The organism is Methylomicrobium agile, from assembly GCF_000733855.1.
GTDB lineage: Bacteria > Pseudomonadota > Gammaproteobacteria > Methylococcales > Methylomonadaceae > Methylomicrobium > Methylomicrobium agile.
This window is the reverse complement of the sequence record NZ_JPOJ01000001.1, coordinates 1,257,644-1,372,986: the sequence shown is the minus strand read 5'-3', so window position 1 is coordinate 1,372,986 and position 115,343 is coordinate 1,257,644. Positions and strand designations below refer to the sequence as shown.

Annotated in this window: 101 protein-coding genes and 1 other annotated feature (2 of these 102 running past the window's edge); of the genes, 60 read left to right on the top strand and 41 right to left on the bottom strand. The window is 58.6% G+C overall.

Annotated features, from left to right (window positions below; all coding sequences use genetic code 11):
• On the top strand, positions 1-255 hold the 3' portion of the coding sequence (gene pyrE, locus CC94_RS0106570) for an orotate phosphoribosyltransferase (protein ID WP_031430280.1). Its footprint begins 390 nt before the window's first position; the window shows 255 of its 645 coding nt (coding positions 391-645); the start codon falls outside the window, past its left edge; it ends in the stop codon at positions 253-255.
• A 203-nt stretch (positions 256-458) separates the two neighbouring features.
• The gene (locus tag CC94_RS0106565; protein ID WP_031430279.1) at positions 459-2,399 is read left to right on the top strand and encodes a dynamin family protein; all 1,941 of its coding nucleotides are present in this window, start codon (positions 459-461) and stop codon (positions 2,397-2,399) included.
• A gap of 90 nt (positions 2,400-2,489) precedes the next feature.
• On the opposite strand, the gene trmB is transcribed toward CC94_RS0106565, so the two are convergent.
• From trmB to aroG, 3 genes are all read right to left on the bottom strand, one after another.
• Entirely contained in the window at positions 2,490-3,179 is a 690-nt protein-coding gene (gene trmB, locus CC94_RS0106560; protein WP_031430278.1) for a tRNA (guanosine(46)-N7)-methyltransferase TrmB, read from the bottom strand.
• A 251-nt stretch (positions 3,180-3,430) separates the two neighbouring features.
• On the bottom strand, positions 3,431-4,408 hold the full coding sequence (thiS, locus tag CC94_RS0106555) for a sulfur carrier protein ThiS (protein WP_031430276.1): 978 nt from the start codon (positions 4,406-4,408) through the stop codon (positions 3,431-3,433).
• A gap of 3 nt (positions 4,409-4,411) precedes the next feature.
• On the bottom strand, positions 4,412-5,491 hold the full coding sequence (gene aroG, locus CC94_RS0106550) for a 3-deoxy-7-phosphoheptulonate synthase AroG (protein ID WP_005374973.1): 1,080 nt from the start codon (positions 5,489-5,491) through the stop codon (positions 4,412-4,414).
• Positions 5,492-5,515: 24 nt separating this feature from the next.
• On the opposite strand from aroG, the gene CC94_RS23645 reads away from it, so the two are divergent.
• Together CC94_RS23645 and CC94_RS0106545 are read left to right on the top strand one after the other, a co-directional pair.
• The gene (locus CC94_RS23645) at positions 5,516-5,803 is read left to right on the top strand and encodes a hypothetical protein (protein ID WP_157203393.1); all 288 of its coding nucleotides are present in this window, start codon (positions 5,516-5,518) and stop codon (positions 5,801-5,803) included.
• 216 nt (positions 5,804-6,019) lie between these two features.
• Complete coding sequence (locus CC94_RS0106545; RefSeq protein ID WP_245619710.1) at positions 6,020-7,315, top strand: OmpP1/FadL family transporter; 1,296 nt, start codon at positions 6,020-6,022, stop codon at positions 7,313-7,315.
• 54 nt (positions 7,316-7,369) lie between these two features.
• On the opposite strand, the gene CC94_RS0106540 is transcribed toward CC94_RS0106545, so the two are convergent.
• Positions 7,370-8,218 (bottom strand): amidohydrolase family protein, encoded by an 849-nt coding sequence (locus tag CC94_RS0106540; protein ID WP_005374971.1) that lies wholly within the window; start codon positions 8,216-8,218, stop codon positions 7,370-7,372.
• A gap of 329 nt (positions 8,219-8,547) precedes the next feature.
• Here CC94_RS0106540 and msuE point away from each other — a divergent pair, with 329 nt between their 5' ends.
• The 6 genes from msuE (at position 8,548) to CC94_RS0106510 (ending at position 15,454) form a co-directional block, all read left to right on the top strand.
• A complete protein-coding gene (msuE, locus tag CC94_RS0106535) occupies positions 8,548-9,114 on the top strand; it encodes an FMN reductase (protein WP_005374969.1) in 567 nt (188 codons plus the stop codon).
• Between the two features lie 10 nt (positions 9,115-9,124).
• Positions 9,125-10,306: an acyl-CoA dehydrogenase family protein gene (locus CC94_RS0106530; RefSeq protein WP_005374967.1), complete on the top strand. Its 1,182-nt coding sequence runs from the start codon at positions 9,125-9,127 to the stop codon at positions 10,304-10,306.
• Positions 10,307-10,357: 51 nt separating this feature from the next.
• The gene (gene sfnG, locus CC94_RS0106525; protein ID WP_005374966.1) at positions 10,358-11,449 is read left to right on the top strand and encodes a dimethylsulfone monooxygenase SfnG; all 1,092 of its coding nucleotides are present in this window, start codon (positions 10,358-10,360) and stop codon (positions 11,447-11,449) included.
• A gap of 47 nt (positions 11,450-11,496) precedes the next feature.
• The gene (locus tag CC94_RS0106520; protein WP_245549422.1) at positions 11,497-12,642 is read left to right on the top strand and encodes an acyl-CoA dehydrogenase family protein; all 1,146 of its coding nucleotides are present in this window, start codon (positions 11,497-11,499) and stop codon (positions 12,640-12,642) included.
• An 11-nt stretch (positions 12,643-12,653) separates the two neighbouring features.
• Positions 12,654-13,889, top strand: coding sequence for a bifunctional 3,4-dihydroxy-2-butanone-4-phosphate synthase/GTP cyclohydrolase II (locus CC94_RS0106515; RefSeq protein ID WP_005374964.1), 1,236 nt, complete (start codon positions 12,654-12,656; stop codon positions 13,887-13,889).
• A gap of 377 nt (positions 13,890-14,266) precedes the next feature.
• Positions 14,267-15,454, top strand: a complete 1,188-nt coding sequence (locus CC94_RS0106510) for a sigma-54 interaction domain-containing protein (RefSeq protein ID WP_084675309.1) — start codon at positions 14,267-14,269, stop codon at positions 15,452-15,454.
• Between the two features lie 67 nt (positions 15,455-15,521).
• On the opposite strand, the gene zapE is transcribed toward CC94_RS0106510, so the two are convergent.
• The 12 genes from zapE to CC94_RS0106445 all read right to left on the bottom strand — a co-directional run bounded on the left by zapE (position 15,522) and on the right by CC94_RS0106445 (position 32,661).
• Positions 15,522-16,694, bottom strand: coding sequence for a cell division protein ZapE (gene zapE / locus CC94_RS0106505; RefSeq protein ID WP_005374962.1), 1,173 nt, complete (start codon positions 16,692-16,694; stop codon positions 15,522-15,524).
• A gap of 99 nt (positions 16,695-16,793) precedes the next feature.
• A complete protein-coding gene (gene acnB, locus CC94_RS0106500) occupies positions 16,794-19,364 on the bottom strand; it encodes a bifunctional aconitate hydratase 2/2-methylisocitrate dehydratase (protein WP_005374961.1) in 2,571 nt (856 codons plus the stop codon).
• A 102-nt stretch (positions 19,365-19,466) separates the two neighbouring features.
• Positions 19,467-20,477, bottom strand: coding sequence for an isocitrate/isopropylmalate dehydrogenase family protein (locus tag CC94_RS0106495; RefSeq protein ID WP_005374958.1), 1,011 nt, complete (start codon positions 20,475-20,477; stop codon positions 19,467-19,469).
• Positions 20,478-20,528: 51 nt separating this feature from the next.
• Positions 20,529-20,816 carry a hypothetical protein gene (locus tag CC94_RS0106490; RefSeq protein WP_005374956.1) on the bottom strand — a complete coding sequence of 96 codons (288 nt, stop codon included), beginning with the start codon at positions 20,814-20,816 and terminating at the stop codon, positions 20,529-20,531.
• A gap of 713 nt (positions 20,817-21,529) precedes the next feature.
• The gene (locus tag CC94_RS0106480; RefSeq protein WP_213069420.1) at positions 21,530-22,450 is read right to left on the bottom strand and encodes a heme ABC transporter ATP-binding protein; all 921 of its coding nucleotides are present in this window, start codon (positions 22,448-22,450) and stop codon (positions 21,530-21,532) included.
• A 194-nt stretch (positions 22,451-22,644) separates the two neighbouring features.
• A complete protein-coding gene (locus CC94_RS0106475) occupies positions 22,645-23,715 on the bottom strand; it encodes a FecCD family ABC transporter permease (protein WP_005374953.1) in 1,071 nt (356 codons plus the stop codon).
• Positions 23,712-24,575, bottom strand: a complete 864-nt coding sequence (locus CC94_RS0106470; protein ID WP_005374951.1) for a heme/hemin ABC transporter substrate-binding protein — start codon at positions 24,573-24,575, stop codon at positions 23,712-23,714. Before CC94_RS0106470 ends, CC94_RS0106475 begins: the two co-directional genes overlap by 4 nt.
• Positions 24,572-25,540 carry a hemin-degrading factor gene (locus tag CC94_RS0106465; RefSeq protein ID WP_005374949.1) on the bottom strand — a complete coding sequence of 323 codons (969 nt, stop codon included), beginning with the start codon at positions 25,538-25,540 and terminating at the stop codon, positions 24,572-24,574. The genes CC94_RS0106470 and CC94_RS0106465 overlap by 4 nt, the downstream gene beginning before the upstream one ends.
• A gap of 431 nt (positions 25,541-25,971) precedes the next feature.
• Positions 25,972-26,529, bottom strand: a complete 558-nt coding sequence (locus CC94_RS0106460) for a HugZ family pyridoxamine 5'-phosphate oxidase (protein ID WP_005374948.1) — start codon at positions 26,527-26,529, stop codon at positions 25,972-25,974.
• Positions 26,530-26,845: 316 nt separating this feature from the next.
• Positions 26,846-28,000 carry a hypothetical protein gene (locus tag CC94_RS22175; RefSeq protein ID WP_051040429.1) on the bottom strand — a complete coding sequence of 385 codons (1,155 nt, stop codon included), beginning with the start codon at positions 27,998-28,000 and terminating at the stop codon, positions 26,846-26,848.
• A gap of 68 nt (positions 28,001-28,068) precedes the next feature.
• Positions 28,069-30,309 (bottom strand): PKD domain-containing protein, encoded by a 2,241-nt coding sequence (locus tag CC94_RS21265; protein ID WP_005374943.1) that lies wholly within the window; start codon positions 30,307-30,309, stop codon positions 28,069-28,071.
• Between the two features lie 54 nt (positions 30,310-30,363).
• Positions 30,364-32,661: a TonB-dependent hemoglobin/transferrin/lactoferrin family receptor gene (locus tag CC94_RS0106445; RefSeq protein WP_005374941.1), complete on the bottom strand. Its 2,298-nt coding sequence runs from the start codon at positions 32,659-32,661 to the stop codon at positions 30,364-30,366.
• Between the two features lie 47 nt (positions 32,662-32,708).
• On the opposite strand from CC94_RS0106445, the gene hemP reads away from it, so the two are divergent.
• The 6 genes from hemP to CC94_RS0106410 all read left to right on the top strand — a co-directional run bounded on the left by hemP (position 32,709) and on the right by CC94_RS0106410 (position 41,573).
• Positions 32,709-32,861: a hemin uptake protein HemP gene (gene hemP / locus CC94_RS22890; RefSeq protein WP_169740945.1), complete on the top strand. Its 153-nt coding sequence runs from the start codon at positions 32,709-32,711 to the stop codon at positions 32,859-32,861.
• A gap of 138 nt (positions 32,862-32,999) precedes the next feature.
• Positions 33,000-33,131, bottom strand: a sequence feature (AL1L pseudoknot).
• A 326-nt stretch (positions 33,132-33,457) separates the two neighbouring features.
• Complete coding sequence (locus CC94_RS0106430) at positions 33,458-34,126, top strand: CerR family C-terminal domain-containing protein (RefSeq protein ID WP_005374939.1); 669 nt, start codon at positions 33,458-33,460, stop codon at positions 34,124-34,126.
• Positions 34,116-35,657 (top strand): efflux transporter outer membrane subunit, encoded by a 1,542-nt coding sequence (locus CC94_RS0106425; RefSeq protein ID WP_005374937.1) that lies wholly within the window; start codon positions 34,116-34,118, stop codon positions 35,655-35,657. Before CC94_RS0106430 ends, CC94_RS0106425 begins: the two co-directional genes overlap by 11 nt.
• A complete protein-coding gene (locus tag CC94_RS0106420; RefSeq protein ID WP_005374934.1) occupies positions 35,654-36,766 on the top strand; it encodes an efflux RND transporter periplasmic adaptor subunit in 1,113 nt (370 codons plus the stop codon). The genes CC94_RS0106425 and CC94_RS0106420 overlap by 4 nt, the downstream gene beginning before the upstream one ends.
• A complete protein-coding gene (locus CC94_RS0106415) occupies positions 36,763-39,876 on the top strand; it encodes an efflux RND transporter permease subunit (RefSeq protein ID WP_031430261.1) in 3,114 nt (1,037 codons plus the stop codon). Before CC94_RS0106420 ends, CC94_RS0106415 begins: the two co-directional genes overlap by 4 nt.
• 464 nt (positions 39,877-40,340) lie before the next feature.
• A complete protein-coding gene (locus CC94_RS0106410; RefSeq protein WP_031430260.1) occupies positions 40,341-41,573 on the top strand; it encodes a TIGR03862 family flavoprotein in 1,233 nt (410 codons plus the stop codon).
• A 133-nt stretch (positions 41,574-41,706) separates the two neighbouring features.
• Here CC94_RS0106410 and CC94_RS0106405 read toward each other — a convergent pair whose 3' ends face one another.
• The 5 genes from CC94_RS0106405 to CC94_RS0106385 all read right to left on the bottom strand — a co-directional run bounded on the left by CC94_RS0106405 (position 41,707) and on the right by CC94_RS0106385 (position 45,252).
• Positions 41,707-42,054, bottom strand: a complete 348-nt coding sequence (locus CC94_RS0106405; RefSeq protein WP_005374930.1) for a hypothetical protein — start codon at positions 42,052-42,054, stop codon at positions 41,707-41,709.
• 362 nt (positions 42,055-42,416) lie between these two features.
• Positions 42,417-42,806 (bottom strand): type II toxin-antitoxin system VapC family toxin, encoded by a 390-nt coding sequence (locus tag CC94_RS0106400; RefSeq protein ID WP_031430258.1) that lies wholly within the window; start codon positions 42,804-42,806, stop codon positions 42,417-42,419.
• Complete coding sequence (locus CC94_RS0106395) at positions 42,803-43,048, bottom strand: type II toxin-antitoxin system Phd/YefM family antitoxin (RefSeq protein WP_031430256.1); 246 nt, start codon at positions 43,046-43,048, stop codon at positions 42,803-42,805. The genes CC94_RS0106400 and CC94_RS0106395 overlap by 4 nt, the downstream gene beginning before the upstream one ends.
• 244 nt (positions 43,049-43,292) lie before the next feature.
• A complete protein-coding gene (locus CC94_RS0106390; protein ID WP_031430254.1) occupies positions 43,293-43,574 on the bottom strand; it encodes a hypothetical protein in 282 nt (93 codons plus the stop codon).
• 424 nt (positions 43,575-43,998) lie between these two features.
• Positions 43,999-45,252 (bottom strand): IS256 family transposase, encoded by a 1,254-nt coding sequence (locus CC94_RS0106385; RefSeq protein ID WP_005372517.1) that lies wholly within the window; start codon positions 45,250-45,252, stop codon positions 43,999-44,001.
• Positions 45,253-45,409: 157 nt separating this feature from the next.
• Between CC94_RS0106385 and CC94_RS25020 the strand changes: the two genes are divergently transcribed.
• Positions 45,410-46,300: a calcium-binding protein gene (locus tag CC94_RS25020; RefSeq protein WP_031430253.1), complete on the top strand. Its 891-nt coding sequence runs from the start codon at positions 45,410-45,412 to the stop codon at positions 46,298-46,300.
• 370 nt (positions 46,301-46,670) lie between these two features.
• On the opposite strand, the gene CC94_RS0106375 is transcribed toward CC94_RS25020, so the two are convergent.
• From CC94_RS0106375 to CC94_RS22880, 6 genes are all read right to left on the bottom strand, one after another.
• Positions 46,671-46,940, bottom strand: coding sequence for a hypothetical protein (locus tag CC94_RS0106375; protein ID WP_005374922.1), 270 nt, complete (start codon positions 46,938-46,940; stop codon positions 46,671-46,673).
• A gap of 18 nt (positions 46,941-46,958) precedes the next feature.
• Entirely contained in the window at positions 46,959-47,429 is a 471-nt protein-coding gene (locus tag CC94_RS0106370) for a Tse2 family ADP-ribosyltransferase toxin (RefSeq protein ID WP_031430249.1), read from the bottom strand.
• Positions 47,430-47,797: 368 nt separating this feature from the next.
• Complete coding sequence (locus CC94_RS0106365) at positions 47,798-48,265, bottom strand: papain-like cysteine protease family protein (RefSeq protein WP_005374921.1); 468 nt, start codon at positions 48,263-48,265, stop codon at positions 47,798-47,800.
• Positions 48,266-48,524: 259 nt separating this feature from the next.
• Positions 48,525-48,980, bottom strand: a complete 456-nt coding sequence (locus CC94_RS24235) for a PIN domain-containing protein (protein ID WP_213069418.1) — start codon at positions 48,978-48,980, stop codon at positions 48,525-48,527.
• A 196-nt stretch (positions 48,981-49,176) separates the two neighbouring features.
• Positions 49,177-49,620: a DUF4952 domain-containing protein gene (locus CC94_RS21260; protein ID WP_051040426.1), complete on the bottom strand. Its 444-nt coding sequence runs from the start codon at positions 49,618-49,620 to the stop codon at positions 49,177-49,179.
• Entirely contained in the window at positions 49,617-50,498 is an 882-nt protein-coding gene (locus CC94_RS22880; protein WP_157203391.1) for a hypothetical protein, read from the bottom strand. The genes CC94_RS21260 and CC94_RS22880 overlap by 4 nt, the downstream gene beginning before the upstream one ends.
• Positions 50,499-50,757: 259 nt before the next feature.
• Between CC94_RS22880 and CC94_RS22170 the strand changes: the two genes are divergently transcribed.
• Positions 50,758-51,138, top strand: a complete 381-nt coding sequence (locus CC94_RS22170; RefSeq protein ID WP_051911386.1) for a hypothetical protein — start codon at positions 50,758-50,760, stop codon at positions 51,136-51,138.
• Positions 51,139-51,181: 43 nt separating this feature from the next.
• Positions 51,182-51,514 carry a hypothetical protein gene (locus tag CC94_RS0106350; RefSeq protein ID WP_157203390.1) on the top strand — a complete coding sequence of 111 codons (333 nt, stop codon included), beginning with the start codon at positions 51,182-51,184 and terminating at the stop codon, positions 51,512-51,514.
• A gap of 163 nt (positions 51,515-51,677) precedes the next feature.
• On the opposite strand, the gene CC94_RS0106345 is transcribed toward CC94_RS0106350, so the two are convergent.
• Both CC94_RS0106345 and CC94_RS0106340 read right to left on the bottom strand, forming a co-directional pair.
• Entirely contained in the window at positions 51,678-52,043 is a 366-nt protein-coding gene (locus tag CC94_RS0106345) for a hypothetical protein (RefSeq protein WP_031430242.1), read from the bottom strand.
• Positions 52,040-52,444 carry a DUF2829 domain-containing protein gene (locus CC94_RS0106340; RefSeq protein WP_245619709.1) on the bottom strand — a complete coding sequence of 135 codons (405 nt, stop codon included), beginning with the start codon at positions 52,442-52,444 and terminating at the stop codon, positions 52,040-52,042. Before CC94_RS0106340 ends, CC94_RS0106345 begins: the two co-directional genes overlap by 4 nt.
• A gap of 48 nt (positions 52,445-52,492) precedes the next feature.
• Here CC94_RS0106340 and CC94_RS0106330 point away from each other — a divergent pair, with 48 nt between their 5' ends.
• On the top strand, positions 52,493-53,464 hold the full coding sequence (locus CC94_RS0106330; RefSeq protein ID WP_245619708.1) for a glycoside hydrolase family 5 protein: 972 nt from the start codon (positions 52,493-52,495) through the stop codon (positions 53,462-53,464).
• A 364-nt stretch (positions 53,465-53,828) separates the two neighbouring features.
• Here CC94_RS0106330 and CC94_RS0106325 read toward each other — a convergent pair whose 3' ends face one another.
• Together CC94_RS0106325 and cyoE are read right to left on the bottom strand one after the other, a co-directional pair.
• Positions 53,829-54,845: a glycosyl transferase family protein gene (locus tag CC94_RS0106325; protein ID WP_005374913.1), complete on the bottom strand. Its 1,017-nt coding sequence runs from the start codon at positions 54,843-54,845 to the stop codon at positions 53,829-53,831.
• Positions 54,842-55,729, bottom strand: a complete 888-nt coding sequence (cyoE, locus tag CC94_RS0106320; protein ID WP_005374912.1) for a heme o synthase — start codon at positions 55,727-55,729, stop codon at positions 54,842-54,844. The genes CC94_RS0106325 and cyoE overlap by 4 nt, the downstream gene beginning before the upstream one ends.
• A gap of 99 nt (positions 55,730-55,828) precedes the next feature.
• Between cyoE and CC94_RS0106315 the strand changes: the two genes are divergently transcribed.
• The 5 genes from CC94_RS0106315 to CC94_RS0106295 all read left to right on the top strand — a co-directional run bounded on the left by CC94_RS0106315 (position 55,829) and on the right by CC94_RS0106295 (position 60,047).
• A complete protein-coding gene (locus CC94_RS0106315; protein WP_005374911.1) occupies positions 55,829-57,181 on the top strand; it encodes a M16 family metallopeptidase in 1,353 nt (450 codons plus the stop codon).
• Entirely contained in the window at positions 57,181-58,497 is a 1,317-nt protein-coding gene (locus CC94_RS0106310) for a M16 family metallopeptidase (RefSeq protein WP_005374910.1), read from the top strand. Before CC94_RS0106315 ends, CC94_RS0106310 begins: the two co-directional genes overlap by 1 nt.
• Positions 58,487-59,050, top strand: coding sequence for a 16S rRNA (guanine(966)-N(2))-methyltransferase RsmD (rsmD, locus tag CC94_RS0106305; protein ID WP_031430238.1), 564 nt, complete (start codon positions 58,487-58,489; stop codon positions 59,048-59,050). Before CC94_RS0106310 ends, rsmD begins: the two co-directional genes overlap by 11 nt.
• Positions 59,051-59,303: 253 nt before the next feature.
• Positions 59,304-59,783, top strand: a complete 480-nt coding sequence (gene coaD / locus CC94_RS0106300; protein ID WP_031430236.1) for a pantetheine-phosphate adenylyltransferase — start codon at positions 59,304-59,306, stop codon at positions 59,781-59,783.
• Between the two features lie 15 nt (positions 59,784-59,798).
• Complete coding sequence (locus tag CC94_RS0106295) at positions 59,799-60,047, top strand: YfhL family 4Fe-4S dicluster ferredoxin (RefSeq protein WP_031430235.1); 249 nt, start codon at positions 59,799-59,801, stop codon at positions 60,045-60,047.
• Between the two features lie 66 nt (positions 60,048-60,113).
• Here the strand turns inward: CC94_RS0106295 and CC94_RS0106290 are convergent, their stop codons facing one another.
• The 4 genes from CC94_RS0106290 to CC94_RS0106275 all read right to left on the bottom strand — a co-directional run bounded on the left by CC94_RS0106290 (position 60,114) and on the right by CC94_RS0106275 (position 63,077).
• Positions 60,114-60,695, bottom strand: a complete 582-nt coding sequence (locus CC94_RS0106290) for a Uma2 family endonuclease (RefSeq protein ID WP_005374906.1) — start codon at positions 60,693-60,695, stop codon at positions 60,114-60,116.
• Positions 60,696-60,934: 239 nt separating this feature from the next.
• On the bottom strand, positions 60,935-61,708 hold the full coding sequence (locus tag CC94_RS0106285; protein ID WP_005374905.1) for a hydroxypyruvate isomerase family protein: 774 nt from the start codon (positions 61,706-61,708) through the stop codon (positions 60,935-60,937).
• Positions 61,708-62,586, bottom strand: coding sequence for an NAD(P)-dependent oxidoreductase (locus tag CC94_RS0106280; protein ID WP_005374904.1), 879 nt, complete (start codon positions 62,584-62,586; stop codon positions 61,708-61,710). Before CC94_RS0106280 ends, CC94_RS0106285 begins: the two co-directional genes overlap by 1 nt.
• Before the next feature lie 89 nt (positions 62,587-62,675).
• Positions 62,676-63,077, bottom strand: coding sequence for an Hpt domain-containing protein (locus tag CC94_RS0106275; protein ID WP_245549421.1), 402 nt, complete (start codon positions 63,075-63,077; stop codon positions 62,676-62,678).
• A gap of 140 nt (positions 63,078-63,217) precedes the next feature.
• Here CC94_RS0106275 and glnE point away from each other — a divergent pair, with 140 nt between their 5' ends.
• The 6 genes from glnE (at position 63,218) to CC94_RS0106245 (ending at position 73,805) form a co-directional block, all read left to right on the top strand.
• Positions 63,218-66,070: a bifunctional [glutamate--ammonia ligase]-adenylyl-L-tyrosine phosphorylase/[glutamate--ammonia-ligase] adenylyltransferase gene (gene glnE / locus CC94_RS0106270; RefSeq protein ID WP_031430232.1), complete on the top strand. Its 2,853-nt coding sequence runs from the start codon at positions 63,218-63,220 to the stop codon at positions 66,068-66,070.
• 82 nt (positions 66,071-66,152) lie between these two features.
• A complete protein-coding gene (locus CC94_RS0106265; protein ID WP_031430230.1) occupies positions 66,153-66,365 on the top strand; it encodes a hypothetical protein in 213 nt (70 codons plus the stop codon).
• Positions 66,366-66,974: 609 nt separating this feature from the next.
• Positions 66,975-67,445, top strand: a complete 471-nt coding sequence (locus tag CC94_RS0106260) for a hypothetical protein (RefSeq protein WP_157203388.1) — start codon at positions 66,975-66,977, stop codon at positions 67,443-67,445.
• Between the two features lie 94 nt (positions 67,446-67,539).
• The gene (locus tag CC94_RS0106255; RefSeq protein WP_036303779.1) at positions 67,540-68,883 is read left to right on the top strand and encodes a TolC family protein; all 1,344 of its coding nucleotides are present in this window, start codon (positions 67,540-67,542) and stop codon (positions 68,881-68,883) included.
• Entirely contained in the window at positions 68,880-70,370 is a 1,491-nt protein-coding gene (locus tag CC94_RS0106250) for an efflux RND transporter periplasmic adaptor subunit (RefSeq protein WP_031430226.1), read from the top strand. Before CC94_RS0106255 ends, CC94_RS0106250 begins: the two co-directional genes overlap by 4 nt.
• 12 nt (positions 70,371-70,382) lie before the next feature.
• Positions 70,383-73,805 carry an efflux RND transporter permease subunit gene (locus CC94_RS0106245; RefSeq protein WP_036303776.1) on the top strand — a complete coding sequence of 1,141 codons (3,423 nt, stop codon included), beginning with the start codon at positions 70,383-70,385 and terminating at the stop codon, positions 73,803-73,805.
• A gap of 105 nt (positions 73,806-73,910) precedes the next feature.
• Here CC94_RS0106245 and CC94_RS0106240 read toward each other — a convergent pair whose 3' ends face one another.
• From CC94_RS0106240 to CC94_RS0106230, 3 genes are read right to left on the bottom strand one after another with little or no spacing between them, the layout of a single operon-like run.
• Positions 73,911-74,123: a GDCCVxC domain-containing (seleno)protein gene (locus CC94_RS0106240; RefSeq protein ID WP_005374890.1), complete on the bottom strand. Its 213-nt coding sequence runs from the start codon at positions 74,121-74,123 to the stop codon at positions 73,911-73,913.
• Complete coding sequence (merP, locus tag CC94_RS0106235) at positions 74,120-74,410, bottom strand: mercury resistance system periplasmic binding protein MerP (RefSeq protein WP_005374888.1); 291 nt, start codon at positions 74,408-74,410, stop codon at positions 74,120-74,122. Before merP ends, CC94_RS0106240 begins: the two co-directional genes overlap by 4 nt.
• Before the next feature lie 11 nt (positions 74,411-74,421).
• Positions 74,422-74,760: a mercuric transporter MerT family protein gene (locus CC94_RS0106230; protein WP_031430223.1), complete on the bottom strand. Its 339-nt coding sequence runs from the start codon at positions 74,758-74,760 to the stop codon at positions 74,422-74,424.
• 67 nt (positions 74,761-74,827) lie between these two features.
• On the opposite strand from CC94_RS0106230, the gene merR reads away from it, so the two are divergent.
• Positions 74,828-75,238 (top strand): mercury resistance transcriptional regulator MerR, encoded by a 411-nt coding sequence (merR, locus tag CC94_RS0106225; RefSeq protein ID WP_031430222.1) that lies wholly within the window; start codon positions 74,828-74,830, stop codon positions 75,236-75,238.
• A 118-nt stretch (positions 75,239-75,356) separates the two neighbouring features.
• On the opposite strand, the gene CC94_RS0106220 is transcribed toward merR, so the two are convergent.
• Complete coding sequence (locus CC94_RS0106220) at positions 75,357-77,585, bottom strand: copper-transporting P-type ATPase (protein WP_031430220.1); 2,229 nt, start codon at positions 77,583-77,585, stop codon at positions 75,357-75,359.
• A 332-nt stretch (positions 77,586-77,917) separates the two neighbouring features.
• On the opposite strand from CC94_RS0106220, the gene CC94_RS23635 reads away from it, so the two are divergent.
• The 24 genes from CC94_RS23635 (at position 77,918) to gspD (ending at position 102,054) form a co-directional block, all read left to right on the top strand.
• Entirely contained in the window at positions 77,918-78,220 is a 303-nt protein-coding gene (locus tag CC94_RS23635; RefSeq protein ID WP_169740944.1) for a hypothetical protein, read from the top strand.
• A 46-nt stretch (positions 78,221-78,266) separates the two neighbouring features.
• On the top strand, positions 78,267-79,166 hold the full coding sequence (locus CC94_RS0106215) for a hypothetical protein (protein ID WP_005374880.1): 900 nt from the start codon (positions 78,267-78,269) through the stop codon (positions 79,164-79,166).
• A 386-nt stretch (positions 79,167-79,552) separates the two neighbouring features.
• A complete protein-coding gene (locus tag CC94_RS0106205) occupies positions 79,553-80,407 on the top strand; it encodes an HU family DNA-binding protein (protein WP_157203386.1) in 855 nt (284 codons plus the stop codon).
• A 60-nt stretch (positions 80,408-80,467) separates the two neighbouring features.
• On the top strand, positions 80,468-80,890 hold the full coding sequence (locus tag CC94_RS0106200) for a hypothetical protein (RefSeq protein ID WP_005374878.1): 423 nt from the start codon (positions 80,468-80,470) through the stop codon (positions 80,888-80,890).
• Between the two features lie 154 nt (positions 80,891-81,044).
• Positions 81,045-81,575: a TlpA family protein disulfide reductase gene (locus CC94_RS0106190; protein ID WP_005374877.1), complete on the top strand. Its 531-nt coding sequence runs from the start codon at positions 81,045-81,047 to the stop codon at positions 81,573-81,575.
• Complete coding sequence (locus CC94_RS0106185; protein ID WP_031430217.1) at positions 81,575-81,799, top strand: DUF4266 domain-containing protein; 225 nt, start codon at positions 81,575-81,577, stop codon at positions 81,797-81,799. Before CC94_RS0106190 ends, CC94_RS0106185 begins: the two co-directional genes overlap by 1 nt.
• Positions 81,786-84,320 (top strand): DUF3570 domain-containing protein, encoded by a 2,535-nt coding sequence (locus CC94_RS0106180; RefSeq protein ID WP_005374874.1) that lies wholly within the window; start codon positions 81,786-81,788, stop codon positions 84,318-84,320. Before CC94_RS0106185 ends, CC94_RS0106180 begins: the two co-directional genes overlap by 14 nt.
• A gap of 243 nt (positions 84,321-84,563) precedes the next feature.
• Positions 84,564-85,487: an FAD:protein FMN transferase gene (locus tag CC94_RS0106175; RefSeq protein WP_005374872.1), complete on the top strand. Its 924-nt coding sequence runs from the start codon at positions 84,564-84,566 to the stop codon at positions 85,485-85,487.
• 18 nt (positions 85,488-85,505) lie between these two features.
• Positions 85,506-87,059, top strand: coding sequence for a fused MFS/spermidine synthase (locus CC94_RS0106170; protein ID WP_005374870.1), 1,554 nt, complete (start codon positions 85,506-85,508; stop codon positions 87,057-87,059).
• 438 nt (positions 87,060-87,497) lie between these two features.
• A complete protein-coding gene (locus CC94_RS0106165) occupies positions 87,498-88,424 on the top strand; it encodes a branched-chain amino acid transaminase (protein ID WP_005374867.1) in 927 nt (308 codons plus the stop codon).
• A gap of 2 nt (positions 88,425-88,426) precedes the next feature.
• Complete coding sequence (gene waaF, locus CC94_RS0106160) at positions 88,427-89,473, top strand: lipopolysaccharide heptosyltransferase II (RefSeq protein WP_005374866.1); 1,047 nt, start codon at positions 88,427-88,429, stop codon at positions 89,471-89,473.
• A gap of 7 nt (positions 89,474-89,480) precedes the next feature.
• Entirely contained in the window at positions 89,481-90,479 is a 999-nt protein-coding gene (waaC, locus tag CC94_RS0106155; protein ID WP_031430214.1) for a lipopolysaccharide heptosyltransferase I, read from the top strand.
• Between the two features lie 70 nt (positions 90,480-90,549).
• Positions 90,550-90,774 (top strand): sigma 54-interacting transcriptional regulator, encoded by a 225-nt coding sequence (locus CC94_RS0106150; protein WP_281174034.1) that lies wholly within the window; start codon positions 90,550-90,552, stop codon positions 90,772-90,774.
• A 287-nt stretch (positions 90,775-91,061) separates the two neighbouring features.
• A complete protein-coding gene (gene gspE / locus CC94_RS0106145; protein WP_031430210.1) occupies positions 91,062-92,774 on the top strand; it encodes a type II secretion system ATPase GspE in 1,713 nt (570 codons plus the stop codon).
• Position 92,775: 1 nt separating this feature from the next.
• Positions 92,776-93,993, top strand: coding sequence for a type II secretion system F family protein (locus CC94_RS0106140; protein WP_005374860.1), 1,218 nt, complete (start codon positions 92,776-92,778; stop codon positions 93,991-93,993).
• Between the two features lie 252 nt (positions 93,994-94,245).
• Entirely contained in the window at positions 94,246-94,671 is a 426-nt protein-coding gene (gene gspG / locus CC94_RS0106135; RefSeq protein ID WP_031430208.1) for a type II secretion system major pseudopilin GspG, read from the top strand.
• A gap of 90 nt (positions 94,672-94,761) precedes the next feature.
• Positions 94,762-95,259, top strand: a complete 498-nt coding sequence (locus CC94_RS0106130; protein WP_005374857.1) for a GspH/FimT family pseudopilin — start codon at positions 94,762-94,764, stop codon at positions 95,257-95,259.
• Positions 95,256-95,684: a type IV pilus modification PilV family protein gene (locus CC94_RS0106125; protein ID WP_005374855.1), complete on the top strand. Its 429-nt coding sequence runs from the start codon at positions 95,256-95,258 to the stop codon at positions 95,682-95,684. The genes CC94_RS0106130 and CC94_RS0106125 overlap by 4 nt, the downstream gene beginning before the upstream one ends.
• The gene (locus CC94_RS0106120) at positions 95,671-96,387 is read left to right on the top strand and encodes a prepilin-type N-terminal cleavage/methylation domain-containing protein (protein ID WP_031430204.1); all 717 of its coding nucleotides are present in this window, start codon (positions 95,671-95,673) and stop codon (positions 96,385-96,387) included. Before CC94_RS0106125 ends, CC94_RS0106120 begins: the two co-directional genes overlap by 14 nt.
• Positions 96,374-97,390, top strand: a complete 1,017-nt coding sequence (locus CC94_RS0106115; protein WP_245619707.1) for a type II secretion system minor pseudopilin — start codon at positions 96,374-96,376, stop codon at positions 97,388-97,390. The genes CC94_RS0106120 and CC94_RS0106115 overlap by 14 nt, the downstream gene beginning before the upstream one ends.
• The gene (locus CC94_RS0106110) at positions 97,377-98,495 is read left to right on the top strand and encodes a PilN domain-containing protein (protein ID WP_031430200.1); all 1,119 of its coding nucleotides are present in this window, start codon (positions 97,377-97,379) and stop codon (positions 98,493-98,495) included. Before CC94_RS0106115 ends, CC94_RS0106110 begins: the two co-directional genes overlap by 14 nt.
• Positions 98,476-99,063 (top strand): type II secretion system protein GspM, encoded by a 588-nt coding sequence (gene gspM / locus CC94_RS0106105; protein WP_005374851.1) that lies wholly within the window; start codon positions 98,476-98,478, stop codon positions 99,061-99,063. Before CC94_RS0106110 ends, gspM begins: the two co-directional genes overlap by 20 nt.
• Complete coding sequence (locus CC94_RS0106100) at positions 99,060-99,818, top strand: hypothetical protein (RefSeq protein WP_051911384.1); 759 nt, start codon at positions 99,060-99,062, stop codon at positions 99,816-99,818. The genes gspM and CC94_RS0106100 overlap by 4 nt, the downstream gene beginning before the upstream one ends.
• On the top strand, positions 99,808-102,054 hold the full coding sequence (gspD, locus tag CC94_RS0106095; RefSeq protein WP_245619706.1) for a type II secretion system secretin GspD: 2,247 nt from the start codon (positions 99,808-99,810) through the stop codon (positions 102,052-102,054). Before CC94_RS0106100 ends, gspD begins: the two co-directional genes overlap by 11 nt.
• A gap of 428 nt (positions 102,055-102,482) precedes the next feature.
• Here the strand turns inward: gspD and CC94_RS0106090 are convergent, their stop codons facing one another.
• A complete protein-coding gene (locus CC94_RS0106090; protein WP_031430196.1) occupies positions 102,483-104,168 on the bottom strand; it encodes a lytic transglycosylase in 1,686 nt (561 codons plus the stop codon).
• A 205-nt stretch (positions 104,169-104,373) separates the two neighbouring features.
• Between CC94_RS0106090 and CC94_RS0106085 the strand changes: the two genes are divergently transcribed.
• The gene (locus CC94_RS0106085; protein ID WP_005374845.1) at positions 104,374-105,084 is read left to right on the top strand and encodes a class I SAM-dependent methyltransferase; all 711 of its coding nucleotides are present in this window, start codon (positions 104,374-104,376) and stop codon (positions 105,082-105,084) included.
• On the top strand, positions 105,081-105,527 hold the full coding sequence (rnhA, locus tag CC94_RS0106080; RefSeq protein WP_031430195.1) for a ribonuclease HI: 447 nt from the start codon (positions 105,081-105,083) through the stop codon (positions 105,525-105,527). Before CC94_RS0106085 ends, rnhA begins: the two co-directional genes overlap by 4 nt.
• Before the next feature lie 69 nt (positions 105,528-105,596).
• On the opposite strand, the gene CC94_RS0106075 is transcribed toward rnhA, so the two are convergent.
• Positions 105,597-105,974: a YajD family HNH nuclease gene (locus CC94_RS0106075; RefSeq protein WP_005374835.1), complete on the bottom strand. Its 378-nt coding sequence runs from the start codon at positions 105,972-105,974 to the stop codon at positions 105,597-105,599.
• Between the two features lie 500 nt (positions 105,975-106,474).
• On the opposite strand from CC94_RS0106075, the gene CC94_RS0106070 reads away from it, so the two are divergent.
• Both CC94_RS0106070 and CC94_RS0106060 read left to right on the top strand, forming a co-directional pair.
• Positions 106,475-107,005, top strand: coding sequence for an REP-associated tyrosine transposase (locus tag CC94_RS0106070; protein ID WP_031430193.1), 531 nt, complete (start codon positions 106,475-106,477; stop codon positions 107,003-107,005).
• Positions 107,006-107,370: 365 nt separating this feature from the next.
• On the top strand, positions 107,371-115,343 hold the 5' portion of the coding sequence (locus CC94_RS0106060) for a retention module-containing protein (protein ID WP_084675305.1). Its footprint extends 1,870 nt past the window's final position; 7,973 of the gene's 9,843 nt are visible here — the first part of the coding sequence; it begins with the start codon at positions 107,371-107,373; the stop codon falls past the right edge of the window.

Below are 115,343 nucleotides of genomic sequence, written 5' to 3'. Positions count from 1 at the left end.
ACCTCGGTCAGGGAATCGGTCGAGATCATTCGCGCCGCAGGCGCCGTGCCTGCCGGCGTGGTGATTGCGCTGGACCGCCAGGAAAAAGGTCTGGACGACCGTTCGGCGATCCGCGAAGTCGAGGAACGTTACGGTATGCCGGTCGTTTCGATCGTTACGCTGTCGGATATTATCGGTTATCTGACCGGGCATGCCGGAGAGCGGCCCGGCGTATTGGAGGCGATTACGGCCTATCGCGACCGCTATGGCATCTGATCGAACATGCCGTGGCAGACAAAAAACAACCCATGCCGTTACGCCTCGATTGATTATGGTCTACACTTAAAAGCAAATTCGCCTGAGGAAACGCTTGCGTTTCCGATAGCCGGGTTTTTTTGTAACCGTTTGAATCTCAACATCTTGTTGGTCCAGACATTCGACTCTTAACCGACGCATATCGAAGAATAATAAGGCTTGCCATGAGGAATCTGGAATTTAAAGAGCAAATGCGCGAGTATTCACAGTGGCGTTCGAAGCTGATGCAGGCGATCGAAATGTATCAGCAGTGGCGCCTGCGCTACGGCATGCATGACGCCGAAAGCGACAATACGATTTTGAACCTGCTGAGCGGCCTCAAATCCGACCGCATTACGCTGGCGTTTGCGGCTGAATTTTCCCGGGGCAAGACCGAACTGATCAATGCGCTGTTTTTCGCCGAAACCGGCCTTCGGCTGCTGCCTTCCGCGCCGGGCCGCACCACGATGTCGCCGACCGAATTGTTCTGGGACGAAGAAGGCGGCAGCTATATTCGCTTATTGAATATCGAAACGCGTCTGGAAGATGTTTCGCTGATCGAATTGAAGCAAGAGCCGCAGCGCTGGAAGCATATTCCGCTGGATTGCAATTCCCCTACGCAAATGCAGGAAGCGTTCAAGGAGCTGACGGCGAAAAAGTCGGTGGATCGCGAGGTGGCCGAAAAACTGGGCTTATGGAGCAAGCGCGAAGCCGCCGAACAAGGCAACCTCAATCCCGCCAAAGTCGAAATTCCGTGCTGGCGCCATGCCCTGATCAGCTTTCCGCATCCCTTGCTGAAGGAAGGCTTGGCTATTCTCGATACGCCCGGCTTGAACGCACTCGGCACCGAGCCGGAACTGACTTTAAGCATGTTGCCGAGTGCCCAGACAATCGTATTCCTGCTCGCCGCGGATACCGGCGTGACCAAGAGCGACCTCGAAATGTGGCGCAGCCATGTGTTCAAGGTCAGCAGCGGCAGCAAGCAAAGCGTCGCCGTCGTCATGAACAAGATCGACGCGATGTGGGACGACTTGACCGGCGAAAAAGGCTATGAAAGTGCGATCCACTCGCAGATCAAGGCGTCGGCCGACATTTTGAGGATCGATGAAAAAGCCATTTTCCCCGTATCGGCCAAGCAGGCGTTACTGGCGAAGGTCAAGCACGATCCGGAGCTTCTGGAGAGAAGCCGCCTGGCGACGCTGGAAAATTATCTGGCCAACGATATTCTGAAAGAGCGCCGGACGATCCTGATGAATGCGATCGTCCGCGACATCGGCTTCATGGTCAACGAATCTTTGAGTCTGGTCGACGTGTCTTACAGCAATGCGATTTCCCAGCTCGAGGAAGTCAAGAAGATCGATTTCGAAAACAAGGACATGACCGGCAAGCTGCTGGCCGAAATGCGCGACAGGCAGAATCAGTACATGGCGACGGTCGAAAATTTCCAGACCAGCCGCCAAGTGTTTCTGACGCAGGCGAAAATGCTGGTCGATTCGTTCGGCAAAGAGCGGGTCGACGAAATCGTGAAACGGACCCGCGAAGACATGGCGAAAAGCCTGACGACTTACAGCATGAAGCAGAACATGCGCAAACTGTTCGACGAGCTCCGCGATCTGTTGCAGGATTCGGTCGATTTGACGAACGAAACCCGCCGGCTGATCAAGGCGATTCACAAAAAATTCAAGGATGAATACGGTTTTGTCGAAATCGAGCCGCAGCTTTTTTCGATTGCGGCCTATCAGCTCGAACTGGAGCAGATTTTCGCCGAAGGTGAAGCATTCCGCGCCAGCGCCAAAACGACGATGACCGAGCAAAGCATCGTGATCAACAAGCTGTACGGCACGCTGATCGCGAAGGCGCGGCATATCCTGAAACAGGCGCACGACGACGCGGCGACCTGGAGCAGCAACGTGATGACGCCGCTGATGCATCAGATCAAGGACTACAAGAAACAGATCGACGGCCGTCTGCTGATGCTCCGGAAGATCAACGAATCGAAAGGCAACGTCGCCGAAAGCATCACTGCCCTGGAAGAACAATTGAAACAGATCAGAAAGCAGCGGGAAGAGCTGGTCTTTATGATCAAGATGATGCGGACGGAAGGTCTGCAGTTCGACAACAAGTGAGATGGATCGGCCGTTATTCGACATCTCTTCCTGGCGAAGACCTGCCAGGTTTTTAAAACCTGGCAGGTCTGAACAACAAGCTCGGACCGCTCAGGCCTTGCTGAAGATCAGATCCCAAACTCCGTGCCCCAGCCTGATTCCGCGCTGTTCGAATTTGGTTAAGGGGCGGTAGGCGGGGCGCTCGCAAAATCCCCCCGCTTCACTGGTATTCGCCAGTTTTTCTTGTTCGGACAATACCGCCAGCATGTGTTCCGCATAGGGCTGCCAGTCGCTGGCGGCATGAAAATATCCGCCCGCTTTAAGCTTTTTGCTCAGCAGTGCGATAAAGCCGGGCTGCACGATCCGTCTTTTGTGATGCTTCTTTTTCGGCCAGGGGTCCGGAAAAAACAGGTGGGCGCCGCTCAGGCTGTCGTTCGGAATCCGTTTTTCGAGAATCTCGACCGCATCGTGGCAATAGATCCTGACGTTGGTCAGATTCCGCTCCGCCAGCAGCATCAGCAGGTGGCCGACGCCGGGCCGATGCACTTCGATACCGATGTAATCGATCTCCGGATTTGCCGCCGCCATCTGTGCCAGACTTTCCCCATTGCCGAAGCCGATTTCGACGCAAAGCGGCGCATGGCGCCCGAAGACCCCGGCAAAATCATAATCGGCGTTCGGGTCGAGCCCGTAAGATTTCCAGTGATGGTCTAGCGCATGCTGTTGGCCAGCGGTCAGCCGCCCCTGGCGGCGAATGAAACTCTGGATTTTGCGGGGAAATGAAACTTCGGTGGAGAGCATACACGCGTTGTAGGGTACGCTGCGCGTACCGTTTCTGATGATTTCGGGGTTTCGTTATATTGGTAAGGTACGCATAGTGTTAATGCCGTTAAGTTAAGGTAGGCGCGTCATTCCGGCAGGGAATGCCGGAATCCAGTTGCCACGGATGGCAAGCTTTAATACATCCCTATAGTCTGGATCTCGGCAATCCATGCCGAGATGACGGCTTAACTTAGCGATATTGCGCATAGCGTTTGTAGAAATAAGAAGGATTAAAAAAACAATCCTTCCAGCGGCGAAGAGGCGGAAGCGAAGCGTTTCTTGGGCATCCGTCCCGCTAAAAAGGCTTCGCGGCCGGCCTCGATACCCTTCTTCATTGCAGAGGCCATCAGCACCGGATTTTTCGCAGCCGCGATCGCGGTATTCATCAACACCCCGTCGCAGCCGAGTTCCATCGCAATCGCCGCATCCGATGCGGTGCCGACGCCTGCATCGACCAGAACCGGCACCTTCGCGTTTTCGACGATGGTCAGGATGTTATACGGATTGCGGATGCCGAGACCGGAGCCGATCGGAGCTGCCAGCGGCATCACCGCCACACAGCCGATTTCTTCGAGCCGTTTCGCGGCAACCGGATCATCGTTGGTGTACACCATCACGTCGAAGCCGTCCTTGACCAGTTGCTCGGCGGCGATATAGGTCTGCGCCACGTCCGGGAACAGCGTCTTCGGGTCGGCCAAGACTTCCAGCTTGACCAGTTTATGGCCTCCTAACAGTTCCCTGCCCAGGCGGCAGGTACGGACCGCTTCTTCGGCGGTATAACAGCCGGCGGTATTCGGCAGGATCGTATATTTATCCGGCGAAATCACGTCGAGCAGATTGGGCTCGTCCTTGTTCTGGCCGATATTGGTGCGGCGGATCGCCACGGTCACGATCTCGGCGCCCGAGGCTTCGGTCGCGAGCCGGGTTTCTTCCAGGTCTTTGTATTTGCCGGTGCCGACCAGCAGGCGCGAGCGGTAGGCTTTGCCAGCGATCACGAACGTATCGTCCTGGCCGCCGCCGATCGCATGCACGATCTCGAGACGGTCGCCGTCTTGCAATTTGTATTCGCCGTATTGATCGTAAGGCAGAATCTCTTGGTTCAATTCAACCGCGATTTTCTTGCCGGTCAATTCCAGCTCCGAAATCAGTGTGGCGACAGTGCTTTGCTCAGCGCATTCGCGGGCTGAACCGTTAACAGTAATCTTCATGCGTTAAACCCCTTTGCTGTCAAAGGCCCGCCGATTGCGCACGGCGGCAGCCAGTGTATTCAACAGCGGTATGGTATCCTCGAAACTGATGCAGGCATCGGTGATGCTCTGGCCATAGGTCAAAGGCTTGCCCGGTACCACGTCCTGCTTGCCCGCGACCAGATTGCTCTCGATCATCGCGCCCATGATCCGGTGGTCGCCGCCGGCAATTTGTTCGGCTACATCTTCGCCGACGATCAGCTGGCGCTGGCATTGTTTCAAGCTGTTCGCGTGGCTGAAATCGATCATGATATTGGGCCTGAGCTTCGCATTGATCAGCCCTTCCGCGACCTTCTCGACGTTGACCGCATCGTAATTCGGCTGATTGTTGCCGCCGCGCAGGATGATATGCACGTCTTCGTTGCCGGTGGTCGAGAAAATGGCCGAATGTCCGCCCTTGGTCATCGACAGGAAGTGATGCGGGCTCATCGCGGCGCCGATCGCATCGATCGCGATCTTGATCGTGCCGTCGGTCGAATTCTTGAAACCGATCGGACAGGAAACGCCCGAGGCCAGTTCCCGATGCCCCTGGCTTTCGGTCGTGCGCGCGCCGATCGCGCCCCAGGCGATCAGGTCGGAGATATATTGCGGGCTGATCAGATCGAGGTATTCGGTCGCGGCCGGCATGCCCAGGCTGGCGACGTCGAGCAGCAGGCGGCGCGCGATGCGCAGGCCTTTGTTGATGTTGAAGCTGGAATCGATATCGGGGTCGTTGATCAGGCCTTTCCAGCCGACGGTGGTGCGCGGTTTTTCGAAATAAACCCGCATCACGATCAGCAAGTCTTCCGCCAGTTCGTCCTTGAGCTCCTTCAGGCGTTTGGCATAATCGATCGCGGCAGCCGGATCGTGGATCGAACAGGGGCCGACCACGACCAGCAGGCGGTCGTCTTCGCCGGTCAGAATGTGATGAATTTGCTGGCGCGCTTTCGCTGTGGTCTCGGCCGCTTCGTCGGTAATCGGCATTTCATCGTGAACCTGAAACGGCGCGATGACTTCTTTCGTTTCGCAGATTCTCAGGTCGTCGGTTTTGTATTTTGTATGCATGGGATACTACGAGGCAACAGCCAAATGCGGTTTAAATCCGCTATTTTAACTCTTTTTACCGGATTGCGGATAGCTTTGCAGGCAATCGCGCTGTCCTCAATACCGGTAAACCGGCCTAAAACGTCCCAGCGATTTGCCGGAATGCACTGGGGCGGTTCTTGCCGCTTTCCGGTTTTGGATGGGGTGCGAAAGATAAAAACGATTCAAAAAAATCGCCTCGCTTCTTCAAAAAACTGTCACCCCTTGCGCCTAGGGCGGCAATTTTTCCATGGAATTGCTGCCAGTACGGCATTTCAAAACAATAATATATAATTTTCTTGTTAAGAAATAATAACTTATGTTTGGCATAAAGCTCGCAATAGAGGCTTTCAGGCAGACGGCGTTTGTCTTTACGGAAACCTGTTTGGACAAACTTCGGACATGGCCGATACCTGAAATATTTTATTGGAGTTTACAATGCAGAAAGAATTTACATTTGTTGGAAATGTCCGACCGATAAGTTCAGCGCAACTACCGCGGCTGTTGCTGTTGGCGTTAGTTAGCGCCGCATCGCCCGGCGTTTTGGCGCTGAATAGCGGAACCGATCTGAACCTGTCTTTAAAGCCGATTGCCGGAGGCATGGCGGGCGCCGCTTATACGAAGCCACAAGAGATATCCGCGGCCTTGTTCGGTAATCCCGCAACCTTGACCCAATTCAAAGGCTTCAATTTCGGCCTGGGCGCGGCCATCCTCGAACCCGACGTGGACAATTATCAAAGTAACAACGGCTTTACCAACCACTCGCACAGCTTGGCCCAGAATTATATTGCGCCGGACTTCGCGCTTGGCGCGGAAATCGCGCCCGGTTTCGTGCTGGGTGCCGGGGTGGCGGTCGATTCCGGCCTGGGAGCGGATTATCGCACCCAGCCGATCAATGCCGGCGCGGGCCTCGGCTTGGGCGGAGCCGGCGCCGGAGGCGCGGCGACATTGCCCCTCCTGGTCGAGTTACTGTCGTTTAGCGCCAATCTCGGCGCGGCTTACGAAGTGACGCCCGATCTGTCGTTGGGAGCGGCCTTGACGGTGGGATTCGGCTTGGGCCAGTTCGGTACCAGCGGGAGTACGACCGGACTTGCCGGTCTGACGGGCGATTTTGGCGGTACGACGTCCAGCGTGCACGATATTTCGATTCGTGGCTCGCTGGGGGCGACTTACCGGCTCACCGAGGATGTCAAGCTTGGACTTTCGCTCAAAACCCCCTTGCAATACCATTACCAAAATGTATTGGCGACAACCATCAACGGTCATCAGGTCTATCAAGACGTCAAGCTGGAACAGCCGTTCGAGGTGACCTGGGGTGCGGCTGCCAATGTCACCCCGAATCTATTATTAGAGGCGGACGTGGCCTGGAAGAACTGGTCGCAGTCTTCGCTGTACAAAGATGTTTACAAGGACCAATTTCTGGCGATGCTGGGCGGACAATACAGTCTTGGAAATTGGCAGTTCCGTACCGGCTACAGCTATGCCTCGAAACTGCTGCGCGACAATCCGAACGGCACGGTCGGCGGCTTCGGAGGCGTCGGCACGTTGCCTCTCGACACCGGGGTTCCGGGCGTGCTTGACCATAACGACATCATTAAAGTCGTCCAGACTACGTTGGGGCCGGTCGTCTGGGAGCATACCGCTACAGCCGGTCTGGGCTATGCCTTTTCGCCCAAATTCAGGCTGGATGCGTTTGCGGCTTATGCTTTCGAAGGTTCGGCGGAGCGCAGTACGCTGGCGTTGGGAGACTATCGCGCGACAGGCAGCGAGTGGTCGCTGGGCGCGGGGGCCAATTTCCGATTTTGAGCGAGGAGCGCCGAATAACCCGTTTCGGCTATTCGGCAAATCCGTCCTGTCCATTCAAAGCCGCAGCAAGCGCTGCGCATTGCGGCACAGCACTTGCTCCAGCGCATCCTCCCGCCAGTCCAGTCGTAGAAAATCTTCGAGCGTTTGCCGCATCGCCCGGAACGGGTACGAACTGCCGAACAGCAATTGTTCCCGCATGAAACCGTTGGCCGCTTCCACGTAGAGACCGCCGCCCGGCAGAAACAGATACATGTCCGGAACCACATACACGTTTTCATAGCGGAATGCCACGCCGATCATTTCGGCGACATACGGATAGAAGCCGTGGTAGCAGACAATCGCCAATCCCGGATACGCCCTGGCGACCCTGCCGATCGCGGCGGGTCTGGCGAATTCCAGATTCGGCGTGGTCGGCCCGGACATCAGAAACACGGGCACCTGAAGCTGCTTGTAGGCGTCATACACCGGGAACAGCAGCGGATCGTCGGCCTGCAGCGGCGGCGAACCGAATCCCGGTTCGATGTTCACGCCGGCCAAGCCCCATGTTTTTACCGCGCGTTCGATTTCGGCGCCGATTTCACGTTCGCTCAGGGCTTGCGGATTCAGCGACGCAATGCCGATCAATTCCGGATAAATCCGCGCGATGTCTCGAATCGTTTCGTTTGCGATCTTGATGTCGGGCGTATCGCGGCCGACGACGACGGCACGGCTGATACCGGCGTCGCGAATTTCGCCAATAAAACCGTCCGGCGTCAGCGAACGGACGAAGTGATCGTCCTGTTTCGATCCCAAGCGGCGATTCAGCCATCTGGCCGTTTCAAATTCCGGCGTTTCCGGCGTCGCGCCATAAAAATCATGTAGAAACGCAGGCCGGCTGCGCATATCGATGATCGGTCCGTGCATCGTATCAACTCTCGGTTTTGGGTGATTGAAGAAAGCGTTTTCCGCTTCTGCGGATGTTTCAAGTCCCGAAAGCAGCAGATAGTGTGCCAATCGCCGTTAACCGCATTGCCGCGCGTATTTGCCGGCATCCGGGCCAGGCGCCGCTGCCGCTACAGCGGCAACGGGTTTCCGCTGCTGCCGCGAGAGCAGCATTCGTCACGGATATTATTTAAATAAATCAATATAAATCATAGCATTATAGTTTGGCACGATCGGTGCTTAAGCCTAGTCATGGCGGTACGCAAAGCGCATCGAGCATTCGAGTTTTCAACCAAACAAAGGCAATCAACATGAGCACATTAAAAGTTGTAGTGGTCTCGGGCAATCTGGGGCAGCCGTCCAAGACTCTGGCATTGGCCGGACAAATCGTGGAGGCGGTCAAGCAGCGGGCCGCCGTTGACGTTCTCACCTATAGCCTGGCCGATCTTGCGCCGGTGTTCGGCCCCGCCCGCCATCCGGGCGAGCTGAACGACTTCGGCAAAGAGGTGCTGCAAGCCATCGGCGCGGCCGATATTCTGGTGGCGGTCACGCCGGTTTATAAAGGCTCCTATACCGGCCTGTTCAAGCACCTATTTGATTTTCTGGACCCGAATGCGCTGATTGACGTGCCGGTCGTCCTCGGAGCCACCGGCGGCGGCGAAAAACATGCGCTGATGATCGAGCATCAATTGCGCCCCTTGTTCGGCTTTTTTGGTGCGCAAACGGTTCCTTCCGGTATTTACGCCAGCGAACAAAACTTCGACGGCACGCGGTTCGGCCATCCTGTCGTACTCGAACGCATCAACGCCGCGGCGCAGCAGGCGGTGACCGCCGCGCGCACCCGCTCGCAACAACTTCCGTTACCACGCATCGCTTAAGGAACATCTCATGTCTGTCATCGATTACGAAAAAATCCGCTCCGACATTCGCGCATTGGTTGACGAGGTCATCAGGCCCAATGCCGAACGTACCGACCAGGGGCACTTTCCCCGCGAGAACCTGAACGCCCTCGGCCAGGCAGGTTGGAACGGCGTACTGATTCCGCAGGAATACGGCGGCTTGGGCCTCGACCATGTCGCTTTTTCGATCGTGGCCGAAGAGATCGGCCGCGCCTGCGCCTCCACCGGCTTGGTTTATGTGATGCACACCGGCGCGGCACAGACCATCAATTTGTTCGGCAACCGCGACCAAAAAGAGCGCTGGCTGAAGCCGGCCCGCGACGGTTTGGTCGGCACCTATTCGACCAGCGAAAAAGCCTCGGGCGGACACTGGTGGTTCAATTTTAGCGAGGCGGCTCGGGATGGCGACGATCACTACCTGCTCAATGCCGAAAAATCGTTTACCACCAGCGCCGGACAGGCCGATTACTATATTTTTCAAACCCGTTCGCCGGGCGCGAAAAGCGCGACCGACATCAGTTTCTTCATCGTCGATTCCAAACTCGACGGCATTACGCACGGTACCTGGGAGGCGCTCGGCGTGCGCGGCAACCACAGTGGGCCGATCACTTACAAAGACGTGCGCGTTCAAAGCATCGATCGCCTCGGCGAGGAAGGGCAAGGCAAGGACATCGTTTACCACGGCGTCTCGCCGGTTTATCTGGTCGGCCTCGGCGCGGTCTGGCACGGCGTGGCGCGAGCGGCGCTGGAAAAAGCTTCCGCCCATCTGACCGGCAACATCCATCGCGATTTCAACCGCAAGTTGTCCGACTACCAGGTGCTGCGCCAGCAATTGGGCGAATCCAAAATCCTGGTCGAAAGCCTGCGCCCCTGGCAACACGAACTGGCGCGGCAACTGGACCAGTTACAGGCGGCCGGTCAACCGCAAGGGCAAATCCTGTTGCCGTTGACCGAATTCAAGGTGCACGCGGCGGAGGTTGCCAATATTTCGGCGCGCAACGCGCTCGATGTCAGCGGCGGCTACGGATACAAGAAAGGGCCGATCGAACGGATCTTCCGCGACGCCCGCGCCGGCATCGGCATGGGGCCGTCGAACAACATTGCCCGCGAGTGGATCGGCAAGGCGCTGGTCGGGCTGCCGCTGGAACTGTTCGAGGCGGGCGGCGAGTAGAAAAAGCCGGTCATCTTAATCGACAATCACAGCCCTATTTCGGAGAACTTCATGAGCCACACCCCAATCAAATTCGCCTACTGGGTACCCAACGTTAGCGGCGGCCTCTTGATCAGCAAAATCGAGCAGCGCACCCGTTGGGACATCGACTATAACCGCAAGCTCGCGCAAATCGCCGAGCAAAACGGCTTCGAATACGCGCTGAGCCAGATCCGCTTTACCGCCGGTTACGGCGCGGAGTATCAGCACGAGCCGCTTGCCTTCACGCATGCCTTGCTGGCAGCCACCGAGAAGCTGCGGATCATCGCGGCGATTCTGCCGGGACCTTGGCATCCCGTCGTGGCGGCCAAGCAGATCGCAACCATCGACCAGTTGACCGGCGGCCGCATCGCGGTCAATATCGTCAGCGGCTGGTTCAAATCCGAATTCACCGCGATCGGCGAGCCGTGGCTGGAGCATGACGAACGCTATCGCCGTTCCGAGGAATTCATTCGCGCGCTGAAAGGGATTTGGACGCAGGACGATTTCAGCTTTTTGGGCGACTTCTACCGCTTTCACAACTACACCTTGAAACCCAAGCCCTTGCAGCAACCGCGCCCGGAGATTTTCCAGGGCGGCAGTTCCCGTGCGGCGCGGGACATGGCATCCCGCGTGTCGGATTGGTATTTCACCAACGGCAACACGCTGGAGGGCATCAAGGCGCAGGTCGACGACATTCGCGCGAAGGCCGAAGGCGAAGGGCATGCGGTCAAAATCGGCGTCAATGCGTTCGTGATCGCCAGGGACACCGAGGCGGAAGCGCGCGCGGTGCTCGATGAAATCATCGATAAAGCCGATCCGGACGCGGTCAACGCCTTTGGCCGTGAAGTCAGGCAAGCCGGCAAAGCGTCGCCGGAAGGCGAAGGCAATTGGGCCAAGTCCACTTTCGAGGATTTGGTGCAATACAACGACGGCTTTAAAACCAATCTGATCGGCACGCCCGAACAAATCGCCGAACGTATCGTGGCGTTAAAAGCGGCGGGCGTCGACTTGGTGCTGACCGGCTTTCTGCATTTCCAGGAAGAAGTCGAATATTTCGGACAGCGGGTGATACCTTTGGTCCGGGCATTGGAATCGCAACACGCCGACCCGGTGGCCGCCTAATGAGCGCCGTGACACCCCTCAAACAGGCGCGAGCAAGGTCTCAAGCCTTGTTTGATACCGCCGAGCAACTGGCGGCGGAATTTGCCGCCACCGCCGTCGAACGCGACCGGCAGGGCGGAACGGCGAAAGCCGAACGCGATCGCTTGCGTCAAAGCGGCCTGTTGAATCTGATTATTCCCGGCGAATACGGCGGCCACGGCCTGGATTGGCACGACACCTTGCGGATCGTGCGCCTCATTTCCAGGGCCGACAGTTCGCTCGGGCACTTGTTCGGCTTTCAGCATTTACTGCTGGCCACCGTGCGTTTGTTCGGTGACCAGTGGCCGCATTACTATCGGGAAACGGTTAAAAACCACTGGTTTTGGGGCAATACGCTGAATCCTCTGGATACCCGCGCCAAGATCAGCGCCGACGGCCAGGATTGGCTGGTGCATGGATCGAAAAGCTTTTGTTCCGGCGCCACCGACTCCGACCATTTGATCGTCTCGGCCGTGCCGGAAGCGGGCGACAAATTGGTGATCGCGGCCATTCCCAGCGACCGCGCCGGCCTCCGGATCAACGCGGATTGGGACAATATGGGCCAGCGCCAGACCGACAGCGGCACGGTGGATTTTCACGGCGTGCGCATTTACGACCATGAAATTTTACGCCGGCCAGGCCCCTTGGGCAGCGTGTTCGCGACCTTGCGGCCGCTGATCGCGCAATTGGTGTTGACCAATATTTACCTGGGCATCGGCGAAGGCGCCCTGGCCGAAGCGATCGGTTACACGCGCAGCCAAGCGCGCGCCTGGTTTTTGTCGGGCGTGGAAAGCGCGACCCGCGACCCTTACGTGCTCAAAAAATACGGCGAGTTCTGGGTCGATTTGAATGCCGCCGCGCAAGCAACCGACTATGCCGCCAATTTGCTGGATGCCGCCTGGCGGCTGGAAAATGCGCTGACCGAGGCCGAGCGCGGCAACGTGGCGATCGCCTGCGCGGCGGCCAAAGTCCTGGCCACGCGGGCGGGCCTGGACGTAACCCAGCGCCTGTTCGAAGTCACCGGTGCGCGGGCCACCAGCGCCAAAGCCGGGTTCGACCGCTACTGGCGCAATCTGCGCACCCATTCGCTGCATGATCCGGTGGATTATAAGCTGCTGGACCTTGGCGAATGGGTGTTGAACGGCAAGTCTCCCACGCCGAGTTTTTACTCCTGAGGATCGATTCAATGAGTGACGACACCCTAGCAGCGGCGCTGAAAGCCATCCGCAACGGCGAATTCGTCGTGGTCGCGGACGACGCGGACCGGGAAAACGAAGGCGATTTGATCATCGCGGCCGAAAAAATCACCCCGGAACGCATGGCCTTTCTGATTCGGCACAGCAGCGGCGTGGTTTGCGTTTCCCTGCCGGGCGAGCGTATTGACGCGCTGCATCTGCAGCCGATGGTCGCGAACAATACCGATGCGCACGGCACCGCCTTTACGGTTTCGGTGGACTTGAACAAAGGCACAAGCACCGGCATTTCCGCCGCGGACCGCAGCGCCACGATCCGCGCCCTGGCCAATCCCGCCTGCAAAGCCGAGGATTTCGCGCGCCCGGGTCATGTGTTTCCGCTGCGCGCCCGGGAGCATGGGGTTTTGGCGCGGCCCGGCCATACCGAAGCGGCGAGCGACCTGGCGCGTTTGGCCGGTTTGTATCCTGCCGGGGTGCTGTGCGAAATCGTCAACGACGACGGCAGCATGGCGCGCGGCGCGGCTCTCAGAGCCTTCGCCGAAAAACACCGCCTGCCGTTTATCCGCATCGCCGACCTGATTGCTTACCGCCGCCGCCACGAGCGCCTGGTCGAGCATGTCTCGGAAGCGCGCATTCCCACGGCCACGGGGGTGTTTACCGCGCATGTCTACCGTTCGCTGCTCGACGGCTCGGAACATCTGGCGCTGGTCAAAGGCCAACTGGCGGGGCAGCAAGACGTGCTGGTCCGGGTGCATTCGGAATGTTTGACCGGCGACGTGCTCGACTCCCTGCGCTGCGACTGCGGCAACCAGTTGAAAATGGCCCTGGCGAAGATCGAACAGGCAGGGTGCGGGGTGCTGGTTTACCTGCGCGGCCACGAAGGCCGCGGCATCGGTTTGGCCCATAAACTCCGCGCTTACGAATTGCAGGACCAGGGCCGCGATACCGTAGAGGCCAATCTGGACCTGGGCTTGCCGGTGGATTCGCGCAGCTACGATGTCGGTGCGCAAATTCTGACCGATTTGGGGGTAACGACGCTGCGGCTGATGAGCAATAATCCGGCCAAGTTTACCGAACTGTCGGGCTACCGCCTGAAAATCGTCGAGCGCGTGCCGCTGGAGTCCGCGCCCAATCGGGAGAATATCGTTTATTTACGCACGAAATCGGAAAAGCTGGGGCATTGGCTGAAGCTGGACGATTTACCTTGGGAAACGTCGAGCGCCCGATAGTTCATTAGGGTTCCCACGCTCTACGCTATACACAAATGCCGGCCTCCGTAAAACGGCTGTCGGCGCTTCTGCATGCACCGAAACCGGTCAATTCCGGTGAAAACGCTCGTAAAAAAGCCAGTGCAAACCGAGACTTGGGCAGTCGTCTCGCGCGGCCTGGCTTCGCAAACCTTGCGGGCTCGGGAAGTCGCGGCTCCCATGCCTGCGGAAGCGCGTGACTTATGGGAGCGATTCTCGGGTCGCGATCCGCGCGTTCTGCGGGAATGCTCCTCATTATCGTATTCGGGCATAAGAATATTGATTTTGATCGTTTTATAACTTGGGATGCCCATGCTATCTTGGAACCGGTTGTAACTTCAGGGAACCTGTTTTTACTCATGCCTTTACTCGCCTTTCCAAATTCCGCCGAGATGGCGCTGTCGATTCGCGCGTCCGCTTTAGTCTTCGAAGACTCGAAATCCAAAGAACTGCTCGAAAGGATCCAGTGCATCGCCCCCAGCGAGTTGAACGCTTTGATCATCGGCGAAACCGGTACCGGCAAAGAATTGGTGGCTCGCCACATACACGAACTCAGCCCAAGGCGCGGCGGGCCGTTTTTGGCGGTCAACTGCTGTGCCTTGTCGGAAACCTTGATCGAAAGCGAGCTGTTCGGCCATGAAAAAGGGGCCTTTACCGGCGCGACAACGGCCAAGCAAGGCTGGTTCGAGGCGGCTTCCGGCGGCACGATTTTTCTCGACGAGATTGGCGATCTGCCGTTGTCGATGCAGGTAAAACTGCTGAGGGTTTTGCAGGAGCGCGAGGTGGTGCGGGTCGGTTCTCATCGCGCGGTGCCGATCGACGTGCGGCTGATCGCGGCGACCAACATCAAACTGGAAGAAGCGATCATAGCGGGACGCTTTCGTGAGGATTTGTACTATCGCTTGAATGTCGCGGCCTTGCACCTGCTGCCTTTGCGGCAGCGCGGCGGGGATATTTTGCCGCTGGCCCGGCATTTTCTAAAAGTGTACGGTCAGCGGCTCGGCTGCCCGGATACCCGTATTTCCCCGGCCGCCAAACAAACGCTGCTGGCGCATGCTTGGCCAGGCAACATCCGGGAATTGGAAAACGTCATACACCATGCCTTGTTGGTGGCCCGCGACCGTGCCATTACGCCGGCGGATTTGCATCTCTCGCAGTTGCCCGGTCCGGCCAAAGCGGCCGATGCCGATGCCGATGAGGAAGCGTTCGAGAAATTGGGCCGGATGTTTCAAGCCTTGTGCGAGCAAGAGCACCCCGATTTATATGCCCGCGTCGAACAGGCCTTGCTGCAAGCCGCCTATAAGCATACCGGCCGAAACCAGTTGGCAACGGCACGCTTGCTCGGCTTGAGCCGGCATGTGGTTCGGGCCAAGCTGATTCAACGCCGGCTTTTGGCATCGGGGGAAACGGAAGCCGAAAAATACCCGCCGGCATCGCCGCCAGTGGCGGTTATTCCTCCCATCCTGGCGCCCGAGGCGATTCCAAGGCAGAAGGTCTATAAAGAACCTGTTTTTTCCGAAGCGGCGCAAGAGTGTTGGGGGTTTTAAGAGAACGCTCGGCATCGCTGCATCGGTCGGGTTCCTCGCCCAGGCGCTTCGCCGTCCGAAGACGGCTTCATGCTTGGCGATCGACAGCGCGTACATGCTCGCTGCGCAGATAGCTTTCCGACTGCATTTCCATCAGCCTCGATACCGTGCGCTGAAATTCGAACGCGCCGTCGCCCTCGACATAGAGTTCTTGAGCGGACGCCTCGGCGGTGCAGATCAGTTTGACTTTGTGCTCGTAGAGCGCGTCGATCAGGGTCACGAAGCGTTTGGCTTCGTTGCGGTAAGCGGCGGTCAGTTTCGGAATGTTCGCCATGATGATCGTACTGAATTGGCCGGCGATTTTCATGTAATCCGCCGCGCCCAAGGGCTGCACGCACAGTTCGTCGAAAGAAGTATAGGCGACATCGCCATGCGCCGCGGCCAGCCGCACCGTGTGCCCGAAGACCGGCAGCTCGATCGGCCGCATTTCCGAAGAATGGGTCAACTCGTCGTAGCTTTGCCGCAGGAACGCTTCGGCAGCCGAGTCTACCGGGGTGTAATAAGTCTTTTCCAGGGCATGCCGGCGGCATAGGCGGAAATCGCTCTGGGCCGCCAATTGCAGGATGTTCGCTTCGTTCTGCAGCACCTTGATGAAAAAAAGAAACTGCTCCCGTTGCAGGCCGCCCTGGTAGAGATCGTTCGGATGGCGGTTCGAAGTCATCACGGTCACGACCCCGAGTTCGAACAATCTGCTGAACAGCCGGCCCAGAATCATCGCGTCGGCGATGTCGGTCACATGGAATTCGTCGAAGCAGAGAAGGCGGGTCGATTTTCGGATTTGCCCGGCCAGTACGAGCAGCGCGTCGGGGGTTTTTTCCTGCCGGCAGCGGTGCACGAAGCGATGCACCTCGGTCATGAACGTATTGAAATGCACGCGCCGTTTTTGCGGCAAGGGACAAGCTTCGAAAAACAATTCCATCAGCATCGACTTGCCGCGGCCGACGCCGCCGTAGATGTACAGGCTTTTACAGCGCGGCGGCCGGGGAGAGAAAAATTTCCGTGGCGCCGGTTTGCCGGCGTGCGAGGCATGCGCGACAAGGTCGTTCAGCAGCTCCTGCAGATGCGCCAGTACGCCGTGCTGAGCGGCGTCGTATTGAATTTGGGCGTGGTCGATCAGCTCGAAATAGCGCCGTTCGAGTTCGCCCGACAGGTCGGGCAGGGGAGAGGCCGGCCGGGTTTTCTTCAGGAATTTTTTAAGCATGAAAGAAAGAGGGGGCGATGCCTGCAAGCTCAAACCGGGCAATCGTTTTTTATCGTTCCCACGCGCCTGCGCGGGAACGATCTCCGCTTCACCGATGCGTTACGCATTTAGCGCGACTTTGTCCGCCTTTTCCCGATAGCTTTTGATCCGGTCGAAATTCAGGTAGCGGTAGGTGTCGTCCGCCGTTTTGCCGATTTGCGCGGCATACTGCATGTATTCCTCGATGGTGGGAATCTTGCCGAGGATCGAGCAGACCGCCGCCAGTTCGGCCGAGGCCAGGAACACGTTCGCGCCGTTGCCGAGCCGGTTGGGGAAGTTGCGGGTCGAAGTCGACACCACGGTCGAATTTTCGCGCACGCGCGCCTGATTGCCCATGCACAGCGAGCAGCCGGGCATTTCCATCCGTGCCCCAGCTTTGCCGAACGACCCGTAATAGCCTTCTTCGGTCAGCTGGTTCTGGTCCATCTTGGTCGGCGGAGCCACCCAGAGCCGGGTCGGCAGGTCGCCTTTCTGTTGGTCGAGCAGTTTGCCGGCGGCGCGGAAATGGCCGATGTTGGTCATGCACGAGCCGAGGAAGACTTCGTCGATGTGGGTACCCGCGACTTCCGACAGCGGCTTGATGTCGTCCGGATCGTTCGGGCAGGCCAGCAAAGGTTCCTTGATTTGGTCCATATCGATCTCGATGATCTCCGCGTATTCGGCATCCGGATCGGGTTCGAGCAGCACCGGATTCGCGAGCCAGTCTTCCATCGCCTTGATCCGGCGTTCGAGCGTGCGCTTGTCGCCGTAGCTTTCCGCGATCATCCACCGCAAGAGGGTGACGTTCGAGTTCAGGTATTCGCGGATCGGCGCTTCGTTCAGCCGGATCGTACAGCCGCCGGCCGAACGTTCGGCCGAGGCGTCGGACAGTTCGAACGCCTGTTCGACCTTCAGGTCAGGCAGGCCTTCGATTTCGAGAATCCGGCCCGAGAACACGTTCTTCTTGCCTTTTTTCTCGACCGTCAAAAGGCCTTTCTGCAGCGCGACGTACGGAATTGCATTGACCAGGTCGCGGAGCGTGATGCCGGGCTGCATCGCGCCCTTGAAGCGGACCAGTACCGATTCGGGCATGTCCAGCGGCATGACGCCGGTCGCGGCAGCGAACGCGACGAGCCCCGAGCCGGCCGGGAACGAAATCCCGATCGGAAAACGGGTGTGCGAGTCGCCGCCGGTGCCGACCGTGTCGGGCAGCAGCATCCGGTTCAGCCAGGAGTGGATGATGCCGTCGCCGGGACGCAACGACACGCCGCCGCGGTTCATGATGAAGTCGGGCAGAGTATGCTGCATTTCGACGTCGACCGGCTTCGGATAGGCCGCGGTATGGCAGAACGACTGCATCACCAAGTCGGCCGAAAAGCCGAGGCAGGCCAGGTCTTTCAGTTCGTCGCGGGTCATAGGTCCCGTCGTATCCTGCGAGCCGACCGTGGTCATGTGCGGTTCGCAATAAGTGTGCGGACGGATGCCTTTCACGCCGCAGGCGCGGCCGACCATTTTCTGCGCCAACGTAAAACCTCTGCCGCTGTCCTGTACCGCGCCCGGCCGGCGGAATACGGTCGAAGGCGGCAGGCCCAGCGCTTTCCTCGCCCGATCGGTCAGGCCGCGGCCGATGATCAACGGAATCCGCCCGCCGGCGCGCACTTCGTCGAGCAGCACGTCGGTCTTCAGCTCGAATGTGCAGACGACTTCGCCGCTATCGTGGCGCTTGACCACGCCTGCGTACGGATAGATGTCGATCACGTCGCCCATCGCCATGCCGGTCACGTCGCATTCGAACGGCAGCGCGCCCGAGTCTTCCATCGTGTTGAAGAAGATCGGCGCGATCTTGCCGCCGATGCAGACGCCGCCTTCGCGCTTGTTCGGAAGATAAGGAATGTCGTTGCCCATGTACCAGAGCACCGAGTTGGTCGCCGATTTGCGGGACGAGCCGGTGCCGACCACGTCGCCGACATAGGCGACCGGAAAGCCTTTCTTTTTCAGTTCGGCGATCTGTTCCGGCGCGTTGGTGATGCCTTCGCGCGGCATCTTCAGCATCGCTTTTGCGTGCAGCGGAATGTCCGGGCGCGACCAAGCGTCCGGCGCCGGCGACAGGTCGTCGGTATTGGTTTCGCCGGTGACCTTGAACACGGTCACGGTCAGTTTTTCGGGGACTTCCGGTTTGGCCGTGAACCATTCCGCCTCGGCCCAGGACTGGAGCACTTGCTTCGCAAAGGCGTTGCCGGCTTCCGCCTTGGCCTGTACATCGTGGAACGCATCGAAGATCAGCAGCGTGTGCGACAGCCCCTTTGCCGCGATCGGCGCGAGATCGGGACGGTCGAGCAGGTCGATTAGCGGTGCGACGTTATAGCCGCCGAGCATCGTGCCCAGCAGGCGGGTAGCTTCGGCGGGGGATAGAATCGGCGAGGTCGCTTCGCCTTTCGCGATCGCGGTCAGGAATCCGGCCTTTACGTAGGCCGCCTCGTCGACGCCGGCCGGAATCCGGTTGGCAAGCAAGTCGAGAATGAAATCTTCTTCTCCTTTCGGAGGATTTTTGATCAGTTCGACCAGTGCGGCGGTTTGTGCGGCATCGAGCGGCTTCGGCACGATGCCTTCGGCGGCGCGTTCGGCGACGTGTTTACGGTATTGTTCTAGCATCAAAGGATTCCTCTGTTCGGGATGGCGCGGGAGCATTCTCGGCAGTGGAAAATGCTCAGCCGGCAAATTTCATCTGTTCAGACAGTAACTTAGCGATTGCGTTCATTCCATCGCGTCGACGATCGCATTGCCCATCTCGATCGTGCCGGCCTTGGAATGGGGATTCAAATCCGGCGTGACGTACTTGCCTTCGCTCACGACTTTTTCGACCGCCTTGATCAACCGGTTCGCCGCTTTGTGTTCGCCGAGATGGTTCAGCAGCATCGCGCCGGCCATGATCACCGCGGTCGGGTTGGCGATATTTTTGCCCGCGATGTCCGGCGCGCTGCCGTGCACCGCTTCGAACAAGGCCGCGTCGTTGCCGATATTCGCGCCCGGAATCAGGCCCAGGCCGCCGACGAGGCCCGCGGTCAGGTCGGACAGAATGTCGCCGAACATGTTCGTGCAGACCACCACGTCGAATTTCTTCGGGTCCATCACCATGTGCATGCAGGCCGCGTCGATGATCTTTTCGTCGAACTGGATGTCCGGATAGCGCGCCGCGGTTTCGCGGGCGACGTCCAGAAACAGGCCTTGCGTATATTTCAGGATGTTGGCCTTGTGGCAGACGGTGACCTTTTGACGGTTGTTCTCGCGTGCGTATTTAAACGCGTAGTCGATGATCCGCTCGGAACCGGCCCGGGTGACGACCGCCAGACTTTCGGCGATGTCCTTTTTCGGGGTCAGATAATGTTCGAGGCCCGCATAAAGGCCTTCGGTGTTTTCGCGGACGATCACGATATCCACGTCGTCGTAGCGGGTCTTGACGCCGGCCCAGCTCTTGGCCGGGCGCACGTTCGCATACAGTTCGTATTTCTGGCGCAGCGCGACGTTGATGCTGCGGAAGCCGGTGCCGACGATCGTGGTCAAAGGGCCCTTGAAGGCGACCCGGGTCTTGTCGAATGACGCCATCGTTGCGTCGGGCAGCGGCGTACCGAACTTTTCGTGCGCGCCGAGGCCGGCATGCGCTTCTTCCCATTGAATCTTTGCGCCGGACGCGTCGATCACTTTGACGGCCTCATCCATAATCGAAGGGCCGATACCGTCGCCTTTTATCAAGGTCACCAGATGCATTCAAAACTCCATACAAAATTGAAAAAACAAAATGACAGGTAAAGTAAAATCTTATAAAACCGTAACCACCAGCGCAAACACGAACGCGAAGATCACGAACAACGTGAATTTGGCGCGTCCGCCCAGCCCGGCCCACCCGCGCGTCACTTCGGCCTTCAGCGCGAGCTTGATGTTGTCCGACCGGAGGATGCGCCGGCATTGGCCGCGGAACGATTGTTCCTCTTCGGCGGCGGCTTCCTGATCGATCAACTCGATGATTTTCGAATAATAGCCCCCGCATTGGGGGCATTTTGTCTCGGGAAGCGGGTTTTCATGACCGCAAGCAGGGCATTTTTTCATCGCGCAGCACCTTAACCGGGGATCAAAGCAAGGAATACGCCAATCCTTCAGAGGTTCGGCTTTTAATTTTGGAGCGGCTATTGTAACTCGAAATGGCCGGTAAACGTGCGCATCGTCTCGTGGGATTGCGGCGGAATCGAAGACTCGATGCCCGGCCGCATCATGGCGAAAACCGGGCGAATGCGCGGCCGCGTCGAAAGCCATGGCGGATATTCGAGGATGTTTTTTGGGGAAGTGCTGATTTAATGCTAAGTGTTCAACCCCGCCACATAGCGAGTTGATGGGGGACGCGACTCTGAGCGGGACAGGGTTTATCTCCCCGTCCCCGCTGTTTGAAATTTTTCCGCAAACACAAAATCATCTTCCCTGTCCGTCCCGCTTTAAACGTTACGGACGGGATAAATATCCCGTCCGGCATGCAGGCGGCGGTTCATACCGTCAGGAACGATCGGGCGGCATGTCGGGAAGTTATTTTTAGCCGTATCCTTAGCTCATTGTGAGGATTCGGCGGCCAAGGGACCCGGTGCGCGACAAGTCCCGGCCTTCAGCGTGAGTAAGGCTCGCTCGGATGCCGCAGGTGCCCTGGTTCTAAGATGTTGGTCTCGCAAGATCTACCGCCGGGCGAGCGGGAGGCGAAGTCTGTGGAGAGGCCGTCAGTACAGGATGATTGGCGCCGCCATCCGCCGCCGCTCAGTCCTGCCGTGTTTTCAGGATCATCGGCTGCTTGGGGAGGGATGAATCGTTTTTGTATTCGGCGCCGTGGCGATCCACGGGCAATCGAGTTTCGGATGCCGTCCCACCAGTACCTCCACCTCGAAGGCCGATCCCAGGATGGCTTCCGTCAGCACTTCCCATGGCGACCCACAAGCGACAATCCGTCCTTCGGCCAGCACCGCGATCCGGTCGGCGTACTGTGCCGCCAGGTTGAGGTCGTGCAGCACGGCGCAGACCGCTCCGTTTTTCTCGCGAGCGAAGCGGCGGGAGGCGGCAAGGGCGGTGTGCTGATGGGCCAGGTCCAGGCTGGCGGTGGGCTCGTCCAGAAGCAGGGCGCAGGAGTCTGGCACGCCGTTGTCCAGCAATTGGCAGAGCGCCCGGCTCAACTGCACCCGCGCGCGTTCGCCACCGGAGAGGGTTGGGTAAAGCCGGTCCTGTAAATGGATCACATCCAGATCCGCCATCACTGCGCGGGCCAGCCGGATATCCTGCCGGGACGGATAGCCGCCGGAGTAGGGAAAGCGGCCCATCAGCACCACTTCCAAGGCGCTGAACGGGAAAGCCAGTCGGCTGTCTTGGGGCAGTACGGCCCGGCGCCGGGCCAGCTCCGGCAAGGACCAATCCGGCAGGAACCGCCCCACCAGCTTGACCTGTCCGCCGTCGGGTGGCCGGTCGCCCGCCAGGATTTTCAGCAGGGTGGACTTGCCCGCCCCGTTCACGCCCACCAGCGCCAATACCTCGCCGGACCGAACGGTGAGCGACACCCCCCGCAACAGGGCGCGGCGTTGGAAACTCAGGGATACATCTATGGCTTCGAGCATGGTTTTGTCGATGAAAAAACGGGAAATCCGCTGTGCAGTATTCCCGGAACAACTTCGGCTTCCTTTTAAAAAAACGGGGGCGTCCGATCCCCTAATCACCTACAGGTTGACGATGAAACTGTTTTGGAATCAGCCACAGAAGCCATGCCGTTAAGATAAACCCGAGTCAAGCCATTACTTAATGGAGTACAAAGCTCGCTTTGTCACTCGGTTTCGTCATTTGTAAAGCTAGCTTTGCAACGCCTCGGGGTTAAACTTAACGGCATTGGCCACAGAAGGGGGGCCTCTATGAGCTATTCCCCCACATCCTGCCGTCTCAGCAGCCATAGGAAGAATGGCCCGCCGATGAAGGCGGTGAGCAGGCCGATGGGTAATTCTGCCGGGGCGGCCAGCGTCCGGGCGCCCAGGTCGGCGCAGCCCAGCAGCAAGGCGCCGGCCAGGGCGGCGCCCGGCAGCAGCACGCGGTGATCGGGGCCGATGGAGAGGCGCACCAGATGGGGCGCCACCAGCCCCAGGAAGCCGATGATCCCCGTTACCGCCACCAGGGCGCCCACAGCCAAGGCCGACAAGGTAATCACCTGCCGCTTGAGACGCCGCACATCCACTCCCACGTGCCCGGCTTCCGCCTCACCCAGCAACAATATGTTCAATACCGCCGCCTGCCGCCGCAGCCCCCACAGAGCCGGGACGGTCAGCAAGGCCACCGGCAGCAGCACCGGCCAGGTGGCTCCGGAGAGGCTTCCCAAGGTCCAGAAGGTAAGATTGCGCAGGGCTGCATCATCGGCCAGATAGGACAACAGGCCAACCCCCGCCCCGGCCAGCGCGTTGACAGCGATGCCCGCCAAGAGGGTGGTGGACGGCGCCCAGCGCGCCTGGCGTCCGGTCAAGAGCAGCACGCCCGCCGTGGCGGCAAGGGCGCCCAGGAACGCCGCCAACGGCACGGCCAATCCACCCAGGAAGGCCAGCGTCCCGCCGGGTCCGGCGACGATCATCAAGCCCGCGCCCAATGCCGCGCCGCTGGAAATGCCCAGCAAGCCCGGATCGGCCAGGGGGTTGCGGAACAGGGCTTGCAGCGCCGCCCCGCACATCGCCAGGCCCGCTCCGGCCAGCAGGGCCAGGACGATGCGGGGCAGGCGGATATACAGCAGCACGGCTCGGGCCTGCTCGGACAAATCGGCGTCGAGCCCCAAAGGATTGCCGGGCCACGCCAGCAGTTCCCGCCAGCCCACCGGCATGGCGCCGATGCCTACGGCAATCAGGTTGACCGCCAGCAGCAGTCCGCCCAGCACGGCCAGGAAGACACCGGCGCGAAGATGCCCGGACGCCGTGCGGAATGCGTGAGGGCGGATCGGCACGGCGTTCATTCCGTCTCCGGGGTACGCAGGCGCCGGGCCAGTTCCTGCACCGCATCCGGCAGGCGCGGGCCGAAGCCCAGCAGGTAGAGGCTGTCCAGGGTGACGATGTGATGGGCATGGCCAGCCGGGGTTAGGCGCAACGCCGGGTGATCCCATAGCGGGTCGAGTCCGCCCAAAACGTCTACACCCTCGGTGGTTATGAGCAGCACCTCCGGGTTGGCGGCCATAATGGCCTCGGCGCTCATCGGCTTGTAGCCTTCGAACCCGGCCCCGGCGTTGTCAGCCCCGGCCAGACGGATCATGGCATCCGCTGCCGTGTCGCGGCCCGCTACCATCGGGTTGCCGCCGGTATGGGCCAGGATGAACAGCACCCGTGGCCGGTCCCGGTAACCCGCCACCGCCTGTTGCGTGGCTTGCCACGCCGCCCGGTAACTCTGTTCCAGTTCCTGCCCCCGCGACGATACGCCCAACGCGTCGGCCACCGCTATGATTTTCTGCGCCCCGCCCTCCGGTGTATTGGGAGTCGCGACGATTTCGACCCGCGTTCCGGCGGCACGGATCTGGGCCAGCGCTTCGGGCGGTCCGGCTTCGGCGATGGCGAGCACCAGATCGGGGCGCAGCGACAGCAGCCCCTCGCTGCCCAGGTTGCGGAGATAGCCAATCTTGGGTAGCTTCTCCGTCTCCGGCGGGAACGAGCTGGTAATGTCTACCCCCACCAGCCGGTCGGCCAGCCCCAGGGCGTAGACGATCTCGGTTAATGCCCCTCCGGCCACTATTACGCGGCGGGCTTCTTCCCCCTGGGCCAATGCCGGGCACAGCCAGACGGCCAGCCACAACAGGATGCTCATAGCGCGCTGTGTCTTTTTCATACCGGGCTCTCCGCTGTGGGCAGGGCCGTCAGCACGTCCCGCCACGTGTTCGGTTCCGCCTCGCCGCCGATGCGGACCACAGTGCGGCCCTGGTCGTCGAGTAGTTCCAGCCAGAGAGCGTCCCCCGCCGGGAGCGTTTCGCGCACCACCCAGGACGAGGCCACGGCGGTGTCCCGCAGATGCAGGTTGAAATCTTCGTCCAGTACATTGATCCAAGGGCCGGTGCGGCGGATGTGCTGAACGGGGCCGCGATGGTATTGGACTGCACCGGGACCGGCCACTTCGATCACCAGCGGGATACTCTCCTGTGCCGCCAGGGTGAGAACCCGTTCGGCGGCGCCGACGGCCACCGGCCAAGCCCGTTCGGGTTCGGCCAGACGCAGGGCTTGCAGCTGTTCGCGCCTTTGCCGCAGGTGGAGATCATCGAAACTAGGGGCATCGGCCTCGGAAGCGACAGCCTGCCAGGGGGATTGATCGGGCGCGGTGTAATGTTCTACCAGATTCTCATAATTGCCGGCATGACTGGCTTCGGTCAGGTAGACCTTGTGGGCGGCTTCGCCGTCGGCGGTGAAGAATTGCAGGCTGTGTCGCTCGCCGCCGTGGCCGCGCTCGATCACGGCGAATCCGAACCGCCAGCGCTCCGGGACCAGCCGCAGGTCGAGGGCATCCTCCGTCCCGGCTTGGCCGTCGGCTTCGTTGACATAGCGGCCATGCTTCTCGTGTACCGCCAGATCGTTGCGGGTCAGGGCCATCACCCGCTCTAGCCGGGGCAGGGAGCGAATCAGTTCGGCCCACTCGGCCTCCAGGCGGGTGACGGTTTGACCGCAGCCCAGAGCGAGCAGTTCGGCTTCGGACACCCCCAGCCGCTGGGCCGCATCCCGGATGCGCAGGGCGGGTTCAGCGTCCTTGAGTGTCTGCCAGGCGGTTCGGAGCGCTTCGGCGGAGTGTTTGCAATACTGTTCCATGATAATAAAGGATAGGAAAGCTAGGGTTTGAATGGAAGGGTTCCGGGTTAGGCGGCGAAACGCGCCGGGTCAGTGCAGCAGCGCCGCCGATGACTGATAGACGTGCTTATAGCAGGATCAAATCTGCCGCATAGGGTAAAAAGGGTCTCGGCTTTTGCATGGTTTTTGCTCCTTAAGTTAAGGGTTTCGTCAAAAACAACCTCCCCCTTTGAAAAAGGGGGATCGAGGGGGATTTATTTAATAAATCTCCCCCGGCCCCTCTTTTTCAAAGAGGGGAGTAAACAATCAACTTCGGAAAGTTATTTCCTACCAGATCCTAAGGAGACATCCAAGGGGTTCCGACGCCTGGCACGTTCATCCGATCGATGGCTTTTCTCTGGTAGGCTGCCGCGCGCCGTAACGTTGCCCGGCAACCTCATGTTCCAACGGCCTCAAGCCGTGCTGCCCAGCGCCTCCGCTGTATCTTGGCTGCTTGGTTGGTGGCCCTTGTCGTTGATGTGGCGGATGTGTCCGAGTTGTTCGCCGCTCAATTCGTAGGCCTGGGCGAAACCGCGGATATAGGTCGCCTTTTCCGGGGTCAGCCGGAACAGATGGAAATCCTGCAGCCCTCTCAGCATCTCCATGAGTTTACCGTGTTTGGCCACGAAACCGTCCATAACCGCTTCCCAGTCGGGCGCGCCACGGAGCAGCTGTTCGGCACGGCACTCGCAGGTCAGGCGTTTGCGCCCGAACAGGCTTTTGGCCTGCCCTTCGTCCTCAATGAACAGAGCGCTAGCCTCGGGCCGGACCCGCAGATTCGCGGTGTGGGCGGCCAGTTCGCTGATGTAGATGTGGAAACGACCCCGCTCGTCGGCGAGGTACACCGCGTAGCTGGCGTGGGGATGGCCCGCCGCGTCGGCGGTCGCCAGCAGCAGGGAGTCGAAGGCCCGGGGGAAGTCCAGGGCTTCGGGAAGGATTTCTTCCAAGGTGGGTTTGGTTTCGCTAGTCATCGTTTTGGTCTCTATAAAATATAAAAAATGTTGGATTTCTGCTTAGGATTTGGGCGGAAATAATTTCCCGGTTTTAACCTGTTCGCATCGCGTAGCTTTTTAGCGCTTACGCTTCAGTCCCCCTCTTTAAAAAAGAGGGGTTAGGGGAGATTTTTTAATAAATCCCCCTCAATCCCCCTTTTTCAAAGGGGGAAGCGAACGTTTATTTCAGTTTATCTGTAACCTACCGATTTCGGGAAATTATTTGGAGCCAAATCCTTACAAACGCTGTTGTGCCGCGGGTTTCCAGATGCCGCCCGGAAACCCGCAAAGCGCATCAATCGCTTTCCCGCCGGAACACCGCGTAATCTCCATCCAGCAGGGCCGGGACGCCCGGCTGGATGCCCGCCGTGGCGAGGTCCACATCGCAGAGCCCGAAGCGCTTGGTGAATTTGTTTTTCGCGGGCAATGTCACCGCTTTCAATTCGAGCCGGTATAGGGCGGTACCGTAGCGGCTGCGGCTAATGCCGTCGTCCAGCGTGACTTTCTTCCAGCGCCGGATTTTGGTGGCCTTGGGTTGGCATTCGGCGATCTTCACATCACCCGCCTCATCCGGGCGGTAGATATCCAAGTATACCCGGTTCGACCCACCCGCCGCCGTGTCCTGGAACAGAGCTGGAATACCGCCCTTGAGGATCTGGGTGACCCGCTTCCCGCCCCGATCGGTTTTCCGGGTGAACGTCAGCTCCCGGTCGGCCCAGGTTTCCGGGAACCAGCGCGGGTATTGCGCGTGCAATTGCGCGGCCAGGTTGGCGTCCAGCGCTTCGGCGGGCAGTTTCGCCAGTACGGTGCGGTCTTGGGCGGCCGAAGGCTCGGGGGGTAGCGGCAGGTCCGGGTTGCTGGCCGTTTGCGGACCGATGTCCACGGCGGCCTGGGTCAGGCTGACGTGGGGTTCCTTCGAAGCGAAGCGGAACACGAAGGCGGCGGGCGGGGTCGGCAAATCCCAAACGAACAGCCGATGGATCAAGTCGGTGGGTCCCTGCGGCGACGGAAAGGCGGCGTTCCGGTAGGTCTGAGTGCTCTGCGTGGGCTGGGTATCGTTGAGCGTGAAGCTGTCGTAATTCAGGAACTGCCCCTGGGTCTCCACTTGCAGAACCACGCGCAGCGGTGCGGCCGGCACGGTGCCGGCCAGATCGATGCTGAAGATTTCCGGTACGGTAAAACTGTACAGGTTGCCGGTGCCCGATACGAAGGTGCCGGTGTTCCAGCCCAGCCAGGCGGAAGACGTGCCGAAGCGGCCCAGGTCCGGTGCCGCCGAGCGGTCGTCGGCTCCGCCGTGGGAGTTGTCGTTGAATACATCCCACTCGGCGTAAAGGGTGCCCTCCGCGCCCCGCGTCCATCCTCCCCAGGCGGCTTCCGAGGGCAGGTCGAAACCGTAGCCCGCGGCGTAGGGATCGGGACCGATGCTGGTGTCGGCGAAGGCGGGGGACACCAGCGTCGCGAGCAGGGCACAAGCCAGTCGATGGGATCGCTTGTCAGGTTGGGATAGCGTCATGATGATTACCTCTTTATTTTCACGGTGGCGTCATGGGCTTGGCCGTCGTCCACGGCGGTGCCGTCCCGTGTCGGGGGCACTTGGACGTGGATCGAGCCTTCGCAAAACTGCGTGCCGTCGTCGGCGCTGAAATTCAACTGGTAAACCCGGCCATTACCGCTGAAAGGCTGGCTCTTCTTGCGGAGTCCCTGGCGTTCGGCCCGAAGCAGGGCGGAATCCCTGGTCATGGGATTCTTGCGAGTCGCTTTCGGGGTAACGATCTTGGCATCCCGGCGGGTCCGGTCCTTGAGCGCCGGATTGAAGACCGGCTCATCCTGGGTAATGCCGGTGATGGTGAGCCGGAACGGGTCCGGCCCGGTGACGCCGTCGATCCTGACCTTTTTCATGCCTCGATTGGATGGCCACAGGGTAGCGCGGCTGGGCACGGCATGGGAGCAGTCCAGGGCCTGGCCGTTGCTATTGACTAGCACCCGCACGGTATCCGAGGCCGACAGCGGGTCGGGTGCGTACCCGTCGCTCACCGTAAGGCGGAACTCCAGCACCACCGTACCTTCCATCACTGACGGCGCAATGAACTCGGGGCTCGGTGTATCGGGCCCGGACAGGACCACGGTCGGTCCGCCGGTCTGCTCCCAGGAGTAGGTCAGTTCATCGCCGTCGGGATCGCTGGCCGTGGAGTGGAGGACCACCCGGGCGTCCTGCCCGAACACCTGGCCGGTGTCCGCATCCACGGTGGGAGCACTGTTGGCGACGATGGCGACGGTGACGGTTTGTTGTGAGCTTTCCAGACGTCCGTCGGACACGGTGAGCGAGAACGTCAGGGTTTGGCCGATGGCATCGACCGGCGCCACGAAGCTGGGATTCGCCGCCGTGTCGCTGGACAGGGCCACCGTTGGTCCGCCGGTCTGAGTCCAGTGGTAGGCAAGCGGATCGCCGTCCGGGTCGTAACTTTCGCCGCCCAGCACTTTCACGGCGCCGGCCCGAAGGGTGGACGCCGCCCCCGGATCGGCCACCGGTGCCTCGTTATGCCATTTCACGTCCACGTTCACGGTGGCGGCGTCGGACTCGTTGCCATCGGTATCGGTGATCACCAACTGGAAGGTCAGTACGGTGTCATTGCCCAGGCGCGGCGTTGTGAAGCGCGGTTTGATGGCCGTGGGATCGTCGAGGGTGACGGTGGGCCCGGCCAATTGGGTCCATTGGTAGCTCAATGCCTGCCCTTCCGGATCGCTGCTTGCCGACCCATCGAGGACCGCCTCCACGCCGGCCCGGACGCTCTGGTCGGTGCCCGCCTCGGCGAAAGGCGTGCCGGGCGGCTGGCTGTCCAGGTCGCGCACGTTGACCTGGGTGTTGGCGGCGTTGCTGGGCAGCCCCTCGGCGTCGATGGCCACCAACTGGAAGCCGAGCGTCGTGGTGGCGTTTACCTCCGGTGCCGTGAAGCGCGGTGTGGCGGAGGCGGCATCGCGCAGCATCACGCTGGGTCCGGCGGTCTGGATCCAGTGGAAGCCGAGCGCCTGCCCTTCGGGATCGCTGCCCGACCCGTACAGGGTCACCTCCGTGCCTTCGCTCACCCATTGCGCCGCGCCCGCCTGGGCCTCGGGTGCCTGGTTGTGGCGGGGACCTACGTCTACGGCGACTTGGGTCAGGCTCATGGAATGCTCCGCCGAACCGAAGACGAATTGATAGGTAGCGGGGGCCGTGGGCAAGTCCCAGAAGAATAGCCGGTGTTGCAAGGTAACCGGACCCTGGCTGGTGGCGAACGCCGGATCGTTGAACGTGACCGCGCTGAAGGTGGGAGCGGCCCCGTTCAGGGTGACTCCGGCGACATCGAGTGCGGTGCCTTGAGTTTCGATCTGCAAAACGGCCCGCTGGGGTTCGGCGGGAACCTCGCCTTCGAAATTTACCTCGAAGCGTTCCGGCCCGGAGAAGCTGTACAGATTGCCCGTGCTGGTGCGGATAGTCCCGGCGTTCCAGCCCAGCCAGGGGGAGACCGCACCGAACGTGCCGACATCGGGCGCCGAAGTCCGGTCACTGTCGGTGCCGTGGGAGGCGTCACTGAAGCTATCCCATTCCGCGTACAGGGTTCCGGCATCGCCCCGAGTCCAGAGGCCCCAGGGAGCCGTATCGGGTTGGTCGAAGCCGAACCCGGCCCCGTACGGGTCGGGGCCTCGGGCGTTATCCGGGCAGGCCGGTCCTGCGGCGGCCAGCAGGCCGGCCGCTAGGGTCAATCGATACAGGTGACGCATGGTTCGTGTCCTCTCGTGGTAATGGAAAAAAATCGCCGGTCCGGCATTCATGGTTCAGAACTCCACCCGGAGGCTCGCGCTCACGTTGATACCGGGTTGGGTGAACCGGTCGCGGATGTCCACCGGGCCGCCCAGCCCCGCGTGGGGATCGCTGCCCAGGCCCCGGGCGGTCTCCCACTCGATGTAGCGTTTGTCGAAGATGTTGAAGAGCCCGAGATTCAGGGTGACGTGGTCGGTGTAGCGGCAGTAGGCCAGGAGGTCGACAGTCCCGTAGCCGGCGGTCGGGAACACCGCCCCGGCGGTTTCGAAGTCGATGTCCTGGGTCTTTTTGGGCGCCGCCAGGGTCAGGATGGTCTCGATGCCCCAGCGGCCGCCCGCCGCGTCGTAGCCGAGCCCCAGTACCCCGCGCATCGGATTGACCGAGTTCACGGGGGCTTGGGTGTGGAGGTTCCAGCCTTCGGCGTAGGCATAGCTGCCCACGGCCTTGAACCCTTCCAGCACGGGCCAGAGCCGGCTCAGCTTCAGTTCGCCCTTGAACTCGAAACCCTGGATGCGCACCGGGTCCGGGACGTTGATCGTCATGTAAGTCAACAGGCCGAAAGGTGGACAGCTGGTCCCGGCAGTCGGATCGCAGACGGTCTCGCTCTGGATGAAGTCCTGGTAATCATTGCGGAAGAAGGTGGCGTCGGCGTAGCCCGCCCGTCCTTCCGCCCGTAGCCCCACCTCGCCGCCCGAGCTGGTCTCGGGCTTCAGGTTGGGATTGGGAATGGAGGCGTAGCCGAAGCTGAAGTTGACGAAACCGGAGTTGGCGTCCGAGAAATTGGGCGCGCGGAAACCCTCCGCGTACTGGCCGTGCAGGGTGAAAACGTCGTTCAGGTGGAACAGGGCGCCGAACTTGGGGGAAAAGGCGGTGGCGTCCTGATCCACGACCCGGTTGCCTTTGTTGTCTTTGGCATAGATGGCATCGACCTCCGGCCGCAGTCCGAAATAATCGAAACGCAGGGCGGGCAGCAGTTCCACCCGGCGCTCCCAGAACGTCATTTCATCCTGCCAGAACAGGCCTGCCCGGAACGTGTCGGATACGGGAAAGTCCCGCACCGGAAAGGAGTCGGGGGTGACGACATTGCTGACCGCGCCGGTGTTCAGGTCGGCGAGATGGCCGTCCCGCAGGGCTTCGGTGCGGAAGTGGAAGACTTCGCCGCCAAACACCGAGCGGTGTCGGGTCGGCCCCAAGGCGAACTCGGTGACGCCCTGGATTTCGCCGCCGGCCATGGACTGTTGGTAAGTGAACAGCCGCGACACCTGCTGGTTGTCGCCCAAGAGCGTGTTGCGCGCCTCGTCTACCGCCTGACGGGTTTCGCTCTGCTGGCCGTAAATCTTCCAGTTGAGCGTGTCCAGCCAGCCGAGATCGAGGTGCTTGATGGACTGATCCAGGCTGACCCGCCAGCGGTTCTGCCGGTCGTCGGTGAGGAAGCGGTAGACATCGCGTCCGGTGTAGTTCAACCCGTACAGCGAATACACCTGGGTATCGACATCGTTCGCCAGGGCTTCCCCGGTCAGCCGGAGAACGTTATCCTCGCTGAACCGGTACAGCAGCTTGGACAGCAGGTTGAGCGTTCGGGCATTCTGGGGATTGGGCTCGGTACGGGCGCGGGACAGGCTGTCGTTGCTGCCTTTATTCTCCGTTTCCCCGGCCTGATTGTGGGTCAGCAGCAGCATCCCTTCCAGTCCCGAGTACTCGCCCGCCAGGGTGGCGGTTTGCAGGAAGCCCTGGTTGGCGCTGCCATAAAGCAGCTTCAGGCTTTCGTAATGGGAGTTGCCGAACAGTTCCAGGTAATCGCGGGGATCCTTGGTGACGAAGTTGACCACGCCGCCGATGCCGTCGCTGCCGTACAGCGCGGAGCCGGGGCCGCGGACGATTTCCACTGCCTTGAGGGAGTCCACGTCCACCATGTTGCGGCGGGCGCTCTGGAAGCTGCCGATGGAGAAAGCATCGGGAATCCGCACGCCGTCCACCAGGGTCTGGATGCGGTTGCCGCCGACCCCGCGGATATTGAACCCGGACAGTCCGAAGCGCTGGGGATCGTTCTGCACGTAGACCCCCGGCTCGTAGCGGACCACGTCCTTGATGGTGCGGGCGAGCTGACGTTCCATCGTCTCGGCCTCGATCACCGAGGCGGTACCCGGCATGTCGAGGACGCCGCGCTCGGTGCGGCTGGCCGTCACCAGGACGCTTTCCAGTTCCGCCTCCGATTGGGATTCCGCTTCCGATTCGGGCATGGCCGCTTCGGCCGCCGCTGCACAATCGGCAGCGAGCAGGGACAGGATCAGGCACGCCGAAAACTTTGTCATAAAAGAGACGGCTCCCGCTTCATTCCGGGTTGTGAGCTGGCTGCCTTGTGCCGAAGCACTCGGTGGCTGGCGGGTGTGAATCCGTTCGAAGCGCATTGCCGCGCAGGGACGAAGCAATGAACGGACCATCCATGCACGACGGCGAGGAATACCGGTTGCGGATTACCCGCAACAACAAGCTGATTCTGACCAACAAATAGCGCATTGCCGCAAACAGAGTTTCGCTACGGGAGGGACTGCGTTCCGCCGGAGACGGCCTTGGTTTTTGTTGATCGTCCATTATTAAATAACAGCAGTTATCATTTATGAAAAAGTAAATGATAATTGTTATCATTCGTAAAAGCAATCGGTTTCCGCTTGCGCAGAACACACTTGCAGATCGGCTCGACTCTATAAGCGTCGCGGTGCCGGTCAATAAATTCCTTCATCGCTTGAAGGGGTGGTCGAGCTCCGCCTGAGCGAAATCAGCCGATGCTTTAGCAGGATCTTAGGGAACGTCCGGTATATCCCGTCATAAATCCTCCCTGAGCCGTCTTATCACCTATCACTTTACTTAAATAGCACGTCATACCGGCATGGACTGCCGGTATCCAGGACACAGGGATGTGATTTGAGCCTTGCCATTCCTGGTTTCTGGATTCCGGCAATCCCTGCCGGAATGACGTAGTAGAGATTTTCGTTAAACTGATAGGCGTTAAGCTGAGCCGTTCACTGAATTGCCAATCCATTCATCGATTGCTATGATATTAAATCAATCGATTGATTTATTTACTTCCGAGCAATTTACCGGGGCGGCATGGCCAAAAACAGAAATACTGAAACGGAAATTCACGATGCGCGTAGCCGGCTCGTCAGTTCGGCATTGCGGCTGTTTGCCGAGAAAGGGTTCGAATCGGCCACTACCCGCGAAATCTGCGAAGCGGCGGGGGCGAATATTTCGGCCATCCGCTACTATTTCGGCGACAAGGCGGGCCTTTACCGCGCCGCCTTCACCGAACCGCTGGGCGATGCGCCCTGCCGGTCCGATCTTCAGGCTTATGCCGGTCTGCCGTTGGCCGAAGCGCTGGGCCGGCTGTTCCGGGAATTTCTCGAACCGTTGAAAAAGGGCGAGGAACTTCAACTGGTGATGAAACTGCATTTTCGGGAGATGATCGAGCCGACCGGCGCCTGGCAGCAGGAAATCGATGCGGAGATCAAGCCGCAGCATGAAGCGCTGGTGGCGCTGCTCAAGGCGCATTTGGAGCTTCGGGAGGTCGATGTGGATGCGCATCGGCTGGCTTTCGCGATCATCGGCATGGCGGTGCATTTTTATGTGGGCCAGGATGTGGTTTCGGCGATTTCGCCGGCGGTGTTGACCGGTCCGGAGGCGATCGACGTGCTGGCGGAACGTCTGGCCGGCTATGCGGTTTCGATGATCGAGGGCGAGGCCCGGCGGCGGGCGCAGGAGGCCGGTGGTGAAGCATAAAAGCCTTTTGCCGTTCAGTCTGCTGCCTTGCGTGCTTTCGGCCTGCGGCTCCGGCGGCTTACTGGCCACGGTGGGTCCCGATTACCGAAAGGCGCCGCTGCCGGCGGCGGCGCAATGGCAGGCGCCCCGGCCCGGCGACGATCACTCGCCCGTTGCCCACCGGGGCGACCCGGCCGATTTAAGCCGCTGGTGGGAGCGTTTTGACGATCCGGTCCTGAGCCGCTTTTTGGCAGCCGCCCAGCAGGCGAGCGCCACCGTCGCCGATGCCAAGGCGCGCATCGAGCAGGCCAGAGCCAACCTGGTTAGCGCGGATGCGGCCTTGTTGCCCAATATAGACTTCAGCGGCGGCGCCACGCGTTCCTCGGCATCCTTCGGGGGCGAACCGTTCATCTGGAACCAGTTCCCGTTCGGGCTCCAGTCCCGCTGGGAAATCGATCTGTTCGGCGGCCTGGCCCGCCAGGAAGAGGCGGCGCGTAGCCAGTTGGAATCGAGAAACGCCGCCTGGCACGATGCGCGGGTGGCGGTGGCGGTCGAAGTCGCCGATGCGTATCTGGCGTATCGCTATTGCGAAGCGCAAGTGCAGATCGTAAAGGCCGATACCGAATCGCGCCGGGAATCGGCGCGCCTGACGGAAATCGCGGGTAGCGCCGGGTTCCGCGCTCCGGGCGATGTCGCGCTGGCGAACGCCAGTGCCGCCGAAGGCAACAGAACGCTGCTGCGGCAACAAGCGGAGTGCGAACGCTCGATAAAGGGATTGGTCGCCCTGACCGGCCTGCCGGAAACGGAAGTCCGCCAATTACTGGCAGGCGTTCCGGAACGGCTGGCCAAGCTGCCCAGCCCGCCGGCCTTCCGAATCGGTGCCGTACCGGCGCGCGTGCTGCTGCAGCGGCCCGACCTGGCCGCCGCCGAACGCGACATGGCCGAAGCCAGCGCCAAAATCGGCGTCGAGCAGGCCAAACGGTTCCCGAAACTGAGCCTGTCCGGCAACATCACGCCGACCTTGCAAAACATGAACGGCGCGGCGTTTTTTCTCGCGGAAACCTGGTCCCTCGGCCCGACGCTCAGCCTGCCGCTGTTCGATGCGGGCAAGCGGGCCGCCGATGTGGACGCGGCGCGAGCCCAATACCAGGCGGCCGAAAGTCAATTCCGCAGCAAGGTGCGTACCGCGGTAAAAGAAGTGGAAGACGCCTTGGTGCGCCTGGACAGCGCCAACCGGCGCCTGCCCGAGGCGCAACAGGCCGTCGGCGGTTATCGCGCCCATTTTCAGGCGGTCCGGCAGCTTTTCGAAGTCGGCCTGGGTGATTTGCTCGACGTCGAGACCTCCCGGCGCAACGTTTTGTCCGCCGAGATGGCGCTCAAGGAGTTGGAGCAGGAGCGGGTCAGCGCCTGGATCGCCCTTTACCGCGCCGCCGGCGGCAGTTGGGAGGGGAATGAGGTTTCGGGGAAAAGCGGCGTGGCCGCCTCGGCGCACCCGAAAGCCCCGAGCAATTTTTTAGATCGGCAAGTCGGTTTCATCAAAGGTAAATCATGACAAAACGAAAAACGGGGTTGTTTCTGACCACCTTGGGCATATTGACCGGCTTGGGCGTTTTTATCGCCGGACGCAGCAACCAGCCCGCCGCAGACACGGTTGCCGCGCCCAGGCCCGCGCTCAGCGTGACGGTCATCCGGCCGGTCCTGCGCGATATCGCCATGACGCTGAGCGCGAACGGTTCTATCGCCGCCTGGCAGGAGGCGGTGATCGGCGCCGAAATCAGCGACTTGCGATTGACCGAGATCAATGTGCAGGTGGGGGACAAGGTCGGAAAAGGGCAGGTGCTGGCGGTTTTTGCCGACGAAAGCGTGTTGACCGACGTCGCCCGGAGCCGCGCGGCGCTCGCCGAGGCCGAGGCGAATCTGGCCGATGCGCGCGACAATGCCGAACGGGCGAAGCAGATCATGGCTTCCGGCGCACTCAGCGGCCAGCAAGTGAACCAGTACCTCACCGGCGAAAAAACCGCCAGGGCCAAGGTGCAATCGGCCAAGGCGCAGTTGGATTCGCAGCTTTTGCGTCTCAAATACACCCAGGTACTGGCCAGCGACGACGGCGTGATTTCATCCCGCAGCGCCACGCTGGGCGCGGTGGCCGCAAGAGGGCAGGAATTGTTTCGCCTGATCCGGCAAAACCGTCTGGAATGGCGGGGAGAAGTCACCGCCGCCGAAATGGCGCAGCTCGGCATCGGCATGACGGCCAGCGTCGAGGTGCCCAATGTCGGCGGCTTGCAGGGCAAGATCCGCGCGCTGGCGCCGACCCTCGACGAAAACAGCCGCAACGGGCTGGTTTACGTGGATTTGCCCGATGCGTCGCGGCACGGCTTGCGGGCGGGAATGTTCGCGCGCGGCGAATTCGACATCGGCGCCAAAGCCGGACTCATCGTTCCTCAGACCGCGCTTTCCCTGCGCGACGGCTTCAGCTATGTATTCAGGCTGGACGAGCAGAACGGCGATTTGGCCAAGGTGTCGCAGGTGAAAGTGCAATTGGGGCAGCGAAGCGGCGACAGTTTCGAGATTCTTTCGGGGCTTGCGCCGGAAGATCGCCTGGTCGCCGGCGGCGCCGCCTTTCTGGCCGACGGCGATACGGTGCGGGTGGTGCAGCCATGAACGTTTCCGCCTGGTGTATCCGCAATCCGATGCCGGCACTGATGCTGTTCGTGCTGCTGAGTTTCGGGGGATTGGCGAGTTTTCGGTCGATGAAGGTCCAGAACATGCCCGATCTGGACCTGCCCACCGTGACCGTATCGGCTTCGCTGCCCGGCGCCTCGCCGTCGCAGTTGGAAACCGAGGTGGCTCGGAAAATCGAAAATTCCATCGCCACCTTGCAGGGCCTGAAGCACATCACCACGAAAGTGCAGGACGGCAGCGTCACCATCACTGCCGAATTCCGGCTCGAAAAGCCCGTCCAGGAAGCCCTGGACGATGTGCGTTCGGCCGTTTCCAAAGTACGCGCCGACCTGCCGGGCGATCTGCGCGACCCGGTGGTCACCAAGCTGGACGTGGCCGGCTCCCCGATTCTGGCCTTTACTGTCGCTTCCGCGCAGCGCGACGACGAAGCGCTGTCCTGGTATGTGGAGGATACCGTCGCCAAAAAACTGCTCTCCGTAGCCGGCGTGGGGCAGGTGAACCGCGTGGGCGGCGTCAGCCGAGAGGTGACCATTGCTCTGGATCCGGTCAAATTGCAGGCGCTGGGCGCGACGGCTGCCGATATTTCCCGGCAGCTGCGCGAAATTCAGCGGGAAAGCGCGGGCGGCCGCGCCAACCTGGGCAGCGGCGAGCAGCCGGTGCGCACCCTGGCCAATGTCGCTTCGGTTGAAGAAATGCGGCCGTTGCCCATCGCGCTGGCGGATGGCCGCCGGATCCGGCTCGATCAGGTCGCGACCGTCGACGATACGGTGGCCGAGCCCCGTTCCCTGGCCATGCTCGACGGCAAGCCGGTAGTGGCGTTCGAAGTGACGCGCAGCCGCGGCGCCAGCGACGTGGAAGTGGGCGCCGGCGTGCAAAAAGCCTTGGCCGAATTGCGCGCTTCCAATCCGGATATCGAGTTTACCGGAGCCTTCGATTTCGTTACCCCGGCGCGTGAAGAATTCCGGGGTTCGATGACCATGCTGTACGAAGGCGCCCTGCTGGCCGTGCTGGTCGTCTGGCTGTTTTTAAAAGACTGGCGGGCGACTTTCGTTTCCGCCGTTGCGCTGCCGCTGTCGATCATTCCGGCTTTTTGGGGCATGGACTATTTCGGCTTTTCCCTGAATGGGGTCACCCTGCTGGCGCTGTCGCTGGTGGTCGGCATTCTGGTGGACGATGCGATTGTCGAAGTCGAAAACATCGTGCGCCACCTGCGCATGGGCAAATCGCCTTATCAGGCGGCCATGCAGGCGGCGGACGAGATCGGTCTGGCGGTAGTCGCCACCACGTTTGCGCTGGTGGCGGTATTTTTGCCGACGGCCTTCATGAGCGGGATTGCCGGACGCTTCTTCAAGCAATTCGGCTGGACCGCCGCGCTGGCCGTGCTGGCTTCGCTGGTGGTGGCGCGGATGCTGACGCCGATGATGTCGGCCTACCTGCTGAAGGGTAATAGCCACGCCGAGCCGCCGGAAGGACGCCTGATGCGGGGCTATATGAAGCTCGCGGCCTGGTGCCTGCAGCACCGCCCGGCCACGATGATCGCCGCGGCGGCGTTTTTCGCAGGGTCTCTGTGTCTGATCCCGCTGTTGCCTCAGGGCTTCATTCCTCCCGACGACAATCCGCAGACCCAGGTTTTCGTCGAATTGCCTCCCGGCGCCAGCCTGGTACAAACCCGGGCGGCGGCGGAAGCCGCCCGGCACCTGGTGGCTGGCGTGCCGTACGTGAAATCGATTTACACCACCATCGGCAGCGGTTCGGCGGGCAGCGACCCGTTTGCGGCATTGCAAGGCGGCGAAGTGCGCAAAGCCACGCTGACGATCCTGCTGGCCAATCGCCAGGACCGCCCCGTGCGCAAGCAGGCGATCGAGCAGGACATTCGCCGGGCGCTGCAAAATCTGCCCGGCGTACGCACCAAGGTCGGCCTCGGCGGCTCGGGCGAAAAATACATCCTGGTGCTGAGCGGCAACGACCCGCAGACGTTGAGTGCCGCGGCCCGCAGCGTGGAGCGCGATCTGCGGACCATTCCCGGCCTCGGCAGCATTGCGTCGAGCGCCGCGCTGGTCAGGCCGGAAATTGCGGTAAGGACCGATTTTGCCCGCGCGGCCGATCTGGGCGTCACCACCACAGCGATCGCGGAGACCTTGCGCATCGCCACGCTGGGCGATTACGACTGGTCTTTGCCCAAGCTCAATCTCGCCCAGCGCCAGGTGCCGGTGGTGGTGAAACTGGCCGCCGGCGGACGCAGCGATCTGTCGGTGCTGGGACGGCTCGCGGTGCCCTCCTTCAAGACGGGTTCGGGATCGGTGATGGTGAGCCAGGTGGCCAGCTTGGAACTTTCCAGCGGGCCGGCCGTGATCGACCGTTACGACCGTTCGCGCAACATCAATTTCGAGGTCGAACTCTCCGGCCTGCCGCTGGGCGACGTGGCGGCGGCGGTGCAGAACCTGCCGAGCATCCGCAACCTGCCCGCCGGAGTCAGGCAGATCAATATCGGCGATGCCGAAATGATGGCGGAGCTTTTCGCCAGTTTCGGCCTGGCCATGCTCACCGGCGTGCTGTGCATCTTCATCGTGCTGGTGCTGCTGTTCAAAGAGTTTCTGCAGCCGATCACCATCCTGGCGGCGCTGCCGCTGTCTTTCGGCGGCGGCTTCGTGGCGTTGCTGCTGACCGGCAAGGCGTTTTCGATGCCGTCCCTGATCGGGCTGGTCATGCTGATGGGCATCGCCACCAAGAACTCCATATTGCTGGTCGAATATGCGATCGTGGCACGCCGGGATCACGGCATGTCCCGGCCGGCGGCGCTGCTGGACGCCTGCCGCAAACGCGCCCGGCCCATCGTGATGACGACCATTGCGATGGGGGCCGGCATGCTGCCGATTGCGGTCGGCGCGGGCGAGGCGGACGCCTCCTTCCGCAGCCCGATGGCGGTCGCCGTGATCGGCGGCCTGGTGACCTCCACCTTGCTCAGCCTGCTGGTGATTCCGGTGGCCTATACCTATCTGGACGATTTCAGGCAGTGGAGCAAGTCGCTCCGGAGGCGATTTGCCGGCGTTAAGGCATCTTCCGTTGCGGGATCGAAATGTTCGAGCTGAAACAGCCTGAGGTTTAGGATCGGTTTCCCGCCGATCGCTTATCGTGATACCTCTTTTACCGGCTCGGGTTACCCCCCAAAGGGCACAAACGTAGGGTACGCTGTGCGTACCTTTTGACATTGAGGGTACGCACAGCGTACCTTACGAGGTTGGCTGGACTTAACGGCATGGCAGCCTTCAGAAGGTGAGGACTTCCCTTCACGCGATATGAAAATGCTCTAATGGTACGCACAGCGTACCCTACTGAAAAAGAATTACGGGGCTTGCTTACTGAAGTTTTTTCGTGATTTTAGTGTGTTTCGTGGACCGTCAGGGCATTGGAGCAGACGGTCAGATGGAACGCTTGCCATACAAGCGTTAAGTTTCCGTATTTCATTGGCCTGAAAGGATTATGCGCACGTTCGAATTTTTAACTGCGGTATTTGAGTTAAAATGCGCGGCTTTTCAAACTTCAACAGACTGCCATGCCTGAACATACTGCCCCGCAAGTCGCCGTGATCGGCGGAGGCCCGTCCGGGCTGATGGCTGCCGAAGCGTTGAGTCTTGTGGGCGTGCAGGTCGACGTGTACGACGCCATGCCGTCGCTCGGCCGCAAGTTTTTGCTGGCCGGCATCGGCGGGTTGAATATCACCCACAGCGAAGACTATACCGCCTTTTGCGCCCGCTACGGCGATCGCCGGCCGCAGCTGCAAGCCATGCTCGACCGGTTTCCGCCCGAAGCCTTACAGGCGTGGGTACATGGACTCGGCATCGAGACCTTCGTCGGCAGTTCGGGCCGGGTCTTTCCCATGCAGATGAAGGCCGCGCCGCTGCTGCGGGCCTGGCTGCATCGCCTGCGCAGCGCCGGGGTGCGTCTGCATGCCCGTCATCGCTGGCTGGGCTGGGATGCGGACGGCGCCTTGCGGTTGGCCAATCCGGAGGGCGAAATTTCACTCAAGCCGCAGGCGACGGTGCTGGCTTTGGGCGGCGCCAGCTGGCCGCAACTGGGATCGAATGGCGCATGGGTGCCGTGGCTGCAAGCGCGGGGCGTTGAGATCGCGCCGCTGCAAAGCGCGAATTGCGGCTTCGAGGTGGCGTGGAGCCGGCATCTGCGCGACAAATTCGCCGGCGAGCCGCTGAAGTCGGTCGCGCTGACGTTCACCGACACGCAGGGCCGCACCGAGCGGCGGCAAGGCGAAATGGTAGTCAGCGCGCGCGGCGTGGAAGGCAGCCTGATCTATGCGTTTTCGCAGCGGCTGCGCGACTGCCTGAATGCCCACGGCAGCGCCACCTTTTCGCTCGATCTGGCGCCGGGACGCAGCGCGGAGCGGGTCCTGGCCGAACTCGGCCGGCCGCGCGGGCCCCGGTCGCTATCCAGCCATCTGCAAAGCAGGCTCGGCCTTGCCGGGGTCAAGGCGGCCCTGCTGCATGAGATCCTCGACAAGCAGCAGCTCGCCGATCCGGCCGCGCTCGCGGCGGCGATCAAGGCTTTACCCCTCACGGTACGCGCGCCCTTTCCCCTCGCCGACGCGATCAGCACCGCCGGCGGCGTCAGCTTTGACAGCCTCGACTCAAACCTCATGCTCACCGCGCTGCCCGGCGTTTTTGTCGCGGGCGAAATGATCGACTGGGAGGCGCCCACCGGCGGTTATCTGCTCACGGCCTGTTTCGCCACCGGTCTGCACGCAGGGTTGGGCGTGCGCGACTGGCTGAAATGAAAAAATAACTTCCTCTTATTGCCCAAAGCAAGCTTTGGACTTCTGGGTGCCGCAGTAAAACTCAAGCTCTGGCGTTCAAAACTTGCTTTGCCCCCATCCTTCCGTTTAGGGAAATGGCTTGCGGCAAAAATCCTTACTTGCTTTCGAGTTTCTTTTTGGCGGCGTCGGCTTGCCTGCCGATGCTTTCGACCGTGGCGCGGTATTCGGCTTGCGCGGCGTTCGCCGTGTCCGCGATGACCGCGTTGTCCGTGTTCGCTTCCTTGACCAAGCATTCGTAATAGGCCTTGGCCTGCTGTTGCCAGGTATTGATCTTCGCGACGCTTCGGTTGAAGGCTTCGACGTTGGTTTGATCTATCGCCGGTACCTCGGGCTTGTTGCCGCAGTCGGCGAGCGACCATTTGCCGTTCGCGAGGGTGCCGGCGTTGACGCACAAAGGTATTGCCAAGATAAGGCTCAGCAATCGCAGAGTGTTTCGGGTCATCGGTTTTCTCCTGTCAAGTCATCGTTGTAGGGTATGCTGCGCATACCATTTTTTAAGCTCTTGTAGGGCGGATTCGCCGCCAGGCAATCCGCCGCGCTTTGAAGGGGATTGGCGTTTTGCTGTCGCGAAAACGCCCTACAACGCTGCTCTTCATCATTCATAACGCTTGAAGTGGGTGGATAACAGCCTGGTAGGTCGGGCACGTTTTTTGTGCCCGACCTTTTCGATGCGGCGATAGAGCGATAACGGTTACGGATCACCGAAGACATCTTCGCCACCCAAATGTCGGATAACGGTGGCGCTGTTGCCCAGACCTACTGGACTTTCGATAGTACGGACAGCCGCTTATTTTTTGCTGCCATTCATTGGACATGTTGCACAGGACCTGGGTATTCGGCCAAATAGGCGTCGGATGTCAATAGCGTGATGCCCTCGACAACGGCTTGGGCGATCAGTAAGCGGTCAAAGGGATCTTTATGGATTGGCGGCAACGCGCCGATGGCTACCGCATGCTCGCTCAGGATCGGTAGTTCACTGTAGCCATTGTCCAGCAGGCCGCGCCGCAATAGGCGCGGATCGACCTGGAAGTCTTTACGGCCTAAGCCGCATTTGATAACGATTTCCCAAAGACTGGCGACGCTGAATAACAGTTCGTTTTCAGGGGCGCTCATCAGCGTCTGGGCAGCCGGCGGCAAATATTCAAAACCTTCCGCCGCCCACAGCAATAGATGGGTGTCCAGCAGCAGCTTCATGCGCCATCCTCAAATAACTGCGCGATTTCCTGTTCGCCCATCCGGTCAAAATCATCCGGCACTTGGATCTGTCCCGCCATAAAACCGAAGCGCTTGATTTGAGAAGGCTCCGGCGCATTAAGCGCAATCACCTTGACCATCGGCTTACCGGCCTTGGCAATGACAAACGGCTTACCGTTGGCAGCTTGCTCTACCAGTCGGGATAGCTGAGTTTTGGCATCGTGAATGTTGTATGTTTGCATGATGATCCCCTGATTAAACTTAGTTTAATTAGTTTAGTTTATCACGGCTCGATACGCTATTCTAGAACATTTATTCATTGAAAGTCGGTCCGAGCTGCGAGCGCAGGTATTTCTCGAAAGCGTCGTCCTTCATCGCCTGATCCACTCACCACGGACGCGGTCAGCCGATCGGCCCGTAACCCGGCGATAAAGGTCAGCGTTTTCCAATGGCCGGCCGGCGTAGCATCCACGCAGCGGGCACCGCCTAAAGCCCGGCCATAACGCCGGAGCATATGGGTGCTGATTCCGGTTTCATCCAAAAACACCCGTTTGGAGAGATCACGGCTTTTTTGCCAAGCCTGCCATTGATCCCGTGCCGCGGCAATACCAGGGTCGTGATTGAAAGGGTCAGGCGGTGTCCGGTTTCCAGCCAGCTTTGCAGTTTCTTCAAGGTCATTGATGGGCGTTGCGCTAACTGTTTCACAAGGGCATCGGCATAGGGTTCCAGGATGGCCCGTCGGTAGCCGCCGATGGGCTTGTTCGGCACGCTCCCACTATTTCGCCAAAACTGGTGGATGCGTGAAACAACTCGTAACCCGTAACCCGTAAGGCGGAACCCGTAAGGCGGAACCGGCTTTGCCGGGTTCCGCCGAATGAGGTTTGGAATGCCGGATCGCTTGACATGCCGGTAGGCGATCCACCAACCCTAGGCCGACAGATAAAATAAAGTTTGATGCATCGCATCAAAGGTGCAGGACTCGTTCGGCGTCGTGGTCGTTCCGAATGGCGGAACCCGGCAAAGCCGGTTCCGCCTTACGGGTTATAAAGACTCAACGATGTCCTCTGGCCAAACGGCTTAATCAAAGGAATTCCCATCGGCGTAAGCACGTCCATTGCCAAATGTAGCAGACCAGAAAGGCAAAAACCATAGCCCACGGAGAAATGGTCAAATGTTGTGTACGGGACATTGATTAAGCGGCGACTTTCTCCTGATCTTCCCGTACTCCATCCTTGAAGGAAACTCCCTGAATCACTTCGGCCAGGCGTGCAACGCCGCGTAACTTAAGCCAGCGGCGCTCGGCGCTTTTGACCAGCATGAACACCATCGCCAGGATGCTCTCCCGCGAGACACAGCCCCGCGTCTTGGCCGTGCGCAGTCGCACGGTGGCGAAGGTGGATTCGATCGGGTTGGTCGTCCGGATATGAATCCAGTGCTCTGCCGGAAAATCATAAAACGCGAGCAAGGCATCCTGATCCTTTTCCAGGCAGTCCGCTGCCTTCGGGTACTTCGGCCGATAAACGGTCAGAAAACGACTGAACGCGGTCTCGGCTTCCTTCCGGCTCGCTGCCATCCAGATTTCATGCAGACCCGCCTTGGCTTTCGGTTGTTGGCTCTTGGGCAGCTTGTTCAGGATATTGGCCGTCTTATGCACCCAGCAGCGCTGACTGCGCGTCGTACCGAAGACCTGCGGCAGCGCTTTCCAAAAGCCGAGGGCGCCGTCGCCAATCGCCAATTGGGGATCGATCCTCAAGCCCCTCAACTTTAGGTCCAACAACACTTCCCGCCAGGAAGCTTCGCTTTCCCGGTAACCGTCAGAGAGCGCCACCAGTTCCTTCTTGCCTTCCGGTGTCGCCCCAATCACCACCAGGATGCATTGCGCCGCATCTTCCAGTCGCACGCCGAAGTGGATGCCGTCAACCCACAGATAGACATAGCGCTGGTGCGAGAGATCGCGGCGCGACCAGCACTGCTGCTCGTCTTTCCAACTTTCCTTTAAGCGACTGATCGTGCTCGCCGACAAGCCCGGCGCCTCGGGGCCTAACAGGGTGCTGAGCGCTTCCTGAAAGTCTCCGGTCGAAAGTCCTTTCAGATACAGCCAGGGCAACAATTGCTCCACGGTCTTCGTGCGCCGTAAGTACGGCGGCAGTAGCGACGAAGTAAACCGTAGCTGGCCTGCGCGGTCGCGGATGCGCGGTACCGAAACCTCAATGTCGCCGATGCCAGTCTGGATCGTGCGTTTCGGCAAGCGGCCATTGCGCACGACCCGCTGCAAACCGGCTTGAGTCTTTTCCGTTTGAAAACGCTCCAGAAAGGCGCTGACTTCCGCTTCGATCGCCACCGCCAGCATTCGCTGGGCGCCTTCTCGCAAGACATCGGTTAAAGCATCGGCTATAGGGCTCGCACCCGCTAGCGTTTTTAACGGGATGACCTTATCATTGCTCATGGCGTATTCACTCCTCTTTGTTAGGATTTGATGACCTTGAAGACCATCAAGAATACGCCGCTTTCCTCATTCCTTCATCCACAACTTTCAAGCATAACTCCCGGCAGGGCAGACCGACGTCCTCCAGTTTGCCGCCGACCTGACGCCCGCCGACATCGTGCTCACGCGTACCGGTGACGACCTAGTACTGACGATTGCCGGCACCGGCGACAAGGTCACGATACAAAGCTACCTCTACAATGAGGCGGCCGGCTCTTACCGACTCGAAGAAATTCGCTTCGCCGACGGGACGGTATGGACCCTCGACACGGTCAAAACGTTGCTCATTACCGGTAACGACAGCGCGCAAACGCTGCGCGGCTATGCCACGGCGGACGTGATCGAGGCGGGCGGCGGCAACGACGCCGTGTACGGCGGAGCCGGCGACGACCTGCTGCGGGGCGGCGACGGCAACGACAGCCTGTACGGCGAAGCCGGCGACGACACCCTTGACGGCGGCGCCGGCAACGATACCCTGAATGGCGGCGAAGGAAGCGATATTCTTAGCGGTGGTCTCGGCAAAGACACTTATGTATTAACTGAAACGACGGCCGCTACCGATACTTTGCGGATAGCTGCGGGTGACAGCTTGGTGAATAATTTTGATGTGGTGACTGGTTTCAAGCTGGGCAATGGAACGGCCTCTACTGCGGGTATTGACAGACTTGATCTGGATGACTTTCTAATTGCCGCCAATGTCTCTGCTGCTGATGGCGTTGATTCAGGCATTATCCGTAGCCATAGTATCACCAATGGCTTTATCAGCTTTGATGATATAGACAGCTACACAACGCCACTTGCCCTTACGACAAGCAATTTAACTAATGTGTATAGTTATCTGCAAAGCAACATTGACACACCAGGTAGCACGGTTACTTTCACGGCCAGTGGCAACACTTATGTTTTCAAGGATGACGGCATTGACGATATGCTAATACAGTTAACGGGCATTACGGCTAACAGTATCGATACAACAGGGTTGGCAGCGGGTGCGGTATGGATTGTTTAACCTTTGCAGTCTGAAGCTGGAACCGGCAGGCAGCATACAGGCGATCGTCGCCGGCGCGTCTGTCGGGGTAATCAGCCTGACATCTTAGCGGCTGTTTGGAAATTATCAACCAAGGCTACGGCTGGTGTGGCATTTGGCCATAAACCTCAGTTCCACGATTAGAGCCCCCCAAAACCTTGCCCTATCTGGCTTGGCTTTGGAGTTTCCAAACAGCTTCTAACGTTCACCATAACCGGCGTGCCAAAGCAGGGTGCAGCGGCGCTTTGGCACGTCCGGGTTGATGGTGTTGTTAGGTCAATATATTGAATTAGAAGTCTAAAATGTTGGGGTTCGTACCTCACCCCAACCTACCGCGCTGGAGACTTTTCCTTCAATACAGTTCAAACTTACGGATGAGCTGTTCGTAACTGGGTAGATTGATTCCTTCCGCCAAGGCGCTTTCATATTCAGCCTGTAGCGCTTCCAAAACGTCGTAATACTGTTCTATCGTTTCCTGAAGATTACATTTTTCGTCAATCTTTTCATCATCCAATTCTTGGATGCTGGCGTTCAAGGCATTCAGTTCGCCATTCAAGTCATGAATCTTCGCGGCGAGTATCGGGATGACAACAGAAAGGTCTCTTTCGCTGATTGATCGCATAGGTCACCTCACATGGGGTCAAATAGAAGAAAATTTGAGGGAATCGCGCTTGTCTTCGACCGCCCTTGCAAGCGCCGACCTTGCGAGCGTGTTGAGTGCACCCTCGTAAGCGGTTTTCGTCATGGCGTTGATACACCGCAACGAATAATGATTGGGGTCGCGTTTGCTGGGAGTATGTTTGACATCTAACGATGCTGGAATTGGTGTGTCTTTGGGTAGCAGGAAATAAAACCACCCGCCATAGCCGAAACAGCCTGGGGTCCCGCTCAACGATGTTCCTTCTTTCCAGCTCACATAAGGATTATTCGATTGATTGCGGTCATTGATCCCCCGTATCCAAATAACATCATTCGTATCCTTGAAAGTGGTAACGTCTGGCGCACGGAAAGTTCCATCGCCACGTTCAAACCCTTCATATTCAGGGTGCAGGCTACCGGAGCCTTCCCGCCGGATAAAATTCTCCTGCCGTTTCGAAGTATTTTCCCCCATGCAGATGCTTTGCAGGCGCGGTATAGATCAAGCGGGATATTGGTCATGATGAGCCTTTTTAAGGTGTTATTAATCGCGTATTCGTTTCGAGCGCTGTGCGTATCCTACATGGCTTATAAATTAACAGGCTGTTGAAAAATGCAGTTCCAGAACCAAAGGATGCTACATGTTGTATTTTATGAAAAACATAAACACTGTATATGGAGAATAGCCATCAAGATTTTGCAAAAATCAACAGCCTGTTAAAGCCATCTAACGTAGAGCTAACCGGGCGTGGCCCGAAAAGCTGAAAAACAAAAACGGATTATAACTGCGCTCCGGTTGAGCGCCATGTTATGCGTCACGCAGACTTCCTCGCAATATGCTGACTAATAGCGACCAGGATCTTTTACCATAAGACAACCAGACAATTGCGATGCCAGTTTTTCATTAAACCATTTCACTGTTCCCTCCTTTTTGACACCTTGATCGGGATCGTTAAAGTAAGCCTTGCCTTTCCCTACGCCGGTCAGCACTATGATATGACCTACACCGAACCAGTAACCTGCGCACCATACTGGACCGCCATCACGGAGGTACTTAAAAAGATCATTTTCTGAATGTTGGTTTTTTACTGGAAGTTTGTAGAGCCCGACCTTCTCGGCAAGTGTTATAAATTCTGTAGGATAGAGTCCTGTGGTATCGGCAACTTCATATTTGCTTGCTACTGTGTTCATCGGGCCAGCACCTTTGCCATTTTGTTGCCAATACAGCCAAATCATGTAGGCACTGGTGTGCCAACAACAATTCGCTTTCTCTTGAGCCTCTAAAGGAACATTAAGTTGAATGCTTGGCATGGGATACTCCTGTTGGTTGAACTGAAGACGTATAACGTAGAGCTAAGCCGACCGCTGGAGCGTAGCGGAAGCGGGTCGGCTTGAGCGTATTGTTAGGCATGCGACCTATCGCGTGATTGGTTCACGCTGCTAGCCTTACGTGGTGGTAATGAAACCACTCGTTCCAAGTGGGCAGCCTGCTTTGCCATAAGATCTTCAAACATAGCGTCAGCGCTATAAGCTAAACTGGCGCGCATATTCGTCTCTAAGTGCTCGTGTTTCAGTAACAATGGGGTCTTTCCACATATTTATTCCTCGGTAAGTTCCAATGGTGTGCAGATAACGGGTGGTTCGTAACCAGGTGCCCGACAGGTAGCTTCGATTTTAGGTCTCGTATGTGCGTGCAATTCCACGTTAGCAGATACTCGATGCCATTTATAACGGCAATCAAGTTGGCTTTAGCTTGTCTAATGATAATTTCTGCCTTTTCGAAATATTCATCTGATAAAAGATGTAACGCCGCTTCTGCTATCCAGCCTTGCTTTATGGTAAATTGTGGATTTAAGCGCTCAATATGAAATCGCAGAAGATAGTCAAAGGCAGTCCCGACTAAACTATAGCGCTTTGTTAATGGTGGAGCAAGTATCTCCTTTTTGACCTGCAACTTAGGTTTTGTAAACTCACTGCTGAATCTTTCACGAATATCGGGTTTCGTCAAAAATGTTGTCGAACTCATGATATTCACTTCCCTATTAAAAAACAAATTAACTAACGTTTAAATCCAGCTCTACAACCCTATAGGTCGGGCACGCTTCTTGTGCCCGACATTTGCAGGGTTTCAATTGGGCAGCGGTTTCAGATTGTTGCAATAGCAGAGCAAGATTGCCTCCTAAACGTCGGGCAACGATGAAGCTGTTGCCCAACCTACCCGGCTAAATGTCTTCAGTTAACGTTTCCACCACAATTTCAAAGCTAGGTATGTTGCGCCATTGCTTTCGACGTTTAACGTCGGTTTCTGCTGACATCATATAAACCATGTAGGTACGACCATCGTCGCCAGTGAATTGACCTGGAGGGCTGTCCCACTGGCAGCAGGATTTTTTCAGGTGCGGCAAATTGGCTACGCGTTCAAAAAAAGCCTCGACCGCCGCCGCATGGGCACCAGCGACACGATAGACGGCTCGTAACGGCTTGCCTTGCTGACCCTTGTCCAGCTCGCATTTAATAAACAGGACGTGGGGTGGTTTTATATGCAGTCTACTCAAAAAATCTGCACACCCGAATTTTAAGGGCGCAGGTGCAGCAGAGCGCCCCATCGCGCCGGAGGCATGCGCCATTATAACGGCAAGAAGAAAAAAGCGAAAAAGTCGCATCATTGTTTCACAATAAGATGACCCACCTTTTTGCCTACGGAACCGGGCACGCGATGGGAAATTAGATAATTATAGATAGCAGTCCATTTTCCAAGCTCATGGACGGTTACGCATCCTTCTGACAAATGACCAACATGAATGTACCGACTGCTGTTCTGCATTGTTCCGTTTATGCCAATCGGAAACCAGACATCATTACCGATCATGCCGGGGGTTGCCGCCACATAGCCTGCTGTAGAAATCATTTGATGTGAATAATCGGGTGCAAGGATGATATGAGAACCCGGCGGAATGGGAGAATAACTGCCATTCCAAACGCTATTTAGGGTTACCAAAGCTGCTTGTGTATTAAAAGTTAGCGTTGCCCATTGCTGTTTTAACTTGCCCTTAAATTTCGATATTTCTTCGACTGGCTTACCTTGGTACTCCACAGTAACAGATGCCGCCCCCGCTGGACCAGCTATATCTAAATAGCGTCCAGCATTAGCATTGGTGAGAGATGCTATTTCTCCAAGAGAAATATACCCGTCCATGATTTTGAAATATGTGCGGTCTTTATCACGTCGGAGAACAGCTACTTGGGTATATTCGCACAAAGATATTCGTTGATCTGATTTGCTTAATTTTACTGTCAACCAGCCAGATGAATCAGCTCGACGAGTATATTTAATTATTACATTACCGATATGATGTGAGCCAAGAGGGCTTGGACTATTAACTATTTGCCCTGTTGCGGGCACTCTGCCTGTCGGCATTTTCAATTCTCCATTTTCTCGTTCCCAAGCTTTGCTTGCACAAACCCGTAAGGCGGAACCGGCTTTGCCAGGCTCCGTTGAATGAGTTCCGTCGAATGAGGTTTGGAATGCCGGATCGCTTGACATGCCGGCAGGCGATCCGTCAATCCTAGGCCGACAAATAAAATAAAGTTTGGCGCATCCCATCCAAGGTGCAGGGTTCGTTCGGCATCGTGATTGTTCCAAATGGCGGAACCCGGCAAAGCCGGTTCCGCCTTACGGGTTACGGGTTACGGGTTACGGGTTACGGGTTACGGGTTACGGGTTACCAGAAAAACACGGACGCCTATTTAAAGTGTGCTATTTTCTATGCTCACAACTTACTTATTCTTTTTCGGAGCGCGATATGAAATTTAAATTAACGACTCTACTCTCACTCTGCATAACTGCTTGCGCCGCACCCAACTTCGACATGTCCAAATTGGATTACGGCCCCGAGCCTTTAAATTACAAGGAGATCATTATGGAGCAATCAAAGTTGTTCGTTAATGACCCAGAATCTATTCAAGTTAAATGGGGCAATTTCCCACTTCGCAAGCATTTTATCTACAACAGATGGACTGGCGAGCGAGAGTCGCATGGGTGGATGGTTTGCTACAGCGTCAATGGCAAGAATGCCTATGGCGGATACGATGGCTTCAGCCCCCGTATGACGCTCATTAGAGAAGGAAAAGCAGTCTATACTGAATACGATGCGAGGGCTGTAAAGTCATGCACCCAATCTTAATGTAATCATGTATAATATTTTTTTATTTAATGTAGAGAATATTATGCAAAAACAAAATCTAATGAACGATCGCGCCTCCATCGCGCTGACAAAGGGCACGATCGAGAAACTGAAGAAGGCGTCGAAGGCAGGCGGCCTGAAGATGTATGAATTCGTCGACACGATGGTTGATGTGGTCATCGGCGACGAGGAGCTGCTGGACAAAGTGGTCAATGAAACGAGGCTTCGCGTCGCCAAGAGTCGCGAAGGGAAAGCGGAGCTGGTATCGAAGATCGAAAGCCTGCCGATCGATCTGCAGGAGAAGCTCAGAAACATCGATCCCAATGAATTGGAGGCGCTGCTGAAGCGCTCCGGCAGGCGGCAAGCGCAAGTCTAAAGATCTGGCATAAAAAAGGGGCGTCAGCCCCTTTTTGTTATCGCTCGTATTTCGCTTTCCATTCCTCGTTCGCCTTTCGATTTCGCCAAATCTCCCACAGCATGAACAGCTCCAGTTGAATTTGGATCCACAAATTTCTAAACCACCTTTTCACATTCTCTCCTTATAGAGTTTTTAATACAGAGTCCACCGCGATCCAATCGATATACGGTCTTTCGGCGGAGTTTATCGGTCCAATCAGCGGGGCGCCGAAAGCGGCGTCATCAATATAAAGTTGCGCATACGCTTTAGGGCTTTGGGTCCAGTTTTTTTGCGTAGGATTCTCGTTGACGCCAAATAACGGAATGTTGCGGTCAGCAAACCATTTCACTGCCTCTTCCAACTGCACGCCGCTGCGCATGGTCCACAAAATTAAGCGATGACCTGCCGCAACCAACTTCTTTAGCACCGGCTCGGCTCCAATATCGCGACCGATATTGGGGTATTCGTGCGTGACGCAGGTGCCGTCAAAATCCACCGCGATAATCATTCGACGACAACCCAATCTTCTGCGAGCATGTCGGCCTGACTGGCTAACCAGCCCGGTTGCCACTGCTTTAATGCGGTCCACATTACGATGTAGGGCTGACAATCCAGCGGCGTATCTTTACTAATGTGCTTCGCGGTCCTGTCATTGACTTTGGCGCCTGGCTCTTGCGAGTTGAAGGGCGGCAAAAATAAACCCGGCATCAATACCAGCCACATGCCTTTGCCGTTCCAACCTTGGCGGGCGACCTTTTTGCCCGCCTTCAGTGCCGCAATCGCTTCACCGAAATTCAAGCCGATTGCCGTTTTGGGATCGGCCGGCTCATAGGTCACTTCGAAAATGTCCCGTTTGCACGGGTAGATTTCGCCCTTCACGCCGGTGATCAGCAGGTCCTCGCGGGTCATCTTCATGGTCCCTTCGAGCGTCGGGATCAGGTAGCAGTCGTCGTTTTCGTGACTAATGCCATACCCCTTGTAGTCGAACGACCAGGGCATGCCGTTGACGATATTGCCTGGCTGGCCGGCGTCGGCATCAATGCGGTCAGGATTCCGGTCGGGCATTGGCTGTTCGGGCCCGATTATCCTTACCATCGCGCCTACGGCGCTGCGGCGCATCCTTTCGTCGTCGGCGGCCTCGGTATTCTCGACCGTGCTTTCGACTGGGCGGAAACCTATGGATTACAGATCGTGCTCGACCTGCACGCGGCGCCGGGTTGCCAGAACGGCTTCGATAACGGCGGCATCAAGGACGTCTGCGAATGGCATACGCGGCCGGAATATCTGGAACATTCGCTGAACGTGCTCGAAAAACTGGCCGAACGCTACCGGGGCCGTTCCGCGCTGCATGCGATCGAGGTGTTGAACGAACCCCGCTGGGACGTCCCGACCGACTATCTGAAGCGCTACAGCCAGTCGGGCTATGAAAGAATCCGGAAGCATTGCCGGCCCGAAGACGTCGCGGTCGTTTTTCATGACGGTTTCCGTTCGTTCCGCGAATATACCGGATTTATGGCCGGGCCCGAATTCGGGAATGTGGTGTTCGATATCCATCGTTACCAGTGTTTCGACCGCGCCGACATCGACCTGGACATCTACGGGCATATCGAAAAATCGGCCATTACCTGGAAACAGGAAGCCGACGAGATTATTCGGGAACTGCGCCTGCCGACCTATGTCGGGGAATGGAGCTTGGGACTTAACCCGCATGTGGTTTCTTTGTGGGAGGAAGGCCCCTTCAACTATACTCTCGAGCACATGGATAGATTCCAAATGGATGTCGGCTACCGCGCCTACGCGGCTGCGCAGGTGGCCACCTTCGAAAAATATCTCGGCTGGTTTTTTTGGACCTACAAAACCGAAACCGCGCCGGAATGGTGCTTCCGGGAATGCGTCGAAAGAGGCTGGCTGCCGGCGCGGTTTGATTGATAAAGCTCATTATCCGCTCCGCAGCCTTACCCAGCCCAGAAGCTCCTGAGCGGGACGGGGTTTATAACCCCGTCCCCCACGTTTGAAGACCTACCGCCAGCATAAAATCATCGTCTGTGTTCGCGCGATCTAAATGTTACGGACGGGATAAATATCCCGTCCGGCGCCTGTATCTTAAGGGTTCAGCCCCGTAGGGTACGCTGTGCGTACCTTTCGACATGGATGGTACGCACAGCGTACCCTACGGGGTTGGACTTAACGGCAGGGCACCCTTCAGAAGGTGAGGACTTTCCTACACGGGAGATGAAAATGCTCTAGCGGCGAGAAAAGCCAAAACGATAGGGAATAAGCCTACCCGGACAGTTTATGTTTTACCTTTATTGCGGCGTTCCCAATATATTGCCGCCAGTTGCTGCGCGGCCTCCTGTGTATCCGCCTTGCCCAGCAGTTTCAAGGCGACGGCGCACGTGCCTATGACGGAGGCCTCGGCAAATTCGTCCCGCGCTTCGCCTCGCCAGACTTTGACCAGTTGGGCCGGATCGAGCGTTTCGGGTTTGACGTGGCGCTTCGCAAATAAGGCCGGCCATTCCTCGTCGAACAGTTCGCCGCAATGCACGCTTTGCACGAGGCAGCTCATGTCCGGATTACGCTCGGTCTCGCCGCCTTCGCCTTTCAGCACGGCGGCGTGCGGCTGCTTCAGCAACTGCGCGGCGAGTTGGTGCACGGGCCGGTAGCCGGGATGGAAGATGCCCTGGATGCTGTAGTCGGCGTCGAGCGGGTTCAACAGCCGCACCAGCGTGTGTACCGGCGAACGCAGGCCCAGAATCGGGCGCAGTTCGATGATCTCGTGCAGTTTCGGGCAGAAATGTTCCAGGGGCAGATAGCTGAACGAACGTTCGGCCAACTGTCGTTTGGCCTCGGCGATCGAGTGCGCGGGCGAAAGCCCCAGCACGTCGAGCATGTCTTCGGTATAAAGCCGTCCGGTCGCCGGTCCCTTGGCGCCGTGCATCAAAACCTTCACGCCGTTTTCGGCGAGCAGGAGCGCCGACAGCAGATACCAGGGCAGATGCCGACGTTTGCCCGCGTAGGTCGACCAGTCCAGATCGGCGAGATTCTGCGTGTCGCCCACAGTGAACGACTCGCGCGCGGCCTGCGCGAAACCGGCCAGCTCTTCCGGCGTTTCTTCCTTCACCCGCATCAGCATCAGAAAGGCGCCGAGTTGGATCGGCAGCACTTCGTCCGCCAGGATCATCCGCATCGCCCGGTAGGCTTCATCCTGCGTCAGCGGGCGCGAGCCGTGCTTGCCCTTGCCGAGAATCCGGATGGTTTCGGCAAACGGATGTTCGGGCGAAGACGTTTGCAAGTGGTGGGAGAAAGTCATGGTCTTATCATGACATAATGATCGAGCAGCAGCACCGCGAACAGCACGGTGAGGTAGATGATCGAATAGGCGAAGGTCTGCATCGCGGTCTTGTTGTCCTTCCGCCGCATCATCAGCACGGCGTAATAAATGAAGATCGATCCCAACAGTACCGCCGCGGCGAGATAAATCAGGCCGGACATGCCGGTCAGATACAGCAGCACGGTCACGATCAGCAGCAGCACCGTATACAGCAGAATCTGCAGGCGCGTGAATTCGTTGCCGTGGGTCACCGGCAGCATCGGAATGTTCACTTTGGCGTACTCTTCGCGCCGGGCGATCGCGAGTGCCCAGAAATGCGGCGGCGTCCAGACGAAGATGATCAGCATCAGCAGCAGCGCGTAAGGATGTACTTGGTTGGTCATCGCGGCCCAGCCCAAGAGCGGCGGAGTCGCCCCGAAGATGCCGCCGATCACGATGTTTTGCGGGGTCAACCGTTTCAGGTAGACGGTGTAAATGAACGCATAGCCGAACAGCGATACAAAGGTCAAAACCGCGGTCAGCACGTTGACCTTAGTTACCAGCAGCGCCATCGACGCGATGCCGAGAACTGCGGCGAACGCGATCACTTGTGACGCGGAAAGTTCGCCTTTGGGCAGCGGCCGGTTTTCGGTCCGGCGCATTTCAGCGTCGGCCTTGCGGTCGATAAACTGGTTAATCGCGGCGGCCGAAGAGGCGGCCAAAGCGATCCCGACAACACTGTAAGCCAGCGTGTCCAGCGGCGGCATGCCGGGCACCGCCAGCAGCATGCCGACGATCGCGGTAAACAGCATTTCCAGGACCACGTTCGGTTTGCACAGGGTCAGGTATTTTTTCCAGGCCAGGGCCGGAGAGAGGCTCGTCATCGTAAATCACACCATCTTTCACAATTCTTATAGAATACAGGGAACGCTAGCTGATGGAAATAGTCGGAAGCGCTAACATTGGGTCAACAAGAGGGAGTCATGAAAAAGCGATTATTTTGTGCGATAGTGCTGGGCCTGCCGGTTTGCGCCGGCGCCGCAGAGCCGAAAGTTTCGGAGCATCAACTGAAAAACGGCCTGAAAGTCCTGGTCCAGGAGGATCACCGCTCGCCGGTCGTGGTGTCGCAGGTCTGGTACAAGGTCGGTTCCAGTTACGAGCCGGGCGGCATCACCGGCATCTCGCACATGCTGGAACATATGATGTTCAAAGGTACAGACAAATTGAAGCCGGGCGAGTTCTCGCGGATCATCGCCGAAAACGGCGGCGAGGAAAACGCGTTTACCGGCACCGACTATACCGCTTATTTCCAGACCATGAACGCTTCCAGGCTGGCGGTCAGCTTCGAACTGGAAGCCGACCGGATGCGGCACCTGCACCTGTTGCCCGAAGAATTGAAAAAAGAACTGGAAGTCGTGACCGAAGAGCGGCGAATGCGCACCGAAGACAATCCGCAGGCGAAAGTCGGCGAATATTTCTCGGCCGCGGCCTATACCAACAGTCCCTACCAGCATCCGGTAATCGGCTGGCCGAGCGATATCGCCCATTACACGGTCGAGGATCTGAATGCCTGGTACCAGCGCTGGTATGCGCCGAACAATGCGACCCTGGTCGTGGTCGGCGATGTCAAGGCCGACGAAGTGTTTGCGCTGGCCGAAAAATATTTCGCCGAATTGAAGCCGAGCGAAATCAAGCCGATCAAACCGCAAACCGAAGTGCCGCAACTCGGCGTGCGCAAGATCACCGTGAAGGTGCCGGCCAAGCTGCCGTATCTGGCGATGGGCTACAAAGCGCCTTCGCTGGCGACTGCGGCAGAGGACTGGGAAGCCTATGCGCTGGAAGTGCTGGCCGGCGTACTGGACGGCGGCAACAGCGCGCGGCTGTCTTCGCGCCTGGTGCGCGGCAAACAGATCGCGGTCAGCGCGGGCGCGGGTTATAGCCTGGCTTCGAGGCTGTCGACTTTGTTCGAACTGGAAGGCACGCCGGCGGAAGGCAAAAAGATCGGCGATCTGGAAGCCGCGCTGAAAAAAGAAATCGCGGAACTGCAAAAAACGCTGATCGGCAAGGAAGAACTGGAGCGGATCAAGGCGCAGGTGCTGGCCAATCAGGTCTATCAGCGCGATTCGAACTTCTACCAGGCAATGCAGCTCGGCATGTTCGAAACGGTCGGGCTCGGCTGGCCGAAGGTCGACGAATACGTCAAAAGAATCCAGCAGGTCACCGCCGAGCAGGTGCGCGACGTCGCGAAAAAATACCTGATCGAGGACCATTTGACCGTGGCCTATCTGGAACCGCAACCGATCAACGAACCAGCCGTCCACAAGGGAGACAAGTAATGCGTAACAGTTTATGGGGATTATTCTTGCTCGCGGTCAGTCAGGCCGTCTGGCCGTCGGTCAACATCGAGCATTGGCAGACCGCGCAAGGTTCCCGGGTTTTTTTCGTGCATACCGACGGCTTGCCGATTGCGGACATCGTGATCGATTTCGATGCGGGCAGCGCGCGGGACGGCAAACGGGCGGGGCTGGCGGCGCTGACTTCGAACGTGCTGGACACGGGCGCCGGCCAATGGAATGCGGACCGGATCGCCGAACGCTTCGAGAGCGTCGGGGCGCAGTTCGGGACGAGCATTTCGAATGACACCGCCAGCGCCACGCTGCGTACGCTGACCGAAAAGCCGCTGTTCGACAAGGCGATCGAAACGCTGCATGTGATTCTGACCAAGCCGACATTCAACGAGGCCGACTTCCAGCGCGAGAAAAAACGGACGCTGGCCGGGTTGAAGCTGCGCGAAGAATCGCCCGGCGATCTGGCCGACATCGCTTTTTCGAAGGCGCTGTACGGCGAGCATCCCTATGCGCATCCGGAGAGCGGGCTGATCGAAACGGTGGCTCCTTTGAAAGCGGCCGATCTGCGCGCCTTCTACCGGCAATATTACGTGGCCGCGAATGCGGTCGTCGTGCTCGTCGGCAACCTGAGCCGCGAGCAGGCCGAAGCCACCGTCGCCGCTTTGTTGAAGGATCTGCCGGCCGGGCAAAAGGCCGCGCCGCTGCCCGATGTGGCGATGCCGGCAAAGGCGACCAGCCAGTATACCGCGTATCCTTCGACTCAGACCCATGTGCTGGTCGGGCTGCCCGGCATCGACCGCAAGGATCCGGATTTTTTCAGCCTGTTCGTCGGCAATCACATTCTCGGCGGCAGCGGACTGGTGTCGAAACTGTTCGACGAAATCCGCGAGAAGCGCGGGCTGGCCTACAGCGCCTACAGCGCCTTCAAACCGATGCTGAAAAAAGGGCCGTTCGTGCTCGGGCTGCAAACGCGCAACGACCAGACCGGGGAAGCACTGAAGGTGTTGAACCAGACGCTGGCCGACTTTATCGCGAAAGGCCCGACCGAAGCGGAATTGACCGCCGCGAAGAAAAACATCACCGGCGGCTTTCCGATGCGCTTCGACACCAACAAGAAGCTCGCCAATTATGTCGCGATGATCGGCTTTTACGATTTGCCGCTCGATTATCTGGATACCTTTACGCAAAAGGTTAACGCGGTCACGGTCGCCTCGATCGTCGATGCGTTCAAACGCCATGTCGACCTGAATTTGTTGCAGACCGTGACCGTCGGCGGCGACGCGCAGGCGAAAAGTGGCCAATAAGGTCAGGATCATCGGCGGCGAATGGCGCAGCCGCCTGCTGCGCTTTGAGGATGTGCCGGGACTGCGGCCGACGCCGGGCCGCGTTCGCGAAACCCTGTTCAACTGGCTGCAATACGACATTGCTGGCAGCCGCTGCCTGGACTTGTATGCCGGCAGCGGCGCGCTGGGCTTCGAGGCCGCCTCGCGCGGCGCGAAAGAGATCGTGCAGGTCGAAAGCGATGCGACGGCCTGCAAAAATCTGCGCGCGAATGCGGCCGCGCTGGGATCGAACCGGAACCGTATTGTGGAAAAGGAGGTGGAGCGGTTCCTGTCCGGACCGGCGGAAGCCTTCGATCTGGTGTTTCTGGATCCGCCGTTCGCGAAAAACCTGGCGCTGATAACCTGCCGGCTGCTGGAGCAAAACGGCTGGCTGGCGGACCCAGCGCGGATTTATGTCGAAGCCGAGGCCGGTCTGGCGCTTGAGGGGCTGCCGGACAACTGGGAATTGTTGAAGTACAAAACGGCGGGCGAGGTGGCTTACCGGTTATTCGCCCGGCACTTGCAGTCAGCATAAACCCCTCTTCCTGAGGGATAATGCCGCTCAATTAGGGCATTACGTAGGCCGGATAAGCGAAGCGCATCCGGCTCGGCGTGGTGGATGCGCTTCGCTTATCCACCCTACGGCCCATTCACTTAACGGCATTGCCCTGAGGGAAGGAGAGGGAAAGGGCATCAAAATCGAAATTTTCTTTCGCCTGCCGCGTCGATTCCTTTACATGGCATCTTGGGTTAAAATCGCCGCTTTTTAAAACCCCATTCCCAAGCCCATGAAAACCACCGCGATCTATCCCGGCACCTTCGACCCGATCACGCGCGGGCATCTGGATCTGATCGCCAGGGCATCCAAATTGTACGACAGGATCATCGTCGCGGTCGCGCTGAACAAGGGCAAGACGCCGCTGTTCTCAATGGTTGAGCGCGTCGAGCTGGCCGCCGCGGTCACGACCGAATTTCCGAACGTCGAGGTCAGCGGCTTCGATACCCTGCTGGTCGAATTCGCCCGGAAGCAAGGCGCGCACGTGATCTTGCGGGGCCTGCGCGCGGTGTCCGACTTCGAATACGAGTTCCAGCTGGCTGGCATGAACCGCCGGCTGGCGCCCGAGCTCGAAACAGTGTTTCTGACGCCCGCCGAACAATATGAATTTATTTCTTCGAGCATGATCAGAGAGATAGCGCAACTGAAAGGGGATGTCTCCAGCTTCGTTCCCGATCTCGTGCACCAGCGTTTAATCGAAAAATTCAGTTAGGAGTAGCAACCCACCATGGCCCTTAAAATCAGCGACGAGTGCATCAACTGCGATGTCTGCGAGCCTGAATGCCCGAACGGCGCCATTTCCCAAGGCGAAGAGTTTTACGTGATCGATCCCCAACTGTGCACCGAATGCGTCGGCCATTACGGCGAGCCGCAATGCATGGCGGTCTGTCCGGTCGACTGTATCGACAAGGATCCCGAGCGTCCCGAAGACAAGGAATCGTTGTATCAGAAATATCTGAAGCTGACGGCGGCTTGAGAGCTGTAGGGCGTTTTCGCGATAGCAAAACGCCAACATTATTCAAGGCTATGGCGGATTGCTTGGCTACGGGCTTGGCTTCCTTACCTCCGGCACCCACAAGTCATCGAGTTGCAAAACCACTTCGGCGAACGGTGCTGCACGTACTTTGTCGTCGTCTTTCCAGGTGCCTTCGAGCAGCCAGTGGCCGTCGGCTAGACTGTAAACTTCCAACGTGCGGATATCGGGATCGAGCAGCCAGAGCCAGTTGATCTGTTGCGCGGCGTAAATCGGCATTTTGACGGCGCGGTCGATGCGCGCGGTACCGGGCGACAGCACTTCGCAGACCCAGTCGGGGGCGAGGCTGAAATAGGCTTCTTCTGGCAATGCCGGCATGCGTTCGCGCCGCCAGCCAGCGATGTCCGGGACCAGAATATGCGGTCCCAAATGCAATTCCGGCTCGAACAGAATCCACCAGCCGCCGGGGCCGCCGCGCCCGTAATGAAACGGATCTCCGAATCGCATACTGAGCCCGGAGATCGCCAAAGCGTGTTTGGGTGCCGGCCGGGGTTGGGTGATCAGTTGGCCGTGAATGATTTCGCCGATCACATGATCGGGCAGGTCGAAGAGGTCTTCGTAGGTGGCGAAGCGCTGCGCGGGTTGGTTCATGGTCTGCCTCGAATTTCCATCCGGTATCGATGGGTTTATCTTACCAGACATGAAGTTGCTTCCTACATCCCAGCAGATTAAAGATGCGTAGGATGTGCTGAACGAAGCGAAGCGCATCAAGAGCCCTTCAGGATATCGTTCGCGATCGATACCCTGAAGGGCACTCGGTGCGCCTCCTGACGTCGGCACATCCTACAGTTTACTTATTCGGATAATGGTGCCCAATACCGTACCGGTCATCAAGCATAATTCAGCCAGCCGAAGCTTGCGGAAGTCTCGCCGATAGGTTTGTATTCCGCGCCAACCCAGCCGCCGTATCCCGACCGGTCGATCGCCGAAAACAGCGCCGTCCAATCGGCCTCGCCGGAGCCGGGCTGCCCCCGTCCGGGGCAATCGGCGAACTGGATATGGCCGATGCGGCCGGCATGTTCCGCGATAAACGCGGCCGGATCCTCGCCCATCCTGAGCATGTGGTAAATGTCGTATTGCAGGCAGATATCCGCCCGCTGCAGTTCGTCCTGCACCGCCAGCAGCTTCGCGCTCGTGTCGATAATAAAGCCGGGCATGTCGAGGCTGTTGATCGCTTCGAACACCGTTTTGACGCCCAAAGGCTTGAACATGTCGGCGGTCAGGCACAGATTGCGTTTGAAAGTGGCAAGGTAGGCGTCTAGGCGCGAGGGATCGAGGCAGCGGCCGGGCAATACGTTGATCGCGGCGGGCCGCAGCACTTGCGCATAACCGACCGCCAGCGCGAGCGCTTCCCGGAACCGGGTCTGTTTTTCCGGCACGCAGGCCAGCCCTTCGCCGCCTTGCAGCAAGTCGCCGGCCGGCACGTTGAACAGGACCAGTTGGAGATCGTGCTCGTCCAGTTTTCGCCGAATCGTCTCGGCTTCGAGTTCATAGGGGAACTGGATTTCGACCGCGCGAAAGCCGGCCGCACGCGCGGCCGCGAAACGGTCGATCAATTCGACTTCGGTGAACAGCAGGCTCAGGTTGGCCGAAAAACGCAGCATCAGTCTTTCCTGTAAAGTTTGATCAGGGTGGCCGGATCCTGCTCCAGATAGCCGTGGCTGCCGTGCAACTGCATCAGCTGCGCGGCGAGCCCGGACATCGGCAACGCGTTTCCGGTTTGCTTGGCCAGCTCGGCCGCCATCTGCAAGTCTTTCAATAAAGTCTTCACGCGCCATTTGACCGGCTCGAATTGTTCGAGCGCCATTTCGGGGCCGGCGATCTGCAGCGGCTTCGAGTCCGCAAAGCCGCCGGCCAGCGCCGCCGGAATTTTCTCCGCCTCGACGCCGGCCTGCTTCGCCAGCGCGATCATTTCCGCGATCACCAGCATGTTGCAGCTTACAATCATCTGGTTGCAGATTTTGGTGATCTGGCCGCTGCCGACCGGGCCCATGTGAGTCAGTTGCTTGTACAGCGGCTTTAGCATCTCGCGGGCGATCTCGATATGGGCGGGTTCGCCGCCGGCCATGATCGCGAGCGAGCCCTGTTCGGCGCCGCTCACGCCGCCCGATACCGGCGCATCGACCCAGCCCATCCCGCAGTGGTCGTGCAGCGCGGCCGCAAACGCACGGGTGCGGTTCGGGTCGATGCTGGACAGGTCGATTACCAGCTTGTCCGGCGCTCCGTGATTCAGGATGCCGTGATGGAGCGCCCATTCGACCGCCGGCGTGTCGGCCAGGCAGATAATCGCCACGTCGGAAGCGCGCACCAGCGCCGCGATGTCCGGCATCGCGGCTGCGCCGGCGGCGATCACGGGCTGGAGTTTCGCCGGGCTGCGGTTCCAGACGTTGACCCGGAAGCCGTGCTGCAGCAGCCGCAGCGTCATCGGTTTGCCCATCAGGCCGATGCCGATGAAGCCGAGAATAGGGAGTGAGTGTGGCATGAATCGTTGTAGTGGCGGAGGTTTTGAATCGTTCAGGGCGGTTTAACTGGAACGCCCGGTTTTTTTACGAGCAGGCGCGGCGGAGCGCTTCATTCGAGAGGCGGCAAAGCCTTTTCCTCGGACAGGGCCTCCAGCAGCGCCTGCTGTTGATCGGTAAAATCGAATATGCCCTGCTGCAGTTGAAACCAATAGCGGCTGATCGCGCCCAATTCGTTGTCGGCCAGGCTCCGTTCGAGATTGTGGGCTCGCCTCCGAATGTTTTCGAGGCCGCAAAAACTCAGCGAGCCGTGCAGCTTGTGGGTGATTTGCCGGGCCTGGTCGTATTGCCGGCGGTTGAGCGCGTTCTGGATGGTCTCCAACTGCTCCGGCAGTTCGGCGAACAATTGCGCGAATATCGTGAAAGCAAGTTGCTTGTCGTTGCGGGTCTTGGTCAAAATCATGAGGAGGTAATCCTGGCCGTCGCCGGATGCCGTCCCGTTGCTGTCGCGCATAGTCGTCCATTTATAAACCGATTTAAAATCGATGGGGCAGAAAGCATCGCCGCACGGATGCCCGGTTCCGGCGATCAATCTATATTGCGCTTTATTTTATGGTTATTATGTCCCGTTTCAAAATTCCTATCGAGCCGCCCATGAATCACGCCGAATCCGCCCTCGCCGTTCCGTCCGAATTACAAGCCGCGCATGCCGCCAATCTGCAGAAAATCACCGAACGGCTGGCCGAGCTGAACCTGAAGATGCCCGATCTGCCCGAGGTGGCGGCATCGCTGCCGAAAGTCTGGTGTGGCAGCGCGTTTGTCGCCGAACAGTGCTGCAAACGTCCGGAACTGCTGATCGATCTGGCCGATTCCGGCGACCTGACGCGCGCTTATCCGGCCGACTGTTACAAGGCCAGGCTGGACGCGTTGGACCCCGATTCCGAGAGTGCGCTGATGGCCGGGCTCCGGAAATTCCGCAACCGCGAGATGGTGCGGATCGCCTGGCGCGATCTGGCCGGCTGGTCGGAGCTGCCGGAAACCCTGATGGACCTGTCGCTGCTGGCGGACGCCTGCGTCCAGTACGCGCTCGATTTCCTGTACCGGCAGGCGACCGCCAAGCGCGGCGCGCCGCTGCTGAAGGACGGCAGCCCCCAGCAGATCGTCGTGCTCGGGATGGGCAAGCTCGGCGCCTACGAGCTGAACTATTCGTCCGACATCGACCTGATTTTCGCCTTTCCGGAAGAAGGCGTGCTGCCGGACCGCAAGGAAACCAGCTACGGCGAATTTTTTACCCGCCTCTGCCAGAGCCTGGTGCGGGTGCTCGACGACATGACCGTGGACGGTTTCGTGTTCCGGACCGACATCCGGTTGCGGCCTTACGGCGACAGCGGCGCGGTGATCATGACCTTCGACGGGATGGAAAACTACTACCTGACCCAGGCGCGCGAATGGGAACGCTACGCGATGATCAAGGCGAGGCAGGTGGCGGGCGACTTCAAGGCCGGCAGTCAGTTGATGGCGATGCTGCAGCCCTTCGTTTACCGGCGCTATCTCGATTACGGCGCGTTCGAGGAATTGCGCTCGCTGAAGCAGCAGATTACCCAGGAATTGAAACGCAAGGACCGGATGGAAAACGTCAAGCTCGGACCGGGCGGGATCAGAGAGATCGAATTCATCGGCCAGGCGTTTCAGTTGATCCGCGGCGGCAAGGAAAAGTCGCTGCAGCAGCGCGGCATCCTGGCGGTGCTGAAACGCCTCGGCGAATTGAATCTGCTGACCGCCGAAGACGCCGGTCAGTTGCAAAAGTCCTACGTGTTCCTGCGCATCGTCGAAAACCACATTCAGGAATACCAGGACAGGCAGGCGCACGATCTGCCGGTATCGCCCGAGGCCCGCGCGGCGCTGGCCTATTCGCTCGGTTTTTCCGGCTGGGATGCGTTTAAACAGGAGCTGGACCGGGTCAGAAAAGCCGTGCACGAAGTGTTCGACCAAGTGTTTTCACTGTCCAGGCAGGAGAATCATCGGGAAGCCGGCCGGCTGATCTGGAACGGGAGCGGCGAAGATGCCGAACGGCTCGCGGCCTGCGGTTTTACCGATCCCGAGGCGACTCGCGAAAGCCTCAGGGAATTCAAGGCTTCGGCGGCGGTGCGCCGGCTGACCGCGAAAGGCGCCGGCGTCCTGGACCGCCTGATGCCGCAAGTGCTGGAGGCGATGCGCGAATTCGAGCGGCCTGATGAAGTGTTCAAACGGGTGCTGGACATCTTTGCCGCGGTCGCGGGCCGAAACGTTTACCTGGCCTTGCTGTCCGAAAACCCGCAAGCCCTGGCGCTGCTGCTCCGGTTGGCCGCCGCCAGTTCCTGGATCTGCCGCTATCTGGCGCAATACCCGGTGGTGTTCGACGAGCTGATCGACGCCCGGACGCTGTTCGCGCCGCTGAAGAAACAGGATCTCGCCGAACAGTTGGACCGGCTGCTGCAAGCGGTCGGCGTGGAGGAAATGGAGCAGGCGATGATTCTGCTCCGCCAGTTCAAGCAGCAGCAGGTGCTGAAGGTCGCGGCCGCCGATTTGATGGGCGCGGTGCCCCTGATGGTGGTCAGCGACTACCTGACCTATATCGCCGAAAGCATCGTCGAAAAAACCGTCGAATGCGCCTGGCGGGCGCTCGCGCAGAAGCACGGCCATCCGCCCGGCAGCGACGGCGAACGCACCGGATTCGGCGTCATCGGCCTTGGCAAGTTCGGCGGTATCGAGCTCGGCTACGGCTCCGACCTCGATCTGGTATTCATCTACGACTGCGCGGACGGCAATGCGTCGACTTCGGGGAACAAGCCGATTTCGGCCATCCAGTTTTACGGCAGGCTCGGCCAGCGGGTCCGGCACATCCTCGATACCCGGATGCTGTCCGGCGTGCTCTACGAAGTCGACATGCGCCTTCGGCCCAACGGCGACTCCGGTTTGTTGGTGTGCCACATCAATGGCTATGAAGATTACCAGAAAAACCAGGCATGGACATGGGAGCGCCAGGCGCTGGTGCGGGGCCGTTTCATCGCCGGCGATCCGCGGCTGAAAGCGAAATACGAAGCGGTGCGGCACGCAATCCTGAGTTTGCCGAGGGATGCCGAGGCGTTAAAAAAAGAAGTCCGCGAGATGCGCGAAAAAATGCGCGCCGCGCTGACGCCCAGGGAAAACGGAAAATTCGACCTCAAGCAGAGCAAGGGCGGCATCGCGGACATCGAGTTCCTCGTGCAGTACGGGGTGTTGAGCCAGGCGGCAGATCATCCTTCCCTGACGACCTACACCGACAATATCAGGCAACTGGACGGTCTGGCGGAGGCCGGATTTTTGTCCGGAGCAGATGCCGAAACGCTCAAGGCGGCCTATTGCGCTTACCGCGATTACGGCCACAAGCTGGTTCTGCAGGACGAGCGCGCGGAAATCGGCCAACCCGAGGCGGCGGAGTTGAGCGAGCAGGTCGGGCTGTTGTGGCGGCAAATCATGGAGGCATAGCCAATTGCGCTATGTCAATTAACGCATCCATTTTGTGGCATATGACCTGGTTCGGCGCCAAGCCGCCTTTTAGGCGCCTGCATTGAACAAAATATGGAAAAATGATGCGGCATTTGACACAGCGGTGATCGGTCCGATCGAAAAGGGCTGCCTCGCGGCCGGGTCGATGGCTTCGGCGCCGGCAAAAAAACAGCTTTACCCGGGAGACGGCATCGGATTGTTCGCGGAAAATAAGCCCTTTCGCAAGATACCGGACCGTCAGCAACGCCTATTTTCTGGCATGCTATGTGCTTAATGATTGATGTCATGGCTATGTTCGGCGCTACCTGTAGGGAAAGGAATGGGATAGCGCATTTCCCTACCCGAGCGATGCCATGCTTCTCTCACTCGCTTAAACCGATACGTGGCCCTTTCATTGTTCAAAGTATTTTTTCGAATGCTCTCGATCAATGTCTTCAACCCGGATGTGCCGTGCAATGCGGAGGGTCCGGGTCTTTTTTCTTTATGGGGTAAGCACGGACGGAATTCGGAAAAAATCGTACGCTAAAGAAGCTGTCCGGCAAAACATTAAACGCATTTTGCATGCGTAATTTTTAACATGGCGGTGCGTAAAGGCTTGTGCAAGGTTTCCGAGCAGCAAGTGATTGCGGCCGTTCTCTCCTGGCCCATACGCCGCGTTTATTCCATTGCCCGACATGGCCATAAACCGTTTGTCGCGGCGGAAAACCGTTGGGCATCGCCACTCAATGCAGCCCCTCTGACACCATATAGAATGGCTGGTTGCTCTGTGCTTTAGCGGGCTGACGAGAAAAGCCGCCTACTTGATGTCCCTCTCATTTGATGAAATAATCGGATAATGCAAATCCGTAGCCGAAACGCTTTATCCAAATCAATTGCAAGCTATGTGCTTGTCGCGCTGATTTGCCAGCTGTTTTTCGGCTATGGCGCCTTGTCTCCTTTTGTCTTGTGTTTCGGCCAGAACGGTCATGTCGCGGTGGAACGGGCAGGCCACGATCATACGCGGGAGTCGTTAATCCCGTCCGGCGCTCCTCGGGAAGCTCATCAAGCCGTTGTTTCGGCTCATGCCGGCTCCAGTTCTTTGCAACAGAAGCCGCCGGTTTTCAATCTGCAAGGCCCTGATCAGGTCAAGCCTTGTCTCGATTTGCCCGTCGGCGAGAAAGACCAGGGTGGCCATTACACGCTTGAACCGATACTGCAGCATCTCATCGACATCGGCTGGGCCCTGACGGCCGCCGCCGTCTTGTTGATTGCCGTACTTCAATCGGCCCTCTTAAACCCTTATCGCCTCTTCACGACGAACAATCCCATTTCGTCGAATCCTGCCCTAAGACGCTGCGTCGTCCTTTTGATTTAAGCCAACTCTCAAAATCTTATCCGTCTTCGGGCGGTTCGTCTTTTTCCGCCCCGGATTGGCGGAAAATAGTCTTACAATTTTTGGGAGACCCTCCGTGTTTTTCTTTGACAATCCCACGGCTGCCGGGAAACTGGCGGCGATTTTGCTGTCGTCCAGCGTATCGTTTAACGCACTGGCCTCGCCAGAGGCACCGGATACGAATGGGCCAGCGCCCTTACCGATTCATCGTCCCGGCCATCAACAGCCGGCGGTTGCCGGCAACCGCCTGACACTGCAACAGGCGCTTGCCCGAACGCTGACCGGCAACCCGGATTTGGCGGCCTTTTCCGAGGAAGTCCGTGCGCAGGAAGCCCTCGCGCTGCAAGCCGGGCTGTTTCCAAACCCGGTGTTCGGCGCCAGTGCGGCGAATTTCGCCAACAGCGCCGCCAAAGGTTTCGACGGCGATGCCGTCACGCTGCAACTCAGCCAATTGATCGAACTGGGCGGCAAGCGCGCCGCCCGCATCCAGGTCGCGGAAGCCGGCCGGGAGGTGGCGAATTGGGCGTATGAAATCAAGCGCGTGACCGTATTGGCCAGTGCGGCGCAGGCGTTTATCGAGGTGCTGGGCGCACAAGCTCGCACCGATCTTGCGCGGCATTCGCAGCAACTGGCGCAACAAGTCGTCGACACGGTCGGCAACCAAGTCAAAGCCGGCAAGGTGTCGCCGATTGAAGAAACCCGCGTTGCCGTGGCGTTGGCAACGACCCAAAGTGAAATGCTGCGCACCGAGCGGGAACTGGAGGCGGCCAAGAAAAAGCTGGCCGCCTATTGGGGCAGCACGAAGCCGGAGTTTTCAACCGTCCGGGGGGATCTCGAAGCCATCAAAACGCTGCCGTCGTTGCAGTCGTTGACCGACCGGCTGACGCAAAGCCCGGAACTCAGCCGTTGGGCGTCCGAACTGTCGCAACAGCAAGCGCTGGTGCAATCGGAAAAAACCAAAGCCATTCCCGATCTGACCGTGACGTTCGGCGGCAGCAATTACCTGGCGAATCAAGACTATGTCGTCAATGTGGGCGTTTCCCTGCCGTTGCCGGTCTTCGATCGGAATCAGGGCAACATTCAGGCGGCGGAACGGCGCCACAGCAAAACGGCCGACGAGCTGCAATCCGCCGAAGTCCGCGTCGGCACCGAACTGAATACCACTTACTTGAATCTCGATGCCGTCCGCGCCGAAATCGAAACTTTCCGGCTCACGATTCTACCGCAGGCCGCAAGCGCCTATCAGGCCGTGCAAAAAGGCTACCGTCTCGGAAAATTCGCCTTGCTGGACGTTTTGGACACCCAGCGCACGCTGTTTAACGCCAAAGGCCAATATCTACGCGCTCTGGTCGCCTACCATCAAAATCTTGCCGACCTTGAGCGGCTGATCGGCGGCGCTGTCAACGAGGACTTGAAATGAATCGAAAATCTTTAATCGTCATCATCGGCCTGTTCGTTGCCGGCATCGTGCTGGCCGGCATGATTCTCACGTTGAAGCCGCCGGTCGCCAACGATGAAGAGGAACATGCCGGGTCTGCCGGGCAAAGCGAAACGTTTCCGCGCGGCCCGCATCACGGCTGGCTGTTGACGAAAAACGGTTTCGCGCTGGAAATCGTGATCTACGAAACCGGCGTTCCGCCGCAATTCCGCATTTACCCTTACCAGAACGAAAAACCGCTCCCGCCCGGACAAGTGCAAGCGGACATCACCTTGCATCGTTTCGGCGGGCGCAGCGAGACCTTCCGTTTTAAACCGGAAGCCGATTATCTGATCGGCGATACGGTCGTGGAAGAGCCGCACTCTTTCGATGCCGCCATCAACGCGCGTTTCGGCGGCAACGCTTATCAATTCGCTTATTCCCAGGTGGAAGGCCGGGTGCAATTGTCCCCGGCCTCCCTCAAAAGCGCCGGCATTACGGTCGAGATGGCGGGGCCGGCCGAGATCGAAAGCGTGTTGAAATTGCCGGGCACGATCGAATTCGACCAGAACCGTTTTGCGCATGTCGTGCCCCGCGTCGGCGGTGTGGTCGTGGACGCGCGTAAAAAGCTGGGCGAAGCCGTCGCTCGGGGAGAAGTGCTGGCCGTGCTGGAAAGCCGCGACCTGGCGGATTTGAAAAGCCGTCTGGCGACCGCCCGCAAACGTTTGGAGCTGGCCCGTTCGTTGTACCGGCGCGAAGCCCAATTATGGCGGGAAAAGATTTCCGCCGAGCAGGATTATTTGCAGGCCAAAACGCAACTGGCGGAAGCTGAAATCGCTGTGGCCACGGCCAAGGACCAGTTGGAAGCTTTGGGCCTTGAGGCCGATCCTCGCAAATACCCGGGCAATCTGGCCCGTTATGAACTTCGCTCGCCGCTGAACGGCACCGTGATTGAAAAACATCTGGTGGTCGGCGAGTCCGTGCAAGCCGATGCCACCGTCTTGGTCATTGCCGACCTGAGCCAAGTGTGGGGCAATTTCAGCGTGCCGGCCAACGACTTGAACCGGGTCAATGTCGGCCAGAAAGTGCGCGTCAAAGCGCCGGAACTGGGTTTGGAAGCCGAAGCGACGATCGACTATCTGGGCGCCTTGGTCGGTGAGCAAACCCGTTCGGCGCCTGGGCACGTGCATATCGACAATCCGGAACAGCGTTGGCGTCCCGGCCTGTTCGTCAATATCGAAGTCATTGAAGAAAAAGCCGCCGTGCCGGTCGCGGTGATGCTCGAAGGCGTGCAGACCTGGCACGATGCCGAAGCGGTGTTTGTGCAGGTCGGCGACCAATTCGAAGTGCGCCCCTTGCGGCTGGGGCGGCGCGATGCCAGCCGGGCTGAGGTTTTGCAGGGGCTTGCGGCCGGCGAACATTATGCAGCGGCTAACAGCTTCGTATTGAAAGCGGAACTGGGCAAGGCCGGCGCGGCGCATGAGCATTAAGGAGAAATCGGCATGTTCGAACGTATTTTAAAATTCTCCATCCACAACCGCCGGCTCGTTTTGCTCGCCACCGCCGCAGCCGCCGCACTGGGCATCTACAATGTCCTGCGCCTGCCGATCGACGCGGTGCCGGACATCACCAACGTCCAGGTGCAGGTCAACACGGCCGCGCCCGGCTATTCGCCGCTGGAAGCGGAACAGCGCGTCACGTTCCCGATCGAGGTCGTCATGGCCGGCTTGCCGGGGCTGGAACAGACGCGCTCTCTGTCCCGCTACGGCTTGTCCCAAGTAACCGTTATCTTCAAGGACGGCACGGACATTTATTTCGCCAGGCAGCTCGTCAGCCAGCGTATCCAGGAGGCGAAAAGCCAGTTGCCGCCGGGATTGGAGCCGACGATGGGGCCGATCGCGACCGGCCTCGGCGAAATCTTCATGTGGACGGTAAACGCCGAACCCGAAGCGCGCAAAGCCGATGGCGAGCCGTACAACGAAACCGATTTGCGCATCCTCGAAGACTGGATCGTGCGTCCGCAATTGCGCACCGTCCCCGGCGTCACCGAAGTCAACACGATCGGCGGCTACGTCAAGCAATACCACGTTACGCCGCACCCCGAAAAACTGATTGCTTACGGGCTGAGTTTCCGCGATGTGCTGACGGCTTTGGAAAGCAACAATGACAATATCGGCGCCGGTTATATCGAACATCATGGCGAACAATATCTGATCCGGGTCCCCGGCCAGGTCAAAACCCTGGACGAAATCGGCCGCATTATCGTCGGCAATTATCAAGGCACGCCGATCTTCATCCGCGATGTCGCCGAGGTCTTGCTCGGCAAGGAACTGCGCGCCGGCGCCGCCACCGAAAACGGCCGTGAAGCCGTGCTCGGCACGGTGTTCATGCTGATCGGTGAAAACAGCCGCCAAGTCTCGCAGGCGGCCGGCGAAAAACTCGCCGAAATCAACCGCAGCTTGCCGGTCGGCGTTAAAGCCAAGCCGGTTTACGACCGCCGCATTCTGGTCGATAAAACCGTCGCCACGGTCAGGAACAACCTGCTGGAAGGAGCGCTGCTGGTCGTCGCCATCTTGTTTCTCTTCCTCGGCAACCTGCGCGCCGCGTTGATCACCACCGCGGTGATTCCGCTGGTGATGCTGTTCACGATCACCGGCATGGTCGCGCAAGGCGTCAGCGCCAATTTGATGAGTCTCGGCGCCCTGGATTTCGGCATTATCGTCGACGGCGCGGTGGTCATCGTGGAAAATTGCGTCCGCCGCTTGGCATTGGAACACCACCGGCTGCAACGGCCTTTGTCGTTAAAAGAACGGCTCGATGCGGTGTTCGACGCCTCGCAGGAAGCAAGGCGGGCGCTGTTGTTCGGCCAAGCCATTATCATTACGGTGTATTTGCCGATATTCACGCTATCCGGCGTCGAAGGCAAAATGTTCCATCCGATGGCGTTTACCGTCGTGGCCGCGTTAGTGGGCGCGATGCTGCTTTCCATCACCTTTATCCCCGCCGCGCTCGCGGTTTTTATCGGCGACCGGATGGCCGAAAAAGAAAATCCGGCTATGCGTTTTGCGCAACAAGCCTACCGGCCGCTGCTGGAAGGAGCCTTGACGAATACGCCGGTCGTGTTGACGGGCGCCACGGTGCTGGTGGGGTTGAGTTTGCTGCTGGCTACGCGCCTGGGCTCGGAATTCATTCCCACGCTGGATGAAGGCGATATCGCCATGCATGCGCTGCGCATTCCCGGCACCAGTTTGTCGCAAGCGATCGACATGCAGCACACGCTCGAAAAGAAAATCAGCGCCTTTCTGGAAGTCGAACGTGTATTCGCCAAGATCGGCACGGCCGAGATTGCCACCGACCCGATGCCGCCCAGCGTCGCGGATACCTTCATCATGTTGAAAGAGCGTTCCGCATGGCCCGATCCCGGCCGTTCCAAAGCGGATTTACTGGCGGCTTTGGAACAGGCGGCCAAGGAGGCGCCCGGCAACAATTACGAGTTCACCCAGCCGATCAAAATGCGTTTCAACGAACTATTATCCGGCGTTCGGGCCGATGTCGCCGTCAAAGTCTTCGGCGACGATCTGGACACGCTGCTGGAAACGGCCGGACAAATGAGCCGGGTACTGGAAAAAGTGCCGGGCGCGTCGGACGTCAAAGTCGAGCAGATGACCGGCTTGCCGTTGTTGACCGTACGGATGAAGCGGGACATGTTGGCGCGTTTCGGCCTGAATACGCGCGACGTTCAGCAAGCGGTGCAGGCGGCGATGGGCGGCGCCAAAGCCGGGGAAATTTTTGAAGGCGACCGCCGCTTCGACTTATTGGTACGCCTGCCGGAAGCCCTGCGCAGCGATCCCGACGCGATGCGGCAAATTCCGATCCCGCTGCCCGCTCGGCAAGCCGCCGAGCGGCAAACCTTGATCTTGCTGGGCACGGTGGCCGACTTTGAAGTGACGCAAGGACCTAACCAGATCAGCCGCGAAAACGGTAAACGCCGCGTCGTATTGACCGCCAATGTGCGCGGCCGGGATTTGGGTTCTTTCGTCGCGGAAGCCCGGCAAAAGATCGGTACCGAGATCAAGCTGCCCGCCGGTTGCTGGGTCGCCTGGGGCGGCCAATTCGAACAGATGATCGCCGCCGCCGAACGGTTGCAAGTGGTCGTGCCGTTGGCATTATCGATTATATTTTTATTGCTGTACGCCACTTTCGGCAATATCCGCGACGGTTTGCTGGTATTCACCGGCGTGCCGTTCGCCCTGACCGGCGGCATCGTGGCGCTGTGGCTGCGAGGCATTCCGCTGTCGATTTCGGCGGCGGTCGGCTTTATCGCGCTGTCCGGCGTGGCGGTGCTCAACGGCTTGGTGCTGATTACCTTCATCAATAAATTGCGCCAAGACGGGTTGGCACTGGAACGAGCGGTCCGCGAAGGCGCGCTGGTCCGGTTGCGGCCGGTGTTGATGACCGCGTTGGTGGCTTCCCTGGGATTCATCCCGATGGCGCTGGCGACCGGCACCGGCGCGGAGGTGCAGCGTCCGCTGGCGACGGTGGTGATCGGCGGCATCTTGTCATCGACGCTGCTGACGCTGTTGGTGCTGCCGGCTCTTTACCGGCTGGTTAAATCCCGTCAACCGCCCAGCGGTCCGCCGCAAGCCGGGGACGGCTGCTGCGCTGAGCGCCAGGGAGATCGCCTGTCCAGCGAGCCTGCTACGCCATCGACAACCCTGCGATTCAAGATTCAAGGCATGGACTGCGCCGAAGAAATCGCTACGCTCAAGCGCGAGGTAGGGCCGCTGGTGAACGGCGAAGACCGGCTTAGCTTCAATTTGCTGGAAGGCGCCATGAGCGTGGATCGCGAGGCAAGCCACATCTCAGGTTTGGTTGCTCGGTCGAATCGGGATTTCTATTTAGCTCTTAGGACGAATAGCACATAGGGCAATGCCTTACGTGCTAATTCTGCGTTTCTCCCTGCAAAGAAGGTTGATTGATGCCAGCGAGTGGAACGACAACAGAGTTCGGTGGTTGTGACTAAAAACTTTTTATCCGCAACAAGGCTTATGTTGCTGGATCGGCGGGCATTTGACCGAGCCGTAAGAACAAAAGACGCAGCAATCGCCCTTCTTCGGCTTTAGCAGCGCACCACAGCCTTTGCACTCATAGAAAAATTGGCACGCATCGGTCGGCATGATCTCCGTCTCGGCGTGCCCGCACTGCGGACAGGTCAGCGTGGATTCGAGAATCACCGCATTCATTTTGGCGCCGCCTGGATAGAAGACGGATAACCGGCGTTTTTAGTGGCTTCGGTCAATTGACCGGCTGACGTAGCCGCATCGTCGAACTGCACCGTCGCGGTTTTATCCGCGTAGCTGACTGAAACCTGCTGTACCCCGGCCACGCGTTCGAGCGCTTTCTTGACCGTAAGCGGACAGACGGCACAGGTCATATTTTTGACATCGAGCGTCACGGTGCGGGGCGCGGCCAACCCGACGCCGGATGTAGCAACGCACGCCAGAAAGAACAGAAAAATACGTGTTTTCATCAGCTTATTCCTCAATAAAAGAAAGGAGCGATCCACGGGAACGCCAATAAACCGATTAACGGGAGGGTTACGCCCCAGAAAATAAAGCGCTGCTTGCGGATCACGTCTTCTTCAGCGCAAGGCTTTCCGGTTTCGCAGGCTGGGCTTATTAAATGGAGTTTGCGGAACGACAGGCCGATAAATAGCGCGGCTAATCCTAGAAAAATCGGCCGCAATGGCTCGAAGGCGGTGAGAGTTGCCACCCAAGCGCCGCCAATGCCGAGGCTTAACAACAGTAACGGCGCGACACAGCATAGGCTTGCGCCGATTCCGGCAAAAATCGCCGCCATCAGAGTTTGTTTTGGATTCATGACAGTCGCCAAAGTGATTTGGAATGGCTTATTATAAGCTCTGTACCAAAGTACGGAGTCAAGCGTCATGGCACATGAAAATTTCACGATCGGCCAATTGGCGAAAACGACAGCGGTGAATGTCGAGACCATCCGTTATTATCAGCGGCGTGGCCTGCTCGCGAAGCCCGTAAAGCCGCATAAGGGGATTCGACGTTATACCGAAAGGGACGCCCGGCGCGTGCGTTTCATCAAGCAAGGCCAGAAACTCGGCTTTTCGCTCGACGAGCTGAAAGAATTAATGAGCCTCGAAGATGAACGGCAATGCCGGCAAGCGCGGAATATCGCGCTGAAAAAGCTCTCGTCGATTCGGGAGCGTATCGAAGGATTGAAGAATATGGAAAAAGCTTTGTCCGGTTTGGTCGAGTGCTGTTCACACAACGCGGACGAGGCGTCTTGCCCTATTATCATGGCCTTGCTGAACGCTTCGCACTCTTAACGTAGGCTTTTTCCGAATTCTGCCGCTACCCCTATTTCGTCCATGGGGACATATCGTTTGAAAAGGTTGGCCGCTCCCAAGAGGATCCTCTTCTACACACCTTGCCAGGTATTTCTATTTATAATGCAACCCGCCTGAGCCGCAACGCATTGCCGATGACCGAAACCGAACTTAGACTCATCGCGGCCGCCGCAATCATCGGAGACAAGAGAATACCGAAAAACGGATAGAGCGCGCCGGCGGCAATGGGCACGCCCAGGGCATTGTAAATAAACGCGAAAAACAGGTTCTGGCGGATATTACGCAAAGTCGCCCGACTTAAATGGCGGGCTTTGACCAGCCCCATTAGATCCCCTTTCACGAGCGTAATGCCGGAACTTTCCATCGCGACGTCCGTGCCCGTGCCCATCGCGATGCCGATGTGGGCCGCCGCCAGTGCCGGCGCATCGTTGATACCGTCGCCGGCCATCGCGACGGTATGGCCTTCGCCCTGTAATTTCTTGATCACTTCGGTTTTTTGCTCCGGCAACACTTCCGCCTGTACTTGATCGATTCCCAGGCTTTTGGCCACAAACTCGGCCGTGGTGCGGTTGTCGCCGGTCAACATCACCACCCGAATGCCTTCTTTATGCAAGTCCGTCAACGCTTTGAAGGCGGTAGGCTTGATCGGGTCGGCTACGCCGAGAAGTCCGGCCGCTTTACCGTCGATCCCGATCATTACCACCGTTTGTCCTTGTTGGCGCAACGTCTCTATCGAGTTTGTCAAAATGTCCGTTGCGATGCCCGAGTCCTTCATCAACTGCGCATTCCCCAACGCCACGTTCCTGCCGTTTATCATCCCGGCCACCCCTCTACCGGTCAGCGATTGAAACTCGGCGACAGGCAGCGGTTTTAGCCCCTGCGCTTCTGCGCCTTTGCCGATCGCCGCCGCAAGCGGATGTTCGCTGGCCCGTTCCAGACCGGCCGCATAAGCCAAGACCTCTTCCTTCGTGAAGCCGTTGGCCGCCTCGACCGTGATCAGTCGCGGTTTGCCTTCGGTGAGCGTGCCGGTTTTATCGACGACCAGGGTGTCCACTTTTTCCATTACTTCCAGCGCTTCGGCATTCTTAATCAGGACACCCGCCGTCGCCCCGCACCCGGTACCGACCATGATCGACATCGGGGTGGCCAATCCCAGGGCACAGGGACAAGCGATAATCAACACCGCTACCGCGTTCACGACCGCGTGGGCCAATCGGGGCTCGGGCCCCCAACTCCACCAGACGACAAGCGTAATGGCGGCCGTCAGCACCACTGCGGGAACAAAGTAGCCGGAAACCGTATCGGCCAATTTTTGAATCGGCGCCCGGCTGCGTTGCGCTTCACCGACCATGTGCACAATTTGAGAAAGCAGGGTTTCGCTGCCGACGCGTTCGGCACGCATCAGCAAGCTCCCGGTGCCGTTAATCGTCGCACCGATCAGCGGCATATCCGTCAATTTCTCAACCGGCACCGGCTCACCCGTTACCATCGATTCATCAACCGCACTGATACCTTCGATCACGATCCCGTCCACCGGTATTTTCTCGCCTGGCCGCACCCGCAGAATATCGCCGGGCTTCACCTGCTCCAAGGGAATATCCGTCTCGCTGCCGTCGGCATGGTGACGCCGGGCGGTCTTGGGCGCCAATCCCAGCAACAGTTTAATCGCCGCGCTGGTTCGGCTTCTGGCCCGCAATTCCAGTACTTGGCCGAGTAAAACCAGCGTCGTGATCACCGCCGCCGCTTCGAAATACACCGCCACCCGACCCTGCTGGTCTCGCAGCGACGGCGGGAAAATCTGCGGCAGAAAGGAGGCCAGTACACTGTAAACCCAGGCGACGCCGATTCCCAACGCAATCAAGGTAAACATATTCAGGCGGCGAGTTAGCACAGAAGACCCGCCGCGTTGAAAAAAAGGCCAGCCGCCCCACAACACGACGGGGGTGGCCAGGGCGAATTCCAGCCATTGGAGCTGGCGTAGGGATAATGTGCCGGCGACGAATGCCGGCATCAGGTCATGCAGCATCGCCATCAAAAATACCGGCAAGGACAGGGCGAGACTAATCCAAAACCTTAGCCGCATATCGCCGAGTTCTTGGTTTTCCTCTTCCTCGTCCGAAGCGTTGCGGGGTTCCAGTGCCATGCCGCACTTGGGGCAGAATCCGGCTTCCTGGCGGACCACTTCGGGATGCATCGGGCAGACATATTCCGTTCCCGCAGCGGGAGCGGAAGCTATCTCTAAAGCCATTCCGCATTTGGGGCAGTTTCCCGGTTTTTCCTGACGAATTTCGGGATGCATCGGGCAAGTGTAAATTCTGGGGGCCATGATTTTCTTCCCGTTTCGAGGCATGCTATCCCGTTTAAAACGGGTGCTCATCAGCGTAGAGTACCGGAATCACGATCAAGGTCAACAGTAAAGACCGGAAACTCGGCTTTGCGCGCAACGAGCTGACAGAATTAGAGCCTCGAAGAGGAACAACAGTGCCCTTTATCGAGCCTGTCCGTGCCCGTGCCTTGCTCCGTTCAGAATCCGAAGATTTGTATTGCCGAACCGCCGTGCGGCAAACGGAAACTCCGGGCATTTAATTGAACTATGTTATTTAACTTGGTTTAGGCGCGTCATATGCCGCAATTTAGAGGCCGTGGAATGAATTCGCGATGATGAGTGTGTCCAATGAAGGGCGGAATACCGAAAGGCGGCCAGGCATCCGGAATATCGGTCAACGGCATTATATGACCGATTTTGTTGGGTATTTCGGCGGTCATCGCCGTTGGGGCAAAGAAGCTGAACGAGGAATTGCTGTTGAGGAAGTGATAAAAAGTAAGGGAAAAAAAGGGCCAATTACGATGGCATGGCGTTTGCTTAAGATAACATTGTATGTCATTACTCGGAAAGGCGGGATTTGTCCAAGGCACGCAATGGCATCGAGTTTAACTTTAAGAATAATCATAAATGCCTAAGGGGGGCAGAATGAAGCGTTCCACAATAAAAACGACAGCATCATTTATGTTTGTGGCGGCATTGGGCATCGGTCATGCCTATGCGCACACCGGAGTGCGGGATCAGGTCGACGAAGGCAAAGCCAGTTACAACGGATTTACCATTACCCACGGCTGTGCTTCCGGAGCCGAAGGTCAGTCGGGGCAGGCTTATCCGGTATTGGGGCAGACGGCGCTGTTTCCTTACGGCAGCACGGCGGTCTGGCGCGACGAGACGGGCGCGGTGATTCAACAAGGCGGCGACGGCAACGGCACGATCACGGCGGCCTCCTTGTCGTTGAACGTCACCGGCTATGCCGGCATGTCCTCGGCTTTCGCGACCTCGCAGGAAATCGTCGATACTGCCGGCGTGGTTCGGGCCCTGCACTGGCGCGACGGAGCGATGGAGCCCAAATTGAATACCATTACCCCGTTCAAAATCACCGCGCCGACCATCAAAAATGACTGTGTCAAGACCTTGAAGATCCGCGTCGCGGTCATCAACTGGTGCGACCTGAAAAAGAACGAAGCCAACGACGTGAAGGGGCCTTATAAAAAACCGAAGGACGCTTTCGGCCGTCCGATTCCGCTCACTTCGATCGTCGACGTGAACAACGGCCTGCAGGCCAACGTGGCGGACTCGCGGATCTACAAGAACCAGGGCGGCGGCAATGGCGATAACAACCGCGCCGACTGGTGGTTCTCCGATCTGTACAACGGCAGCCAATTGTATAAAGATCCTGAAGTTATCGGCGCGGATGCCAGTTACTGGTCGGCTGCAATTACCGTGAACAACGCCGCGGCGGATACCGCGAATTGTGGAAGCCCTTTGGTCAATTATACGGTCGAACCCGCCGGCATCGATCTGGATACCTACCTGACCGGCCCGAATACCCAGCCGTTCACTTCGGGTAATGGTCCGTTCTAACGTTATCGAAAATATCTTGAAGGGAAACTCCGCCTGCTTCGGCGCCTGGGCGCCGGAGCAAGCGGCCGATCGAGGCCAAGCACGGCAGGTGCCTTGGCTTTTGCCGTTTAAGGAGAGAAACTTCCTCTCCATCGAACCAATCTACCGGATTGGCCGCCGACTGTCGTTCTCCGTGTTTCGCGGGCGGCGACGGGTTGTTGTGCAAAGCGGGCAAAGGTGTATACTTGCCCGGATTTATTTTTGGCGTAGCGCCCGACTGATGCTGCGCCTCGAAAGGCTTAAATACTTGAGTATAAGCAAGCGGATCGATAAGGATCGTTAAAAGTCGGAGGGTTAAGGCGCCAAGCCTCTTGTGTATATAACGGCCTCTTGTGGGGCGCGGGGATATGATGAGATTAACGAACAAAGTCATTGCCGCATCGGTTGGGACGATGCTTTTAGGTTGCGTATCGGCCGTGTCGGAAGCGGATACTTTTGACCAAAGCCTGGGTAATTTTATTGGCGCGACCGACTCGTACCGGATCACCTGCCAGTCGAGTCCGGAAGGAGCGATCGGCCCGACCGATCACCTCAATTTCAAAATCATCGATACGACGCCGTCGGACGATGGTTCGACGCCGCTGTTGCTGAATATTCATGTCAAGAAAGGCAACAAACGGATCGGTTTCGTGACGCACGACGAAACGGAAGTAACGCCGGGAACGCAGCGGGAATTCGAGGTGGCGGGCGGCAAGGGGAGGTACAAAATCACTGTCGACACCCTCGGCACGACGGATACTTCGAACACGACCAAACACATGTTTTCGGTCGAAACGCGCTGTTTGAACGATAACGGCGAGTTCACCAAGCCGAAGGTCGCCAAAATAAAGACAAAGACCCTCAAGAACGGTAAAAAAGCCAACTTATCGGCTGTTTGTGGCAAAAACCAACTGACCGGCGAAACCGGCAAGCTCTACGTGAAGTTTGCCAATACGACGGCGGATCCGGCGCGCGTGGTGCTCAATGCCCAGGTGTTGAAGGATAATTGGGCAACCAACGTCACGGACGGCAACGGCGACGACATCTATAGCGACGCGGGCAATCTGAAAGGCGGCAACGGCGATTACACGGTATTGGTCAACAGTACCGCTTATAACCCTCTGCAAGACAATGCAAGAGATTACACGATGGACTACCGGTGCGAAAATAGCGCCAATGCCGACACCGGCACGGCCGATATCGTGCCGGTTCAAGATCAATGAGTCGGGTAACCGGCAACAGTGCGAAGTGGGGCGGCCATGAGAAATAAGAGAAAGTTTTTAATGCAGATCGGGATTGTCTGGCTGTGCCAGGCGTCGGGCGTTCTGGCCCACGATCAGAGCGGAACGCTGGGCGCTCAGGCTTCGGCTACCGATTACTACGAGCTGACGTGCTTCGATGACAACAACGGCCCTCCCGATCATTTGTTCTTTGAAGTTCGCGGCGATACCAGTAATACGGCGGTACAAGTCAGCGGGCAAGTCGTCAACGGCAGTCAGGCGGCCAGCGCGACCGATCATACGAGCGGGGACAGCAACTATAGCCCTCAGTTGAAAGTCGTTCACGAAGGCGATAACGATGTATATCGCATGGTGATCGACAAAAACGGCCCCGGCACGGCCCGATATTCGCTGGAATATCACTGCCAAACGGCCAGCGGCGTCCATACCGGAACGTCCGATCTCAACTATTTGCAAATCCAATAACCCACGGATGCCCAATGGAAGCGACAGGCGAAAAAATTGGCGGTGGTTTCCGTACGGCCTCAAAATTCGATTGGCGAATTTCATTTAACAGCTTCGAACGCGCGGCCGAAACCGTTTGGGCCGCCTTCAACCAGAATCATTCCGGTCATTTTTCATGCTAGTAGTCCATCCCAAAAAAATCGCTCTGTTCGGGGTATTCCTGGCTGTGCTGTCGATGCCGCTGTTCGCGGTGGAGCGCGGGGAGATCTCCGGCAATTGTACGCTGCCCCTATTGGATGGCTCTGGCAATGTGGCGTTAAACGAACTCAAGGGAAAGGTGGTCTATCTCGATTTTTGGGCGTCCTGGTGCGGACCCTGCGCCAAATCGTTTCCGTTCATGAACCGGTTGCATGACGAGCTCGGCGGTAAAGACCTGGCGATCATCGGCGTCAATCTGGACGAAAACCCCGAGGATGGGCAAGCGTTTTTAGCGCAATATCCGGCCAGTTTCACGATTGCCGCCGACAAGGGCGAACAGTGCGCCCGGCTGTTCGACGTGAAGGCGATGCCGTCGACGTACCTGATCGGCCGGGACGGCGTCATCCGCGACGTGCATCTGGGCTTTCGTGCGGATGAAGGAAAAGCGCTGCGCGAAACCGTGGAGAAGCTGTTGAACGAGAACCCTTCGGCGACGGGCGCGAAATGATGCCATCGGTTCGACGGACTTACGCGGCGCTGGCTTTTTTTCTGGCGATCGGTGCGGCCGGTTGTACGGAAGTCGCGCCCTGGCAGCGCGGCAATCTGGCCAAGCCGCAGATGGCGCTGGAACCCTATCCGCTGCAGAGCTCCTTTCGCGGCCACATCTACGGCAGCCGGGAAGCCGCTTCCGGCGTGAGCGCGTCCGAGGGAGGTGGATGTGGCTGCTATTGAGCCGGTTCAACCGGCCGACGACGCTCGGAAACCGTCGGCAGGCCCGTTAAATGCCCTGACCGCCGCCGCCCTGGCGTTGCCCGGCTTGGTGTTGCCGGCGGCGCAAGCGGCGGACGACGAATTCGCCGTCCAGTACGGCCATTACCAGGAAGAGAATCGCCAGCTGTTCGGCGTCGAAAGCAAATTCCGGCCGATTACGGTCGATACCCTGCAGGGCAGCGGCAATCTGAAGCTGACCGACCGGGTCAAGTTGACTTTCAACTACACGCAGGATACCTGGTCGGGAGCGACGCCGATCGCCACCGCGCCGCTCGACCTACGCGGCAACAGCACTTCGCATTCGCCGGACGGCGTGACCGGCGCCACGCCGATTATCAATGGGGACTTGTTCTTCGATTCGAAGCTGAATCCCTTGCAAACCGATGGTTTTAGGAACGTGACCGGAGGCATCGACCGCCGCTTGGTGCATACGCTTTCCTCGGCGTCTCCCGAGACCCGAAAACAGGGCAGCTTCAAGCTTGGCTATGAATGGGACGAGGCGGCACTCGATGTGGGCGGCGGCCTGTCTTTGGAAGATGATTATGAATCGAGCTTCGTCAACCTGGGCGGGCGGCTCGACTTCAATCAGAAGCTGACTACCCTGAGCGGCGGCTTGAGCTATACGTCGAGCGATACCCACGCGCGAATCGATCACGATGCGTTGCCGTATATCAATACCGGCGCCTATGACGGCCAGATCGAGCGGACCGCGGAAGGCGGAAAGATCATTCACGGTGAACGTAAGGATTGGGGCGCCCATCTCGGCCTGACCCAGGTTCTGAACAAGAACGCGCTGATCGAGGCCGGTCTGGGTTACACCCTCGGCAACGGCTATATGGAAAACCCTTACAAGGTCGTCGAAGTCGCCTTCATCAACGACGCTATTCCGCCGCCCGAGGGCGCGGCCTATGTGGGGCAAGTCCGCGCCTTGCTCGAACAGCGCCCGAACGTGCGCAACCAGTTCAACGGGAATTTGGGGTATGTGCAGCATATCGACATGTTGGACGCGGCGCTGCATTTCAATTACCGCTATTATCTCGACGACTGGGGCATCAACGCCCACACCTTCGAGTCCGACTGGGTGCAGCCGCTCGGCCACGGCTGGAGCGTGACGCCGAGAATCCGCTATTATTCCCAGGATGCGGCCGATTTTTATGCTCCTTACCTGATTTCGAACCAGCCCTACAATTCGGGCCGGTTTAACCGCAATCTGCTGCCGAACCATTTTTCCAGCGATCAACGCCTTTCCGGTTATGGCGCCTTGAGCGGCGGGGTGACGGTCAGTAAAAAGTTTGCGAAAGGCATCGACGTCGACCTGGGTTTCGAATATTACACCCACCAGGGCGGTCTGAAAATCGGCGGGGGCGGCGAGGGCGACTACGCGGATTTCGACTCCTGGAACGTCAACGGCACGCTCAAGGTCAATCTGGAAGCCCTGGCGGTCGGTAGCGACCACGGCAGTCATGCGCATCACCACCACCATCACGGCGCCACGGCCCCGGCCGGCGTGATGTTCGATCACATGCTGGGCAAGAACGGCTTCATGGTCGGCTACCGTTACATGTACAGCAGCCAGGGCGGCGACATGCTGCACGGTTCGAACCTGGTCGGCGATCCTGCGATCGTGGCCGGCGGCTGCGGGCCTAACCCGTGCTTCGTCAAGCCGAACAGCATGGTGATGCACATGCACATGCTCGACATCATGTATGCGCCGACCGACTGGCTGAACCTGATGGTGATGCCCCAGTTCATGGACATGAGCATGACGATGCACCGATTGGCCGGCGCGCCGCCGGATAACGAAGCGCCAGAGGGCGGAGGCGCGCATATCCCGCATCATGTCGAGAACGGGCACGAAACCGGCGGCATCAGCGACATGGGGGTGTATGCGCTGGTCAAATTGTTCGATGCCGGCCGCCATCACCTGCACATGGGGCTCGGCCTGAGCATTCCGTTCGGGGCGGTCGACATCGAACTGCGGCGCAATCACCAGGTGGAAGGCGGCCTGATCCATTACGGGATGCAGCTCGGCAGCGGCACGCTCGATTTCAAGCCGAGCCTGACCTATACCGGCAATTACGATGATTGGTCGTGGGGCGCGCAGCTCAGCGGCACCAAGCGGCTCGAAGACCATGGCGAAACCGGCTACCGTTTGGGCGACATCTTCCAGAGCACGGCCTGGGGCGGCTACGGGCTGACGAACTGGCTGACCGCGACCGTGCGCGGCGTCTATACGGTTCAGGGGGCAATACACGGCCAGTTCAATCAATTCATCGACCAGCTGGGGCCGATGGATTACCCGATGAACTACGGTGGCCGGTTCTGGGACGTCGGTTTCGGACTCAACGCGACGGTGCCGGGCGGCGATCTGGCCGGTAATACCCTCGGCGTCGAATGGCTGCAGCCGGTCGCCACCGATTACAACGGCTATCAGCTGGACCGCGACGGCACGTTGTCGGCGACCTGGCATTATGCGTTTTAGATGGGAGGCGTTGGGCAATCCGCCAAGAAAAAAATTCTTTTCTCTCGCAGTATGTAGGGCGGATAAGCGCAGCGCATCCGCCAACTATGCCAGCAGAGGCGGATGCGCTGCGCTTATCCGCCCTACTTGAAGATGTTTTCGGTAATCGCAATAACCTAGCCCTTGCTTCTGCAAATGTAACGGCGATATCGACAAATCCTTTTTGGCCGCCGCTGCGGTGGGCACCCAGAGGTTCACTCTGCCTTGAATACCTTCGAACTTTATCGGCACGATTTCAAAGCCATGGGCACGTCCTGCGAAATTCAGCTTTTCGCGAAAGTTAGGGCTTCGGCCGGGCGGGCGGCCGAAGCCGCCGTTGCCGATATTGCGCGCTTGGAAGCGCGTTATTCGCGCTACCGCGCCGACAGTTTCCTGTCCGAAATTAACCGCATTGCGGCGGCAGGCGGGCGGATCAAGGTGGACGATGAAACTGCGGGCCTCTTGAATTACGCGGCCACCTGCCATGAACAAAGCGGGGGACTGTTCGATATTACCTCGGGCATCTTGCGGCGCGCCTGGCGCTTCGACAGCGGCGCGTTGCCGGAGCAAAGTCTGATTGACGATTTGCTCGCCAGGGTCGGCTGGGACAAGGTCGTCTGGCAACCGCCGGTGCTCGAATTCCCGCTGCCCGGCATGGAAATCGATTTCGGCGGCGTGGTGAAGGAATATGCGGCCGACCGGGCCGCCGGTCTGTGCCGGGCGGCGGGCATCCGGCACGGCATGATCAACCTCGGCGGCGACATCAAGGTGATCGGCCCGCGCGCGGACGGCAGCCCGTGGCGGATCGGCATTCGCCATCCCAGGCAAAAAGGGGAGCTTCTGCAAACGGTGGAATTGTCCGGCGGCGCGATGGCCAGCAGCGGCGATTACGAACGCTGCCTGACGATCGGCGATGTGCGCTACGGACACATTCTGAATCCGCGCACCGGCTGGCCGGTCGGGCACCTGGCGTCGGTTACCGTGATCGCCGACTTCTGCGTGGTGGCCGGCAGCGCTTCGACTATCGCCATGCTGAAGGCGGAGGCGGGGCCGGCCTGGCTGGAATCGCTCGGGCTGCCGCATCTTTGGATCGACGTGAACGGCGGAACGGGCGGGACTTTGCAAAATGCTGCCGTCCACTCTCAATAAAGGCTTTAGGAATCCGACATGACGTACAACGCTGTTAACACGCTCGAACGTTTCGGGCTCTATCTGACCGTATTTCTGACCGGCGCTTCGGTGATGGTGATCGAACTGTTAGGCACCCGGATGATCGCGCCGTTCTACGGCGCCAGCCTGTACGTCTGGTCGTCGCTGATTTCGGTCACCATGATGGCGCTGGCGATCGGCTATTTTGTCGGCGGGCGCTGGGCCGACCGCGCGAGGCGCAGCGGCCTGTCGCTGATCGTGGCTCTGGCCGCGGTGTTGACGCTGCTGATTCCCTGGCTGACCCGGCCGGTGCTGCTGGCGACCGATCCTCTGGGCCTTCGCTTGGGCGCGTTGGTCAGCGCCCTGGTTTTGTTCATGCCGAGCCTGACGATGCTCGGGATGGTCGGGCCGTTCGCGATCAAGCTTGCCACTTCGCGCCTGGACGGCGTCGGTTCGAGCGCGGGTTCGATCTACGCGGTTAGCACGCTGGGCAGCGTGGCTGGCACGTTGTTTCTCGGTTTTTATCTGTTCCCTTTGCTGGGGTCGCGCGAAATTTTCATCGGCACCGGCGTGTTTTTGTTGCTGCTGGCGGTTTCGGTGGCGGTGTTCGAGCAAAAACGCCTGGCGATGAATTCGGCCATCGTTTCCAGCCTGTCGTTACTGGTCATCGGCCTGGGCTTGCTGCCCAAAATCGTCGATGCGGGTCATTTTCAGGACCGCAGCGGCAAATTCCGGATGCTTTCCGAAGAAGAAAGCCTGTACGGCTGGGTGCGGGTGATCGACCAGCCCGCGCGCAATCTGCGCATGCTGACTTCCGACGCGTCGATGATCGGCGCGGCCGGGATCGGCGACGGCGGCAACCGGCTCAGCTACCAGGATATCGTCGGCATGATCCCGGCGCTCAGGCCGGGCATGAAGCGCGCGCTGATCGTGGGCTTGGGCGCCGGCAAGATGGTCGACGTACTGCAGGGGCGCTACGGCATCGAAACCGACACGTTGGAAATCGACCCGGCGGTGGCGAAGGCGGCCGGCCGTTATTTCGGCTTCAATCCGGGCGGAAAGAACATTATCGGCGACGCGCGCTATGAAATCCGCCATCTCCGGGGGCCCTACGATCTGATCATCCACGACTGTTTTACCGGCGGCTCGGAGCCCGCGCACCTATTGACCGTGGAAACCCTGCAACAATTGCAGGGGCTTTTGTCCGAACAGGGCATTCTGGCGGTCAATTTTGTCAGCTTTGCGGAAGCAAAGGACAATCTGGCGCTGCCTTCGGTCGCGAAAACGGTCGATCAGGTCTTTCCTCATCAATCTGTGTTCATCTCGGAACCGGGCAAGGATTTCAACGATTTCATCTTTCTGGCCTCAAACCGCCCTTTGGACTTGCAGGCCAAATCCCTGTTTGCGGATCAGATCGGCTGGCTCGGGGAACGGCGGTTTCAGGTCGACAAAAGCCGCGGCGTGCTGCTGACCGATAACCTGAATCCGCTCGAACATCTGCAGGTGAAAAAATCCGAGCATTACCGCAGCGTGCTGGTCGATTGGTTCGGGGCCGATCTGCTGGTGCGTTGATTCGATCCTTCCTGCCAAGGGCGTGAAGATAAAGCGCTTGTAGGGCGGATTCGCCGCCAGGCAATCCGCCATCGCTGCTTTGAAGCCTGTTGGCGTTTTGCTATCGCGAAAACGCCCTACGACTCTTTGTCGCTCCGTCTCGTCGGCTGCAAAACCAGCTTTGCAACTCCTCGGGGGGGATTTGACGGTATTGCCCCCGTTCTGTTTCTCCGACGCCGCGCCAAAGTGATCCCAATGCCGATCGATGAAAGCCGGTATGGCGGGTGCTGACTTTATAGTACAATTCTCCCTTTTATAAAGGTATGCGCCGGTTAACTCGGCGGCATGGCCGTCGAACAATCCCTGCGTTGAAGCGGAAAACAGATAAAAAATCTTCCTGTTTTCAATGAAGGCAGAATTTTTAAGATTAAAACGTAAGCACACTTTGGAGTATCCGAGATGACGATGGACGATAGAGACGGCACTATCTGGCTGGATGGAAAATGGGTCGACTGGCGCGATGCGAAAACTCACGTCCTGACCCACACGCTGCATTACGGCGGCGGCGTGTTCGAAGGTCTCAGAGCCTATCACGCCGAAAAAGGCACGGCCATCTTCAAGATGAAGGAGCATACCGACCGCCTGTTCCGCTCCGCGCACATCATGAACATGCCGATGCCGTTCAGCAAGGACGACATCAACGATGCGCAGCGCGGCGCGATCGCGAAGAACAACCTCGACAGCGCCTATATCCGCACGATGTGTTTTTACGGTTCCGAAGGGATGGGGCTGCGCGCCGACAATCTGAAAGTGCATGTGATGGTGGCGGCCTGGACCTGGGGCGCTTATCTCGGCGCCGACAACCTGGAAAAAGGCATCCGGATCCGCACCTCGTCCTATACGCGCAATCACGTGAACAGCACGATGCTGAAGGCCAAGGCGAACGGCAACTACATCAACTCGCTGCTGGCGTTGCAGGAAGCGATCTCGACCGGTTACGACGAAGCCCTGCTGCTCGACCATGAAGGCTACTGCGCGGAAGGCAGCGGCGAAAACCTGTTCGTGGTTCGTAACGGCAAACTTTATACCCCGGAAACCACCTCCGCGCTGGAGGGCATCACCCGCGACACGATCATGACGATCGCGGCCGAACAGGGCCTGGAAGTGATCGTGAAACGGATCACCCGCGACGAAGTGTACATCGCCGACGAAGCGTTCTTCACCGGCTCCGCCGCCGAAGTGACGCCGATCCGCGAATACGACGGACGCCAGATCGGCAGCGGCAGCCGCGGTCCGATCACCGAAAAGCTGCAGTCGCTGTATTTCGACTATGTGCACGGACGTCGAAGCGACCATGCCGAGTGGCTGGCCTATGTCGCCAAATAGATTTGAAACCTGACGCCGCCTTCGCCATCACGAAGAAGATTCTGGTGGTCGGCCCGTCCTGGGTCGGCGACATGGTGATGGCGCAAAGCCTCTTTATCGCGCTGAAAGCCGCCGATCCGGCCTGCCGGATCGACGTGCTGGCGCCGGCGTGGACTTTTCCGCTATTGGACCGGATGCCGGAAGTGGCGAGGCCGATCGCGATGCCGCTTTCGCACGGCCAGTTCGGGCTGGCCGAGCGGATCAAACTGGGCCGGCAGTTACGCAGCGAAGCCTATGATCGGGCGATCGTGCTGCCCAATTCCTGGAAATCTGCGCTGGCTCCCTTCTTTGCCCATATTCCTCTTCGCTCCGGTTATATCGGCGAATGCCGTTGGGGCCTGTTGAACGATGCCCGCCGGCTCGACAAGCAGACCCTGACGATGACCGTGCAGCGCTTCGTGGCGTTGGCGTTCCCGAAAAATGCCGTTCAGCCGCCCGTTTATCCGGTTCCCGCGATTCCGGTCGAGCCGGCGCGGCAAGCGGCGGCCGCCGAAAAATTCCGGGTCGAAACCGGCGGCAATATTTTAGCTTTGTGTCCCGGCGCCGAATACGGCCCTGCCAAACGCTGGCCTTCCGGACATTTCGCCGAACTGGCCCGGCTGAAGATCGCGGATGGCTGGCAGGTCTGGCTGTTCGGCTCGGAAAAAGACCAGGCGGTCACCGCCGAAATCAACCGGCTGGCCGGAGGCGCCTGCATCGATTTTGCCGGCCGCACCCAACTGGACGAAGCGGTCGATCTGCTGTCGCTGGCTCATGCCGTGGTCAGCAACGATTCCGGCCTGATGCATCTGGCGGCCGCGCTGGACAAGCCGCTGATCGCGATCTACGGCTCGTCGGATCCCGGCTTTACGCCGCCCTTGCATGCCAAGGCCCGGATTGTCTCGCTGCATCTGGATTGCGCGCCCTGCTTCAAGCGCATCTGTCCGTTGTATCCGGCCGGTCATCCGGAGCACGCCCGCTGCCTGAGCGGGATCGGTCCCGAGCGAATCCTGGCTTTGCTGCCCGGTTGACCGGCCGATGCGGATCGCGATCGTCAAACTCTCCGCGCTCGGCGACATCGTGCATGCGATGGTCGCGCTGCAGTTCATCAAGGAACGGTTTCCCGAATGCCGAATCGACTGGATCGTCGAAGAGCGCTTTGCGGGCGTGTTGGCCGACAACCCCGACCTGGACGGGATTTTGACCGTCAATCTGAAAGTACTCAAAACCGACAAGATGCGGTTTTTCGCGGAGCTTCGAAAAATTCGCGCATTTGCGGAACGCAATTACGATCGGGTCATCGATGCGCAGGGGCTCATCAAGTCGGCGATCGTCGCCCGATTGATCGGCAAAAAGATTGCCGGCTTCGATGCCGGATCGATCCGCGAAAAAGCCGCGTCCTGGTTTTATAGTCAGAAAATCCATTGCGCTTATGATGCCAACACGATCGACCGCAATGCGCGGGTGCTGTCGCGGCCGCTGGGATTCGAGATCGTCCCCGAACAAATTCTGAATAAGCAGCCGTTTCTGTTTTATCGCAACCCGTCGTCCTGCATTGACGATTGTTTGCGGCAGGATCGGAAAAACATCGTGTTGGTGACCGGCTCGACCTGGGAAAGCCGGAATTATCCGGCCGAAAACTATGTCAAGGTTGCCGAGGCGCTGGGGCAAAATTGCCTGGCGGTTTGGGGCAGCGAGCGGGAAAAAGCTCGCGCGGAATGGATGGCCGCGCAATCGAAGGCTATTAAAGTGATGCCGAAACTCGATTTGAACGATCTAAAGGCATTGATTGCGCGTTGCGACCTCGTGATCGGCAACGATACCGGCCCGACGCACATGGCCTGGGCGCTGAATCGGCCGTCGCTTACGATCTTCGGCCCGACGCCGGTCAGCCGGGTATATCAGACCGGCATCAACCGCGTGGTCAAGTCCGCCTCGCAAGTGAATCCTTATAAATTGAACAAAAAAGATTTTTCGATTCGCGAAATCGAGCCGCAGGTTATCGTTCAGGAGGCGGCAAGACTGATCGAGCGGTAAAATGGCGGGGTTCTAAAAGAGACCTGCCAGGTTTTTAAAACCTGGCAGGTCTTCACCAAAGTCTTGCCGTATACGATTTTCATACCTTGCCGGTCAGGATTGCGGTGTAATGATCACGGACGAGCCGGGAACGGGCAAGGATTTGATGGCCGAGCCGGTTCATAAAAAGTCGGGACAGATGGCTGCGCAGCTTTATATTAGTCGCGTCGATTGTGAAACTTTATCGGAGGCAGAGGGTCAGACTGGGTTTTACGGTGCGGAAAAATCGGAAGCACAAACAGGAAGCCGGGGATGATTGGACCGCACTGGAAGAACATCGCCCCAAAGCCGGCCGGGGTGCAATTCTTTCGGCAATGCGTTATGCTAGTTAGGGCCTTACCCAGGCAGCCAGGATTTTAAATGTTTTCAGTATTACGCTTTACAGCCTGATCGATAAATAAAATTTACATTTCGTGTCCAGTCAGCATAAACCTTCTCGGGAATTGGAGTAACCGGCGGCCTGTTCATTCTTTAATCATTCATCCTCGATCTCACCGATCCAAGCCTTATTTTGAAGTTCACCACATCACTGAGGGATGCAGCATGGCAATCGTAATGGAAAATGCAGCGAAACCTTATCAAGCCTTTCTACAGATTCTGCTCGACAAGAACAAACTGTCCGCCAACGAATTGAAAAAAGTCGAGCGGATGCAGAAGTCTTCCGTGGCCGAAAGCCTGCCCCATCTTCTGGTCAAGCTGGGCCTGTGCTCCGAGCACGATGTCGCCGATGCGTTTGTCGAATCGGGGGATTTCGAGAAAATCCTGACCGGCGACTATCCGCTGGAGGCGCCGCTGCCCGAGAGCGTATCGCTGCGGTTCCTGAAAAACTTCCATGTGATCGGGATCGGCGGAAACGACGATGAAGCCCGGGTCGCGATGATGGATCCGGAAGACCGTTTCGTGATCGATGCGTTGACGCTGGCGACCGGCAAACGCGTTTCCGCGAAGGTCGGCGTGCTGTCCGAGATCGATGCGGCGCTGGAAGTGCAATACGGCGAAGGCCGGTCGCAAATGGACCGGATCGTCGACGATCTGACCGTCGACGAAGTCGGCGAAGAAGATCTGGAGCATTTGAAGGATTTGGCCAGCGAAGCGCCGGTGATCAAAATGGTGAATCTGATCATGCAGCGCGCGATCGAAACGAAGGCATCGGATATCCATATCGAGCCGTTCGAGCATGCGTTGAAGGTCAGGCTGCGCATCGACGGCGTGCTGCAGGACATCCATTCGCCGCCGGTCAAATCGACCGCGGCGGTAATCTCGCGGATCAAGATCATGGCGAAGCTGAACATCGCCGAGCGCCGGTTGCCGCAGGACGGCCGGATCAAGGTCCAGATGCTGGGCAAGGAGCTCGATTTGCGGGTATCCACGATTCCGACCATGTACGGCGAAAGCGTGGTGATCCGTTTGCTGGACAAGGAAAACATGGTGTTCGACTTTGCCGCGCTCGGCTTCTCCGGGCGGCATGCGGAACAATTCATGGACGTGCTGGCGCAGCCGCACGGCATCATCCTGATTACCGGCCCGACCGGCAGCGGTAAATCGACCACGCTGTACGCGGCGCTGAAACTGTTGAACACCTCCGAACGCAAGATCATCACGGTCGAAGACCCGGTCGAATACCAGCTCGAAGGCGTCAATCAGATTCAGGCCAAGCCGCAGATCGGTCTGACGTTCGCCTCCGCGCTGCGGTCGATCGTCCGGCAGGACCCGGACGTGATCATGATCGGCGAAATGCGCGACCTCGAAACCGCCAAGATCGCGGTGCAGTCGGCGCTGACCGGTCACCTCGTGCTGTCGACGCTGCATACGAACGATGCCGCCGGCGGGATCACCCGGCTTCTGGACATGGGACTGGAAGAATACCTGCTGAGCTCGACCGTCAACGGCATCCTGGCGCAGCGGCTGGTCAGAAAGCTCTGCCCCCAATGCAAAGAAGGGCAGCCGGCACCGCCCGAAGTGGTCGCCGAACTGAATCTTCGTCGTTACCGGCCGGAGGGTGACATTACTTTATTCAAGCCGGTCGGCTGTGCGTCCTGCGGCGGTCTGGGCTATCGGGGACGGATGTCGATCATCGAGTTTTTGCCGATGACCGATCCGGTCCGTAAATTGGTGATGGCGCACGAGGAAGCCGGCGTGATCCAGAAACTGGCGATCGAAGAAGGCATGCGGACGATGTACGAAGACGGCCTGGACAAGGTGGTGCACGGCGTCACGACTCTCGAAGAAGTCTTGCGGGTAACGACGGAAAGCTGATATGCCGCTGTACGCCTATAAAGCGATCAACAATCTCGGCGAAACCGAGGAAGGGGTCCGGGACGCCGGCGATGAGCCCAGCCTGATCGGGCTTTTGCAATCCGAGGGCTATATTCCGATCAAGGTGTGGCCGGCCAGCGCGAAAACATTTCTCGGCTTGAGTCTGGGAGCAAAACAGACCAAGTTGAGTCAAAAGGAAATCGCGCTATTTACCGGCGAACTGGCCACCTTGCTCGACTCCGGCCTGCCGCTGGACAAATCGCTGACCGTGCTGATCGATCTGACCGTAGACAATGAAAAGCTGAGCAAGCTGATTGCGAGAGTGCTGGAGAGGGTCAAGGGAGGCGCTTCGCTGGCCGATGCGCTGGAAAAACAGTCCGGCGTGTTTTCACGTTTTTACCTGAACATGATACGGGCCGGCGAGGCCGGCGGCAGCCTCGGCGAGGTCTTGAACCGGCTGGCGGAATATCTGGAACGCTCGCGCGAATTGCGGGACACGGTCAGCACGGCGCTGATCTATCCGGCGGTGTTGTTGGTGATGTCGCTGGCCTCGCTGTTCGTGATGCTGATTTTCGTGGTGCCGCAGTTTACCGAAATGTTCGAAAGCGCGGGGCAGGAGTTGCCGGTTTCGACCCAGATCGTGGTCGGCATCGCCGAATGGCTGCAAAGCTATTGGTGGCTGTTGATCGGCGGGGCGATCTTTGCGGTCGCCTATATGAAATTTCAACTGGCCGACCCGGCCAGAAAGAAAGTCTGGGACGGCCGTGTGCTTAAACTGCCGCTCGCCGACCTGGTGATCCTGACCAAGGAAACGGCGAACATGAGCCGGACCTTGGGAACTTTACTGGGCAACGGCGTTTCCATACTTTCGGCGCTGGCGATCGTCAGGGAAACCGTCGACAACCTGGTGCTGGTGGATGCGATCCAGTATGCGGAAGAAGAATTGAAGCAGGGCAAACGGATGTCCGATGCGCTGGTCAAAACCGGGATTTTTCCGAAAATGGCGGTACAGATGATCAAAATGGGAGAAGAAACCGGCCATCTCGAAGAAATGCTGCTCAGAGTGGCGGAAATCTACGATAAACAGTTGAAAGTGGCGATCCAGCGCATGCTGGCTTTGCTGGAGCCCGCGCTGATCATCACGCTGGGCCTGATGATCGCAGGCATCATCGTTTCGATTCTGCTGGCGATCCTGAGCGTCAACGATTTGGCTTTTTAAAGTCATGGGATGAGGTTTGCCAGGGAAAAGGCCTGCGGCCGTCCGGGTTTGGGCGATCTCGTTAAGTTAAGAGGCAGATACCCGGTAGTGGTGGATAAGCGAAGCGCATCCACCACGCAATTGCCGGATGCGCTTCGCTTATCCGGTCTACGGATATCCTTAATTTAACGGTATTGCGGGCTTGGGGCGGAACAACGATTTTTTAGTAGAAATAAAATATTCAACGGCTATTTAATGCATAACTATAAAGAAATGAGACACATTCATTATAAACAGACCGGTTTTACCTTGCTGGAATTACTGGTCGTTCTGGGCATCATCTCGATGCTGGCCGGCCTGGTCGGGCCGAAAGTGATGAAACACATGGCGGATGCGAAGACCAAGGCGGCGAAAGTGCAGATTTCCGAATTGAGCCAAGCCTTGGAAATGTACAAACTGGACATGGACCGTTACCCTAACTCCTCTCAAGGTTTGGCCGCGCTGGTCGAGGCTGCCGATAATTCCAAGCGCTGGAACGGGCCTTATTTAGGCAAGTCGAAAGTGCCGGTGGATCCGTGGCAAAACGAATACCATTATGTTTCGCCCGGCGAGCACGGTGCGTTCGACCTGTATTCTTTCGGCGCGGACGAAAAGGAAGGCGGCGAAGGCGAAGACCGGGACGTGGTGAGCTGGGAATAATCGCCCGTTGGTTGTCGGGGCCAGCCCGGTCCATATTCAGCGCCGATGCCTTTTCCGTCTTGCTCGGCCCAAGGCGTGCGCCCAAATGATATGACGCTTTTTTTGCCTGTTTCCTGCGTTCGGTCCAAGGGTTTTACCCTGCTTGAGCTATTGATCGTATTGGTGATCATCGTGTTGGGATTTTCGGTGGTCGCGCTGAATATGTCGTCGGGTTCAGGCACTTTCGAACACAAGGCTGCCGTCAGGGATGTCGTATCGGCGCTGCGTTATGCGCGCGGCCAGGCGCTGATGGCGCACCGGGAAATGACCGTCGCCTTCGATCTGACCGACAACACCTATAAACTCAGCGGCCGAGAAAAAACCTATAAGATTCCCGATTCGATCGCGGTTACGGTGGTGACTGCGCAGAGCGAGCTGACCGGAGAAGGCCAGGGCAATATCCGCTTTTTCGCCGACGGCTCCTCCACCGGCGGGCGCGTCGTGCTGGACCGCGGCGAGGTGTCCAAGCAGATCGATATCAATTGGCTGACCGGCCAGCTGGAAGTCGAAGACGTCACGCGCGACGACCGGCCGAGGCGCCGCAAATGATCTGCCTGCAAAGACCGCATAAAGCGCAGCGCGGCTTTTCGCTGCTGGAGATTCTGGTTGCCTTCTCGATCATGGCGATCTCGATAGGGATGCTGCTCGGTATTTTTTCCGCGGGGCTGCGCAACGCCTCGGTTTCCGAAGAATACACCGCCGCCGTGCAGATTGCCGAGGCGATGATCGCAAGGCCCGGTACCGAAGTGCCGTTACAGCAAGGGCAGTCGGCCGGCGTGATCGATGACAAATATCGTTGGGAGCTGGCCGTCGCGCCTTTCGTACTCACGACCGAAACGGTCGATACGCGAACCCTTCCCGCCCAGCTCTTCATGGTGACCGCCGTCGTCAGTTGGGAGGAAGGAGGCGGCGGCGAGCGACGGTTCGAATTGTCGGAACTTAAATTGACCACGAATGCCGATGCGAAACCTTAAAGCGGGCCAGGGGTTTACGCTGATCGAAGTATTGCTGGCGATGACGCTGCTCAGCGTGATGATGACGCTGCTGTTCGTCAGCCTGAAAATTTGCGCGGAAAGCTGGGAGAAAGGCGAGAAGAAAATTTTCGAAGTCAGCGAAACCGCCGGCGTCGTCAACTTCTTTCAGCGCCATTTGGTGATGGCGAAGCCTCTCTGGAACGATTTTACCAAAGAAGAGCGGCTTTTTTCCTTCCAGGGCGATAGCCAATCGCTGCAATTCGTCTCTTCTTTTCCGGCGAGTGCGGGCCGGGCAGGACTGCAGCTGTTTACCGTGCGGTTAGTGAACGAGAACAGACAGAATGCGATTAAAGTGACCATCTCGCCGTTTTATCCGGTTGCCGAAGGCGATGAATGGCTTACGGAGGAAGAGACGTTGATCAAGGGAGTTGCGGGGTTTTCGCTGGCCTATTTCGGCCCGGAAGAAGGGGAAAACGAGAACGGCTGGCTGAATCAATGGCGAGAGAGAGATCAATTGCCCAGATTGGTCAGAATCAAGATCGACCTCGAAAATGGCGTTTTCTGGCCGGAAATGAATTTCGAATTGAAGCTGGCGGCCGTTGCGGGCGCTTCAGATCCGGACTCCGAGGACGCCGGAGACGAAGAGGGTGATAGTTCGCAAACCGATGGCGATGCGCAGGATCGGGATAATGCTGGCGAATGATGCCCGTAGCGCCGGAACCGCTCGGATGCCGGCGCATTTCCGCCCGCTGGCGATCGCTGCGCAGGCTGATAAAGGCTTTGCGTTGGTGCTGGTGTTGTGGGTGCTGTCGCTGTTGATGATCATGGCGGCCAGTTTTTCGCTGACGATGCGGAGGGAAACGGCGGTGATTGCCGGGATTACCGGCGGCGCGAAGGCGCTGACGGCGGCCGAGTCCGGGATTGCGGTGGCGGAGATGATGCTGTTGAATCCGGATGCCGCCAAACGCTGGCGTACCGACGGCAACATCTACCAAGTGCAATTTTTGGATGCGCTGGTAAGAATCAGGCTGAAAGGCGAGACCGGCAAGGTCGATCTGAACGGCGCGAATCAGATGCAGTTGCAGCAACTGATGGCGCAGCTTCCGATCGAAAGAGAACAACAGACCGCTCTGGTTTCGGCGATCATGGATTGGCGGGATTCCGACGATCTGGTCAATATCGACGGAGCGGAAAAAAACGACTACAAAAAGGCCGGCAAGCTTTATCAGCCCAGAAACAAACCGTTTCAGTCGCTGGAAGAACTGCAGATGGTTTTGGGAATGGACGAATCGATTCTGGAACGGCTGGAGCCGCTGATCACCCTCTATTCCGGCAAGCCGCAAGTCGATTTGTCGCAGGCTTCGCGAGAGGTGATGCTGGCTTTGGGACTGGATCCGGCATTGGTCGATCAATGCATCGAATTGCGCAGGCAGAGCGCGATCACCGGCACCCCGCTCCAATCGGTGAGCCTGGCGCCGGGATTCAATTGCGGATCGGGCCGGAGCGATATAATCGAGATTATTGCCGAATCCCGGCTTGAAAACGGTTCGGGCGCCATCATCAAGACCATTGTGGCGAACACTCCGGCGGAAGGCGGCGGTTTGCCGTTTCGGATTTTGAACTGGAAACGCGAAGAAAGGGCTGATACATCGTTATTTTCCGAGGACAAAGACTCATTATTAGTGACCCCGAATGCTGAATCTTAATTCGACGCTCGAACTCGACTTTAAAAAGTTTTTCAGATGGTGGCGGAAAGAACTCGCTTTTTTAGTCCCTGAAAAGCTCAGGCTTCTGGTCAGCGACGAACACGACACCGTGATCGTCAAAACCCGAGGCCATCAATTCGAGTTGGCTTATGCCGGCGAGCCCGGCCAACCGCTGGCTCTGTTGAGCCGTAACGAGGAAGGCGCGGCCGATTTCGACATGCTGCGGACGAAGGACGAGCGGCTGGCCAAAGCCAATTTTGTGCTCCGGCTGCACCGTGCGGAAGGACTTTGCAGGGAGTTGGTTCTGCCTGCGGCTGCCAAAGAGAATCTGGCTCAGGTGGTTTCCTACGAATTGTCGAGATTTACCCCGTTCAAACCGGAGCAGGTCTATTTCTCGGTGAAACCGCTGGCTGCGCCCGGTGAGCCCGGCATGATCAATGCGATGCTGATCCTCACCCCGCGCGAGGTGTTGGACGGGCTTTACACGGAGCTCAAGGCGATCGGCATTTCCCTGTTATTGGCCGATTACGAGGGGGTCGAAAACAATCCGGAGCAGATCGACGAAGCCTATGATTTGTTGCCGGAGCAGCTGAGAACGAACGCCGGCAAAACGCCGGCCCTGATTTATGGGACACTGGCAGGAATCGTTACCCTGCTGCTGGCGTCCGTGTTATTTTTGCCCGTGCTGTTCGAATATCAAACGGTGGCGCTGTTGCAGGAAAAAATCGATGCGATCGAGAAAGACGCGAAGAAGATTAAAGGGATGCAGTCCGAAATCGATGAAGTGATCGCGGAGACCGGCAATCTGATCAAAGCCAAAAACGCCTCGCCTCCGGTCATCGAGATGCTGAACACGCTGAGCGCCTTGATCAAGGACGACAATACATGGCTGACTTATTTACAATTTGCGGACGGGCATTTGCAGATACAGGGAGAATCGCCTTCCGCGTCCGGATTGATCGCGGTATTGGAGGATTCGGACATTTTTACGAATGCCAAATTCGTTTCCCCGGTGACTCAGGATACGGCGACCGGTTTTGAGCGGTTTCAGATAACCGCCGATATTGTCAAAGCGGAAGTTCCAGGTGAGCAACGAAAAAAATAGAAACATCGAGCGGTGGCTGGCGATTGGCCTGCTGGCCGCTTTGGTCCTGCTTCTGATCGCTGCGGTTTTCGTGCCGGTGGTCGGCAAGTGGATAGCACTGCGCGAAGAAAAGGACCAGCTTGCGATCAAGTTGAGGCAGTACGAAAGAATACTGGCCGGCAAGGATGCCGTGGTCAAAGGGATGGGGTCCGTCAAGGAGGCGATTCAGGCGCAGAACTATTTCAACAGCCAAACGACCGAAGCGCTGGCATCGGCCGAAGTGCAGGAGTTCATCAAAAAGGCGATCGTGGATGCGGGAGGCAAGCTCAGCAGTACCCAGGCCCTGCCGGTGAGAAGTAAAGACAACTTCAGCCTGTTGACGGTCAGCGTGCGGATGACCGGTAATTCGGAGGTATTGCGGTCGGTTTTATACAGGCTCGAAACGTCGGCGCCGCTGATCATCATCGATCAACTGGACATCCGGCCCATGCGCGGCGTGAGAAACCGGCGTACCCGCCAGATCGAGCAGACCAATGATTTGAATATCAATTTTCAGGCGGTCAGTTTTATGAGGAAAAAGACCGAATGAATATCAACGGCAAAATTTTAAAACTGGTATCGGCCGTCTGTACGGGGCTGCTGATCATCATCGTGATGGAATGGCTGATAGCGCAGTATTCCGAAAACCGCCTGCTGAAATCGATCGAATCGTCGGCTCCATCGAATGCCTCGACCGACCGGTTGCCGGAAGTCGATCTCGAAGCGAAACCGGAAGAGAGCTATGTCGATCTGGTGTCCAGGCCGTTATTTTTGAAAGGAAGAAAACCGGTTGAAGAGGTCAGCGCCGAAAACGAGAAGGAGCAAGCCGGGAACGGAACGTTCGATTGGCGGCTGGATGGCATTTATACCGGCAGAAACGGCCTTTCGGCCTTGTTGAGCCGAAGCAGGGAAGCGGGCGCCTCTCCGGTTCCGGCGGCCGGGTCGGCGCCGTCCGCCTCCGGCCCGAAGGTAAAGCCCGATAATTACCGGAAAGTCTCGGAAAACGAAGACGTGGACGGCTGGCGATTGGTCCAGATCAAAACCGATAGAGTGGTTTTTGAGTTGGGGGGAGAATCCAAGGAACTGGTATTGAGAAAACCCAAGCCGAAGGACTTGCCGCCGGAAAAAGAGAAAAACCAGGACCCACAACAAGCGCAGCGGCATGCACGGCAACCGCAAGCGAGAACAAAAGACGCAGAGCGACAGGATGAGGCTGGCCGGCGAAGATCCAATAGAGGACAACCTGTTGACTCCGAATCCGAGCCTGCCGTAGATGAATCCGAGAATGGCGAAAATGAAGAATAATTTGAACACCTTAAGAACCGCTTCGTATTTGGTGGCAGCAGGGCTGACGCTTTCCGGCTGCGAACTGATGGGGCCGAAACCGCCCGAGAAGCTTAAGCTGACCCCGATATCGCCGGGGCTCATGAACGAAAAACCCGGTGTGGTATTTGAAGGGTTGCAGAATAAACAACCGTCGGAAGATGCGTTGCGGTCGAAGATCGAATTGTACCCCGCTTCCGGCCGCCCTTCGCCCAAGCGTCCAGGCGGAGCGCGGTCGGGTGCCGGTGCCGGGCAGCCTCAAGCCAAAACGGCGGGGCCGGGCACGTATAGCCTGAATTTCGACGAGGCCGACCTCGGCGAGGTTTCAAAGGTAATCCTCAGCGATATCCTGGGGCAGAATTATATCTTGAGCCCGAAGGTGGCCGGTAAAGTGACGCTGCAAACGACCGAGCCTCTGAGCAAGGAGGAATTGCTGCCGGCCCTGGAAATGGTGCTGCGCGAGAACAACGCGGCATTGGTCAAGGAGGGGCGTATCTATCGTATCGAACCTGCGTCCGATGCCGTGTTCAGCTCGAACGTAGGCCAGAGCGGCAGAGGCAAGGCGGGATTCCAGAGTCAAGTCATCCCGATCCGCTATGTTGCGGCGGCGGATTTGTTTGAGGTGATCAAGCCGCTGCTGAATGAAAAATCCGGGATTAACGTCGATGCGGGCAAAAACACGCTGATCGTGTCAGGATCCGCGGCGGAAATTGACCGGGTGATGGATATGGTGGCCACTTTCGACATCGACATCCTCCGCGGGCGCTCTTTCGGCCTGTTTCCTTTGGCGCATGTATCCCCCGAGGATGTGATCAAAGAGCTGGAAGCGGTGTTCAACTTGAAGGAAGGGGAAGAGAAAAACACTTTTTTCCGTTTCCTGCCGATCGAGCGTTTGAATGCGGTATTGGCGATCACCCAGCAGCAGGACTATTTGCGCGATATCGAAAGCTGGGTGTTCAGGCTGGACAGGGCGACCTCGGCGAACGGCGGCGGCGTGAATGTCTATAAGGTCCAGCATATGGATGCGGTTGAGCTGGCGGACATCCTGAACGCGATTTTTACCGGAGCCTCCATGCCGAGCAAGCAGGCCAAGGTTGCGCCTGGGCAGACTGCGGCTACGATCACCAATAAAAATACCGACAAGTCGGCTTCAGCCCGAAGAGAAAGGACGGCGTCAACCGGAAAAACCGGAGAGTCGTCGGTTTCGAACGTTGGAGAAAACGTCAGGATTATTGCGGATGAATCGAATAATTCGATCGTGACCGTGTCGACCCCACAGGAGTACGAGGTGATTCACAAGGTGATCACGCAACTCGACGCGATGCCGCTGCAGGTGCTGATCGATGCGACGATTGTCTCGGTGACGTTGACCGATAATTTGAAATACGGAATTCAATGGTACCTGGGGCATGCGAACGGGCAGTCGATCGCTACGCGAGGCAGCGGAGCCGCCGCTTCGCAAGCGGACGAAAACGGCAATCCGACCGGGGCGGATCTGGCCGCGATTGCGGCCGCCGCGGTGACCGGCGGTTTCGGTTATTCGTTCATCAGTCATTCGGGCGACATTCGTGCGATATTGAGCGCGGAAGCGAACGACAACAAGCTGAACGTGATTTCCTCGCCGTCGATCATGGTATTGAACAATCACGAAGCATCGATACAGGTCGGCGATGAAATTCCGTTGCGGACTTCGCAATCCACCAGCGTGACCAACGTCAATACAGGCGTCGTCGATAGTAATCAGACGACAGGCGGGTTGATTACCAGCGGTATCCAGCAACGTAAAACCGGGGTCAAACTGAAAGTCAAACCCCGCGTCAATGCGAATGGTTTTGTGATCATGGACATCGAGCAGACCGTGGAAACGCCGAAAACCACGACCGTCAGCGAAATTGATTCTCCAACCATTCAAACCCGTGAAATCACCAGCAATGTCGCGGTGCAGAGCGGCGAAACGATCGTGCTGGGGGGCCTGATCGACGAAAACGATACCAATAACCTGGGCGGCATTCCTTTCCTGCACAAACTTCCGTTGATCGGACCGTTGTTCGGCACTACAAGTAAGGAAAAGCTTAAAACCGAGCTCGTCGTGTTGATCACGCCTCGCGTGGTGAGCACCAAGCTGGATGCGAGCCTGATCGCGAATGAATTCAAACGTAAATTGACGGGACTCTACGAAGATCCGCCTGTTCAGGATCGATCCGTGCGCCCTGATTGATCCGCACCTGACGCGGGTTGCAGCCTTCTGCGGCGGGACTGTTATCCACGTCAAGTGTTATGAAGAGCAGCGTTGTAGGGCGTTTTCGCGATAGCAAAACGCCAACAGGCTGGCGGATTGCCTGGCGGCGAATCCGCCCTACCAGAGCCGTAGGATGGGTAGAGGCGCCAGCCGAAACCCATCGCCCTCCGAACGCCTCGGTTCTCGCGAATAATCGATGAGCTGTTATCCACGTCACGCGTTATGAAGAGCAACGTTGTAGGGCGTTTTCGCGATAGCAAAACGCCAATCCCCTTCAAAGCGCGGCGGATTGCCTGGCGGCGAATCCGCCCTACAAGAGCCGCAGGATGGGTAGAGGCGCTAGCCGAAACCCATCATCGATCTTTTGAAATTTTATGGCGGATCTGCCCAGCCCAAGGCTTATAGGGCTAAATCATCGAGTGGCTGCTGTCCGCCACGATTTTCAGTATCTGTCCGGTCTGCAAGCCGTTGGCGAGCGCGGGCGCATTTGACCGTTTCAGGTCGCTCACCGAAACATTGAACTTTTTGGAAATCTGAGTCAAAGTGTCGCCTTTTTTCACCGTATAATGGACCAAACGCAAAGAATTGGAAGAAGAAGCGACCTGCTGCTCGCGGCCTTTGATGATCAGCTTGCGGCCGGGGACGAGCGCAGTTTTTAGGGTAATCCGGTTCCAGCTTGCCAATTCTTTGGGGCTGACCGAATAGCGCTGGCCGATATTGTAGAAAGTATCTCCCTTGCTGATCGTATGGTACGTCTCGGAAGGGCGAGAAGATTTTGCCAGCATCACGGCGTTGCCGTTCGGTTTGGCGGCAGGCGGAACTTTTAAAACGGCGCCGTAATTGACCGAGTTCTTGTCCAGATGGTTGGCGCTGCGCAGGTTCTGTACTGTCGTGTGGTGCGCTTTGGCGATCGACGTCAGGGTTTCGCCGCGCTTTACCTTATAGCTGGCAAAGCCTCCCGTTGGGACAAGGGAAGTGTAACGCGCGGCCGGCTGCTTGGCGACCACGGGTTCGGGTTTGCGATCATTGGCCTCGGCAATGATTTCTTCCTGTTGTTCCGCGATCAGCTTGGTAGAGTTGAATCGTTCGTAATAAGGAATTTCGGCCAGGTTCTTCTTGAACAAAGGCGCGTTCTTGACCGGAATCAGCAAGCGATGAGGCCCGTCCGGCGCCGTGCACCAGCGACTGAATCCCGGGTTCAGTCGAAGAAACTCGTTGATCGGCGTATTCGCCATCTGCGCGGCTTTGCTCAGATCGAGCGGGGCCTTGATATCGACGACTTCAAAATAGGGCTTGTTCGGGATGTGCCTCAGTGGAATATGGTAACGATCCGCATTTGCAAAAATCTTCGCGACGGCGAGCAGTTTTGGGACGTAATGGTAGGTTTCGTCCGGCAGGTTCAGCGACCAGTAGTCGGTCGGCATGTCCATATTCTCGTTTCGTTCGATGCACTTTCTGACATTGCCCTTGCCATAGTTGTAGGAGGCCAGGGCCAGCAGCCAGTCGCCGTTGAAGTTTTCGCTGAGCTGCTTCAAATAGGAGGTTGCCGCTTTGGTCGATGCGTAAACATCACGGCGGCCGTCGTACCAGGAGTTTTGCTTGAGCCCGAATTCCTGACCGGTGGAAGGAATGAATTGCCACAGCCCGGAAGCAGCGCTTTTGGAATAGGCGGTAGGTACGAAGGAGCTTTCGACCACAGGCAAGAGGGCCAGTTCGCCGGGAATCCGCTTCGCCTCGATCTCGTCGAGGATGTGGTGCATATAGGGTTCGGCGCGCTGCTGCAGGGAAATCAGCGATTGGGGATGCTGCAAATACCAGTTGATCTCGCGGTCTATCCGTTCGTTATTGATCTCTGGCAGGGCGTAGAGCGATAACAGCCGGTCCCATACTGTTTCGTACTGCGCGTTGTTCGGTTTGCTCTTTCTATGGGAAAGATAAGGAAAGCGGCCGAAAAAGCTGTTGTCGTCTGGCGAAACCTGGGGCGGTCTCTCGCTGACGCTCAGCGGCTCTTTGGAAGATTGCGAACACCCGGCCGCTGCCAGCGCTAACGACAGAGACAGTAATTTGAATGACCTGTTAGAATTAATTTGCATTTTCTAACCCTTTTTTTATCTATAAAATGCTGAATCTATGGCATCATAAAAAAACGACGCCCCCGTCAGCAGATTACGAGCGAATCCAGCGGCGACACATGGCGGTTGTCATTTTTGCAAACGAATTTTAAAGTCGTTTATAACTGCAGAGTATATAACATTTTTTTTCGGAAAACACTAATTTATCCTCAGCCGTTGACTTGCAATGAAGCGCGACTTTTTATTTTCCTATTACCGAACCCTGCGCGGCGAAGTGCTGAGGCGGCAGGAGACGGACTACTTGCAGCGCTCGATTACGGTCAGTTGCAAACAGACGATCCTGCAGATCGGCGCCCTGGGATGGGAAACGGAATTGGTCGATTGCTCCTTATACAAGTATTACGCCATCCTGGATGCGGAAGGGGCGGGCGCTCCGGCCGCTAAAAAAATCAGGGCGGAAGCCAGCCGCCTGCCTTTGCAGTGCGACAGTGTCGATATGATTATTTTGCCCCATTTTCTGGAGTTCGATCCCTGCCGCCTTCAAACCATGCGCGAAGTCGAACGCGTATTGAAGCCGGAAGGAATTCTGGTCGTAGTCAATTTCAATCCCTGGAGTTTGCGGATAAGATATGAATATTTATGGGAGCGGCAAAAACATGATGCCTGGTCCGGGCATTTTATCAGCCGTACCCGCGTCGTCGATTGGCTGAAGCTGCTCAATTTCGAAGTGATTTTATTCACCGAATTCAATGCGAAATCGGTGCGTTCGACCCACGGCAAATTTATGGAAAACTGTTATTCGCTAAGCGCTTCTGCCTATGCGATCAAAGCCATCAAGCGGCGCTACAATATCATTCCGTTGACCCCGGTTTATCAAACCAAACCGCGCCTGGTGCTGGTCAATCCGATCAACTCCACGACACGGATCGGTTCATGACGGATACGGTGGTGATTTATACGGACGGCGCTTGCAGAGGCAACCCGGGGCCGGGCGGCTGGGGCGTGATTTTGAGCTACAAAGGGACCGTCAAGGAATTATATGGAGGCGAAATGGAAACGACCAATAACCGTATGGAATTGACGGCAGCCATCCAAGGGCTGGAAGCGCTGAAAAAGCAATGCAGGGTGGAGTTGAATACCGATTCCAAATATGTCTTGCAAGGCATTACCGAATGGCTGCCCAACTGGAAGAAACGGGGCTGGAAAACCGCAGGCAATAAACCGGTCAAGAACGAGGATTTATGGCGCCGGCTGGATGCCGCCGGCAGCCGGCATACGATCGAGTGGAAATGGGTGAAAGGGCATTCCGGGCACAAGGAGAATGACCGGGCGGATGAGCTGGCGAATCTGGGAATTGACGGGTTAAACAGGTTGAAGTAGATACCGGGCTGCGCTTCTTACCGCAATTTGTTGCGCGAACGAAGCTCGGCGTTATTTCAATTCCTTGCGCTATTTCTTCGTCATCAATTCCTTCAGACCCGCAAAAGGATTATGGGTGGCGGCAGGTGACGAGGTTTTCAGTGCCGATGCGCTGCCGAAGCGCATTTCCTCGTAACGGGAATGTTCGTTGTCGTGGCAATAAACGCACAGCAATTCCCAGTTGCTGCCGTCCGGAGGATTGTTGTCGTGGTTGTGATCCTTGTGATGGACGGTCAATTCGCTGAGGTTTCTGGATGTAAATTCCCGCGCGCAACGGCCGCAAATCCACGGATACATCTTGATCGCCCGTTCCCGGTAGGTGGCTTCCTTGAGTTGTTGATTGCGTTTGACCTCGGCGATGAATTGATCCATTTTATCTTTGTCGAGGGTGGTCTTTTTTATAGTCATGGCAAAAATTCTCCCAAAAGGCGGACGAAGCGGAAAAGCGAGGCTTTTCCGGGTAAACGGTAGAAGGAGTGAATCGAAGCGCCGGATTGTCCCGCATTCCGGCTGGTCAGCGCCTTGAATGTTCCCGATGCCGCTGAACAAAAATACTCCTGCTTCCTATTATATTTATATGGAAAAAACGGACAAGCATCGGATACGCAATGTATCGAGAAGGCTTTGAATAACCCCTTCTTCCTCCGCTCTACGCCGTTAAGTCAAGCCTGCAGGAATTGCAAGCTGGCTTTGCGGATAACGCAACCGGATCGACAAAGTTCTTGTAGTAGGGCGGATTCGCCGCCAGGCAATCCGCCGCTTTAAAGGCCATTGGCGTTTTGCTGTCGCGAAAACGCCCTACAGTCGTGTAGGTCGGGCACGCGTTTTTTGTGCCCGACATTTCCTTCGAAGAAATCATTATCCTCGTTCCCACGCTCCCGCGTGGGAACGCATACGGAGTCAAATAGATGGGCAGAAGCCGTTATCGATTCATCCACCCCGATCAACCCCATTTTATGACGCTGACCGTTCTGCATTGGATTCCGGTATTTACCCGGCCCGCTACGGTTGAGATCTTATTTGAATCACTGCGTTTTTTAGTCAATGAGGGGTTAACGATCCATGCCTATGTGATTCTTGAAAATCACCTTCATCTGATTGCACAAAGCCAACAATTGGATAGGGACATTTATCGCTTAAAATCCTATACAGCTCGAGAATTGATTCGGCTTCTGGAAGCCAATCGGATAAATACGATCCTTGATCAATTGGCTTTTTATAAAAAAGCGCATAAAAGTGATCGTGCGTATCAGTTCTGGCAGGAAGGCGTTCATCCGGAATGGATTCAAAGCGAAGAGATGATGCGGCAAAAAATTGAATATATACATCTGAATCCGGTGAAAAGGGGGTATGTAGAGCAGGCGGAGCATTGGCGGTATTCGAGCGCTCGGGATTATGCGGGACAGTCGGGGTTGTTGCCGGTGACTCGGCGTTGGTGAGCACGTATGCATTCCCACGCGGGAGCGTGGGAACGAGAAAAAACGCCCGACAACTCTGGCGGCATCCCCCCCTTTGAAAAAGGGGGCAGGGGGGATTTGCTCTACAAATAGTTGACGAGGCAACGCCGATGCACCGCTTAATTCGCAGTTGAAGGTTGCGAAGAAATCATTGTCATTTAGTACCAAAGTCGTGTAGGTCGGGCACGCGTTTTTTGTGCCCGACATTTCCTTCGAAGAAATCATTGTCATTTAGTACCAAAGTACAATATTCAACTTGCAGGGTTTGTGGAACAATTACCTCATGCGCTAACTCGATAGCGCGCGGATTATAGAGCGATAAAATCCCCAAGTGGAGGGCACTAAAAATGGCAAAGTTCGGCATCGTTAAATTTGTGACAGGTATGGTAAAGGCGGTTTCGGCCGACGGTACCGAGCGTGTGCTTTACACGGGGGACAGAGTACTTCCGGACGAAGTCATCGTGACCGCGGACAACGGCAATGTCGTGATCGAATTCAATGACGGCACGACCATGGATCTGGGCCGCAATCAGCAAGTTTCCCTGAACGAAGATATGCTGTCGTCTGAGAACCCGGTCACGCAGGCTGCCGGGCAAACCGCGGCAGGCGCGCAAGACGAAGTGGCCGCCATCCAGCAGGCGCTGTTCGATGAAAACTTCGATCCGACCAAGTCTCTGCAAGCCGCCGCCGCCGGCGGTGCCGATGCGGGCGGCGGCACGGCGTCGGGCGGCAATGAAGGTCATGGTACTGTATACATTGTCGACTATCAGAATCCCGTATCCCAACCGAACAGCGGTTTCGACACGAACGGAATTAGTTTTTCATTTTCGCAGATTCAGGAAAACCTGATACTCAATCCGATGCTGACGGAGGGAGTGAATAATCCCGTAATAATAAACGGTATCGGCGTTACTACGGGCGATCTCAGCATCCTCGAAAGCGGCCTGCCGGCGGGCAGCAGCCCGAATACGGAGGGAGTGATGCAGGCCGGCAGCTTCGAAGTGGTGGCGCTGGACGGCATTGCCACGGTAACCGTAGGCGGCACGACGTTCACCTTTGCCCAGCTACAGGATCTGGCGAACAATCCGGTGACGATTGATACCCCGTACGGCGCATTGACCTTGGCCGGTTTCGCGGGCGGCGCGACAGGCGGCACCGTCAGTTACCGCTACACACTGGACGCGGCGGTCGATAACGACAGCCAAGCGGGCGCCGACAGTGACCGCTTCATCGAGACAGTCGCGGTCACCGTGACCGATAACGACGGCAGTGCCGCGAATTCGTCGATCAATATCGAAATTATCGATGACGTCCCCGACGCGATCGACGACACCCCCGTCGAAACCGCCAGCGAAAACCAGGTCACGCTGACCGGCAACGTCTTCACCAACGACGTGCTCGGCGCCGACGTAACGGCCAACCCGATCACCCCGGCGACCCTGACCGGCCTCTACGGCACCCTGGAACTGGCCGCCGACGGCAGCTACACCTACACGCTGAACCCCAACGGCGAAGCTTTCCTCGCCCTGGGCGGCGGCGGTACCGCGGCGGAAACGTTCCCGTACACCTTGACCGATGCCGACGGCGACAGCGACACCGCAATCCTCACGCTGAACATCGAAAATATCGACGACAACGTCACGATCACCGGCATCGGCAATACCGCCGGCGATGAGACCGTGCTGGAAAGCCACCTGCCGGACGGCACCGCGCCCGATGCCGCCAGCCTGACCCAGACCGGCAGCTTCACGCTCGATGCGCCGGACGGGCTGCAGACAGTGACCGTCCACGGCACCGAACTGAGCGTGGCGCAGCTTCTGGACCTCGGCGCCGCCCCGGTCACCGTGACCACCCCGCAAGGCACCTTGACCCTGACCGGCTACAGCGGCACCGCGTTTGGCGGCACCGTCGACTACAGCTACACCCTGAACACCTCGGTGGATAACGGCGGCCAGAGCGGCGACTTCATCGACACGTTGGCGGTCGCGGTGACCGACGTGGACGGCGACAGCGCGAATTCGACGTTGAACATTCATATCGTCAACGACGTCCCCGACGCGATCGACGACACTAACGCCGAAGCCGCCAATGAAAACCAGGTCACGCTGACCGGCAACGTCTTCACCAACGACGTGCTCGGCGCCGACGTAACGGCCAACCCGATCACCCCGGCGACCCTGACCGGCCTCTACGGCACCCTGGAACTGGCCGCCGACGGCAGCTACACCTACACGCTGAACCCCAACGGCGAAGCTTTCCTCGCCCTGGGCGGCGGCGGTACCGGAACGGAAACCTTCCCGTACACCCTGACCGACGCCGACGGCGACAGCGACACCGCAATCCTCACGCTGAACATCGAAAATATCGACGACAACGTCACGATCACCGGCATCGGCAATACCGCCGGCGATGAGACCGTGCTGGAAAGCCACCTGCCGGACGGCACCGCGCCCGATGCCGCCAGCCTGACCCAGACCGGCAGCTTCATGCTCGATGCGCCGGACGGACTGCAGACAGTGACCGTCCACGGCACCGAACTGAGCGTGGCGCAGCTTCTGGACCTCGGCGCCGCCCCGGTCACCGTGACCACCCCGCAAGGCACCTTGACCCTGACCGGCTACAGCGGCACCGCGTTTGGCGGCACCGTCGACTACAGCTACACCCTGAACAACCCGGCGGACAACGGCGGCCAGAGCGGCGACTTCATCGACACGCTGGCGGTCGCGGTGACCGACGTGGACGGCGACAGCGCGAATTCGACGTTGAACATTCATATCGTCAACGACGTCCCCGACGCGATCGACGACACCAACGCCCAAACCGCCAGCGAAAACCAGGTCACACTGACCGGCAACGTCTTCACCAACGACGTGCTCGGCGCCGACGTAACGGCCAACCCGATCACCCCGGCGACCCTGACCGGCCTCTACGGCACCCTGGAACTGGCCGCCGACGGCAGCTACACCTACACGCTGAACCCCAACGGCGAAGCTTTCCTCGCCCTGGGCGGCGGCGGTACCGGAACGGAAACCTTCCCGTACACCCTGACCGACGCCGACGGCGACAGCGACACCGCGGTCCTCGCGCTGAACATCGAAAATACCAACAATGGGGTCGCAATCACCAACCTGACCCCGGCCGCCGAAGGCGGCGACGTGGCCGTCAACGAAAGCCACCTGGCCGACGGCTCCAACCCCAACGCCGCCGCGCTGACCCAGCCCGGCAGCTTCACGATCAGCGCGCCGGACGGCGTAGGCAACCTGACGATCGACGGCCACGCCGTCATCACCGACGGCGCGTTCACGGCCGACAGCTTCACCACCGGCTTGGGCAATACCTTGACCATTACCGGCTACGACAGCAACACCGGCACGGTCAGCTACACCTACACCCTGACCGACAACGAAACCCATGACCCCGTCCAAGGCCCGAACAGCCTGTTCGAAAACCTCGACGTGGTCCTGACCGACCTGGACGGCGACAGCACCTCGGGCATTCTGGCGGTGAACATCGTCGACGACGTGCCCATCGCCGTAAACGACGTGGACAGCATCGCCTCCGGCGTGGGGCCGGCCACCGGCAACGTGATCACCGACGCCGAAGGCGACGGCGGCGCCGATACCCGAGGCGCGGACGGCGCCGCCGTAACGGCGGTGGCCAGCAACAACGTCCCGGCGAACAGCGACGGCAGCGCGGACGGCAGCGGCAACTTCCAGGTCGCCGGCCAATACGGCGTCTTGACCCTGCACCAGAACGGCGACTACAGCTACACCCGTAACGAAGGCACGCCGGGCAACGTCAGCGACGTCTTCACCTACACCCTGACCGACGGCGACGGCGACAGCGCCACCGCGACCCTGACGATTACCATCGGCAACACCCTGCCGACGATCGGCAACCTGACCCCGGCAGCCGAAGGCGGCGACGTCACCGTCAACGAAAGCCACCTGGCCGACGGCTCCGACCCCAACGCCGCCGCGCTGACCCAGCCCGGCAGCTTCACGATCAGCGCCCCGGACGGCGTAGGCAACCTGACGATCGACGGCCACGCCGTCATCAGCAACGGCGTGTTCACGCCCGGCAGCTTCACTACCGGCTTGGGCAATACCTTGACCATTACCGGCTACGACAGCAACACCGGCACGGTCAGCTACACCTACACCCTGACCGACAACGAAACCCATGACCCCGTCCAAGGCACGAACAGCCTGTTCGAAAACCTCGACGTGGTCTTGACCGACCTGGACGGCGACAGCACCCAGGCCACCCTGGCGGTGAACATCCTCGACGACGTGCCCGTCGCCGTGGACGACGTGGACAGCATCGCCTCCGGCGTAGGGCCGGCCACCGGCAACGTGATCACCGACGCCGAAGGCGACGGCGGCGCCGATACCCTTGGCGCGGACGGTGCTGTGGTGACAGCGATCGTCAGCAATAATCCAGGCGGGGCGGCATTGACGGAAGTAAGCGCCGCCGGCGTGACCATTGCCGGCCAATACGGCGACCTGACCATCCATTCGGACGGCGTCTACAGCTATATTCGGTACGAAGGCATGCCGGGCAACGTCAGCGACGTCTTCACCTACACCCTGACCGATGGCGACGGCGACAGCGCCACCGCGACCCTGACGATTACGAGTGGCAACACCCTGCCGACGATCGGCAACCTGACCCCGGCCGCCGAAGGCGGCGATGTGGCCGTCAACGAAAGCCACCTGGCCGACGGCTCCAGCCCCAACGCCGCCGCGCTGACCCAGCCCGGCAGCTTCACGATCAGCGCCCCGGACGGCGTAGGCAACCTGACGATCGACGGCCACCCCGTCATCAGCAACGGCGTGTTCACGCCCGGCAGCTTCACTACCGGATTGGGCAATACCCTGGCCGTTACCGGCTACAACCCGGCGACCGGCGAAATCAGCTACACCTACACCCTGGCCGACAACGAAAGCCATGACGCCGTCCAAGGCGCCAACAGCCTGTTCGAAAACTTCGAAGTGGTCTTGACCGACCTGGACGGCGACAGCACTAGCGGCACCCTGGCGGTGAACATCCTCGACGACGTGCCGGTGGCCGTGGACGACGTGGACAGCATCGCCTCCGGCGTGGGCCCCGCGACCGGCAACGTGATCACCGACGCCGAAGGCGACGGCGGCGCCGATACCCGAGGCGCGGACGGCGCCGCCGTCACGGCGGTAGCCAGCAACAACGTCCCGGCGAACAGCGACGGCAGCGCCGACGGCAGCGGCAACTTCCAGGTCGCCGGCCAATACGGCGTCTTGACCCTGCACCAGAACGGCGACTACAGCTACACCCGTAACGAAGGCACGCCGGGCAACGTCAGCGACGTCTTCACCTACACCCTGACCGACGGCGACGGCGACAGCGACACCGCGACCCTGACCATCGCGATTGGCAACACCCTGCCGACGATCGGCAACCTGACCCCGGCCGCCGAGGGCGGCGACGTCACCGTAAACGAAAGCCACTTGGCCGACGGCTCCAGCCCGAATGCCGCCGCGCTGACGCAGCCCGGCAGCTTCACGATCAGCGCGCCGGACGGCGTAGGCAACCTGACGATTGGCGGCCACGCCGTCATCAGCAACGGCGTGTTCGCAGCCGGCAGCTTCACCACCGGTTTGGGCAATACCCTGGCCATCACCGGTTACGACAGCAGCACCGGCACGGTCAGCTACACCTACACCCTGGCCGACAACGAAAGCCATGACGCCGTCCAAGGCGCCAACAGCCTGTTCGAAAACTTCGAAGTGGTCTTGACCGACCTGGACGGCGACAGCACTAGCGGCACCCTGGCGGTGAACATCCTCGACGACGTGCCGGTGGCCGTGGACGACGTGGACAGCATCGCCTCCGGCGTGGGCCCCGCGACCGGCAACGTGATCACCGACGCCGAAGGCGACGGCGGCGCCGATACCCGAGGCGCGGACGGCGCCGCCGTCACGGCGGTAGCCAGCAACAACGTCCCGGCGAACAGCGACGGCAGCGCCGACGGCAGCGGCAACTTCCAGGTCGCCGGCCAATACGGCGTCTTGACCCTGCACCAGAACGGCGACTACAGCTACACCCGTAACGAAGGCACGCCGGGCAACGTCAGCGACGTCTTCACCTACACCCTGACCGACGGCGACGGCGACAGCGACACCGCGACCCTGACCATCGCGATTGGCAACACCCTGCCGACGATCGGCAACCTGACCCCGGCCGCCGAGGGCGGCGACGTCACCGTAAACGAAAGCCACTTGGCCGACGGCTCCAGCCCGAATGCCGCCGCGCTGACGCAGCCCGGCAGCTTCACGATCAGCGCGCCGGACGGCGTAGGCAACCTGACGATTGGCGGCCACGCCGTCATCAGCAACGGCGTGTTCGCAGCCGGCAGCTTCACCACCGGTTTGGGCAATACCCTGGCCATCACCGGTTACGACAGCAGCACCGGCACGGTCAGCTACACCTACACCCTGGCCGACAACGAAAGCCATGACGCCGTCCAAGGCGCCAACAGCCTGTTCGAAAACTTCGAAGTGGTCTTGACCGACCTGGACGGCGACAGCACTAGCGGCACCCTGGCGGTGAACATCCTCGACGACGTGCCGGTGGCCGTGGACGACGTGGACAGCATCGCCTCCGGCGTGGGCCCCGCGACCGGCAACGTGATCACCGACGCCGAAGGCGACGGCGGCGCCGATACCCGAGGCGCGGACGGCGCCGCCGTCACGGCGGTAGCCAGCAACAACGTCCCGGCGAACAGCGACGGCAGCGCCGACGGCAGCGGCAACTTCCAGGTCGCCGGCCAATACGGCGTCTTGACCCTGCACCAGAACGGCGACTACAGCTACACCCGTAACGAAGGCACGCCGGGCAACGTCAGCGACGTCTTCACCTACACCCTGACCGACGGCGACGGCGACAGCGACACCGCGACCCTGACCATCGCGATTGGCAACACCCTGCCGACGATCGGCAACCTGACCCCGGCCGCCGAGGGCGGCGACGTCACCGTAAACGAAAGCCACTTGGCCGACGGCTCCAGCCCGAATGCCGCCGCGCTGACGCAGCCCGGCAGCTTCACGATCAGCGCGCCGGACGGCGTAGGCAACCTGACGATTGGCGGCCACGCCGTCATCAGCAACGGCGTGTTCGCAGCCGGCAGCTTCACCACCGGTTTGGGCAATACCCTGGCCATCACCGGTTACGACAGCAGCACCGGCACGGTCAGCTACACCTACACCCTGGCCGACAACGAAAGCCATGACGCCGTCCAAGGCGCCAACAGCCTGTTCGAAAACTTCGAAGTGGTCTTGACCGACCTGGACGGCGACAGCACTAGCGGCACCCTGGCGGTGAACATCCTCGACGACGTGCCGGTGGCCGTGGACGACGTGGACAGCATCGCCTCCGGCGTGGGCCCCGCGACCGGCAACGTGATCACCGACGCCGAAGGCGACGGCGGCGCCGATACCCGAGGCGCGGACGGCGCCGCCGTCACGGCGGTAGCCAGCAACAACGTCCCGGCGAACAGCGACGGCAGCGCCGACGGCAGCGGCAACTTCCAGGTCGCCGGCCAATACGGCGTCTTGACCCTGCACCAGAACGGCGACTACAGCTACACCCGTAACGAAGGCACGCCGGGCAACGTCAGCGATGTCTTCACCTACACCCTGACCGACGGCGACGGCGACAGCGACACCGCGACCCTGACCATCGCGATTGGCAACACCCTGCCGACGATCGGCAACCTGACCCCGGCCGCCGAGGGCGGCGACGTCACCGTAAACGAAAGCCACTTGGCCGACGGCTCCAGCCCGAATGCCGCCGCGCTGACGCAGCCCGGCAGCTTCACGATCAGCGCGCCGGACGGCGTAGGCAACCTGACGATTGGCGGCCACGCCGTCATCAGCAACGGCGTGTTCGCAGCCGGCAGCTTCACCACCGGTTTGGGCAATACCCTGGCGATTACCGGCTACAACCCGGCGACCGGCGAAATCAGCTACACCTACACCCTGGCCGATAACGAAACCCATGACGCCGTCCAAGGCCCCAACAGCCTGTTCGAAAACTTCGAAGTGGTCTTGACCGACCTGGACGGCGATGCTACTAACGGCATCCTGACGGTGAACATCCTCGACGACGTGCCGAGCGTGACGGTGAGCGTGGAGGCGGCGGCCGACGCACTGGTCGTGGACGAAACGAACCTGGCGATCAACGCCACAGCCGACTTCGCGGACAACTTCAGCAGCGTGCCGACCTACGGTGCGGACGGTGCGGGCACGGTCACGAGCGCCTATACGCTGAGCATCACGGGCGG

Excerpts from the sequence above, each read along its gene's own strand:
- CC94_RS0106295 (WP_031430235.1), top strand. The coding sequence starts at position 59,799 with ATGGCCCTTAAAATCAGCGACGAGTGCATCAACTGCGATGTCTGCGAG.
- CC94_RS0106400 (WP_031430258.1), bottom strand. The coding sequence starts at position 42,806 with ATGAAGCTGCTGCTGGACACCCATCTATTGCTGTGGGCGGCGGAAGGT.
- CC94_RS0106075 (WP_005374835.1), bottom strand. The coding sequence starts at position 105,974 with ATGACTATAAAAAAGACCACCCTCGACAAAGATAAAATGGATCAATTC.
- CC94_RS0106190 (WP_005374877.1), top strand. The coding sequence starts at position 81,045 with ATGCTAGTAGTCCATCCCAAAAAAATCGCTCTGTTCGGGGTATTCCTG.
- CC94_RS0106325 (WP_005374913.1), bottom strand. The coding sequence starts at position 54,845 with ATGACTTTCTCCCACCACTTGCAAACGTCTTCGCCCGAACATCCGTTT.
- CC94_RS0106290 (WP_005374906.1), bottom strand. The coding sequence starts at position 60,695 with ATGAACCAACCCGCGCAGCGCTTCGCCACCTACGAAGACCTCTTCGAC.
- CC94_RS0106275 (WP_245549421.1), bottom strand. The coding sequence starts at position 63,077 with ATGCGCGACAGCAACGGGACGGCATCCGGCGACGGCCAGGATTACCTC.
- CC94_RS0106410 (WP_031430260.1), top strand. The coding sequence starts at position 40,341 with ATGCCTGAACATACTGCCCCGCAAGTCGCCGTGATCGGCGGAGGCCCG.
- CC94_RS0106085 (WP_005374845.1), top strand. The coding sequence starts at position 104,374 with ATGAAGCGCGACTTTTTATTTTCCTATTACCGAACCCTGCGCGGCGAA.
- waaC (WP_031430214.1), top strand. The coding sequence starts at position 89,481 with ATGCGGATCGCGATCGTCAAACTCTCCGCGCTCGGCGACATCGTGCAT.
- CC94_RS0106315 (WP_005374911.1), top strand. The coding sequence starts at position 55,829 with ATGAAAAAGCGATTATTTTGTGCGATAGTGCTGGGCCTGCCGGTTTGC.
- CC94_RS0106185 (WP_031430217.1), top strand. The coding sequence starts at position 81,575 with ATGCCATCGGTTCGACGGACTTACGCGGCGCTGGCTTTTTTTCTGGCG.
- glnE (WP_031430232.1), top strand. The coding sequence starts at position 63,218 with ATGAATCACGCCGAATCCGCCCTCGCCGTTCCGTCCGAATTACAAGCC.
- CC94_RS0106205 (WP_157203386.1), top strand. The coding sequence starts at position 79,553 with ATGATGAGATTAACGAACAAAGTCATTGCCGCATCGGTTGGGACGATG.
- CC94_RS23645 (WP_157203393.1), top strand. The coding sequence starts at position 5,516 with ATGCGGTTTAAATCCGCTATTTTAACTCTTTTTACCGGATTGCGGATA.
- CC94_RS0106515 (WP_005374964.1), top strand. The coding sequence starts at position 12,654 with ATGAGTGACGACACCCTAGCAGCGGCGCTGAAAGCCATCCGCAACGGC.
- sfnG (WP_005374966.1), top strand. The coding sequence starts at position 10,358 with ATGAGCCACACCCCAATCAAATTCGCCTACTGGGTACCCAACGTTAGC.
- CC94_RS0106530 (WP_005374967.1), top strand. The coding sequence starts at position 9,125 with ATGTCTGTCATCGATTACGAAAAAATCCGCTCCGACATTCGCGCATTG.
- cyoE (WP_005374912.1), bottom strand. The coding sequence starts at position 55,729 with ATGACGAGCCTCTCTCCGGCCCTGGCCTGGAAAAAATACCTGACCCTG.
- zapE (WP_005374962.1), bottom strand. The coding sequence starts at position 16,694 with ATGCTTAAAAAATTCCTGAAGAAAACCCGGCCGGCCTCTCCCCTGCCC.
- CC94_RS0106110 (WP_031430200.1), top strand. The coding sequence starts at position 97,377 with ATGCTGAATCTTAATTCGACGCTCGAACTCGACTTTAAAAAGTTTTTC.
- CC94_RS0106140 (WP_005374860.1), top strand. The coding sequence starts at position 92,776 with ATGCCGCTGTACGCCTATAAAGCGATCAACAATCTCGGCGAAACCGAG.
- thiS (WP_031430276.1), bottom strand. The coding sequence starts at position 4,408 with ATGAAGATTACTGTTAACGGTTCAGCCCGCGAATGCGCTGAGCAAAGC.
- msuE (WP_005374969.1), top strand. The coding sequence starts at position 8,548 with ATGAGCACATTAAAAGTTGTAGTGGTCTCGGGCAATCTGGGGCAGCCG.
- CC94_RS0106240 (WP_005374890.1), bottom strand. The coding sequence starts at position 74,123 with ATGAATGCGGTGATTCTCGAATCCACGCTGACCTGTCCGCAGTGCGGG.
- CC94_RS0106230 (WP_031430223.1), bottom strand. The coding sequence starts at position 74,760 with ATGAATCCAAAACAAACTCTGATGGCGGCGATTTTTGCCGGAATCGGC.
- CC94_RS0106310 (WP_005374910.1), top strand. The coding sequence starts at position 57,181 with ATGCGTAACAGTTTATGGGGATTATTCTTGCTCGCGGTCAGTCAGGCC.
- CC94_RS22170 (WP_051911386.1), top strand. The coding sequence starts at position 50,758 with ATGAAATTTAAATTAACGACTCTACTCTCACTCTGCATAACTGCTTGC.
- CC94_RS0106375 (WP_005374922.1), bottom strand. The coding sequence starts at position 46,940 with ATGCGATCAATCAGCGAAAGAGACCTTTCTGTTGTCATCCCGATACTC.
- CC94_RS0106540 (WP_005374971.1), bottom strand. The coding sequence starts at position 8,218 with ATGCACGGACCGATCATCGATATGCGCAGCCGGCCTGCGTTTCTACAT.
- CC94_RS0106120 (WP_031430204.1), top strand. The coding sequence starts at position 95,671 with ATGCGAAACCTTAAAGCGGGCCAGGGGTTTACGCTGATCGAAGTATTG.
- CC94_RS0106470 (WP_005374951.1), bottom strand. The coding sequence starts at position 24,575 with ATGAAAAAGACACAGCGCGCTATGAGCATCCTGTTGTGGCTGGCCGTC.
- CC94_RS0106420 (WP_005374934.1), top strand. The coding sequence starts at position 35,654 with ATGACAAAACGAAAAACGGGGTTGTTTCTGACCACCTTGGGCATATTG.
- CC94_RS21260 (WP_051040426.1), bottom strand. The coding sequence starts at position 49,620 with ATGATGCGACTTTTTCGCTTTTTTCTTCTTGCCGTTATAATGGCGCAT.
- CC94_RS0106200 (WP_005374878.1), top strand. The coding sequence starts at position 80,468 with ATGCAGATCGGGATTGTCTGGCTGTGCCAGGCGTCGGGCGTTCTGGCC.
- CC94_RS0106165 (WP_005374867.1), top strand. The coding sequence starts at position 87,498 with ATGACGATGGACGATAGAGACGGCACTATCTGGCTGGATGGAAAATGG.
- CC94_RS0106285 (WP_005374905.1), bottom strand. The coding sequence starts at position 61,708 with ATGCTGCGTTTTTCGGCCAACCTGAGCCTGCTGTTCACCGAAGTCGAA.
- CC94_RS0106090 (WP_031430196.1), bottom strand. The coding sequence starts at position 104,168 with ATGCAAATTAATTCTAACAGGTCATTCAAATTACTGTCTCTGTCGTTA.
- CC94_RS0106250 (WP_031430226.1), top strand. The coding sequence starts at position 68,880 with ATGAATCGAAAATCTTTAATCGTCATCATCGGCCTGTTCGTTGCCGGC.
- merP (WP_005374888.1), bottom strand. The coding sequence starts at position 74,410 with ATGAAAACACGTATTTTTCTGTTCTTTCTGGCGTGCGTTGCTACATCC.
- CC94_RS0106345 (WP_031430242.1), bottom strand. The coding sequence starts at position 52,043 with ATGATTATCGCGGTGGATTTTGACGGCACCTGCGTCACGCACGAATAC.
- CC94_RS0106490 (WP_005374956.1), bottom strand. The coding sequence starts at position 20,816 with ATGAAAAAATGCCCTGCTTGCGGTCATGAAAACCCGCTTCCCGAGACA.
- CC94_RS0106100 (WP_051911384.1), top strand. The coding sequence starts at position 99,060 with ATGAATATCAACGGCAAAATTTTAAAACTGGTATCGGCCGTCTGTACG.
- gspG (WP_031430208.1), top strand. The coding sequence starts at position 94,246 with ATGAGACACATTCATTATAAACAGACCGGTTTTACCTTGCTGGAATTA.
- CC94_RS0106445 (WP_005374941.1), bottom strand. The coding sequence starts at position 32,661 with ATGACAAAGTTTTCGGCGTGCCTGATCCTGTCCCTGCTCGCTGCCGAT.
- CC94_RS0106415 (WP_031430261.1), top strand. The coding sequence starts at position 36,763 with ATGAACGTTTCCGCCTGGTGTATCCGCAATCCGATGCCGGCACTGATG.
- gspD (WP_245619706.1), top strand. The coding sequence starts at position 99,808 with ATGAAGAATAATTTGAACACCTTAAGAACCGCTTCGTATTTGGTGGCA.
- CC94_RS21265 (WP_005374943.1), bottom strand. The coding sequence starts at position 30,309 with ATGCGTCACCTGTATCGATTGACCCTAGCGGCCGGCCTGCTGGCCGCC.
- CC94_RS0106405 (WP_005374930.1), bottom strand. The coding sequence starts at position 42,054 with ATGACCCGAAACACTCTGCGATTGCTGAGCCTTATCTTGGCAATACCT.
- CC94_RS0106070 (WP_031430193.1), top strand. The coding sequence starts at position 106,475 with ATGGGCAGAAGCCGTTATCGATTCATCCACCCCGATCAACCCCATTTT.
- CC94_RS0106565 (WP_031430279.1), top strand. The coding sequence starts at position 459 with ATGAGGAATCTGGAATTTAAAGAGCAAATGCGCGAGTATTCACAGTGG.
- CC94_RS0106510 (WP_084675309.1), top strand. The coding sequence starts at position 14,267 with ATGCCTTTACTCGCCTTTCCAAATTCCGCCGAGATGGCGCTGTCGATT.
- CC94_RS0106460 (WP_005374948.1), bottom strand. The coding sequence starts at position 26,529 with ATGACTAGCGAAACCAAACCCACCTTGGAAGAAATCCTTCCCGAAGCC.
- CC94_RS0106495 (WP_005374958.1), bottom strand. The coding sequence starts at position 20,477 with ATGCATCTGGTGACCTTGATAAAAGGCGACGGTATCGGCCCTTCGATT.
- gspE (WP_031430210.1), top strand. The coding sequence starts at position 91,062 with ATGGCAATCGTAATGGAAAATGCAGCGAAACCTTATCAAGCCTTTCTA.
- CC94_RS0106280 (WP_005374904.1), bottom strand. The coding sequence starts at position 62,586 with ATGCCACACTCACTCCCTATTCTCGGCTTCATCGGCATCGGCCTGATG.
- CC94_RS0106430 (WP_005374939.1), top strand. The coding sequence starts at position 33,458 with ATGGCCAAAAACAGAAATACTGAAACGGAAATTCACGATGCGCGTAGC.
- CC94_RS0106125 (WP_005374855.1), top strand. The coding sequence starts at position 95,256 with ATGATCTGCCTGCAAAGACCGCATAAAGCGCAGCGCGGCTTTTCGCTG.
- trmB (WP_031430278.1), bottom strand. The coding sequence starts at position 3,179 with ATGCTCTCCACCGAAGTTTCATTTCCCCGCAAAATCCAGAGTTTCATT.
- CC94_RS0106170 (WP_005374870.1), top strand. The coding sequence starts at position 85,506 with ATGACGTACAACGCTGTTAACACGCTCGAACGTTTCGGGCTCTATCTG.
- CC94_RS0106475 (WP_005374953.1), bottom strand. The coding sequence starts at position 23,715 with ATGAACGCCGTGCCGATCCGCCCTCACGCATTCCGCACGGCGTCCGGG.
- CC94_RS0106245 (WP_036303776.1), top strand. The coding sequence starts at position 70,383 with ATGTTCGAACGTATTTTAAAATTCTCCATCCACAACCGCCGGCTCGTT.
- acnB (WP_005374961.1), bottom strand. The coding sequence starts at position 19,364 with ATGCTAGAACAATACCGTAAACACGTCGCCGAACGCGCCGCCGAAGGC.
- aroG (WP_005374973.1), bottom strand. The coding sequence starts at position 5,491 with ATGCATACAAAATACAAAACCGACGACCTGAGAATCTGCGAAACGAAA.
- CC94_RS0106350 (WP_157203390.1), top strand. The coding sequence starts at position 51,182 with ATGCAAAAACAAAATCTAATGAACGATCGCGCCTCCATCGCGCTGACA.
- CC94_RS0106115 (WP_245619707.1), top strand. The coding sequence starts at position 96,374 with ATGCTGGCGAATGATGCCCGTAGCGCCGGAACCGCTCGGATGCCGGCG.
- CC94_RS0106220 (WP_031430220.1), bottom strand. The coding sequence starts at position 77,585 with ATGGCCCCCAGAATTTACACTTGCCCGATGCATCCCGAAATTCGTCAG.
- CC94_RS0106385 (WP_005372517.1), bottom strand. The coding sequence starts at position 45,252 with ATGAGCAATGATAAGGTCATCCCGTTAAAAACGCTAGCGGGTGCGAGC.
- CC94_RS0106370 (WP_031430249.1), bottom strand. The coding sequence starts at position 47,429 with ATGGGGGAAAATACTTCGAAACGGCAGGAGAATTTTATCCGGCGGGAA.
- CC94_RS0106365 (WP_005374921.1), bottom strand. The coding sequence starts at position 48,265 with ATGCCAAGCATTCAACTTAATGTTCCTTTAGAGGCTCAAGAGAAAGCG.
- CC94_RS0106130 (WP_005374857.1), top strand. The coding sequence starts at position 94,762 with ATGACGCTTTTTTTGCCTGTTTCCTGCGTTCGGTCCAAGGGTTTTACC.
- CC94_RS24235 (WP_213069418.1), bottom strand. The coding sequence starts at position 48,980 with ATGAGTTCGACAACATTTTTGACGAAACCCGATATTCGTGAAAGATTC.
- CC94_RS23635 (WP_169740944.1), top strand. The coding sequence starts at position 77,918 with ATGATGAGTGTGTCCAATGAAGGGCGGAATACCGAAAGGCGGCCAGGC.
- CC94_RS0106465 (WP_005374949.1), bottom strand. The coding sequence starts at position 25,540 with ATGGAACAGTATTGCAAACACTCCGCCGAAGCGCTCCGAACCGCCTGG.
- rnhA (WP_031430195.1), top strand. The coding sequence starts at position 105,081 with ATGACGGATACGGTGGTGATTTATACGGACGGCGCTTGCAGAGGCAAC.
- CC94_RS22880 (WP_157203391.1), bottom strand. The coding sequence starts at position 50,498 with ATGTCAAGCGATCCGGCATTCCAAACCTCATTCGACGGAACTCATTCA.
- CC94_RS0106395 (WP_031430256.1), bottom strand. The coding sequence starts at position 43,048 with ATGCAAACATACAACATTCACGATGCCAAAACTCAGCTATCCCGACTG.
- CC94_RS0106340 (WP_245619709.1), bottom strand. The coding sequence starts at position 52,444 with ATGACCCGCGAGGACCTGCTGATCACCGGCGTGAAGGGCGAAATCTAC.
- merR (WP_031430222.1), top strand. The coding sequence starts at position 74,828 with ATGGCACATGAAAATTTCACGATCGGCCAATTGGCGAAAACGACAGCG.
- CC94_RS0106215 (WP_005374880.1), top strand. The coding sequence starts at position 78,267 with ATGTTTGTGGCGGCATTGGGCATCGGTCATGCCTATGCGCACACCGGA.
- coaD (WP_031430236.1), top strand. The coding sequence starts at position 59,304 with ATGAAAACCACCGCGATCTATCCCGGCACCTTCGACCCGATCACGCGC.